Annotated in this window: 101 protein-coding genes, 4 tRNA genes, 9 pseudogenes and 1 riboswitch (2 of these 115 cut by a window edge); of the genes and pseudogenes, 62 read left to right on the top strand and 52 right to left on the bottom strand. The window is 64.8% G+C overall.

Features of this window, described 5'->3' with window-relative positions:
* A protein-coding gene (locus OKW41_RS36475; protein WP_429575566.1) for an EthD family reductase crosses the window boundary here: on the bottom strand, window positions 1–254 show its 5' portion. Its footprint begins 67 nt before the window's first position; the window shows 254 of its 321 coding nt (coding positions 1–254); it begins with the start codon at window positions 252–254; the stop codon falls past the left edge of the window.
* Between the two features lie 85 nt (window positions 255–339).
* A complete protein-coding gene (locus OKW41_RS36470; protein WP_429451314.1) occupies window positions 340–1,275 on the bottom strand; it encodes a Rossmann-like and DUF2520 domain-containing protein in 936 nt (311 codons plus the stop codon).
* A gap of 276 nt (window positions 1,276–1,551) precedes the next feature.
* Here OKW41_RS36470 and OKW41_RS36465 point away from each other — a divergent pair, with 276 nt between their 5' ends.
* The 3 genes from OKW41_RS36465 to OKW41_RS36455 all read left to right on the top strand — a co-directional run bounded on the left by OKW41_RS36465 (window position 1,552) and on the right by OKW41_RS36455 (window position 3,584).
* The gene (locus OKW41_RS36465) at window positions 1,552–1,713 is read left to right on the top strand and encodes a hypothetical protein (RefSeq protein ID WP_429451312.1); all 162 of its coding nucleotides are present in this window, start codon (window positions 1,552–1,554) and stop codon (window positions 1,711–1,713) included.
* Between the two features lie 387 nt (window positions 1,714–2,100).
* Window positions 2,101–2,412, top strand: coding sequence for a hypothetical protein (locus tag OKW41_RS36460; RefSeq protein ID WP_184023229.1), 312 nt, complete (start codon window positions 2,101–2,103; stop codon window positions 2,410–2,412).
* A gap of 206 nt (window positions 2,413–2,618) precedes the next feature.
* Window positions 2,619–3,584 (top strand): threo-3-hydroxy-L-aspartate ammonia-lyase, encoded by a 966-nt coding sequence (locus OKW41_RS36455; protein WP_429575565.1) that lies wholly within the window; start codon window positions 2,619–2,621, stop codon window positions 3,582–3,584.
* A 70-nt stretch (window positions 3,585–3,654) separates the two neighbouring features.
* On the opposite strand, the gene OKW41_RS36450 is transcribed toward OKW41_RS36455, so the two are convergent.
* Both OKW41_RS36450 and OKW41_RS36445 read right to left on the bottom strand, forming a co-directional pair.
* Window positions 3,655–4,335 (bottom strand): LysE family translocator, encoded by a 681-nt coding sequence (locus tag OKW41_RS36450; RefSeq protein WP_429575564.1) that lies wholly within the window; start codon window positions 4,333–4,335, stop codon window positions 3,655–3,657.
* Between the two features lie 46 nt (window positions 4,336–4,381).
* A pseudogene (locus tag OKW41_RS36445) lies at window positions 4,382–5,957 on the bottom strand (UbiD family decarboxylase).
* Window positions 5,958–6,572: 615 nt separating this feature from the next.
* Between OKW41_RS36445 and OKW41_RS36440 the strand changes: the two are divergent.
* A complete protein-coding gene (locus OKW41_RS36440) occupies window positions 6,573–7,787 on the top strand; it encodes a transglycosylase SLT domain-containing protein (RefSeq protein WP_429575563.1) in 1,215 nt (404 codons plus the stop codon).
* A gap of 95 nt (window positions 7,788–7,882) precedes the next feature.
* Here OKW41_RS36440 and OKW41_RS36435 read toward each other — a convergent pair whose 3' ends face one another.
* From OKW41_RS36435 to ribBA, 4 genes are all read right to left on the bottom strand, one after another.
* Entirely contained in the window at window positions 7,883–9,079 is a 1,197-nt protein-coding gene (locus OKW41_RS36435; RefSeq protein WP_184058097.1) for a pyridoxal phosphate-dependent aminotransferase, read from the bottom strand.
* A gap of 159 nt (window positions 9,080–9,238) precedes the next feature.
* Window positions 9,239–9,673, bottom strand: coding sequence for a transcription antitermination factor NusB (gene nusB / locus OKW41_RS36430; RefSeq protein WP_090801489.1), 435 nt, complete (start codon window positions 9,671–9,673; stop codon window positions 9,239–9,241).
* Window positions 9,670–10,182 carry a 6,7-dimethyl-8-ribityllumazine synthase gene (ribH, locus tag OKW41_RS36425; RefSeq protein WP_013090228.1) on the bottom strand — a complete coding sequence of 171 codons (513 nt, stop codon included), beginning with the start codon at window positions 10,180–10,182 and terminating at the stop codon, window positions 9,670–9,672. Before ribH ends, nusB begins: the two co-directional genes overlap by 4 nt.
* A gap of 48 nt (window positions 10,183–10,230) precedes the next feature.
* Window positions 10,231–11,364 (bottom strand): bifunctional 3,4-dihydroxy-2-butanone-4-phosphate synthase/GTP cyclohydrolase II, encoded by a 1,134-nt coding sequence (gene ribBA / locus OKW41_RS36420; protein ID WP_184053257.1) that lies wholly within the window; start codon window positions 11,362–11,364, stop codon window positions 10,231–10,233.
* A 328-nt stretch (window positions 11,365–11,692) separates the two neighbouring features.
* Here ribBA and OKW41_RS36415 point away from each other — a divergent pair, with 328 nt between their 5' ends.
* The 9 genes and pseudogenes from OKW41_RS36415 to OKW41_RS36375 all read left to right on the top strand — a co-directional run bounded on the left by OKW41_RS36415 (window position 11,693) and on the right by OKW41_RS36375 (window position 20,005).
* Window positions 11,693–12,826 (top strand): enolase C-terminal domain-like protein, encoded by a 1,134-nt coding sequence (locus OKW41_RS36415; protein WP_429575562.1) that lies wholly within the window; start codon window positions 11,693–11,695, stop codon window positions 12,824–12,826.
* A 28-nt stretch (window positions 12,827–12,854) separates the two neighbouring features.
* Window positions 12,855–13,892 (top strand): hypothetical protein, encoded by a 1,038-nt coding sequence (locus tag OKW41_RS36410; RefSeq protein WP_429575561.1) that lies wholly within the window; start codon window positions 12,855–12,857, stop codon window positions 13,890–13,892.
* Window positions 13,889–14,554: a gluconate 2-dehydrogenase subunit 3 family protein gene (locus OKW41_RS36405; RefSeq protein ID WP_429575560.1), complete on the top strand. Its 666-nt coding sequence runs from the start codon at window positions 13,889–13,891 to the stop codon at window positions 14,552–14,554. Before OKW41_RS36410 ends, OKW41_RS36405 begins: the two co-directional genes overlap by 4 nt.
* Window positions 14,544–16,188, top strand: a pseudogene (locus tag OKW41_RS36400) (GMC family oxidoreductase). Before OKW41_RS36405 ends, OKW41_RS36400 begins: the two are co-directional and overlap by 11 nt.
* A 305-nt stretch (window positions 16,189–16,493) precedes the next feature.
* Window positions 16,494–17,630: a muconate/chloromuconate family cycloisomerase gene (locus tag OKW41_RS36395; protein ID WP_429575559.1), complete on the top strand. Its 1,137-nt coding sequence runs from the start codon at window positions 16,494–16,496 to the stop codon at window positions 17,628–17,630.
* 27 nt (window positions 17,631–17,657) lie between these two features.
* On the top strand, window positions 17,658–17,948 hold the full coding sequence (catC, locus tag OKW41_RS36390; protein ID WP_090801477.1) for a muconolactone Delta-isomerase: 291 nt from the start codon (window positions 17,658–17,660) through the stop codon (window positions 17,946–17,948).
* 78 nt (window positions 17,949–18,026) lie between these two features.
* Window positions 18,027–18,963 (top strand): annotated as a pseudogene (catA, locus tag OKW41_RS36385) (catechol 1,2-dioxygenase).
* A gap of 98 nt (window positions 18,964–19,061) precedes the next feature.
* Window positions 19,062–19,550: pseudogene (locus OKW41_RS36380) on the top strand (GTPase); the annotation flags it as partial.
* 194 nt (window positions 19,551–19,744) lie between these two features.
* Complete coding sequence (locus OKW41_RS36375) at window positions 19,745–20,005, top strand: hypothetical protein (RefSeq protein ID WP_429451292.1); 261 nt, start codon at window positions 19,745–19,747, stop codon at window positions 20,003–20,005.
* A 100-nt stretch (window positions 20,006–20,105) separates the two neighbouring features.
* Here the strand turns inward: OKW41_RS36375 and OKW41_RS36370 are convergent, their stop codons facing one another.
* The 5 genes from OKW41_RS36370 to OKW41_RS36350 all read right to left on the bottom strand — a co-directional run bounded on the left by OKW41_RS36370 (window position 20,106) and on the right by OKW41_RS36350 (window position 25,584).
* On the bottom strand, window positions 20,106–21,647 hold the full coding sequence (locus tag OKW41_RS36370) for a TonB family protein (protein ID WP_429575558.1): 1,542 nt from the start codon (window positions 21,645–21,647) through the stop codon (window positions 20,106–20,108).
* A gap of 155 nt (window positions 21,648–21,802) precedes the next feature.
* Window positions 21,803–22,438 carry a riboflavin synthase gene (locus tag OKW41_RS36365; RefSeq protein ID WP_429575557.1) on the bottom strand — a complete coding sequence of 212 codons (636 nt, stop codon included), beginning with the start codon at window positions 22,436–22,438 and terminating at the stop codon, window positions 21,803–21,805.
* 15 nt (window positions 22,439–22,453) lie between these two features.
* Complete coding sequence (gene ribD / locus OKW41_RS36360) at window positions 22,454–23,605, bottom strand: bifunctional diaminohydroxyphosphoribosylaminopyrimidine deaminase/5-amino-6-(5-phosphoribosylamino)uracil reductase RibD (RefSeq protein WP_429575556.1); 1,152 nt, start codon at window positions 23,603–23,605, stop codon at window positions 22,454–22,456.
* Window positions 23,606–23,668: 63 nt separating this feature from the next.
* The gene (gene hemL / locus OKW41_RS36355; RefSeq protein WP_429575555.1) at window positions 23,669–24,952 is read right to left on the bottom strand and encodes a glutamate-1-semialdehyde 2,1-aminomutase; all 1,284 of its coding nucleotides are present in this window, start codon (window positions 24,950–24,952) and stop codon (window positions 23,669–23,671) included.
* 161 nt (window positions 24,953–25,113) lie between these two features.
* Window positions 25,114–25,584 (bottom strand): hypothetical protein, encoded by a 471-nt coding sequence (locus OKW41_RS36350; RefSeq protein ID WP_090801467.1) that lies wholly within the window; start codon window positions 25,582–25,584, stop codon window positions 25,114–25,116.
* A 282-nt stretch (window positions 25,585–25,866) separates the two neighbouring features.
* On the opposite strand from OKW41_RS36350, the gene OKW41_RS36345 reads away from it, so the two are divergent.
* The 3 genes from OKW41_RS36345 to OKW41_RS36335 all read left to right on the top strand — a co-directional run bounded on the left by OKW41_RS36345 (window position 25,867) and on the right by OKW41_RS36335 (window position 28,019).
* On the top strand, window positions 25,867–27,087 hold the full coding sequence (locus OKW41_RS36345; protein WP_090801465.1) for a Bcr/CflA family multidrug efflux MFS transporter: 1,221 nt from the start codon (window positions 25,867–25,869) through the stop codon (window positions 27,085–27,087).
* A gap of 214 nt (window positions 27,088–27,301) precedes the next feature.
* Window positions 27,302–27,532, top strand: coding sequence for a hypothetical protein (locus OKW41_RS36340; RefSeq protein WP_090805429.1), 231 nt, complete (start codon window positions 27,302–27,304; stop codon window positions 27,530–27,532).
* 82 nt (window positions 27,533–27,614) lie between these two features.
* Complete coding sequence (locus OKW41_RS36335) at window positions 27,615–28,019, top strand: RidA family protein (RefSeq protein WP_429575554.1); 405 nt, start codon at window positions 27,615–27,617, stop codon at window positions 28,017–28,019.
* Window positions 28,020–28,245: 226 nt separating this feature from the next.
* On the opposite strand, the gene OKW41_RS36330 is transcribed toward OKW41_RS36335, so the two are convergent.
* The 8 genes from OKW41_RS36330 to rph all read right to left on the bottom strand — a co-directional run bounded on the left by OKW41_RS36330 (window position 28,246) and on the right by rph (window position 33,125).
* Complete coding sequence (locus OKW41_RS36330) at window positions 28,246–28,545, bottom strand: hypothetical protein (RefSeq protein WP_429571246.1); 300 nt, start codon at window positions 28,543–28,545, stop codon at window positions 28,246–28,248.
* 13 nt (window positions 28,546–28,558) lie between these two features.
* Window positions 28,559–29,641 carry an IS630 family transposase gene (locus OKW41_RS36325; RefSeq protein WP_429571245.1) on the bottom strand — a complete coding sequence of 361 codons (1,083 nt, stop codon included), beginning with the start codon at window positions 29,639–29,641 and terminating at the stop codon, window positions 28,559–28,561.
* Between the two features lie 40 nt (window positions 29,642–29,681).
* Window positions 29,682–29,969, bottom strand: a complete 288-nt coding sequence (locus OKW41_RS36320; RefSeq protein WP_429575553.1) for a hypothetical protein — start codon at window positions 29,967–29,969, stop codon at window positions 29,682–29,684.
* Between the two features lie 155 nt (window positions 29,970–30,124).
* Window positions 30,125–30,385 carry a hypothetical protein gene (locus OKW41_RS36315; protein WP_429451282.1) on the bottom strand — a complete coding sequence of 87 codons (261 nt, stop codon included), beginning with the start codon at window positions 30,383–30,385 and terminating at the stop codon, window positions 30,125–30,127.
* A tRNA-Ser gene (locus OKW41_RS36310) sits at window positions 30,358–30,447 on the bottom strand. The genes OKW41_RS36315 and OKW41_RS36310 overlap by 28 nt, the downstream gene beginning before the upstream one ends.
* Before the next feature lie 55 nt (window positions 30,448–30,502).
* On the bottom strand, window positions 30,503–31,732 hold the full coding sequence (gene hemW / locus OKW41_RS36305) for a radical SAM family heme chaperone HemW (protein WP_429575552.1): 1,230 nt from the start codon (window positions 31,730–31,732) through the stop codon (window positions 30,503–30,505).
* Window positions 31,729–32,391 (bottom strand): RdgB/HAM1 family non-canonical purine NTP pyrophosphatase, encoded by a 663-nt coding sequence (gene rdgB, locus OKW41_RS36300; RefSeq protein WP_429575551.1) that lies wholly within the window; start codon window positions 32,389–32,391, stop codon window positions 31,729–31,731. Before rdgB ends, hemW begins: the two co-directional genes overlap by 4 nt.
* A complete protein-coding gene (gene rph / locus OKW41_RS36295; protein WP_090801456.1) occupies window positions 32,388–33,125 on the bottom strand; it encodes a ribonuclease PH in 738 nt (245 codons plus the stop codon). The genes rdgB and rph overlap by 4 nt, the downstream gene beginning before the upstream one ends.
* A 336-nt stretch (window positions 33,126–33,461) precedes the next feature.
* On the opposite strand from rph, the gene OKW41_RS36290 reads away from it, so the two are divergent.
* The 5 genes from OKW41_RS36290 (at window position 33,462) to OKW41_RS36270 (ending at window position 38,419) form a co-directional block, all read left to right on the top strand.
* On the top strand, window positions 33,462–34,385 hold the full coding sequence (locus OKW41_RS36290; RefSeq protein ID WP_429575550.1) for a YicC/YloC family endoribonuclease: 924 nt from the start codon (window positions 33,462–33,464) through the stop codon (window positions 34,383–34,385).
* An 18-nt stretch (window positions 34,386–34,403) separates the two neighbouring features.
* Entirely contained in the window at window positions 34,404–35,087 is a 684-nt protein-coding gene (gmk, locus tag OKW41_RS36285) for a guanylate kinase (RefSeq protein WP_429451274.1), read from the top strand.
* A gap of 60 nt (window positions 35,088–35,147) precedes the next feature.
* Window positions 35,148–35,351, top strand: coding sequence for a DNA-directed RNA polymerase subunit omega (rpoZ, locus tag OKW41_RS36280; RefSeq protein WP_008921215.1), 204 nt, complete (start codon window positions 35,148–35,150; stop codon window positions 35,349–35,351).
* Window positions 35,352–35,449: 98 nt separating this feature from the next.
* On the top strand, window positions 35,450–37,810 hold the full coding sequence (locus tag OKW41_RS36275; protein ID WP_429451272.1) for a RelA/SpoT family protein: 2,361 nt from the start codon (window positions 35,450–35,452) through the stop codon (window positions 37,808–37,810).
* Between the two features lie 123 nt (window positions 37,811–37,933).
* The gene (locus OKW41_RS36270; protein WP_429451270.1) at window positions 37,934–38,419 is read left to right on the top strand and encodes a phage protein NinX family protein; all 486 of its coding nucleotides are present in this window, start codon (window positions 37,934–37,936) and stop codon (window positions 38,417–38,419) included.
* Window positions 38,420–38,493: 74 nt separating this feature from the next.
* Here OKW41_RS36270 and OKW41_RS36265 read toward each other — a convergent pair.
* Together OKW41_RS36265 and OKW41_RS36260 are read right to left on the bottom strand one after the other, a co-directional pair.
* Window positions 38,494–38,570: transfer RNA gene (locus OKW41_RS36265), tRNA-Arg, on the bottom strand.
* 75 nt (window positions 38,571–38,645) lie between these two features.
* Window positions 38,646–38,722: transfer RNA gene (locus tag OKW41_RS36260), tRNA-Arg, on the bottom strand.
* 123 nt (window positions 38,723–38,845) lie between these two features.
* Here OKW41_RS36260 and greB point away from each other — a divergent pair.
* Window positions 38,846–39,415 carry a transcription elongation factor GreB gene (gene greB, locus OKW41_RS36255; RefSeq protein ID WP_429451268.1) on the top strand — a complete coding sequence of 190 codons (570 nt, stop codon included), beginning with the start codon at window positions 38,846–38,848 and terminating at the stop codon, window positions 39,413–39,415.
* Window positions 39,416–39,549: 134 nt separating this feature from the next.
* Here greB and OKW41_RS36250 read toward each other — a convergent pair whose 3' ends face one another.
* Window positions 39,550–40,719 (bottom strand): porin, encoded by a 1,170-nt coding sequence (locus OKW41_RS36250; RefSeq protein ID WP_429451266.1) that lies wholly within the window; start codon window positions 40,717–40,719, stop codon window positions 39,550–39,552.
* Window positions 40,720–41,244: 525 nt separating this feature from the next.
* A complete protein-coding gene (locus tag OKW41_RS36245) occupies window positions 41,245–41,493 on the bottom strand; it encodes a hypothetical protein (RefSeq protein ID WP_429575549.1) in 249 nt (82 codons plus the stop codon).
* 391 nt (window positions 41,494–41,884) lie between these two features.
* Here OKW41_RS36245 and OKW41_RS36240 point away from each other — a divergent pair, with 391 nt between their 5' ends.
* Window positions 41,885–42,088, top strand: coding sequence for a cold-shock protein (locus OKW41_RS36240; protein WP_008921209.1), 204 nt, complete (start codon window positions 41,885–41,887; stop codon window positions 42,086–42,088).
* Window positions 42,089–42,419: 331 nt separating this feature from the next.
* Entirely contained in the window at window positions 42,420–43,568 is a 1,149-nt protein-coding gene (locus OKW41_RS36235) for an exonuclease domain-containing protein (RefSeq protein ID WP_429575548.1), read from the top strand.
* Window positions 43,569–43,606: 38 nt separating this feature from the next.
* Here OKW41_RS36235 and OKW41_RS36230 read toward each other — a convergent pair whose 3' ends face one another.
* Together OKW41_RS36230 and OKW41_RS36225 are read right to left on the bottom strand one after the other, a co-directional pair.
* Window positions 43,607–44,203 (bottom strand): chorismate mutase, encoded by a 597-nt coding sequence (locus OKW41_RS36230; RefSeq protein WP_429575547.1) that lies wholly within the window; start codon window positions 44,201–44,203, stop codon window positions 43,607–43,609.
* A 279-nt stretch (window positions 44,204–44,482) separates the two neighbouring features.
* Window positions 44,483–44,632, bottom strand: a complete 150-nt coding sequence (locus tag OKW41_RS36225; RefSeq protein ID WP_018421453.1) for a hypothetical protein — start codon at window positions 44,630–44,632, stop codon at window positions 44,483–44,485.
* A 667-nt stretch (window positions 44,633–45,299) separates the two neighbouring features.
* On the opposite strand from OKW41_RS36225, the gene OKW41_RS36220 reads away from it, so the two are divergent.
* Both OKW41_RS36220 and OKW41_RS36215 read left to right on the top strand, forming a co-directional pair.
* Window positions 45,300–45,551, top strand: a complete 252-nt coding sequence (locus OKW41_RS36220; protein WP_429451259.1) for a hypothetical protein — start codon at window positions 45,300–45,302, stop codon at window positions 45,549–45,551.
* Between the two features lie 641 nt (window positions 45,552–46,192).
* Window positions 46,193–46,552 (top strand): hypothetical protein, encoded by a 360-nt coding sequence (locus tag OKW41_RS36215; RefSeq protein WP_429575546.1) that lies wholly within the window; start codon window positions 46,193–46,195, stop codon window positions 46,550–46,552.
* A gap of 417 nt (window positions 46,553–46,969) precedes the next feature.
* Here the strand turns inward: OKW41_RS36215 and OKW41_RS36210 are convergent, their stop codons facing one another.
* The gene (locus OKW41_RS36210; RefSeq protein WP_429575545.1) at window positions 46,970–47,344 is read right to left on the bottom strand and encodes a nucleotidyltransferase domain-containing protein; all 375 of its coding nucleotides are present in this window, start codon (window positions 47,342–47,344) and stop codon (window positions 46,970–46,972) included.
* A 552-nt stretch (window positions 47,345–47,896) separates the two neighbouring features.
* Here OKW41_RS36210 and OKW41_RS36205 point away from each other — a divergent pair.
* The 5 genes from OKW41_RS36205 (at window position 47,897) to OKW41_RS36185 (ending at window position 52,365) form a co-directional block, all read left to right on the top strand.
* Window positions 47,897–48,382: an SgcJ/EcaC family oxidoreductase gene (locus OKW41_RS36205; protein WP_429575544.1), complete on the top strand. Its 486-nt coding sequence runs from the start codon at window positions 47,897–47,899 to the stop codon at window positions 48,380–48,382.
* A gap of 411 nt (window positions 48,383–48,793) precedes the next feature.
* Window positions 48,794–50,053, top strand: a complete 1,260-nt coding sequence (locus OKW41_RS36200; RefSeq protein ID WP_429576538.1) for a putative Na+/H+ antiporter — start codon at window positions 48,794–48,796, stop codon at window positions 50,051–50,053.
* Window positions 50,054–50,527: 474 nt separating this feature from the next.
* Entirely contained in the window at window positions 50,528–50,884 is a 357-nt protein-coding gene (locus OKW41_RS36195) for an HPF/RaiA family ribosome-associated protein (protein ID WP_429451248.1), read from the top strand.
* A 125-nt stretch (window positions 50,885–51,009) separates the two neighbouring features.
* A complete protein-coding gene (locus OKW41_RS36190) occupies window positions 51,010–51,981 on the top strand; it encodes a Tim44 domain-containing protein (RefSeq protein ID WP_429576537.1) in 972 nt (323 codons plus the stop codon).
* Between the two features lie 120 nt (window positions 51,982–52,101).
* The gene (locus OKW41_RS36185; protein WP_429451245.1) at window positions 52,102–52,365 is read left to right on the top strand and encodes a hypothetical protein; all 264 of its coding nucleotides are present in this window, start codon (window positions 52,102–52,104) and stop codon (window positions 52,363–52,365) included.
* 218 nt (window positions 52,366–52,583) lie between these two features.
* Here the strand turns inward: OKW41_RS36185 and OKW41_RS36180 are convergent, their stop codons facing one another.
* The gene (locus tag OKW41_RS36180) at window positions 52,584–53,045 is read right to left on the bottom strand and encodes an MFS transporter (protein WP_429576536.1); all 462 of its coding nucleotides are present in this window, start codon (window positions 53,043–53,045) and stop codon (window positions 52,584–52,586) included.
* Between the two features lie 85 nt (window positions 53,046–53,130).
* Window positions 53,131–53,811, bottom strand: a pseudogene (locus OKW41_RS36175) (MFS transporter); the annotation flags it as partial.
* On the opposite strand from OKW41_RS36175, the pseudogene OKW41_RS36170 reads away from it, so the two are divergent.
* Window positions 53,808–54,104 (top strand): annotated as a pseudogene (locus OKW41_RS36170) (MFS transporter); the annotation flags it as partial. The pseudogenes OKW41_RS36175 and OKW41_RS36170 sit on opposite strands and share 4 nt — an antisense overlap.
* A 178-nt stretch (window positions 54,105–54,282) precedes the next feature.
* Here the strand turns inward: OKW41_RS36170 and OKW41_RS36165 are convergent.
* Complete coding sequence (locus OKW41_RS36165) at window positions 54,283–54,609, bottom strand: hypothetical protein (protein WP_429575543.1); 327 nt, start codon at window positions 54,607–54,609, stop codon at window positions 54,283–54,285.
* Between the two features lie 371 nt (window positions 54,610–54,980).
* Here OKW41_RS36165 and OKW41_RS36160 point away from each other — a divergent pair, with 371 nt between their 5' ends.
* The 3 genes from OKW41_RS36160 (at window position 54,981) to OKW41_RS36150 (ending at window position 57,673) form a co-directional block, all read left to right on the top strand.
* Window positions 54,981–55,403, top strand: coding sequence for a GNAT family N-acetyltransferase (locus tag OKW41_RS36160; RefSeq protein ID WP_429576535.1), 423 nt, complete (start codon window positions 54,981–54,983; stop codon window positions 55,401–55,403).
* Window positions 55,404–55,630: 227 nt separating this feature from the next.
* The gene (locus OKW41_RS36155; RefSeq protein ID WP_429576534.1) at window positions 55,631–56,920 is read left to right on the top strand and encodes an MFS transporter; all 1,290 of its coding nucleotides are present in this window, start codon (window positions 55,631–55,633) and stop codon (window positions 56,918–56,920) included.
* Between the two features lie 372 nt (window positions 56,921–57,292).
* A complete protein-coding gene (locus OKW41_RS36150) occupies window positions 57,293–57,673 on the top strand; it encodes a hypothetical protein (RefSeq protein ID WP_429575542.1) in 381 nt (126 codons plus the stop codon).
* Window positions 57,674–57,880: 207 nt separating this feature from the next.
* On the opposite strand, the gene OKW41_RS36145 is transcribed toward OKW41_RS36150, so the two are convergent.
* The 5 genes and pseudogenes from OKW41_RS36145 to pepN form a co-directional block, all read right to left on the bottom strand.
* A tRNA-Thr gene (locus tag OKW41_RS36145) sits at window positions 57,881–57,956 on the bottom strand.
* A gap of 74 nt (window positions 57,957–58,030) precedes the next feature.
* On the bottom strand, window positions 58,031–59,047 hold the full coding sequence (locus tag OKW41_RS36140) for a class 1 fructose-bisphosphatase (protein WP_429451239.1): 1,017 nt from the start codon (window positions 59,045–59,047) through the stop codon (window positions 58,031–58,033).
* An 85-nt stretch (window positions 59,048–59,132) separates the two neighbouring features.
* Entirely contained in the window at window positions 59,133–59,585 is a 453-nt protein-coding gene (locus tag OKW41_RS36135; RefSeq protein ID WP_429575541.1) for a HigA family addiction module antitoxin, read from the bottom strand.
* Window positions 59,586–59,601: 16 nt separating this feature from the next.
* Window positions 59,602–59,880 (bottom strand): annotated as a pseudogene (locus tag OKW41_RS36130) (type II toxin-antitoxin system RelE/ParE family toxin).
* A 199-nt stretch (window positions 59,881–60,079) separates the two neighbouring features.
* Window positions 60,080–62,776 (bottom strand): aminopeptidase N, encoded by a 2,697-nt coding sequence (gene pepN / locus OKW41_RS36125; RefSeq protein WP_429575540.1) that lies wholly within the window; start codon window positions 62,774–62,776, stop codon window positions 60,080–60,082.
* Window positions 62,777–63,102: 326 nt separating this feature from the next.
* On the opposite strand from pepN, the gene OKW41_RS36120 reads away from it, so the two are divergent.
* The gene (locus OKW41_RS36120; RefSeq protein ID WP_429575539.1) at window positions 63,103–63,798 is read left to right on the top strand and encodes a DUF4136 domain-containing protein; all 696 of its coding nucleotides are present in this window, start codon (window positions 63,103–63,105) and stop codon (window positions 63,796–63,798) included.
* Window position 63,799: 1 nt separating this feature from the next.
* Here OKW41_RS36120 and OKW41_RS36115 read toward each other — a convergent pair whose 3' ends face one another.
* Window positions 63,800–64,372 carry a TMEM165/GDT1 family protein gene (locus tag OKW41_RS36115; protein ID WP_429451232.1) on the bottom strand — a complete coding sequence of 191 codons (573 nt, stop codon included), beginning with the start codon at window positions 64,370–64,372 and terminating at the stop codon, window positions 63,800–63,802.
* 10 nt (window positions 64,373–64,382) lie between these two features.
* A riboswitch (yybP-ykoY riboswitch) is annotated at window positions 64,383–64,596 on the bottom strand.
* Between the two features lie 494 nt (window positions 64,597–65,090).
* On the opposite strand from OKW41_RS36115, the gene OKW41_RS36110 reads away from it, so the two are divergent.
* The 19 genes and pseudogenes from OKW41_RS36110 to OKW41_RS36020 all read left to right on the top strand — a co-directional run bounded on the left by OKW41_RS36110 (window position 65,091) and on the right by OKW41_RS36020 (window position 82,477).
* Entirely contained in the window at window positions 65,091–65,816 is a 726-nt protein-coding gene (locus OKW41_RS36110; RefSeq protein WP_429575538.1) for a beta-ketoacyl synthase chain length factor, read from the top strand.
* Window positions 65,800–66,594: a lysophospholipid acyltransferase family protein gene (locus OKW41_RS36105; protein WP_429575537.1), complete on the top strand. Its 795-nt coding sequence runs from the start codon at window positions 65,800–65,802 to the stop codon at window positions 66,592–66,594. The genes OKW41_RS36110 and OKW41_RS36105 overlap by 17 nt, the downstream gene beginning before the upstream one ends.
* Window positions 66,569–66,868 (top strand): phosphopantetheine-binding protein, encoded by a 300-nt coding sequence (locus tag OKW41_RS36100; RefSeq protein WP_090801395.1) that lies wholly within the window; start codon window positions 66,569–66,571, stop codon window positions 66,866–66,868. Before OKW41_RS36105 ends, OKW41_RS36100 begins: the two co-directional genes overlap by 26 nt.
* 2 nt (window positions 66,869–66,870) lie before the next feature.
* Window positions 66,871–67,122: an acyl carrier protein gene (locus tag OKW41_RS36095; RefSeq protein ID WP_013090186.1), complete on the top strand. Its 252-nt coding sequence runs from the start codon at window positions 66,871–66,873 to the stop codon at window positions 67,120–67,122.
* The gene (locus OKW41_RS36090; protein WP_429575536.1) at window positions 67,122–67,790 is read left to right on the top strand and encodes a hypothetical protein; all 669 of its coding nucleotides are present in this window, start codon (window positions 67,122–67,124) and stop codon (window positions 67,788–67,790) included. The genes OKW41_RS36095 and OKW41_RS36090 overlap by 1 nt, the downstream gene beginning before the upstream one ends.
* The gene (locus OKW41_RS36085) at window positions 67,790–69,484 is read left to right on the top strand and encodes an AMP-binding protein (RefSeq protein WP_429575535.1); all 1,695 of its coding nucleotides are present in this window, start codon (window positions 67,790–67,792) and stop codon (window positions 69,482–69,484) included. The genes OKW41_RS36090 and OKW41_RS36085 overlap by 1 nt, the downstream gene beginning before the upstream one ends.
* Window positions 69,484–71,208, top strand: a complete 1,725-nt coding sequence (locus OKW41_RS36080) for a glycosyltransferase family 2 protein (RefSeq protein WP_429575534.1) — start codon at window positions 69,484–69,486, stop codon at window positions 71,206–71,208. The genes OKW41_RS36085 and OKW41_RS36080 overlap by 1 nt, the downstream gene beginning before the upstream one ends.
* Window positions 71,195–71,374 (top strand): annotated as a pseudogene (locus OKW41_RS36075) (histidine ammonia-lyase); the annotation flags it as partial. The gene OKW41_RS36080 and the pseudogene OKW41_RS36075, both read left to right, overlap by 14 nt.
* A gap of 17 nt (window positions 71,375–71,391) precedes the next feature.
* A complete protein-coding gene (locus OKW41_RS36070; protein WP_429575533.1) occupies window positions 71,392–71,832 on the top strand; it encodes an acyl-CoA thioesterase in 441 nt (146 codons plus the stop codon).
* Entirely contained in the window at window positions 71,820–72,530 is a 711-nt protein-coding gene (locus OKW41_RS36065) for an outer membrane lipoprotein carrier protein LolA (RefSeq protein WP_429575532.1), read from the top strand. Before OKW41_RS36070 ends, OKW41_RS36065 begins: the two co-directional genes overlap by 13 nt.
* Window positions 72,530–74,990: pseudogene (locus OKW41_RS36060) on the top strand (MMPL family transporter). The gene OKW41_RS36065 and the pseudogene OKW41_RS36060 overlap by 1 nt, the downstream one beginning before the upstream one ends.
* A complete protein-coding gene (locus tag OKW41_RS36055; RefSeq protein WP_429575531.1) occupies window positions 74,987–76,171 on the top strand; it encodes a beta-ketoacyl-[acyl-carrier-protein] synthase family protein in 1,185 nt (394 codons plus the stop codon). Before OKW41_RS36060 ends, OKW41_RS36055 begins: the two are co-directional and overlap by 4 nt.
* Window positions 76,172–76,176: 5 nt before the next feature.
* The gene (locus OKW41_RS36050; RefSeq protein ID WP_429451216.1) at window positions 76,177–76,665 is read left to right on the top strand and encodes a hotdog family protein; all 489 of its coding nucleotides are present in this window, start codon (window positions 76,177–76,179) and stop codon (window positions 76,663–76,665) included.
* The gene (locus OKW41_RS36045; protein WP_429451215.1) at window positions 76,662–77,387 is read left to right on the top strand and encodes a 3-ketoacyl-ACP reductase FabG2; all 726 of its coding nucleotides are present in this window, start codon (window positions 76,662–76,664) and stop codon (window positions 77,385–77,387) included. Before OKW41_RS36050 ends, OKW41_RS36045 begins: the two co-directional genes overlap by 4 nt.
* Window positions 77,387–78,613: a beta-ketoacyl-ACP synthase gene (locus tag OKW41_RS36040; RefSeq protein ID WP_429575530.1), complete on the top strand. Its 1,227-nt coding sequence runs from the start codon at window positions 77,387–77,389 to the stop codon at window positions 78,611–78,613. The genes OKW41_RS36045 and OKW41_RS36040 overlap by 1 nt, the downstream gene beginning before the upstream one ends.
* Window positions 78,610–79,890 (top strand): beta-ketoacyl-[acyl-carrier-protein] synthase family protein, encoded by a 1,281-nt coding sequence (locus OKW41_RS36035; RefSeq protein WP_429575529.1) that lies wholly within the window; start codon window positions 78,610–78,612, stop codon window positions 79,888–79,890. Before OKW41_RS36040 ends, OKW41_RS36035 begins: the two co-directional genes overlap by 4 nt.
* Window positions 79,887–81,131 (top strand): NAD(P)/FAD-dependent oxidoreductase, encoded by a 1,245-nt coding sequence (locus OKW41_RS36030; protein ID WP_429575528.1) that lies wholly within the window; start codon window positions 79,887–79,889, stop codon window positions 81,129–81,131. Before OKW41_RS36035 ends, OKW41_RS36030 begins: the two co-directional genes overlap by 4 nt.
* A 147-nt stretch (window positions 81,132–81,278) precedes the next feature.
* Entirely contained in the window at window positions 81,279–82,091 is an 813-nt protein-coding gene (locus OKW41_RS36025; RefSeq protein WP_429575527.1) for a hypothetical protein, read from the top strand.
* Window positions 82,092–82,102: 11 nt separating this feature from the next.
* The gene (locus tag OKW41_RS36020) at window positions 82,103–82,477 is read left to right on the top strand and encodes a hypothetical protein (RefSeq protein WP_429575526.1); all 375 of its coding nucleotides are present in this window, start codon (window positions 82,103–82,105) and stop codon (window positions 82,475–82,477) included.
* Window positions 82,478–82,555: 78 nt separating this feature from the next.
* On the opposite strand, the gene guaD is transcribed toward OKW41_RS36020, so the two are convergent.
* From guaD to OKW41_RS35985, 7 genes are all read right to left on the bottom strand, one after another.
* Window positions 82,556–83,920, bottom strand: a complete 1,365-nt coding sequence (gene guaD, locus OKW41_RS36015) for a guanine deaminase (RefSeq protein WP_429451204.1) — start codon at window positions 83,918–83,920, stop codon at window positions 82,556–82,558.
* Window positions 83,921–84,078: 158 nt separating this feature from the next.
* Window positions 84,079–85,128 carry an adenosine deaminase gene (locus tag OKW41_RS36010; RefSeq protein ID WP_429575525.1) on the bottom strand — a complete coding sequence of 350 codons (1,050 nt, stop codon included), beginning with the start codon at window positions 85,126–85,128 and terminating at the stop codon, window positions 84,079–84,081.
* A gap of 47 nt (window positions 85,129–85,175) precedes the next feature.
* Window positions 85,176–86,192, bottom strand: a complete 1,017-nt coding sequence (gene xdhC, locus OKW41_RS36005) for a xanthine dehydrogenase accessory protein XdhC (protein WP_429451200.1) — start codon at window positions 86,190–86,192, stop codon at window positions 85,176–85,178.
* On the bottom strand, window positions 86,173–88,662 hold the full coding sequence (gene xdhB / locus OKW41_RS36000) for a xanthine dehydrogenase molybdopterin binding subunit (RefSeq protein ID WP_429575524.1): 2,490 nt from the start codon (window positions 88,660–88,662) through the stop codon (window positions 86,173–86,175). Before xdhB ends, xdhC begins: the two co-directional genes overlap by 20 nt.
* Complete coding sequence (gene xdhA, locus OKW41_RS35995; protein WP_429575523.1) at window positions 88,662–90,200, bottom strand: xanthine dehydrogenase small subunit; 1,539 nt, start codon at window positions 90,198–90,200, stop codon at window positions 88,662–88,664. The genes xdhB and xdhA overlap by 1 nt, the downstream gene beginning before the upstream one ends.
* A 385-nt stretch (window positions 90,201–90,585) precedes the next feature.
* On the bottom strand, window positions 90,586–91,098 hold the full coding sequence (locus OKW41_RS35990; protein ID WP_429451194.1) for a disulfide bond formation protein B: 513 nt from the start codon (window positions 91,096–91,098) through the stop codon (window positions 90,586–90,588).
* Window positions 91,099–91,188: 90 nt separating this feature from the next.
* Entirely contained in the window at window positions 91,189–92,568 is a 1,380-nt protein-coding gene (locus tag OKW41_RS35985) for an amidase (RefSeq protein ID WP_429575522.1), read from the bottom strand.
* Between the two features lie 209 nt (window positions 92,569–92,777).
* Here OKW41_RS35985 and OKW41_RS35980 point away from each other — a divergent pair, with 209 nt between their 5' ends.
* From OKW41_RS35980 to OKW41_RS35970, 3 genes are all read left to right on the top strand, one after another.
* The gene (locus OKW41_RS35980; protein WP_429575521.1) at window positions 92,778–94,535 is read left to right on the top strand and encodes a cation:proton antiporter; all 1,758 of its coding nucleotides are present in this window, start codon (window positions 92,778–92,780) and stop codon (window positions 94,533–94,535) included.
* 128 nt (window positions 94,536–94,663) lie between these two features.
* Complete coding sequence (locus OKW41_RS35975) at window positions 94,664–96,124, top strand: gamma-glutamyl-gamma-aminobutyrate hydrolase family protein (RefSeq protein WP_429575520.1); 1,461 nt, start codon at window positions 94,664–94,666, stop codon at window positions 96,122–96,124.
* Window positions 96,125–96,470: 346 nt separating this feature from the next.
* Window positions 96,471–97,184 (top strand): DUF2968 domain-containing protein, encoded by a 714-nt coding sequence (locus tag OKW41_RS35970; protein WP_429575519.1) that lies wholly within the window; start codon window positions 96,471–96,473, stop codon window positions 97,182–97,184.
* Window positions 97,185–97,193: 9 nt separating this feature from the next.
* On the opposite strand, the gene OKW41_RS35965 is transcribed toward OKW41_RS35970, so the two are convergent.
* Window positions 97,194–98,231, bottom strand: a complete 1,038-nt coding sequence (locus OKW41_RS35965) for a hypothetical protein (RefSeq protein ID WP_429575518.1) — start codon at window positions 98,229–98,231, stop codon at window positions 97,194–97,196.
* A 200-nt stretch (window positions 98,232–98,431) separates the two neighbouring features.
* Window positions 98,432–98,956 (bottom strand): GNAT family N-acetyltransferase, encoded by a 525-nt coding sequence (locus tag OKW41_RS35960; protein WP_018421404.1) that lies wholly within the window; start codon window positions 98,954–98,956, stop codon window positions 98,432–98,434.
* A 321-nt stretch (window positions 98,957–99,277) separates the two neighbouring features.
* On the opposite strand from OKW41_RS35960, the gene OKW41_RS35955 reads away from it, so the two are divergent.
* Complete coding sequence (locus tag OKW41_RS35955; protein WP_429575517.1) at window positions 99,278–100,579, top strand: MFS transporter; 1,302 nt, start codon at window positions 99,278–99,280, stop codon at window positions 100,577–100,579.
* A 74-nt stretch (window positions 100,580–100,653) separates the two neighbouring features.
* Here the strand turns inward: OKW41_RS35955 and OKW41_RS35950 are convergent, their stop codons facing one another.
* Window positions 100,654–102,501 (bottom strand): tetratricopeptide repeat protein, encoded by a 1,848-nt coding sequence (locus OKW41_RS35950; protein ID WP_429575516.1) that lies wholly within the window; start codon window positions 102,499–102,501, stop codon window positions 100,654–100,656.
* 210 nt (window positions 102,502–102,711) lie between these two features.
* Here OKW41_RS35950 and OKW41_RS35945 point away from each other — a divergent pair, with 210 nt between their 5' ends.
* Window positions 102,712–104,436: an FAD-dependent monooxygenase gene (locus tag OKW41_RS35945; RefSeq protein ID WP_429575515.1), complete on the top strand. Its 1,725-nt coding sequence runs from the start codon at window positions 102,712–102,714 to the stop codon at window positions 104,434–104,436.
* Between the two features lie 87 nt (window positions 104,437–104,523).
* On the opposite strand, the gene OKW41_RS35940 is transcribed toward OKW41_RS35945, so the two are convergent.
* Genes OKW41_RS35940 through OKW41_RS35925 form a run of 4 tightly spaced genes read right to left on the bottom strand, consistent with a single transcriptional unit; the run spans window position 104,524 to window position 109,849 of the window.
* A complete protein-coding gene (locus OKW41_RS35940) occupies window positions 104,524–104,784 on the bottom strand; it encodes a formate dehydrogenase subunit delta (protein ID WP_018421400.1) in 261 nt (86 codons plus the stop codon).
* 8 nt (window positions 104,785–104,792) lie between these two features.
* Window positions 104,793–107,777: a formate dehydrogenase subunit alpha gene (gene fdhF, locus OKW41_RS35935; protein WP_429575514.1), complete on the bottom strand. Its 2,985-nt coding sequence runs from the start codon at window positions 107,775–107,777 to the stop codon at window positions 104,793–104,795.
* 15 nt (window positions 107,778–107,792) lie between these two features.
* Window positions 107,793–109,367, bottom strand: coding sequence for a formate dehydrogenase beta subunit (locus OKW41_RS35930; RefSeq protein WP_429451179.1), 1,575 nt, complete (start codon window positions 109,365–109,367; stop codon window positions 107,793–107,795).
* A complete protein-coding gene (locus tag OKW41_RS35925) occupies window positions 109,364–109,849 on the bottom strand; it encodes an NAD(P)H-dependent oxidoreductase subunit E (protein WP_184011028.1) in 486 nt (161 codons plus the stop codon). The genes OKW41_RS35930 and OKW41_RS35925 overlap by 4 nt, the downstream gene beginning before the upstream one ends.
* A gap of 133 nt (window positions 109,850–109,982) precedes the next feature.
* On the opposite strand from OKW41_RS35925, the gene OKW41_RS35920 reads away from it, so the two are divergent.
* Window positions 109,983–111,062, top strand: a complete 1,080-nt coding sequence (locus tag OKW41_RS35920; RefSeq protein ID WP_429451177.1) for a substrate-binding domain-containing protein — start codon at window positions 109,983–109,985, stop codon at window positions 111,060–111,062.
* Between the two features lie 130 nt (window positions 111,063–111,192).
* Entirely contained in the window at window positions 111,193–111,459 is a 267-nt protein-coding gene (locus tag OKW41_RS35915) for a hypothetical protein (RefSeq protein WP_429451175.1), read from the top strand.
* 115 nt (window positions 111,460–111,574) lie between these two features.
* Here the strand turns inward: OKW41_RS35915 and OKW41_RS35910 are convergent, their stop codons facing one another.
* On the bottom strand, window positions 111,575–111,668 hold the 3' end of the coding sequence (locus OKW41_RS35910) for a COG4315 family predicted lipoprotein (RefSeq protein WP_429451173.1). Its footprint extends 275 nt past the window's final position; the window shows 94 of its 369 coding nt (coding positions 276–369); the start codon falls outside the window, past its right edge; it ends in the stop codon at window positions 111,575–111,577.

Raw genomic sequence — 111,668 nt, 5'->3', positions numbered from 1 at the left:
TCCGCTAATAGTTGCTCGGACGCGGGCTTGAACACTTTATAGAAGTCGTCCGCGCTATCGAACAGGAAGTGTCCCGCGGCCACGTAAGGCGGTGGCGTGCCGGGCGGCCCGGCGTTCAGGCCCGCGTCGACCGACCAGCCTTTCAGCGCCGGCCCGAACAGCTTCGCCGCGAGCGGCATATGGGTCGCGCAGTAGTAGTCCATGTCGAAGCGGCCGTTTTCCCGGTACGGGTAGAGGATGCTGACCTTGATCATTGTGCGTTCTCGTCTGTTGGTCCCGAAGCGCGGCGCGGGTCGTCGCGTGGTTGGCCCGGCGTACCGGACGTCACATTATCACGGCTTACTTGACGCTTGCACCTGCCGCGGCCTGATTCAGCGAGCGGCCCAGCGATTCTTCCACAGCTTCGGAGATCGCTTCAATCGTCGCGGCCGGCGTTGCGCGACGTCGGGCCAGGTTGACCGCGCGGCGCGTCAGCAGACCATACAGCGCGGCATGGTCGCCGCCGAGGCCTTCGAGCAGCGTTAGCTGCTTCTCGACGACACCCGTGTCGCCGCGCGATACCGGCCCCGCGAGCGCGTTCGGCAGGCCTTTGTCGCGCGCGGTTTCGATCGTGCCGGCGAGCATCGGCAGCAGCGCGCGCAGCGCGTCGTCTTCGGCGAAGCCGAGCGTGCGCCACAACGCCACGCATTCGGCGAGGCTGCAGAGCGCGAAGCTCGCCGCGTAGTGCGCGGCGGCGTGATACAGCATGCGGCCGCCCGGCGGAATCGACAGCGGATGGCAGCGCAGCGCGAGCGCGAGCGCGGTCAGCGTCTCCTTCAGTTCGCCGTCGGCTTCGATCGTCACCGAGCAGCCAACGATACGCTCGAGATCGGCGAGCTCGCCGCTAAATAGATACAACGGATGAAAGCCGCCGATCGCCGCGCCCTGATCGCGCGCTGGCGCGAGCAGTTCGACCGGCGAGGCGCCGCTGCAGTGCACGAGCGCTTTGCCGGGGTGGCTTGCCGCATTGCCTCCAAAGCGGAGTGTGTGCGCTGTCGTACCGATGCTGTCGTCAGGAACGGCTAAAAAAACGATATCGGCGGCGTCGACGACCTGTTGCGGGTCGTCAGTGGCCGCGCAGTGTGCGATCTGGTCGGCGAGCCAGCGCGCGGAATCGGCTGAGCGGCTCGCCACCGCGGTGACCGGATAGCCGGCGCGCGCAAACGCGAGCGCGAGACAACGCGCGAGCCGCCCCGCGCCGATGAAGCCGACGCGCGGCAAGGAAGACTGGGACATGGTCACCTGCTCCAGACGGATCGTGTGAACGGGAAAGCAGCAGTATCTCGCATCCGGCGAAGCGTGGCCGCGATCCGGCCCCTTGCACGGTTCGACAGCGGTCGTCGGATAAGTTTGCGGGCGATATGGCGCCAACGGTCGGTCATCGGGTGGCGTGACGCCCACGGTTGTGAAAACTGCTCACAATCGTACGTGACAGGAACAGTGGTCGACGAGCCGGTTTGGCAGTCGTATTTTCCGTACTTCGTTCGCAGTCAGAAATTCGGGAGGGTCGAGATGAGTATTTTTTCTTACCGAAAGCACTTGCGGTTCCTGACGCGCGCCCAGCGCCGTCGCTGGTGGGATCAGAGAAAGCGCCTTACGCCGCGCGTGCGGATCAGCGGCGCATACGTGCCGCCCAACGTGTCCCGCGAATTCGTGTACGTGAAGGTCGGCTAGTCGCGCAGTCTTCGCAGGTGACAAAATGCCCGGCCTCGAGCAATTGAGCCGGGCATTTTTTGTTTGGAATTTTCTTCCGGCTGTCAGGATTGAAGCGAATTTGTAATTAAAGATTACCGATGCGCGAACTCAAACCCCCGCGCTCGATCAGACCTGTGACGCGCGGCCCGTCGCCCGCGTGCAACCCCTTGATTCCCGGCTGATTTCGCTCAGGTCGCGGCGGCGCGTAGGCGCGCTCACGCCGCGCTCGGCAAAACGCTTCGGCTCGCCCTTGCAATTTGCAACAAATGCGAACATTTCGGCCGGGGCTTTTTAGATAGATTGATTTTGCAGCATGCGAGGCATGCGCAGTCGGCGACCTTGGCAGGCCGCGCTAGGAGAATAGAAGTGAAAAAGATCGTTCCGTTTGTCGTTGCAGCCGCACTTGGCTTGGGACTTGCCGGGGCCGCTGAGGCAGGTGTTTCCGTTGGTATCGGCCTTGGGGTGCCGATCGCGCCGGCCTATCCGGTCTATGCGGCGCCGCCGCCTGTCTATTACGCCCCGCCGCCTCCGCCGGTGTACGCGCCGCCGGTTGTGTTCGCACCGGCTCCGGTGGTGGTCGGAGGCTATTACGGCTATGGCCGCCCTTACTATCGTGGCTACTACCACGGCTACCATGGCTACTATCGCGGCTACGGGCACTCGTACTATCGTCATTAAGAAGTGCGGGCGCGCTTGACTCGCGTGGGAACGTCGACGGCGTAACGCCGGCTTGTGCCGGGTTACGTCGTTTCTTTTTGTGTCGCTGGTTTTTGCTTTCCGCAGCGTTCCTGGCTGGTGTCGCGCGCTCGCGCGAACGCCGTTCCAAAGCATCGAGGAAGCTGGGAGAATGGCTGCTTCGCCACCGCTCCAGGAGAGTTTCGCCGATGCAAGCGCTTCCCGCTCCCACCTTCGACGACGTCCTCGACGCCGCGGCGCGTCTCGAAGGCGTCGCGCACCGCACCCCCGTTCTGACGTCGAGCACGTTCGACGAGCGCACTGGCGCGTCGGTGTTCTTCAAGTGCGAAAACTTCCAGCGCATGGGCGCGTTCAAGTTCCGCGGCGCGTACAACGCGATTTCGCATTTCGACGCGGAGCAGCGCAAGGCGGGCGTGCTGACCTATTCGTCGGGCAATCACGCGCAGGCGATCGCGCTGTCGGCGCGCCTCGCCGGCATTCACGCGACGATCGTGATGCCGCACGACGCACCCGAGGCCAAGGTCGCCGCGACCAAAGGCTACGGCGGCGAAGTGATCATCTACGACCGCTACAAGGAAAATCGCGAGGAAATCGGCCGCCGGCTCGCCGAAGAGCGCGGCATGACGCTGATCCCGCCGTACGATCATCCGCACGTGATCGCCGGCCAGGGCACCGCGGTCAAAGAACTGATCGACGAAACCGGCCCGCTCGACATGTTGTTCGTGTGCCTTGGCGGCGGCGGGTTGATCAGCGGCAGCGCATTGTCGGCGGCCGCGCTGAGCCCGGCCTGCACGGTGATCGGCATCGAGCCCGAGGCGGGCAACGACGGCCAGCAGTCGCTCGCACGCGGCGAGATCGTTCATATCGACGCGCCGCGCACGATTGCCGATGGCGCCGCCTCGACGCATCTGGGCCACTACACGTTCGCGGTCATCCGCCAGCTGGTCGCGCGAATCGAAACGGTCAGCGATGCGCAACTGATCGAGACGATGCGCTTTTTCGCGCAGCGCATGAAGATCGTCGTCGAACCGACTGGTTGTCTCGCGGCGGCGGCGGTGCTGAACGGCGTCGTGCCGGTGAAGGGCAAGCGCGTCGGCGTGGTGGTGAGCGGTGGCAATGTCGATCTGCCGAAGCTCGCGCAGTACCTCGCATGAGCGGCTCACGTCGAGTCGCATGAAGAAAAACGGCTCGCCGATGCGAGCCGTTTTTTGTTCGCGAGCCGCTTCAGCTTGCCACTTGCGCGGTGCTCTGCACGATCAGATCCCGATACCCGTTGACGATCACGCTGTATGAGAAATAGGCGAACAGCAGCGCCGACAGAACGTGACACGCGCGCAGCAGACCGGCGCCCGCGCGCTTGCGTCCCTGGCTGCCGAGCCCGCAGATGAAAAGCGTCCAGCACAGGCCGCCCAGAAAGAATCCGCCGAGGAAGATCAGCGCGGTTGTCGGGCTCGTTGCGCCGGCCTTCGCGATCAGCGCGCCGCCGACCGCCGCGAACCACAGGATCGCCGACGGCGACGACACCGCGAGCAGCACGCCGCGCAGAAACCCGCGCCATGCCGCCTGATGCGGCGCAGCCGCGTCGCCTTCGCCGGCAACAGCTTGCGCCGTGGCCGGGAACATCGCTTCACGCGCCATTTTCCAGGTGAGAAACAGGAGGATCGCCGCGCCGCCGATCCATACGACCCAGCGCACCGATTCGAACTGCAGCAGCGCGGCCATGCCCGCGAGCGCGAGCGTCGCGTAAATGAGATCGCCGACGCACGAGCCGAGGCCGAGCCAGAAGCCCGGCCGAAAGCCGTGCGACAGCGTCAGCGAAATGACCGCGACGTTGACGAGACCGATATCGAGGCACAGCGACAAGGACAGAAAAAAGCCGTCCGACATCATTGAAAAAGCGTGCATCCGCGCGAGCGCTCCATCCGTTATTGATTGTGTTGTCCCGCGCGCGTTACAGGCCGAGGCCCAACTCGTTCCACAAGCTATCGATACGCTGTTTGACCGCGTCGTCCATCATGATCGGGCGGCCCCATTCGCGGTCGGTTTCGCCCGGCCACTTGTTGGTTGCGTCGAGCCCCATCTTCGAGCCGAGGCCGGCTACCGGCGACGCGAAATCGAGATAGTCGATCGGCGTGCGGTCGACGAGCACCGTGTCGCGCGTCGGGTCCACTCGCGTGGTGATCGCCCAGATCACTTCCTTCCAGTCCCGGATATTGACGTCCTCATCGACGACGACGATGAACTTCGTATACATGAACTGCCGCAGGAAGCTCCACACGCCGAACATCACGCGTTTCGCGTGGCCGGGGTAGCTCTTCTTCATTTGCACGATCGCCATGCGGTAACTGCAGCCTTCGGGCGGCAGATAGAAGTCCGTGATCTCGGTGAACTGCTTCTGCAGCAGCGGTACGAACACTTCGTTCAGCGCGACGCCGAGCACCGCCGGCTCGTCGGGCGGTCTGCCGGTGTAGGTGGAGTGATAGATCGCGTCGCGGCGCATCGTGATGCGCTCGACCGTGAAGACCGGGAACCACTCCTGTTCGTTGTAGTAGCCGGTGTGATCGCCATACGGGCCTTCGAGCGCGTGTTCATACGTGGCCGACGCACCCTTCGACGGACGCGGCGGAGCGCCGGCCGGGGCGGGCGAGGGTGCGCCTTCCTGCGGATAGATGAAGCCCTCGAGCACGATCTCGGCGCGCGCGGGGACCTGCAGACCGTCGACGCCCGGTGTGACGCATTTCGCGAGCTCGGTGCGCCCGCCGCGCAGCAGGCCGGCGAACTGGTATTCGGACAGCGTGTCGGGTACCGGCGTGACCGCGCCGAGAATCGTCGCCGGGTCCGCACCGAGCACGACGGCCACCGGATACGGCTTGCCGGGATTTTTCAGCGCGAACTCACGAAAATCGAGCGCGCCGCCGCGATGCGCCAGCCAGCGCATGATCAGCTTGTTACGCCCGATCAGTTGCTGGCGATAGATACCCAGGTTTTGTCGACTCTTGTTCGGCCCTTTCGTGACGGTCAGACCCCAGGTGATCAACGGCCCGGCATCGCCGGGCCAGCAGGTCTGAATGGGCAATTTGGCAAGGTCGACGTCATTGCCTTCCCAGACGATTTCCTGGCAGGGCGGTGCGTTGACCGTCTTCGGCGCCATGTCCCACACGGCCTTCGCTAGCGACAGCAGCTTGCCGGCGTCCTTGAGCCCTTTCGGCGGCTCGGGTTCCTTCAACGCGGAGAGTAGCCGACCGACATCGCGCAGCGATTCGAGCGCCGCCTGGTCGCCCGCGCCCGCTTCGGCATCGATGCCCATGCCAAGCGCGACGCGGCGCGGCGTGCCGAACAGATTGCCGAGCACCGGGAACGCGTGCCGCTCGGTGTTCTCGAACAACAGAGCCGGGCGCGCCCGCGCGGAGCACACGGTCGCAAAGTTCGGTCATTTCGAGATTCGGCGACACTTTTTGCGAAATTCGGCGCAATTCACCGATCGCCTCGAGGCGGCCGACGAAATCGCGTAAGTCTTTGTATTTCATCTGTGACGGTTCAGGGCCGCATGCACGGCGCATAGGACGGGGAGGGCAGGAGGAACGGCGTTGGTACCTATCTGACGCAAAAAATGATTGTCGATTTTACCTGCGTTAGCCACCGCACGTAGATCAACCAAATCGTGTAGTCCAAACAGCCAAGGTCGGATCGCCCGAAACGCGCATTGAGCGCGGTTCTCGGGTGACTGAACACTGTTCATAATTACAAATAGTTATAATTCTTGGATTCTATAGTGTTGACGATCTATAAAACCGTGCATAGAATCCGTCCACATTGGTTGCAGGGCGTTAACCTTTTTACCGTCGCCCCGGTCCTCAGACGCAACGCGTCACCGTTTTGCTTCCCTGCGGGGTAGAACGGCATTGTTGAAGTCCCTCACCAGCGTCCACCAACGCTGGTTTTTCGCGTGGGAGCCAAGCCCGATACACATCGAGTATGTGTGAGCTGTTTTTGAGATGGCTCCCCAAACGGTATTTGTTGCCGTTTTCCCGACGTCGCTGCTGCCCAACCAGAGAGCACGCGATGTCTTGACTCTGCGAGCGCACTGTACCGCCTGATTTGTCCCGGCGGAGTTCGCGGATCATGCAAGATGGGAGATCTGAATGAACGCCTGGTTATCGTGGCGTCCCGATGAGCGTATTGCGCAGGTTGTGCGCGGTGCGCTGCGCAGCGGGACGCGACTGAGTCATCACCTGTTCAGCATTGTCGGCGGGATCGCCGTGGTGCTGGCTCTCGCACTGTGGCTGATGCCGACCTGGCGCGGCGCGCTCGCCGCGCGTCTGATGCCGGTCATTTCCGCCGCCGTGCAAGCGGGCCCCGCCCGCCTGCTGCAAGGCAATCCGCTGCCCGCCATCGGACCGACCAGAAACGCCGACGCATCCTCCGACGAATCGCTGTCGGCCGATTCACCGAACACGCTGACCACGCCGAGTCCCACCGATGGCTCGAATGACGGCAGCATGACCCTCACCGCGGCCACCACCAGCTTCGACGGCGCGTTCGACGGCGCCGGCACGTCGGGCACGAGCGCCGCCGCGCTCAACGGCCTCGATCCGCGCACGATGCAGGGCGTCAGCGCGCTCGCACGTCTGATTCCGCAGCAGCGCGTGTCCGCCGATGCACGCGATGACCGCGTGCTCGTGTCGAGCCACGAGCAGGACCTGGTCGCGTCGTACCTCGCGCGGCGTTATCGCGTCGCTCAGGAGCCCGTCGGCGAGCTCGTAAAAGCCGCGTTCGACACCGGCCGCGAAGTCGGCCTCGATCCGCTGCTGCTGCTGTCAGTGATGGCGATCGAATCGGGCTTCAATCCGTACGCCGAGAGCGGCGTGGGCGCGCAGGGCCTTATGCAGGTGATGTCGAAGGTGCATTCGGACAAATTCCAGTATTTCGGCGGCCAAAGCGCGGCGCTCGAACCGCTCGCGAACATCAAGGTCGGCGCGCTCGTGCTGAAGGATTGCATCGCGCGTGGCGGCTCGCTGCCGGGCGGCCTGCGTCTGTACGTCGGCTCGACCACGCCGGATGACGGCGGCTACGGCGCGAAGGTGATGGCCGAGCGCGGTCGTCTGCGCGACGTCGCTCGCGGCCGTAAGGTGCCGATCAATGCGCCGCAGGCTCCGGTGCTGACCGCGTCGGCCACGCCGGCGCCAGTCGCGGCGACGAGCGGTGGCAACGGCAAGCGCGTTCAGGTGACGCTGCAAGGCGGTCACGCGCTGAGCCCGGCGACGTCGGCGGAGCACACGCAGCCGGCCGATCAGGACGACGCGAGCGCCAATTCGACGACGCGCCACGTGGCGTCGGCCTCGGAGCTGGGGGCTTGAGTTAGACGTTGCCGTGCCGCATGAAAACAAGGACACCCTCGGGTGTCCTTTTTTGCGTCTGGCAGGCCGGATGCTGCCGAATCAATCCCGTTGCGTCAATGCCGCCCGAACAGCTTTGCCAGCCGCTCGACCGCCTCTTCGAGCTTTGGATACGCGGTCGCATACGACAGCCGGATGTAGTCCTTCGGCGCGTGCGTGCCGAAGTCCATGCCCGGCACCAGCACGACCCCGGCATCGTGCAGCATCGCCTTCGTGAGCGCCGCGCTGTCGCCGGCCGCCGGATGCGCGACGCCACGGCAGTCTGCGTACACGTAGAACGCGCCGTCCGGCATCACTGGCACGGAGAAGCCGAGCGATTCGAGCGCCGGCGCGATGAAGTCGCGGCGTCGCTTGAATTCGAGGCGCCGCGCTTCGTAGATCGCGATTGTCTCCGGCTCGAAACAGGCGAGCGCCGCGTGCTGCGCGAGCGCCGACGCGCAGATGAACAGATTCTGCGCGAGCTTTTCGAACGCGCTGACCATCGCGGGCGGCACGACGAGCCAGCCGAGGCGCCAGCCGGTCATGTTGAAGTATTTCGAGAAGCTGTTGACGGTGACCACGTCGTCGCCGAACGACAGCGCCGACACCGGCTTGGCGTCGTAGCTGAGGCCCTGGTAGATCTCGTCGACGATCGTGAAGCCGCCGCGCGCGCGCACGGCCTTGACGATGCGCTCGAGTTCGGCCGGCTCGATCGACGTGCCGGTCGGATTCGACGGCGACGCGAGCAGCACGCCGCGGGTGCGCTCGCCCCACAGGCGTTCGACGTCGGCGGCGGTCAGCTGGAAGCGCTCGGCCGGCCCGCTCGGCACCATCACCGGCTTGCCTTCGGCGGCGATCACGAAATGGCGGTTGCACGGATAGCACGGGTCGGGCATCAATACTTCGTCGTCGCGATCGACGAGCGCCGCGCACGCCAGCAAGAGCGCGGCCGATGCACCCGCGGTCACCACGATCCGCGCCGGATCGACGTCGATGCCGTAGAACTCGGCGTAATGCGCGGAAATCGCATCGCGCAGCGCGTGCACGCCGAGCGCGCTGGTGTACTGCGTGACGCCGCGGCGCAGCGCGCTCGCGGCCGCCTCGATGACCGGCTCGGGCGCCGTGAAATCCGGCTCGCCGATGCCCATGTGAATGATGTCGCGCCCCGCGCGTTCGAGCAGCACGGCCTCCTTGGCCAGTTCCATCACATAGAAAGGCTGGATGGCATCGACGCGCGCGGCAAGCCGCACGAGAGGTTCGGTCACGGAGTTCATACGGTCAGTCCAGTTCAGAAGCAGAACGGCGCCTACCCATCAAATGATGCGTTCATCGATGCGCGCAGCGCCGTCCTTGCGGGCGATCGAGGTGCTTCGCCCTGTGCAGTGCGACGTGGCAGGGAGCCGATGCGCGGCATGGCCCCACCGGCGCCGCGCTCAGCTCTTGCGAGCCGCCTGCGTCTCGGTGGCGCGCAGTTGCGCCGAGAGCTTGTCGAGCACGCCGTTCACGTACTTGTAGCCGTCCGAGCCGCCGAACGTCTTGGTCAGCTCGACTGCTTCGTTGATGACCACGCGATACGGAATGTCGACGTGATTCTTCAGTTCGAACGCGGCGACCAGCAGCACCGCGCGTTCGACCGGCGACAGTTGATCGATCGGACGGTCGAGGCACGGCGCGATCGCGGCGGAAAGTGCTTCGGAATCGCGCATCACGCCATGCAGGATCGCGTCCAGGTGCTCGTGATCGGCCTTGTCGTAACCTTGCGCGCCGCGCAGTTGCGCGTCGATCTCACCGCCGGGCGAGCCCGACAGCAGCCACTGGTAAAGCCCCTGCGTAGCCAGTTCGCGGGAGCGTCGGCGTGCGCTCTTCATGCCTCTTCCTCGTCATCTTCGTCTTCATCTTCGTCGTCATCGCCGCCGAGCTGCTCGAGCGCGACCGCGAGGTTCGCCATTTCGACAGCCACGCGCGCGGCGTCGCGACCCTTCTCGGTCATGCGCGCGACGGCTTGCTCGTCGTTCTCGGTGGTAAGCACCGCGTTCGCGACCGGAATGCCGAAGTCGAGGCCGATGCGCGTGATGCCCGCGCCGCTTTCGTTCGAAACCAGCTCGAAGTGGTAGGTCTCGCCGCGGATCACCGCGCCGAGCGCGATCAGCGCGTCGAATTGCGCGCTTTCGGCGAGCTTTTGCAGCGCGAGCGGGATTTCCAGCGCGCCCGGCACCGTGACGAGCAGCACGTCTTCGCCGGTCACGCCGAGGCGTTCGAGTTCTTCGATGCAGGAGTCGGCGAGGCCGTTACAGACGGGTTCGTTAAAGCGCGCCTGGACGATGCCGATGCGCAGTCCGTCGCCGTCGAGATTCGGTTGGTATTGTCCGATTTCCATATGAATTCCGTAGTGTTTGAGTGGGCGCGAGGCGCGTGAGTGGCCGGATCAGAGTTGTGGGGCTTGCGTTTTGCTGCCGGGCATCGGAATGAAGCCCGTGACTTCGAGACCATAACCCGACATGCTGCCGAGCTTGCGTGGGTTCGACAGCACCTGCATCTTGCCGACGCCGAGTTCGCGCAGAATCTGCGCGCCGATGCCGTAGGTCTTGAAGTCGACCGGCCGGCGCTTCAGCGCGTCCGCTTTTTCCTTCGAGTCGAACGCCTTGAAGACGTCGATCAGATGGTCTTTCGAGTCGCCGCAGTTCAGCAGTACGACCACGCCGAGATCGCGTTCTGCGATTTCCTGGATGGCCGCGTCCAGCGTCCACGAATGGGTGGATTCGCCGACTTCGAGCAGATCCAGCACCGACAGCGGCTCGTGCACGCGCACCGGCGTGTCGCGATCGGGCATCGGCGTGCCGCGCACTAGCGCGATGTGCGGCTGGCCGCTCGGCTGATCGAGATACATGACCGCGCGGAACGCGCCGTGCGCGGTTTGCATCGTACGTTCGCAAACACGCTCGACGATCGACTCGGTGCGGCTGCGATAGTGAATCAGATCGGCGATCGTGCCGGTCTTCAGGCCGTGCTCCTTGCCGAACTCGAGCAGGTCCGGCAGACGCGCCATCGTGCCGTCGTCCTTGATCACTTCGCAGATCACCGCGGCAGGCGTGAGGCCCGCGAGCCTCGTGAAGTCGCAGCCGGCCTCGGTATGGCCGGCGCGCACCAGCACGCCGCCCGGCTGGGCCATGATCGGGAAGATATGACCCGGCTGCACGATGTGCTCGGCTTTCGCGTCCGGCGCGACCGCGGCCGCGATCGTGCGGGCCCGGTCGGCTGCCGAGATGCCGGTCGTCACGCCTTCGGCCGCTTCGATGCTGACCGTGAACGCGGTGCCGTACTGCGTGCCGTTGCGGTAGGTCATCAGCGGCAGGTTCAGCTGCTTGCAGCGATCCTGGGTCAGCGTCAGGCAGATCAGGCCGCGGCCGTAGCGAGCCATGAAATTGATCGCTTCCGGAGTGACAAACTCGGCGGCGATCACGAGGTCGCCCTCGTTCTCGCGGTCTTCTTCGTCGACGAGGATCACCATCCGGCCGGCTTTCAGTTCGGCAATGATCTCTTGGGTGGAGGCGAGCGTCATGTTGGCGAGTTTTTCAGGAAAGCGCGTATTTTACGCCACGCGCGGGCCCAAGTCGCCTCCGCCAGACGACATAGGCCGTTTGGCCGACTGTGACGAGCCGGGCGGGGTTGCCATGCTCGTCGAAACGGTGGGCGAGCGCGCGACTGGCGTTGGCGGCAACGCGAAGTATGCTCCAGCGCGGCCCGCTTTACGGATGGCAATAGTGCGGAACGGTACTTGCGGCGCAGCAGGCAGTTTCGTCTCACTACCACCCGGAGACCGGAATGTCGGGAACCGTCGGCTGTTGCATCAATGAAGGGCGTCACGCGTGCGCGCAAGGAGCGCGTCGATGAAGCGCGGCGCCACGAGCGGGGGCTCGTCGCAAGCGCCCGTGAGCGCGCTGCGCGCGAGCGCGTACCGCATTCCGACCGACGCGCCGGAGGCCGACGGCACGTTCGCGTGGGACGCGACCACGCTGGTCGTCGTCGAGGTCGACGCGGGCGGCGACACCGGCATCGGCTACACGTACAGCGATGCCTGCATCGTCGCGCTGATCAAGGGCGCGCTCGCCGCCTGCGTGCTGAATCACGACGGATTGGACGTCGGCGCGCATTGGCAACGGTTGCAACGCCAGGTGCGCAATCTCGGCCGCGCGGGACTGGCCGCGACAGCCATTTCGGCAATCGACTGCGCGCTGTGGGACCTGAAGGCGAAGCTGCTCGGCGTGCCGCTCGTCGGGCTGCTCGTCGGGCTGCTCGGCGCGTTGCGCCCGGCCGTGCCGGCTTACGGCAGCGGCGGCTTCACCACGTATACGAACCAGCGCTTGCAGCAGCAGTTCGCCGGCTGGGTCGCGCAGGACGGCTGCCGGTGGGTAAAGATGAAAATCGGCAGCGAGCCGGACAAGGACCCGGCGCGCGTCGCGGCGGCGCGCGCGGCGATCGGCGGCGCGGGCCTGTTCGTCGACGCGAACGGCGCGTTCACGCCGCAACGGGCGCTGTACCACGCGCAACGTTTCGCCGAGCACCAGGTGAGCTGGTTCGAGGAGCCCGTGTCTTCGGACGACGAAGCGGGCCTGCGCGGCGTACGCGAGCGCGTGCCGGCCGGCATGGAGATCGCTGCCGGCGAATACGGCTACACGCTCGACGACTTCCGCCACCTGCTCGCGGCGGGGGCCGTCGACGTGCTGCAGGCCGACGCGAGCCGTTGCGGCGGCATCACCGGCTTTCTGCAGGCCGCCGCGCTGTGCGACGCGTATCACGTGCCGCTGTCCGCGCATTGCGCACCGGCGTTGCATCTGCACGTCGCGTGCGCGGCGCCGCGCTTGCGCCATCAGGAGTGGTTCCATGACCACGTCCGGATCGAAGCCATGCTGTTCGACGGTGCTCCGCGTTTGCGCGACGGCCAGATGGAGCCGGATCTGTCGCGGCCCGGTTGCGGGCTCGAGTTCAAGCATGGTGACGCCGAGCGCTATCTCATCAAATAAAGCAGGCCACGACAAGGAAGCGATATCGATGGGCTCTTCACGCGTACCCGGATTGCTGTACACGGCGGCGGCCGTGACGGCCGTCGCGGCGTTGGCCGCGCGCGGCGCGGGAAGACCTGAGTCGCATCGCGAACGGCGTGAGAGCGGCCCGCAACACCATGAGCGTCGAGCATCCGTGACGTTCCCGACGTGTGCCGCCCGCAGCCATCAGCGCGCGCCGGCGCGCGTGCACGCGAGTGAACCCACCGCCGAGGTGGAGGCACACGTCGAAGCAGCCCGCACCTTCAACCACAGCTCCGCGCTGCTCGCGCTGTCGGTGCTCGCCGACAGCGCGATGGAGCATTACCGCGGCTCGTTCGACAACCCCGCGATGTTCACGCCACTCGTCAGCGCGAGTCTGTCGCTCGCCGCGGGCCTGCATGGTGGCGCGGATCGTCGCGGCCAGACGCATCGCGCGCGCCATGCGATCTATCTGACCGCGGCGGCGACGGGCATCGCCGGCACGTGCTTCCATTTCCACAACGTGATGAAGCGGCCGGGCGGCTGGAGTTGGAACAACCTGTTTCACGCGGCACCGCTCGGCGCGCCGAGCGCGTTGCTGCTGTCAGGCGCGCTCGGTGCCGTCGCCGAACGCTTGCGCGACGAGCCCGCGGACGACCCGCAACTGCTCGGCATGCCGGCCGGTCAGGCGCTCGGTCTGCTGGTCGCGGCGGGTCTCGTCGGCACGGTGGGGGAGGCCGCGCTGCTGCATTTTCGTGGCGCGTTTCAGCATCGCGCGATGTACGCGCCGGTCAGCATTCCGCCCATCACCGCCGCGCTGCTCGCGCATGCCGCGCTGTCCGCTCCGCGCGAGCGCTGGTACACGCGGCTCTGGTTACGCATCACGACCGTGCTCGGCTTTGTCGGCGGGGGTTTTCACGCGCGCGGGATCGCGCGTCGTCAGGGCGGCTGGCGCAACTGGAGCCAGAATCTGTTCGACGGGCCGCCGCTGCCCGCGCCGCCGAGCTTTTCCGCGCTGGCGCTCGCCGGGCTCGCCGCACTGCGTCTGCGGGAGACTGAAAAATGACCAACCGACCACGCTCGACCCGAGCCACCCGCTATCCCGGCTACGACGTGCTCGACAAACGCACGACGCCGTCTTGGGACGCGCACACCCGCGCGGTGATCGCCGAACGCCTCGCGACACCGCTCGAGCCGCGCTTCTTCAACGCGGTCGAATGGCTCGCGGTCACGTCGCTGTGCGCCCGCATCGTGCCGCAAGCGAATGCGCAACCGGTGGTGCCGCTCGCCGCGCTGCTCGACGCGCGGCTCGCCGGCAATGGCAACGACGGCTACCGCGACGCCCGTTTGCCGCCGATGCGCGACGCCTGGCGCATCGGCCTCGCCGCGCTCGATGCCGAGTGCCGCGAGCGCGGCGGCCTGCCGTTCGCGAGCCTCGCGGAGGACACGCAGATCGCGCTGCTCGGCAAGATGCAGCGCGGCGAACTGACGAACCCCGCGTGGCGCGGCATGCCGTCGAAGCTGTTCTTCGGCGAGCGCGTGCTGCACGACATCTGCGGCCTCTACTACTCGCACCCGCACGCGTGGAGCGAGATCGGCTTCGGCGGCCCGGCGAATCCGCGCGGCTATGTGCGCATGTACTTGAATCGCCGCGATCCGTGGGAGGCGGTCGAAGCGACGCCCGACACCCATGAGCAGGCCGCGAAGGAGAACCGCCGTGTCCGATGACGCGCAGCAACGGCCGCGGGGCAAGGACGGCCGCGCACCCGATGTGTTCCAGCGCGGCGGCTGGGTGCCGATGCGCACGTACGCTGACGGCGAGGAAGTCGATTTCGCGATCGTCGGCACCGGCGCCGGCGGTGGCACGCTTGCGTGCCGGCTTGCGGAAAAAGGCTTCAAGGTCGTCGCGTTCGATGCCGGCGCGTGGTGGCGTCCGCTCGAAGAGTTCGCGTCTGACGAAGCGCATCAGGAAAAACTGTTCTGGACCGACGAGCGCATCTGCGACGGCGACAATCCGCTGAAGCTCGGCAACAACAACAGCGGCAAGGCGGTGGGCGGCAGCACGGTCCATTTCGCGATGGTGTCGCTGCGTTTTCGGCCCGAGTGGTTCAAGTCGCGCAGCGTGCTCGGCTATGGCGCCGACTGGCCGCTCGACTGGCGCGAGATGTGGCACTACTACGGCGAGGTCGAGGACGCGCTGAAAATCTCCGAACCGGTGAACTATCCGTGGGGGCCGCAGCGGCCGCGCTATCCGTATCGCGCGCATGAGCTGAACGCGGCGGCGCTGGTGCTCGCGCGCGGCGCCGAGGCGCTCGGCATCGGCTGGAGCCCGACGCCGCTCGCGACCCTCTCCGCGCCCCGTGGCCGCGCGCATCCGTGCGTGTACCGCGGCTTTTGCGTGTCCGGCTGCGCGACCAACGCGAAGCAAAGCGCGCTCGTCACGTGGATCCCGCGTGCGCTGCGAGCCGGCGCCGAGGTACGCGATCTGGCGATGGTCGGCCCGCGTCGTCACCAACGACGCGGGGCTCGCCACCGGCGTCGAATATCTGCGCGAAGGACGCTGGCGATTCCAGCGCGCGAAGCACGTGGTGGTGGCCGGCTACGCGATCGAAACGCCGCGCCTGTTGCTGATGTCGGCCAACAGCCGCTTTCCCGACGGACTCGCGAACAGTTCGGGACTCGTGGGCAAATACCTGATGGCGCAGTCGAATCAGGCCGTCTACGGCACCTTCGATGAAGACATCCGCTGGTACAAGGGGCCGCCGTCGCTCGCGCTCACCGAGCACTGGAACTACGAAGACAAGGGCAAAGATTTTTTCGGCGGCTACTGCTACATGAGCCAGGGGCCGCTGCCGAACGGATGGGTCGCGGTGCAGAATGGCCGCGGCTTGTGGGGCGACGCGCTCGGCGCGGAGATGCTCAAGTACAACCACCAGGCGGGGCTGAAGATCGTCGGCGAGATGCTGCCGCAGCAGCGCAACCGCGTGACGCTTGCCGACGAGAAGGACCAGTACGGGCTGCCGATCGCGCGCGTCACCTATTCATGGTGCGACAACGACAAGCGACTCATCGCGCATTCGCTCGACTTCATGGAGCAGGCGCTCGCGGCCGCCGGCGGCAAGGAGATCTGGCGCGAGACCGACGACACCTGCCACCTGAACCGCACCGCGCGCATGGGTGACGATCCGTCGACGAGCGTCGTCGACGCGGACTGCCGCAGTTGGGACATCCGCAACCTGTGGGTGTGCGACGGCTCGGTGTTTCCGACCGTCGGCGGCGTGAATCCGTCGCTGACGATTCAGGCGATCGCGTGTCGCACCGCCGAGCGCATCGCCGCGCTGGCCGCGCGCGGCGAGTTGTAGGGGGAGTGTTGCCCGCGCGCATGAACCGCAGTCCGAAACGATGGAGTACTCACTGCGCGATCCGGATGGTTACACAACATGCTCTGCATGCATCGAACATTGACCCAAGTCATGTTTCAGGCGCAAAAACGGCCTCTTTTTCGATGCCCCACCTGCATGGTGCAATGCAAAATTCATAGAAAGGCCGGGCTTGCTGACCTCACCATACCCTGCAGGTATGAAAAAGGACAGGAAAAGTATTGGACGGGCCAAACGGGCGAAGGGTATAAAAACATCCAATGAACTCACTTCCCGCCGCAGCCGCCATGACCCAAGCGACCATCGAACGTATCGAAACCCGCCTCGTCGATCTGCCGACGATCCGCCCTCACAAGCTGTCGGTCGCCACGATGTACGGGCAGACGCTGATGCTGGTCAAGGTGTACTGCAGCGACGGCATCGTCGGGATTGGCGAAGGCACCACGATCGCCGGCATGGCCTATGGCCCGGAAAGCCCCGAAGCCATGAAGCTCGCGATCGACGCCTACTTCGCCCCGGCGATGATCGGCAAGGACGCGACGCAGATCCAGTCGCTGATGGCGCACCTCGGCAAGCTGGTCAAGGTCAATCATTTCTCGAAGAGCGCGCTCGAAACCGCGCTGCTCGACGCGCAAGGCAAACGTCTCGGCGTGCCGGTGAGCGAACTGCTCGGCGGCCGTCGCCGTGAGCGCCTGCCGGTTGCGTGGACGCTCGCGTCGGGCGATACCGCGAAGGACATCGCCGAAGCCGAGCACATGCTCGACGTGCGCCGCCACAAAGTCTTCAAGCTGAAGATCGGCGCGAAGGAACTGAAGACCGACATCAAGCACGTCGCCGAGATCAAGAGAGCGGTCGGCGAGCGCGCCGCGGTGCGCGTCGACGTGAACATGGCGTGGAGCGAGACCCAGGCCGCCTGGGCGATTCCGGCGCTGGCCGACGCGGGCTGCGATCTGGTCGAGCAGCCGGTCGCGTCCGCCGCGGCACTCGCGCGACTGATGCGCCGCTTCCCGGTCGCGCTGATGGCCGACGAAGTCCTGCAAGGCCCGGACAGCGCGTTCGAGATCGCGAAGAACGGCGGCGCCGATGTGTTCGCGATCAAGATCGAACAGAGCGGGGGCCTGTTCGCCGCGCAGCGCGTGGCCGCGATCGCAGATGCCGCCGGCATCGAGCTGTACGGCGGCACGATGCTCGAAGGTGCGTTCAGCACGGTGGCGTCGGCGCATCTGTTCGCGAGCTTCGCGAATCTGCAATGGGGCACCGAGCTGTTCGGGCCGCTGCTGATCACCGAAGAAATTCTGACCACGCCGCTCGACTACAGCGACTTCGAACTGACCGTGCCGAACGGCCCGGGTCTCGGCATCGAACTCGACGAGGCGAAGGTCAAGCGATTCACGCGAGACGGGCTGATGAAGGTCACCCGCTAAACGGATTTAGAACAAGAGGATTCAACGATGCTTTTCCATGTGCGAATGGACGTGCACCTGCCGGTCGACATGCCGGCCGAAGTGGCGAACGAAATCAAGACCCGCGAGAAGGCTTACTCGCAGGAGCTCCAGCGTAGCGGCAAGTGGCGTCATATCTGGCGCCTCGTTGGCGAGTACGCGAATTACAGCATCTTCGATGTAGAGAGCAATGCCGAACTTCACGACATTCTGTCCGGCTTGCCTCTGTTCCCGTACATGAAGATTTCGGTGACGCCTCTGTGTCGTCACCCGTCGTCGATTCGGGACGGCGACATCTGAGCCCAGGGGCCAGGCGCTTTTGACGGCGAGCGCATCCAAAGCCATCTTTTCCCCCTATACCAACTGGAGACAGTCATCGTGAGCGTCAAAGTATTTGAAACGAAAGAAGTGCAGGATCTGCTGAAAGCCGCTTCCAACGTCGATGCCGGGAATGGCAACGCGCGTTTCCAGCAGATCGTTTTCCGTCTGCTGGGCGACCTGTTCAAGGCAATCGACGACCTCGACATCACGCCCGACGAAGTCTGGGCCGGCGTCAACTATCTGAACAAGCTCGGTCAGGACGGCGAAGCGGCGTTGCTCGCGGCCGGCCTCGGTCTCGAGAAGTATCTCGACATCCGCATGGACGCCGAGGACAAGAAGATCGGTCTCGAAGGCGGCACGCCGCGTACGATCGAAGGCCCGCTGTACGTCGCGGGCGCGACGGTGCGCGAGGGCGTCTCGAAGATCGACATCAACCCGGACGAAGACGCGGGCCCGCTCGTGATTCGCGGCACGGTCAAGGATCTGGACGGCAAGCCGGTCGCCGGCGCGATTGTCGAGTGCTGGCACGCGAACTCGAAGGGCTTCTACTCGCACTTCGATCCGACCGGCGCGCAGAGCGACTTCAACCTGCGCGGCGCGGTGAAGACCGGCGCCGACGGCAAGTACGAGGTCCGCACGCTGATGCCGGTAGGCTACGGCTGCCCGCCGCACGGCTCGACGCAGCAGCTGCTGAACGTGCTGGGCCGTCACGGCAACCGTCCGGCGCACGTGCACTTCTTCGTCAGCAGCGACGGCCATCGCAAGCTGACCACGCAGTTCAACATCGAAGGCGATCCGCTGATCTGGGACGACTTCGCGTATGCAACGCGCGAAGAGCTGATTCCGCCGGTCGTCGAGAAAAAGCGGTGGCGCGGCGCTGGGCCTGAAGGCCGATACGTACAAGGACATCGAGTTCAACTTCACGATCACGCCGCTGGTCCAGGGTAAGGACAACCAGCTCGTCCATCGTCTGCGCGCTTCGGCCGAAGCGTGATCGCACGAGGCGGCGCCGTGGCGACACGGCCGCCGTCTTTCGTTGCCAACGGCCGGCGGTCCTGCCGGCCGAATCCCGGAAGCGTCGAGGAGTCGACGGTGTCTAGCAAACTTCGTGAGCAGGCAGCACACGATGTCGCGTCCGTGCTGCCCGATCGGGCCCACGAGCTGGCGCGTCTGCTGATTCTGATCGACGACAGTGAACCGGTCGTCACCGTCGTCGGCAAATACAACCACGGCAAGAGCAGCCTGCTCAACGAGCTGTTGGGCCGCGATGCGTTCGCGGTGTCCGACCGGCGCGAAACGGTGCGCCTGTCCGACAGCGTGCATCAGGGCGTGCGCTGGCTCGACGCACCCGGACTCGACGCCGACGTCGGCAGCGAAGACGACCGCGAAGCGTTGCGCGCCGCGTGGCTGAAGTCCGACATTCGCCTGTTCGTGCATGCCGCGAAAGAGGGCGAACTCGACGCGAAAGAACTGACGCTGTTGACCGAGCTCGACGCCGGCCGCGTCAGGACCGGGCGGTAAACGCTGTTCGTGCTGTCGCAAGGCGACCAGTTCCTCGACGACGCCGCGTTGCTCGACATCACCGGACCGGCGCTCGCACATAAACGGCGCAAGCGGGCCGAGGTGCTGCTGCATCATCTGGAAGAGAACGTGCTCGGCAGCCTGCAAAGCGACGTGCTGCCGTTGCTTGGCGATCTGGGCGAGTCGCGCAAGGGGCGCTCGCAAGGCTCGAGCAACAGCAGGAGCAGCTTGCCAACGTGGTGTGGCGCGGCATCGTGCCGACGCTGCCCGCGTTGCTCGATGCGCATGCGGCGACGCATGACGTGATCGGGCTGTGCAACGCGCTGTCGCAGTCGATCTTCGAGCTGTATCGTCGCGAGGCAGACAGGCTGTTGGGCGATTATCTGATCAAGCCCGACGCTTCGGTCGCGACCATCGAACTCGCTGACGATGTGGGTTTCGACGATATCGTCGTCGAGCGTGCGGGCGCAAAATGGACCGGTGCGCGAAGTGGTGGGCGTCGATCGCTCAGCTGACGATGCTCGCGCGGCGTCTCGAGGCGTCGATGGCGACGCATGAGGAAGGCTTGCTCGATCTGAAGTCGCAGGTGCGGTCGGAAACTATCTGAAGCGCCCTTCAAACGCCAGGCCTCAGCGTGATCGTGAACGACCGTGGGGTCTCACCGTTTTCATCGCGCGGCATCGGGTCGGAGCGCTTGACCGCCTCGATGGCGGCCTTGTCCCACGCCCGATCGCCACTCGATCGAACGATCTTTACCGATTCGAGGCTGCCAGACGACGTGCAGTGCACTTCGACCACGGTTTCGCGATTCCCGGTCTTGCCATTCCAGACGATATTGGGCTGCACGCGTTGCCGGACGAGTTCTGCGTAGTCGAATACTTTCGGCGCGGACGCCGGTTGTCGAGGCGCCGCCGAAGCGAAATTTTTCAGCGCCGAGATCAGTGACGCCGCCGAACGTCTGCTGCTGTCGAGTTCCGCTAGCGTGATCCATTCGCGCGCGGGTTGTGGCGTTTTATCGAACGCCTGGCGGTAAAAGCGCATGGCCTTGCACCACGCCTCGGGCGAAAGCTCGCCTTGGCGGCCGCTCGTCAACAGCCCCAGATCATCGGCCTCGGAAGGGGCGCGATTCAGCGCGTCCGCGAGCGACGCCGACAGCGCCAGTTGCCCGCGCAGCCGTTGTCCTGGCGTGACTTGCGGCAGCGGCGTGGTCTGCGTCGACTGTTTGACGAGGTTGAACATCGCCTGCAGTTGCGCCTGCAGTTCCGCGTCGGTCTCCTTATCCATCGACAGATAGCGCGACGTGATCAGCTGCAGATTCTTGAGCCCGCCGCAATCGGGCGGTGCGTTGTTCAGCGCGCGCGTCGTCAGGCTCATCAGCCGTTCGCGGTCCTGCTGCGAGATGCGCGCCATGCCGTCCAGCACGCCTAGCGCGCGAGCGAGCACAGCGGGACCCGCCGTAGCCGCATTGCTGTCGGACGAAAAGTAGTAGCGCTGAATGTCCGGATCGGCTGTCAGTTTCTGCGCCCAGTCCGCGATCAGCTTCGCTTTGGACGAGCCGGCCGGGATGCCTAAGCGGTTGGTCAGTTCGGCGGCATCGAGCGGTTGGCCGGGTAGAAACGGCAAGGCGGTCGACAGCAGCGAAGAACCGGTCGCGCTCGCGGGAGAAGACGGCGGTCGTGTGGAGTCCGCGTTGCTCGCGGTCGCCGCGACGCCTGCACCGGAGCGAGCCGTATCGCCGCTCGCTTGCGGTAGATTGAAAACGAAATTCGTTTCGACCGCCACAGGCTGATTGTCCATGCCCGTGAGGGGACTGCACTGGGCACGCCGCGATGCCTGAAGGGCGAGGTTGTCGAACGCCGGATTGCCGGACGAGACTTCGACGACCACGTCGCTGATCTGTCCACGTTCGTCGACCCATGCACGCAGGATCGCATTGGGACGCGGCGCCTGCGCGACCGCAGCGCCGGCGGACTTCAGATCGTCGTTGTTGGACAAACCGTAGGTGCAGGCCAGGCTCCGCGCGGACACGAAGTGCGGTGCCGACGTGATCGTGGCACTGGCTGCGCCCGTACCGACGATGCAGGCAAGGATCAGCGACGCTTTCGTCAGGTGCACACGCAGCGGATTCCAGCGACGGAGCAGGTGCGGCTCTTTCATTGTGTTTGTCAGCTTCGGATCGTGCACGCGCGCTGGGTCACGGCCCCGGATTCGCCTCGCTCAAACCGGCTTGCCGCGCAGATCGATCGCTTTCCCGATACGCACCGAGCATGCGCTCCTGGTATCGCGTAACGGTCTCGAGGCAAGTGTCCAGGTTACGTCGAGGATGGATCGCCATCGCGCGGCGCATTGAGCATCCGCTCCACATAGCGCGCGATCAGATCGATCTCCAGATTCACTTTTACCCCGTCGTGCAGATGCTTGAGTGCCGTCACCTGCACGGTATGCGGAATCAGATTGATCGAAAACTCGCAGCCGTCGTCGCGATCAACGATGTAGTTCACGGTCAGGCTCACGCCATTGACCGTAATCGATCCCTTGTACGCGAGATAACGACCGATGTCGCGCGGCGCGAGAATGCGCAGCTCGTGCGATTCGCCGACTGGCGCGAAACGCGTGACGATACCGAGTCCGTCGACGTGTCCGGACACGATATGTCCACCGAGCCGGTCGTGCGCGCGCAGCGCTTTCTCGAGATTGACCTCGCCGGTTTCGCCGAGACCGGCCGTGCGGTTCAGGCTCTCGCGCGACACGTCGACCTCGAACGAATGAGCGGTCTTCGCGACCACCGTCATGCAGGCGCCCTGGATCGTGATGCTGTCGCCGAGCTGCACATCGGCGAGGTCGAGCCCGCCCGCCTCGACGTTCAGGCGCACGCCCGCGTCGCCGCCCGTGCCGAGCGGCTTGACTGATTCGATGCGGCCCACGGCCGCGACGATTCCTGTAAACATCGTGCTAGTCCTTGATCATTTCGAAACGGTGGGAGACACGGTGTCGGTCCCGGGTAAGGCTGTCGGCGCGAAACGCGCGAGGATCCGCAGATCGTCGCCGATCCGCTCGACCGTGTGAAAATTCAGCTTCACGCGGTCTTCGAGCTGGTCGGGCGCGTCCAGATTGAACATGCTCATCGAGTCCACGCCGAGCAGGCTCGGCGCGAGATAGACCAGCAGTTCATCGACGCAGCCTTCGCGCAGCAGCGAGCCGTTCAGCTTGTAGCCGGCTTCGACGTGCAGCTCGTTGACGTGACGCTCGCCGAGCACGCTCAGCATGCGCGGGAGATCCACCTTGCCGAACGCGTTCGGCAGCGGCACGATCTCGGCGCCGCGCTCGCGCAGCGCGCTCGCGCGTTTTTCGAGGCGCGCGTCGAACTCGCCGCAGAAGATCAGCGTCGGCGCGCCGGCCAGGATCTGAGCGTCGAGCGGCACGTCGAGCTGGCTGTCGATCAGCACGCGGTGCGGTTGGCGTGGTGTATCGACCGCGCGCACGGTCATGCGCGGATTGTCCTCGCGCACAGTGCCGATGCCGGTCAGGATCGCCGACGCGCGCGCACGCCACGCATGACCGTCGGCCCGCGCGGCCGCGCTCGTGATCCACTGGCTCTCACCCGACGGCAAGCCGGTGCGACCATCGAGCGACGCCGCCACTTTCATGCGCACCCACGGACGGCCGCGCGTCATGCGCGACACGAAGCCGATGTTCAGCTCCCGCGCTTCGTTCGCGAGCAGCCCGCAGCGCACTTCGATACCAGCTTCGCGCAGCATCGCGAGACCGCGGCCGGAGACCTGCGGGTTGGGATCTTCCATCGCCGCGATCACGCGGCCGATCTGCGCTTCGATCAGCGCGTTCGCGCACGGCGGCGTGCGGCCGAAATGGCTGCACGGTTCGAGCGTCACGTAGGCGGTCGCGCCGCGCAGGTCGTGGCCGCGCGAGCGCGCGTCCTTCAGCGCGCGAATTTCGGCGTGATCCTGGCCGGCCGGCTGCGTGAAGCCTTCGCCGATCACCTCGCCGTTTCTGACGAGCACGCAACCGACCCGCGGATTCGGGTCGGCCGTGTACATGCCGCGCTTCGCGAGCGCGAGCGCGCGTTCCATGTGGACGAAATCGGTTTGCGAGAACATCGGTGTCCGTTGTGGTGCGGTGTCTGGGTCGTGCGAGTTGCGGCCTTTGCTTCGGGCCCGGCTTCAGCCCTTCAACGCTGCGAACGCGCCGTGCGCGGCGTCGATCGTCGCGTCGATCACCGCGTCGTCGTGCGCGCTCGACACGAAGCCGGCCTCATACGCGGACGGCGCGAAGTACACGCCCGCGTCGAGCATCTTGTGGAAGAACGCGTTGAAGCGCGGCACATCGCTCTTCGTGACGTCGGCGAAGCTCGTCGGGATCGATTCGCGAAAGTAGATGCCGAACATGCCGCCGAGCGCATCGGCCGCGAACGGCACGTCCGCTTCGCGTGCCGCCCGCGCGAGCCCTTGCGCGAGACGCGTGGTGCGCGCGGCGAGCGTGTCGTAGAAGCCGGGCGCCTGGATCAGCTGCAGCGTCTTCAGGCCGGCCGCGACCGCGATCGGATTGCCCGACAGCGTGCCCGCCTGATAGACGCCGCCGAGCGGCGCGAGGTGAGCCATGATGTCGCGCCGGCCGCCGAACGCCGCCGCCGGCATGCCGCCGCCGATTACCTTGCCGAGGCAGGTGAGGTCCGGCGTGATGCCGTAGAGCTGCTGCGCGCCGCCGAGCGCGACGCGGAAGCCGCACATCACTTCGTCGAAAATCAGCACCGCGCCGTACTCGGTGCACAGGCGCCGCAGCGCCTGCAGGAATTCAGGGGTCGCGCGCACGAGGTTCATGTTGCCCGCGACCGGCTCGACGATCACCGAGGCGATCTCGTTGCCGAATGCCTTGAACGCTTCTTCGAGCTCGGCGACGTTGTTGTATTCGAGCACGGTGGTGTGCTTCGCGATATCGACCGGCACGCCCGCCGAGGTCGGATTGCCGAAGGTCAGGAGGCCCGAGCCGGCCTTCACGAGCAGGCTGTCCGCGTGGCCGTGATAGCAGCCTTCGAACTTGACGATGCGGCTGCGGTTCGTGAAGCCGCGCGCGAGACGCAGCGCGCTCATCGTCGCCTCGGTGCCGCTCGACACCATGCGCACCTGTTCGATCGACGGCACCAGCTTGCAGATTTCCTCGGCGATCTCGACTTCCGACTCGGTCGGCGCGCCGAACGAAAAGCCATTCACGAGCGCGCGCTGCACGGCTTCCAGCACTTCGGGATGAACGTGGCCGAGGATCATGGGGCCCCACGAGCCGATGTAGTCGGTATAGCGCTGGCCGTCCGCGTCCCAGAAGTACGGGCCTTGCGCGCGCTCGATGAAACGCGGTGTGCCGCCGACGGAACGGAAGGCGCGCACCGGCGAATTCACGCCGCCGGGGATCGTGCGTTGCGCGCGTTCGAAGAGGGTTTCGTTTCTGGACATGGCGATGGCTGGAATAGGGAGCAGGGGTTGCGCAGCGGCGCAAAGGGCCTCGGACGATTCCCGCGGACACTTCGCGCGATGCTGGGATGGATCGAGAAATTGTACCGGAGTCGGCGCCGGCGGGCTGTGCGGGCGGGCGGTCGCGGCGGCGCGTGTTTCGCCTAGCTGCCCGGTGCGGGTATCGTCGGCGGCTTGCGCCTGCCGGTCAATTCGGCCCAGCGCTTCTCCAGCGCGCCTTCGGCGATCGGCTTGATGATCGTGCCCGAGCTTTGCGCATCCCACGTCTGCACCGAGAACGGATGCACACGCAGTTGATCGCGCGTGATGACCGGCGCGTGATGCGCATCGACGAGCCAGTCGTAGACGAAATCGATGCACAGCCGGTAGCCGCGTTTGGTCGACGCGTCGGGGACTTCGTAGGGCGCGCGCGTCACGTAGCCAGAACCGAAGATGCCCTTCGGCTCCTGCGCGACGCGATGCAGGAACACGCGATCGCCGGGCAGGATGCCGCGCGCAAAGCCGCAGCCCCACACGTCGGCCACCGCGTCGCCGGCCGCCACGCGTTTCGCGATGTCGGGCAACTCGGGCCACGGCCATTTTTTGGGGCTCCAGATCAGCAGGAAGGCGGTCATCGCGGGTTCGAACGGGATCAGGGGAAGGCTGTTGCGCGACGTCGAGCTTTTATGTCGGGCCGTCAGGCTGCGCATACGGAAGCGCGTTGGGCATGCTGGCGGCAGCTTAACCGATCGAGGCGGATTGCGCCGCGCCGCGCTGTCGCGCAACATATACGCAGCGGGCCACGAGCGCCGTCAGCGGATTAACCGTCGCGTACAATCGAGCCGGTCAACTGATGGCCGTTCCCGCTTCACCCGTTCCGCTGCCGATGCCGGCGCGGCGTTCCATCCGGATTTCCCATGTCTCACGTCGTCAGACGCCGGCCCGATGGCCGGCTGATCCTGTTGCTCGGCGCGCTGGCCGCGTGCGGGCCGATTTCCATCGACATGTATCTGCCGAGCCTGCCGACCATCGCGCAGGCCTTCGCGGTCGGCACGGGCGCCGCGCAATCGACGCTGACGAGCTTCATGTTCGGCTTTTCGATCGGCATGCTGCTGTACGGTCCGCTGTCCGATACCTATGGCCGTCGGCCGATCCTGCTTGGCGGCATCATCATGTATGCGCTCGCGAGCATCGCCTGCTCGCTGTCGGTCTCGATCGGCTCGCTGGTCGGTTTCCGCTTCGTGCAGGCGTTGGGCGCGGGCGCGGCGTCGGTGCTGGCTCGCGCGATCGCGCGCGACGCGCACGAGCCGGGCGACGCGGCGCGCGTCCTGTCGATGATCGCGATCGTCACGGCGATCGGTCCACTGCTCGCGCCGCTGATCGGCGGACAGTTGCTGCTGCTGGGCGGCTGGCGCGCCGTGTTCGTCGCGCTGACGCTGTTCGGTTCCGTGTGCGCGGTGACCGCATTCCTGAAGGTGCCGGAGACGTGGCCGCGCGAGATGCGCGCGCAGTCGGCGCTGCTGAAGTCGTTCGGCGCGTATGGCACGCTGCTGCGCGATCCGGTCGCGTGGGGACACATGTTGTGCGGCGGCATGGCGTTCGCGTCGATGTTCGCGTACATCACGGCGACGCCGTTCGTATACATCGAGTATTTCCACGTGTCCGCGCAGCACTACGGCTTCCTGTTCGCGCTGAACATCGTCGGCATCATGTTCGGCAATTACCTGAACACGCGGCTCGTCGGCCGGCTCGGGCCGGTGCCGATCATCTCGTTCGCGGCGACCGTGAGCTTCGTCGCGTCGCTGTTCGTGTCCGTCGTGTCGCTGACGGGGTGGGGCGGCTTATGGTCGATCGTGTTCGGACTGTTCTTCGTCGTCAGCGTGGTGGGCGTGTTGTCCGCCAACTGCACGACCGATCTGATGCATCGCTATCCCGCCAACGCGGGCGCCGCGGCGGCCGTGTTCGGCGCGGTGCAGCTCGCGCTCGGCGCACTGTCGAGCCTCGCGGTCGGACTGTGGCAGGACGGCACGCCGAAGGGCATGGGTATCGTGGTCGGCGTGGCGGGCTGTCTGTGCTTTGTCGGACGCATGCTCGTGATGCGTTGGCACGGGACGAAGTCGCCGGTTGCGGCTGTGTGAGCGTGTTGTTCGGATATCGAGGGTGAGCACTGCGCGAGCGCTGTGAAAACGGCGTGAAAACCGGATGACGATCGTGCTATTCCGGCTGTGGGCATCGGCCGACGCGTGAGTTCATCGGACGCGTCTCCGGAAAACACCTGGTGTTGCGCGCGCACCACCGTGCGTCGCGGTTTGCATTGCTATGATGAAGTCACTGTTCCTCGGAGCGGCACTCATGGCGATCAAAGACCTGATGAACGGCGAACGGCAATTTGCCGCATTCGCCGAAGCGCAACGGCTGGCCGACAGCGGCGCTTATTACGATTACACCGACATCGAATACGTCTTGCGCTTTGATCACGGTTTGACGGATGTATCGGCTCTGCTCGATAGCCAGTTGATGCACCGCGATCTGAATCGTCGTTGCGCGGATGCGCGCGAAAAGCTCGAGATGGCGGACGCGTGATGCGTGTTGAGTCGTGCGCGGGTTCGTGCTGAATGAAGCATGGCGATGAATCGCTCCGAGATTTTCACTTCTGGAGTGGTTGATGACCGATAGCACGCACGCCTCACGTTTGCCCCACACCGACAATCCCGCCGCGCTGGCGAAACCCGGCGGCCACTACAGTCATGTCGCGGTCGCGAATGGCTTCGTCTTCGTGTCCGGGCAATTGCCGATCAACGCGCAAGGCGAAAAGCTCGCCGATGCGTCGTTCGACGCGCAGGCCGAACAGGTTCTGGTCAATGTGAAGGCGGCGCTCGAAAGCGTCGGCAGCAGCGTCGCGCAACTGGTGCAGGTGCGCGTGTATGTCGTCGATGTCGAACATTGGACGAGCTTCAATCAGATCTATGCGGGCTGGGCCGGCGAGGCAAGGCCGGCGCGCACGGTCGTGCCGGTGCCGCAGTTGCACTATGGGTTCAAGATCGAGGTTGAGGCGGTGGCGGTGGTTTGAATTCGACATTGCAGCCATATAGCAACTACGGCATGACTTTCTCTGTGGCGGCCGCTAATTCTCGACATAGAGAACTCATGCCGATCGGGCAAGATGACGTTGAAAGCTTGGCGATTCTGGAAAGATCGTCGGTGTCTAGCGTCGTATCGATGTGGCGGAGCACAAAGGCTTTCAACGACGGATTACGTTTTATCAATACACCTAGTACAACATCCTTTAAATACGTTTAATAATTATCAGGCTGCAAATAAGGCTGTAGGAGCGTGACGACCACATCGGCCATTTCGTCGAGCGAACCCGTGCCCGGCAGCGGTTCCCAACGCCCACTATGGCTACGAAAGGCGGCGCCATATCGATTGCGGCCGAGCTCGGTGAGGCGCGCCACGACGGTTGGCTCGTCATCGTCCAGACGTTTGATCAGCAAGTGGCGCCCGTAGGCTTGCGTGACGATCTGCTCATGACCGAGCAGGCTGCGCAGTCGACGCTGCAGTTCAGCAGCGTGGTGTTTGGCAGGTACAGCTGGCATCTGCGTTCCTCGATTACGATGCACCGCTTTGCAGCGGATAGCCCCGGAAACTCCATTTGAAGGGGCGTGCGGCCTGATTGTGCTCGCCGACGAACTGCCCGGTGCGCTCGCGCAGGTGCGCGGTGCTGGTGTGGCTGGCATGGCGCAGCACCCGGCGCGTATAACGGGCAAACCAGAGTTCGATCTGATTGACCCAGCTTGCGTGCAACGGCGTGAAGTGGAAGTGAAACCGCTTGCCATGCCGCGCATTGAACGCCTGCCAGACGGCCTGCGCGCGATGCGTGTTCAGATTGTCCCAAACCACGTGCACCTGTTTGTCTGGGTACGCGGCCGCCACGCGTTCCATGAAGGCTACCAGATCGTCCTGGGTGCGCCGCTCGCGGCACTCTGCCAACACCTTTCCGGTATGCACATCGAGCGCAGCAATCAACGCCTGGGTGCCGTGACGGATATATTCGAATTCACGGCGACGCAGCCGTCCTGGCGCGGGTGCCCGTCCCGGGTGCTTGCGCTCAATGGCCTGAATGCCGGTCTTCTCGTCGATGCTGAGCACGACCGCGTTTCGCGGCGCCTTGCGGTACAGCTTGCAAATCACGTTGACCTTCTCGCGAAAGGCCGGGTCTGGACTGTGCAGCCATTGCCGGACCCGGTGCGGGCGTACGTCGCCGGCCTGCAGAATGCGCTGCACGTGACTGCGGCTGATCTGCCCGACGACGCCGCGCTCCACGGCACGCGCCGCAATCTCGTCGAGTGTCGGCGTGACCCGTCCCTCAGGCTCCTGCGCTTCACACGCCAGCGCAATCAACTGCAGTCGCGCTTCGTGCGTGATGCGTGGCGGACGGCCACTGCGCTCGCCCTCGCGAATACCCTGGACACCTTGCCGCGCAATGCGCTTGCGCCACAGGCAGACCGTTTGCACCGAGACACCCAGTTCCCGCGCAATCACCGTATTGGAGTGACCCTCGTGGGCCCACAACCCGATACGCGCCCGCATCACATCTCGCTGCGTAGCCGTCTTCCGCTCAATCAGCGATAGCAGTTCCTGTCGTTCTTTATTCGCCAGCTTCACTGGCGTTGCATGGCGGCCTCGGCTCATTCAGACATGATAACCGGGGCAGTTGATTATTCAATCTATTTCAGGGATGTTGTACTAGTTGCGGCAAAGTGTGCCAGTGATCCACTAGCAGACGCGCGACAGCTTCTGAGTTGCCTTCCGCGATTTCGCCATCGTCACACTGCGCGTACTTGTTGAACGCCTCATTCACGTTTGCCCACGTGTCGAGGTGATCGATTGCGGCATCCGCCGCACTTGCCTCACGCTCCGTGCAGGTTTTGCCATATGCAACCGGCATCCACGCTAGTGCAATGAAGGCGACCACACCCATGAGACGCGTCAAAAAATAGGTGCACTTGCGTCTATCCATGAGTATGTCCCGCAAGATTCCTGGCTCGATTGAGCTCAGTTGCCGCGCGCGCGGCCACGGGATCATTGAACTCTAGCGTTGCGGCTGCCATAGGTGCTATGGGCGAACTCCTAAAGCAAGGCCGATCCGATCTCGTAAGCAGGGCGGCAGCGCGCTCAGTCGCACTCTATCGATCGCGTCTGTATTGCCTTCGTTTCTATCTCGGTCTTGATTTCAGCGTGAAGCGCCGGGCGACCAACAGCGCGATCCAACAGTTGGCGCGACGCCGCCAGCCGCACCTGTTCGCCGCTGTGGCGCATCAGGTTGATCTGCGTCGCGATCGAATTCGGCGGGTTCTTTGGGGGCAGAAACGAAATACGGGCCGAAAGGCCCGTATTCATTGGATGTCTGGCGGAGGCGGTGAGATTCGAACTCACGGAAGGATTGCTCCTTCGCCGGTTTTCAAGACCGGTGCCTTAAACCACTCGGCCACACCTCCAAGCCGCAAATTGTAACCCGAAAAGACTTCGCTGCCGAGTCTAGGTGACCCGCCATCACTGCGGATCTTTCAGGAACAGCGCCTGCAAGTCGTTCAGGAACGCCTGGCCGAGTGGCGTCGGCGCGATCCGTTCGTGGTCGCGTGTGATCAGCTTGCGCTGTTCCGCTTCCTGCAACGCCGGCTCGATCGTCGTGATCGACAGGCCCGTGCGCTCGATGAACCGATGCACCGGAAATCCTTCCACCAGGCGCAGCGCGTTCAGCATGAACTCGAACGGCAGATCGCGCGGCCCGACCTCATGCTCTTCCTGCACGCCTGTGCCAGCCCTGGCCTGCTCGATGAACGTGGTCGGATGTTTGTAGCGCGCCTGGCGCACGATGCGATTAGGAAACGACAGCTTCGTATGCGCGCCCGCGCCGATGCCGAGATAGTCGCCGAAGCGCCAGTAGTTCAGATTGTGTTTGCTCTGCCGATGCGGCTGCGCATACGCGGACACCTCGTAGCGCCCGTAGCCGGCCTCGGCGGTGCGTTGATGAATCCAGTCCTGCATGTCTGCGGACGCGTCGTCGTCGGGCAACGCGGGAGGAAACCTGGCGAATAGCGTGTTCGGTTCGAGCGTCAGGTGATACAGCGACAGATGCGGCGGCGCAAACGACAACGCCGTCTCCACGTCGGTCTGGCATCCGGCGAGCGTTTGCTTGGGCAACGCGAACATCAGGTCGAGGTTGAAGTTGTCGAACGTGGTCGCGGCGACTTCGACCGCGTGGCGTGCCTGCGCCGCGTCGTGAATGCGGCCGAGCGCCTTCAGATGCGTTTCGTTGAAACTCTGGATGCCCACCGACAGCCGGTTCACGCCGCTCGCGCGAAACTGCGCGAACTTGTCGGCTTCGAACGTGCCGGGGTTCGCTTCGAGCGTGATTTCCGCGTCGGCGTCGAGCGGCAGCAGCGCGCGAATATCCGACAGCATGCGATCGAGCCCCGCCGCCGACAGCAAACTAGGCGTGCCGCCGCCGATGAACACCGTATGCACCTGGCGGCCCCAGATCAGTGGCAAGGCCATTTCCAGGTCGGCGCGCAACGCGTCGAGGTAGTCGTTCTCCGGGAACGTCTCGCCTTTCCACTCGTGCGAATTGAAGTCGCAGTAGGGGCACTTGCGCACGCACCACGGGAAATGCACGTACAGCGCAAGTGGCGGCAGCGACGTCAAACGGATGCTGCCCAGCGACGTGAACGCACTGACGACACCCTTGCCGATGTCCGCCGGCGTCGATCGGATCGGAATCACGCTTCCTCCGACAGACGCGCGAGCAGTTGCCGCAGCGCGATCGCGCGATGGCTGCTCGCGTTCTTGACCGCCGGCTCGAGTTCGGCGGCGCTCGCGTTCAGCGACGGCAGATAGAAGTAGGGGTCGTAACCGAAGCCATGCTCGCCGCGCGGCGCGTCCAGGATTTCGCCATGCCAGCGGCCTTCGGCGATCAGCGGTTCGGGATCGTCCGCGTGACGCACGAGTGCGAGCACGCAGTAGTAATAGCCGCGGCGGTCGCTCACGTCGCGCAGTTCGTCGACGAGGCGCGCGTTGTTCGCCGCGTCGCTTTTCTCGCCGCCGGCGAGTTGCGCGAAGCGGGCCGAGCAGACGCCCGGCGCGCCGCGCAGCGCGCGCACGCAGAGGCCCGAGTCGTCGGCGAGCGCGGGCAGGCCGGTGAGCCGCGCAGCGTGACGGGCCTTCGTCAGCGCGTTTTCGACGAAGGTGGGATGCGGTTCTTCCGCTTCCGGCACGTTGAGCTCGCCTTGCGCGATCAACTCGATGCCGGCCGCGCCGAGCAGCGCCGCAAATTCGCGCAGCTTGCCCGCGTTGTTCGACGCGAGCACGACCTTTTTCAGCGGCATTCCCGACGTTACGCCGTGAGCATTGTTCCCGCCACCGTCCTGACGAACCGCATTCACTGCTGCACTCCCAGCGCCTCTTTCTGCTTCGCGATCAGCGTGCTGATGCCGTCGCTCGCGAGATCGAGCAGCGCATTCATTTCTTCGCGCGAGAACGGCACGCCTTCCGCGGTGCCCTGAATTTCGACGAAGCCGCCCGCCCCCGTCATTACGACGTTCATGTCGGTGTCGCACTGCGAGTCTTCGTCGTAGTCGAGGTCGAGCACCGGCACGCCGTCGTACACGCCGACCGAAATCGCGGCGACGTAATCCAGGATCGGCGAGCTTTCGATGCGGCCCGTGGCAAGCAATCTGGCGACCGCATCATGCGCGGCGACGAACGCGCCGGTGATGCTCGCGGTGCGTGTGCCGCCATCGGCCTGGATCACGTCGCAGTCGAGATTGAGCGTGCGCGCGCCGAGCTTCTCGAGATCGAACACCGAGCGCAGCGCGCGGCCGATCAGCCGCTGGATTTCCTGCGTGCGGCCGGTCTGTTTGCCGCGCGCGGCTTCACGGTCGCTGCGGGTATGCGTGGCGCGCGGCAGCATGCCGTATTCGGCGGTGAGCCAGCCCTGGCCGCGATCGCGCAGAAACGGCGGTACGCTCTCGCTGACGCTCGCGGTGCAGATCACCTTGGTGTCGCCGAATTCGACCAGCACCGAGCCCTCCGCATGCTTCGTGTAGTGACGCGTGATGCGCACGTCGCGCAACTGGTGGGGCTGGCGGCCGCTGGGGCGTTGGGTGTCGTTGCTCATGTCGGAATGGGTCGGGATGGATCGGGATGGGCCGGAAGAGGGCAGAGGCAAAACTGTAATTTTACCGCCGATCGGGTAGGGCGGTTGCCCATACGGATGGCGCGCCAAGTTGTGGGCGACGCGTGCGGCATCCGTACGTAAGGGGCATCTTAACGACGAGCGGCAATCTGTAGTGATATGGCGACCGCGCGCCGAGCCGCATCCCTGCTCGCTCGCGAGGGGATGGCTGCGACAAAAATGGGATAATGCCGATTCCCCGCCCCGCGTCTCGTACACGCCGGGCGATCCGCTTCTCAGGCCATCGTCTACCGCTTGGCCGCAATCGCGAGAAATACGATGATCTACAGCATGACTGGCTATGCGAGCGCCACGCGCGAACTCGTGGCAGCCTCGGGCACGGGTGGCGTCAGCGTGTCGGTCGAATTGCGCACGGTGAACTCGCGCTTTCTCGATCTGAACTTCCGCATGCCGGAAGACGTGCGCGTCGTCGAACCGACGCTGCGCGAGATGCTGATGAACAAGCTGTCGCGCGGCAAGGTCGACATTCGCGTGAATCTGCAGCGCAGCGAGCAGTCGGCGAACGCGGGCGCGATCAACCGCGACGCGCTCGCGCAACTCGCGCAGCTGGAACGCACGGTGCTCGAGACGTTTCCTGAAGCCGGCCTTCTGCGTACCGGCGAAATTCTGCGCTGGCCGGGCGTGCTCGCCGAAAGCGGCATCGCGCCCGAGACGCTGCGCGACGCGGTGCTCGGATGCGGCAAGCAGGCGATCGCGGACCTGATCGACGTGCGCGCGCGCGAAGGCGCGCAACTCGCGACGATGCTGCTAGCCAACGTCACCGAAATGGAGACGATCGTCGTGAAGATCACCCCGCTCGTGCCCGAGCTGATTGCGCGACATCAGCAGAAAATCGTCGAGCGTCTGCAGGAAGCGCTCGGCATCGCCGCGCCGGATGCGGCCGCGACGATCGTGTCGCGCGAAGAGATCAACGAGCGGATTCGCCAGGAAGTGACGATGTACGGCATTCGCATCGACATCGCCGAAGAGCTGTCGCGCCTCACCGCGCACCTGAACGAAACGCGTCACGTGATCGAGAAGGGCGGCAAGGTCGGCAAGCGGCTCGACTTCATGATGCAGGAGCTGAACCGCGAAGCGAACACGCTCGGTTCGAAGGCGGCGGCGAAGGAACTCGCGGATTCGTCGATGACGCTGAAGCTCTTGATCGAACAGATGCGCGAGCAGGTACAGAATCTCGAATAAGGCGGAGCACGACACATCATGACCGACCACCATCCACGCGAAACCGGCGCGGCGCGCCATTCGTACGCCGGCGCTTATCCCGGCAACCTGTTCATGGTCGTCGCGCCGTCGGGCGCGGGCAAGTCGACGCTCGTGAACGCGTTGCTCGCGAGCGACGACGCGATCCGTCTGTCGATCTCCTACACGACGCGCCCGCCGCGTCCGAAGGAGCAGGACGGCGAGCACTATCACTTCACGACCGTCGAAGATTTCATGCAGCGTCACGACGCGGGCGAGTTTCTCGAAAGCGCGGAAGTGCACGGCAACTATTACGGCACGTCGCGCGTGTGGATCGAGGAGCAGATGAAAAACGGCCATGACGTGCTGCTCGAAATCGACTGGCAGGGTGCGCAGCAGGTGAAGAAGCAATTCCACAACGCGGTGGAGATTTTCATTCTGCCGCCGTCGCTCGAAGCGCTCGAAGAGCGTCTGAAAAAGCGCGGCCAGGACCAGCCGAACGTAATCACGCGACGCTTGCTCGCGGCGGGCGGCGAGATCGCGCACGCGGCCGAAGCGGAGTACGTCGTGATCAACGAGAACTTCGATCGCGCGCTGGCGGAGTTGCAGTGCCTCGTCGGCGCGACGCGCTCGCGCTTCGCGTCGCAGTACGCGCGTCACACGCAGCTTTTCATGCAGCTCGGCATCCACCTGCCGCACGCGTGAGCGCGGTGTGGTGTCAAGCACATAAGGTAGAATAAGCAACATACTGAGAAGGAACCCAACATGGCCCGCATTACCGTCGAAGACTGCCTCAAACAGATCCCGAACCGTTTCGAACTCGCGCTTGCCGCAACCTATCGCGCGCGTCAGCTCGCTCAAGGCCACACGCCGAAAATCGAAAGCCGCGACAAGCCCACCGTCCTCGCGCTGCGTGAAATCGCATCGGGTCAGGTCGGCGTCGAAATGCTGAAGAAGGTGCCGGTCTAAGGCCCACGGATTTTCGTTTTCGACTTGCCGGTATTCGCCACACCGGATTGCTCAACGTGCAGAACTGCGTCCAACCCTGACCGCTACCGGAGGCGACCATGAGTGCTACCCCGCCCGCCGCCCCGGAAGCGGAGCACGACACCGACTCGCCGTCCTCTGCACGCAAGTACATCGACGCGGTCCTCGAGCAATCGTTTCGCCATCTGTTCGGGCCGACCGCCACGCCGGAGCAGCCGCGCCGGCATGACGTCGTCTCCATCGCCAATCTGACGTCTGCGCTGTCCGGCTATCTGCAGCCGGAAGAGATCAAGGACATCAAGGCGGCGTTCCACTTCAGCGACGAAGCCCACCTCGGCCAGTATCGCCAGAGCGGCGAGCCCTACATCACGCATCCGGTCGCCGTCGCGCAAATCTGCGCGGGCTGGAATCTCGACGCCCAGGCGATCATGGCGGCGCTGCTGCACGACGTGATGGAAGACCAGGGCGTGACCAAGGCGGAGCTCGCCGAGCGCTTCGGCGCGAAGGTCGCGGAGCTGGTCGACGGGTTGTCCAAGCTGGACAAGATGGAGTTTCGCAATCGCGAGGAAGCTCAAGCGGAGAACTTCCGCAAGATGCTGCTCGCGATGGCGCGCGACGTGCGCGTGATCCTCGTGAAGCTCGCCGACCGGCTGCACAACATGCGCACGCTCGGCGCGGTGCCGCCGGAGAAACGTCGCCGTGTCGCGCGCGAAACGCTAGACATTTACGCGCCGATCGCTCACCGGCTCGGCCTGAATAATACCTATCGCGAGCTGCAGGACCTGAGCTTCGCGAACTTCAACCCGCACCGTTACGCGACACTCGAAAAAGCCGTGAAGGCGGCGCGCGGCAATCGTCGCGAGGTGGTCGGCAAGATTCTCGAGTCGGTGCAGCGCGCGATTGCGGACGCGAAGCTCGACGCCGAAGTCACCGGTCGCGAGAAAACCATCTTCAGCATCTACAAGAAGATGCGCGACAAGCAGCTGTCGTTTTCGCAGGTGCTCGACGTGTATGGTTTTCGCGTGGTCGTCGAGAGCGCGCTCGAGTGTTATACCTGCATCGGTGCGTTGCATGCGCTTTTCAAGCCTGTTCCGGGCAAGTTCAAGGATTACATCGCGATCCCGAAGGTGAACGGCTATCAGTCGCTGCACACCACGCTCGTCGGCCCGTTCGGCGCACCGATCGAGTTTCAGGTGCGCACGCGCAAGATGCACGAGATCGCCGAGGCGGGCGTTGCCGCGCACTGGCTGTACAAGAACGGCAGCGCGGATCTGAACGACGTGCAGAAGCGCGCGCACCAGTGGCTGAAGTCGCTGCTCGACATTCAGAGCGAAGCGGGCGATTCGAGCGAATTCCTCGAGCACGTGAAGATCGACCTGTTCCCGGATGCGGTCTACGTGTTCACGCCGAAGTCGAAGATCATGGCGCTGCCGCGCGGCGCCACCGCGCTCGACTTCGCGTACTCGATCCACAGCGACCTCGGCAACCAGTGCGTCGCGGTGAAGATCAACAACGAGCTGTTGCCGTTGCGTACCGAGCTGAAGAGCGGCGACATCGTCGAAGTCATCACGGCGCCGTATTCGAAGCCGAACCCCGCATGGCTCGGCTTCGTGCGCAGCGGCAAGGCGCGCTCGGCGATCCGTCATTATCTGAAGACGATGCGTCTGAACGAGTCGGTGCAGCTCGGCGAGCGTCTCGTCGATCAGGCGTTGAAGGGCTATGGCCTTGCGCTATCGGATGTGACGCCGGAGGCGTGGGAAAAGCTCGTGCAGTGGACGGGCAACAAGAACCGTCAGGAAATTTTCGCGGACATCGGTCTCGGCCGGCGGGTCGCCGCGGTGATGGCCAAGCGCATCGAAGTGCTGATGAGCGGGCGCGACGCCGACGACGACGGCTCGCGCTCCGAGTCCGGTTCGACGCCGCACGCGCCGCCGGTCGTCATCACCGGTACCGAGGGCATGTCGGTGCAGCTGTCCGCGTGTTGCCGTCCGATTCCGGGCGACGACATCATGGGCTATATCGGCATCGGTCTCGGCATGGCGATTCATACCACCGACTGCCGCGTCGCGCAGCGTATCCACCGGCGCGATCCGGGCCGCTGGATCGACGTCGCGTGGGCACCGCAGCCGGGGCGGCTGTTCGATGTCGCGGTCAAGGTACTGGTCAAGAACACCAAGGGCGTGTTCGCCCGCGTAGCGGCCGACATCACATCGGCGGACGCGAACATCGTCCATATCGCGATGGACGAAGATCTGTCGCAGGAATCCACGATTCTGCGCTTCGTGATCCAGGTCAGCGACCGGGTGCATCTGGCAAACGTGATGCGGCGCGTGCGCACGAATCTCGATGTGATGCGCATCACGCGTGAGCGGCCGAGCGAAGAGGGGCATCACCGCCACGACGGCGGCATGCGCATCGACCGCGAGCGCGCGGATTACTGAACGGCTTCCGGCTGGGCGTCGGCGCGGCTTGGTCTGGCGCTTCACGCCAGTCAGGCATCTTTCGTGCGGCGGCTCAGGATACATCTCAAGGCAGATCTCACCTGAACTCCAGGGGGAACGCAGATGAACGTGTCCGACCTTGCTGGCGTGGCGCTCGATTACTGGGTGGCGCGCAGCCTGCACGATTTCGTGCGCGAAATCTACTTTACCGATAGTGGCGAGACTGTTGCGATCCGCGGCAACGATCGTGGTCGTCCGTGGGACGGGCGTTTCACGCCTTCCGCGTCATGGGAGGCGGCTGCCGTTGTGCTCGAGCGCGCGATGCGGCTCGACGTGCGCGAGCAGAGCGATAAAGGCGCGGTATGCGTCGCTGAGTTCAAGGGCGGGCAGCGAGCCTCGGAGGGAATGGGCGACTCGCTGCGCATTGCTTTGCTGCGGGCGTTTGTAGTGAGCCATTTCGGCGATACCGTCCACGACGTGCTGCGCGAGCGCCAGGCACTGACCGGCATGCGGACCGAGACGATCGGCGAGCAAACGGTGGGCGGGGTCGTCGAGGACTTGCCGCACCCGGACGGGCAAATTGGGGATATCCAGTCGCCGCCGCGATGAGTTGCTGGCGCACGGGCACGGCATGGTGCGCCAGAAAAAACAAAGGGCCTTCCGGTTGGAAGGCCCTTCATAGGTGGTGCGGCTGGCAGGATTCGAACCCACGACCCCTTGGTTCGTAGCCAAGTACTCTATCCAACTGAGCTACAGCCGCACGCAAAACGGTGATGCTTACTGTAAAAACTGATGAAATCTGAGAACTCCCTGTAAGGAGCGCTCTCGAATAAGGTGGTGCGGCTGGCAGGATTCGAACCCACGACCCCTTGGTTCGTAGCCAAGTACTCTATCCAACTGAGCTACAGCCGCACACAGAAACGAGATTATAGCCAACGGATTTGAAAAACGGAAGCCCATCACGGCGATTTGTGTCGCCGGCCCGATCGTGTAACCTCTTATGAGATTGTTGCTAGCCGCTGTTAATGGATGATTATGAACAAGGCCTTTGTCAAAGAGTCGAGCGAAGACAACGATGACGATCTCGACATCGCCCAGCCCGACGTGCCCGCCGGCACCAAAAACTACATGACTCCCGCCGGTCATCGGCGTATGCGTGATGAATTGCTGCATCTGATCGATGTCGAGCGGCCCGAGGTTGTCAAGCTCGTATCGTGGGCGGCGTCGAACGGCGACCGCTCGGAGAATGGCGACTACATCTACGGCAAACGCCGTCTGCGGGAAATCGACCGGCGCATCCGTTTTCTGACCAAGCGGCTCGATCTAGCCGAGGTCGTCGATAGCAGCCGGCAGGAAAACGTCGACCAGGTGTTTTTCGGCGCGACGGTCGACTATGCGACCGAGGACGGTGAAGAGCATCAGGTGACGATCGTCGGTGTCGACGAGGTCGACCTGGACATCGGGCACGTAAGCTGGATTTCGCCCATTGCGCGTGCGCTGCTAAAGGCTAAAGTCGGCGATACGGTCACGCTGTTCACGCCGGCCGGTTCGCAGCCGATCGATATTCTCGACGTCAAGTATCCGCTGCCTGATAGCGGCCGCTAGGCCTCTGGCGAGGACCTGGGCTCACGTGCACGCGCGCAGGCCTGCGCACAAAGCGGCAAAAACCCACGTCGGCACGGACATAAAAAAAGGCGCCGCGAACGGCGCCTTCTCTACTGCCAGTCCTTGTGCAGTGCTTAGAAGCGGTGACGCAGACCTGCGGTCACAGCGACTTGCTTGTTGTTGCCCGAAGCACCGCCCACGCCATTGATGTAGGCGTTAACGATCGAGTCTTCGTTTGCTGCCTGATACACGCCTTGCAGATACACGTCGGTACGCTTGGACAATGCGTACGCGGTTTGCAGGTTGACCTGGTTCCAGTGCACGTGCGTGCTGGAGAGGTTGGCGCGGGTGTACGTGTACGCGCCAGCGATGCTGATTGCCGGCGTCAGCGCGTAACGGGCGTTGGCTTCAAAGTTCTGGAACTGAGCGCTGTTGGTCGGGAAGCCGATGCCGCCCGTTATGCCCGATGAGGCCGCGCTGATACCTGCCAAGCCATGCAGGTTCGTCTGCGAGTACACGAGGCCGACCGTTGCCGGGCCGAACGCGTAGTTGGCGCCTGCGCCCCACGTTTGCTGACGCTGAGCGAAGAACGTGTTGTCGCCCGACACCGCGCCACCCGAGTTGAACGCAGCGGCTGCGCTGTTCGCGCCATTGCTGTTCAGTTGCATGTACGCAGCGGCAACGTTCAGGCCGCCCCAGTTATACGACGCGCCCGCACTGTAAGCGCGGTTGTTGGCGAAGCCGGCAGCCTGGTTCGAGAAGCCGTACAAGCCGCCAAACTTGAAGCCGCCGTAGTTCGCGCTCTGGAATTTGGCCGAATTGTTGATACGGAACGAGTTGTTCAAGTTGTCGTTGTCGAACGGGTGCGCGAACTGCGTGCCGCCGTACTGCGTGCCGGTCAGTGCCAGCGGGCCGACGTAGTCGACCATGCTGTCGTATTGACGGCCGAGGGTCACGGCACCGAACTGGTCGCTCGACAGACCGACGAAGGCCTGACGGCCGAACAGACGGCTGTTCTGCTTGAGCGTGCCGTCATTGATGCCGAAGCCGTTCTCCAACGTGAAGATGGCCTTCAGACCGCCGCCCAGATCTTCAGCGCCACGCAGGCCGAAACGGCTGCCGTTCACCGAGCCGCTCGTCATCGCCACGTTGGCGCCGTGCTGGTTACTACTCGGATTCGGATGCTGGTTGTTCGTATAAGTGATACCGGCGTCGATCAGGCCATACAGGGTGACGCTACTTTGCGCGTGCGCTGCCGTTACGAAAACGCCCGACAGGGCAGCGACCATGAGTGTCTTCTTCATTGATATAACTCCAAGAGCGAGAGAGGTATAAAACCCTGGCTTGGGAGACCTTCACGCGAGCGCTGCGAAAAGCGGAATCCGCGTGAGAAGCGCGTTGACCAGATCCGCGCCGGTTTCCGATTAGGCAGAGTGTAGAGAGACACTTCCAGGAGTTGGCGTTCCGATTCGCGCAATAAAGTATTACGCGAGAAGAAACGATCGTTAATCGCCATTCGAGCCTTATGGATAAAGGCTTTGCGCCGACTGGGCGGATTCGCCGTCTGAATTTTCCTAAAGCGCGTTGCTGATTCGCGACACCGAACGATGCGGAAAAACAACGGGAAGAAATGCGGGAAAACGATTGTTGTTGGTGCGGCAATAGACGATTGTTAATTGTGTGAATAATCGAACTTGCATATAACCGCTATACTGTAATTTCTGCTTTCCGAAGCAGACTTTTTCGTTGACGAAAAAGATCTCCAAACCTTTGTCAGCGCGACCTTCCAGTCGCGCTTTTTTTATGGCGGACGAGTTTCGCGAATGTCTCTAATGAGCGGGCGCGGTACCTTCCGCGTCGTCCCGGTCCGCCTGCGCGGACACGCTCCAGTCTTCCATCACATAACGGCGCGCATCCATTGGCGAGGAGAGCAGGTTCTGCCAGTGGTCTCCGTGCCACATCGGATCGAAGTCGAAAACGGTGCATGAATCCCCGGTCTGTGCGGGCTGGTCTGATATGACCGTTGCGTGCGAATGAGTGAGCCAGGTGAAGAGACGGTGAATTTCCTTGGACAGCATGGCAACCTCCTGAAGCGCATCGCTACAACTGATTTGCATCATGCGAGTGAGGCGGCGCCGCAACAAGTCGGACAAACACTTACGCAAAGATGGATTTTGTTACATTCGTATTGCATATTTTCGCAAATTTTTCCGTTTGCGGACTCGGATTATTTTCTTTCAGGTAAATTTGACGCATCTACCTATATCCGTGTAGTTTGAAGTCTTATCTTTTTATACGCTAAACGCATATGAAAAGTTTACTTGACGGTCATTCTCTGTTCCCCGTATAACGGCAAAGCCGAATTTGATTGGCTGTTTCTGTCTTGATCAGATATAGGCAACTGAATCGGGGTTAGATCGATTCGAGGGCAACGCCCGCTTTGGATTAATCACAGAGGGAAAACAGGAAATGGAAACTGGTGTCGTCAAATGGTTCAACGATGCTAAGGGTTTTGGCTTCATCACGTCGGACGCGGGTGGCGAGGATCTGTTCGCGCACTTTTCGGAGATCCGCAGCGAGGGCTTCAAGTCGTTGAAGGAAAATCAGCGCGTGTCTTTTGAAATCAAGACCAGCCCGAAGGGCAAGCAGGCGGCCAATATTCAGCCGCTGTAAATGCCTGCGCTGGGCGCGCCGCCCGCGCAGTCGGGAGCGAAAAACCCTCGCCGTCGCGCGAGGGTTTTTATTTTTATCTAGATGTCTCCCCAGCTCGGATCTTCGGTAACTGCGTGGTTCAAATATACGCATTATTATCAGAAGATAATCCATCGAAACGAATTGACTACGTCTGGATTAATGGTCTGGTTTAAGCGTCTGCCGGATTTCAGCGCAAAATCGACGGCCCATGCCGACGCAGTTTCCAGTTGCGAACGCGGCGCGGTCTGGATGCGCAACGTCCAGCTGGTGCATACTTGCCGCAAATTCATGCGCCCGAATCCCTTGTCCCATGTCTGAACTGCTTTCGCCGGAACCGGCACCCGATGCACCCATCGTTTTCGTAGATCTCGAAACGACCGGCGGCTCCACGAGCGAGCACCGCATTACTGAGGTTGGCGTCGTCGAAGTCGGGCTGGCCGGCGTCTCGCGCTGGAGCAGCCTGATCGACCCGCAGCAGCCGATTCCGTCGTTCATCCAACAGCTGACCGGCATCACGAACGACATGGTGCGCGGCGCACCGACGTTCGAGTCGATCGCGCCCGCGTTGTTCGAGCGTTTGAACGGCAAGCTGTTCGTCGCGCACAACGCGAGTTTCGATCGCGGATTTTTACGCAGCGAATTTCGTCGCGCGGGAATCGCGTTCGATCCGGACGTGCTGTGCACGGTGCGGCTGTCGCGCGCGCTGTTTCCCGGCGAAAAGCGCCACGGTCTCGATGCGCTGGTCGAACGCCATGCGCTGGTGCCGTCCGACCGCCACCGCGCGCTCGCCGACGCCGATCTGATCTGGCAGTTCTGGCAGCGTCTGCCGACGCTCGTACCGCTGGAAGCGCTGCACGCGCAGATCGAGCGCACGACGCGTCGCTACCGGCTCGCCGGCGACATCACCGAAGATTTGCTCGACACCGCGCCGGCTGGCTGTGGCGTGTATGCGTTTTATGGCGAAGACGATGCGCCGCTGTATGTCGGTCGCAGCGTGCGCGTGCGTCAGCGGCTGCGCTCGCATCTGACTGGCGAGCGGCGTTCGTCGAAGGATATGCGGCTAGCGCAGCTCGTGCGACGCGTCGAATGGCGCGCGACTGGCGGAGAGCTCGGCGCGATGCTCGCGGAGGCGCAGTGGATCGCAACGCTGCGGCCGGGCCACAACCGCTTGCCGCGCATGACGAAGAGCGATCCCGCGAACGCGCCGTGGCCGTTCGAGGGGCCCATCGTGTTCGAGGAGCGTGAGGACGCGCAGGGTATCTTCCACGTGGTCGATCGCTGGCGCTACCTCGGGCACGCGCCGTCGCTCGTCGCAGCGGCGCAGCTGCATGCGTCGACGCTGGCTGGGTCGTTCGAACTCTCGACGTACCGTATCCTGCAAAGCCATCTGGCGCGAGGCCTGCGCGTGATGCCGTTGAGCGTGTCGCGTGACAGCCCTGAGTCGAGCATCATCGCATGACGCTTATGCGACGTGCGCGCGCCGTGGCGTTACCGGAATCAGCCGGTGGCGCCGACTCCGCCCGTCTCGCACACGTGACCTAGTGCGTGCGTCAACGCGCTCGAATGCGCAGAGTCATAGCGCGTCAGCGCCTTCCAGTTAGCCAGCGATTGCGCGAGCCGTGACGGACAATCGTCCGCCGCGCGCAGCGGCTGCACGCGCGCCAGACTCGCCATCAACGATTGTGTCAGCTTGTCGAGCTGCGGTCGCGTGCTGGTTGCGAGATCGGGTGCGGGACCTTGCGGTGGCTGGGTGCGACGCCAGTTCGCGAAGAGCGCGTTCTGCACGTCTTTGCTCGCATCGATCTGATCCTGGAAGAACGCGCGGGCGAACGCCGGGTCGACGTTTGCCGCCGCGGCGCGCTTTGCCACCTCGGCGAGCAGCGCGTCTTCACGCGGCCTATCGGTGATCGGCTGGTGGTTCGCCCACTTCCAGCGCGCGACCGGCTCTGCGAGTGCAAGGCGCTGCGAAACTAGCGCGATCAGGCTCGTGAGCGCCGTGTCGTCGCCATCGGCGAGGGCGGGAGCGGGCGAGAAGGCGAAGGCGGCGGCGATGACGAGCGCGCATGACGCGCCGAGGCGATGCAAATGATTCATGAGGTGGACGTGGCCGGGCGGCCGTTGACGGAAAAACAGAAGAATAAATGATGCGCCGCAAACTGCGACCACCGGGCAGATTCACACGGATCGTCGGGGGACGTGGGCGAGAGAAGGAGCACGTATGCACGCGTTGGAACCGCGTGGCCCAGTGCAACTGCTGTGCTCAGGCGAGCTGATCCAGCGTCATGACGGAGATGTCGGACGCGTAATGAGGGCGCGAGTATTCGCCGCGCATGAAATCAACGAGCGCGAATGCTGCGCCGCGCCAAGGGACCATTACTTCGGATCGCACGACTTGCGTTGTTCGTCAAAGAAAGCGCGAACATGCTCGGGCAGCTCGGCTCCCAAAAACTCGACGGCCACAGGTTCCGGATCCGGGTAAAGAACTTTGTCCGGGGTCGGAATCTTCGGTGGTTTGGCATCCATGATCTTTCTCCTTTGCGAATCGATTATCGGCCTCGTTCCCCGCATCGCACCAGTGTCCGATGCGAGTCATACACACTCTGTTGCTTTAACGGCACAAGCCGACACACCAGCCGAGGGATTGAATAAAATTTATCGTCTGACTATCGCCTGCGTTTCGCGGTCTGCTTGATCCGCTTAATTGCCAGCGCGAAATCATCTCTTTCCCGCTCCTTCTGCCAGTCCCTCTCGAGACTTGCTCAGCCTATGCTTCAGCACGACCGATCGATATTGTCGCTGCGCTGCATCTAACGTTTTCGCATGACCAAATCGTGACAACCTTGTGCATTGCCGCATCGACAGGTTTTTGGCTTTTCCTGAACTGAACGTACCAATTTGCCGATTGCATAACTCGCGGTCTAGTTCTTTGTAAACGACCCATTCCCCATCGCGTTGACCGCACAAAACACTATTTAAAGATTTTTGTCGTTAGTCAACTGACTGACAGTGGGTTGGCAAACGCATTCCCGCATTGCTGTGACAAAAGGACCTCATTTGGTGACAAGTCATGCGCAGCGCACCGGGCCACCTATGATTGAAGCGACTACTGATGGCTCGACGTGCGTTGGCAGACGGACACGCGAGGCGCAGCGCGGATGATGACGTTCTTCATGTTCGGGGAGAGGTCGCGATGGAAAACGCTGTCTACTGGAACGGACGTCAGGTTGGCCTCGAATGCGCCGGCAGGATCTTGTGGTTCGCGTCGGCACCCGCGCAAGCGATAGCCGCATACGGCGCGCCACGCCAGCAGCCGAGCGCACAGGCCGATACCGTCGTTGCGCGCAACCTCGCGATGCCACGGTCGTACGACCCGCTCCACGTTCCCGACCAGGCTGGCCATGCGTTGCGCCGCGACGTCGCGCCGGACGCGGAGCGACGTTGACCGCAAACAGCTGTATCAGGCCCGAAGCGACTCGTCGGCGCACCCTCGAGACCTTACCGATCAAGTGAGGTGTCAGCGCACACACCGCGTTGCGGCGAACTTATACGTTGCAATTGCCGTGCTGCCGTGCTGCCGTCGGCCTCTCACCCGTTGTCGGGCGAACCGGCAACCACACCCGCATCAGTCTGCAAAGAGCCGATACCGAAGGCCGGCTGCGCGAGGAGGGTAGGCCTGTCTCGCAACATCGTTGCATCAACACTATTTGCCGCTGGGAGCCGCGCATCGCGTGGCCGCACCTCTTTTACTTGGCGCTGCGTCGTGCTCACTTGCGTGATCGCCGGGGAATTCAATGCGAAAGATCTACGGCCTGACCGGACTGCGTGCGTTCGCGGCGTTGCTCGCGGTCGTTCATCACTTTGCCGACAACGAAGAGGGCTGCCACTCGGCATTGTGCAACTCATCGATAACTGGGTCTGGGGTGTCGACATCTGTTTCATGCTGCGCGGCTTCATCCTTGCCTATACGCATCTTCCTTCGCGAGCGACCGCGTTCGGCTGGGTCGACTATCGATCGTTTATCGTCAAGCGGTTTGCGCGCGTGTATCCGCTTTATCTGGTGACGTTTCTGGTGTTCGTCGGCCGATGTTTCGTCGCGAAGCGAGCTGGAACTTCGTGTCGTGGTCGATCAGCGCCGAATGGTTCGCCGTTCTGTTTCTGTTTTCCCTGTGCGCGAGAGTGCTGAGCCGGCTGTCGCGCGTGACTTTCGGTGTGATCGTGCTGGTGTGCTGGCTGACGTTGTGCGTGTACTGCTTCCTCTATAACGACGGCGATGTCGGGCTGACCACGTTCGGTGTGCTACGGATCGTGTTGCAGGCGTGGCGCGGGACATCTGGGATGACTTGCCCGACGAAATGGCGCTCCCAGTGTGCGATGCGAAACTACCCACCGAGGCTGGTGAACCGGCGAATCGGGATAACTGGCAAACGGCGGCGCAGCGGATAGCGGATGAGTTGTTCGAGCGCGACACCGCAAAATGGTTGTCGTGACTCGCTCGCTGGCTATTCGCGACAGGTGGTAGAGGAAATGAAGGAGCGCTGGCAGTGTTTCAACGCGTATTTGCGCACGAACTGGCCATTGCGCTCCGCGATACCAATGCGGCGGTTTCGGCAAATCTCGTACGTGTCGCATATGCGTGCATTGATGCGTCGGACAGCGAAGCGCAGGACGGGGCGCGATGAGGCGCCTGAAATCTATTTCCACGTCACGCATACCATGCACTAGTACTTGCGTGGCCTCGCGCGAGCAGGGAGAGGAACTTCTGGTTTCGGCCCAGTTTGGGTCGTTCAACAAAGAGCTATGAGAGTCCGATTCTCGCGCTTTCGGAGATCACCAAATGCTCGTTGGGGCAATCCGATTCAATCAAGAGTTGGAGCCTCCACCAAATCCGGGGCGGTTCACCACGTGAAACTCGATAGAAGACAAGTCCTCGAAGATGAGCTTTTGGAATGGGCTGTCCAAATCGTGCATGCCGTCGAACGTGAAAAGAATTTTTGACGGCGCGAATTGCTTGATTATCGTTTGAAGTAACGAATGTCCTGCGCCTTCCAGACAAAAGACTACCAGGTCGATATCAGAGAGACGGTCTGCGCTGTCCTTTGCAAAGGACCCCACAACCACCGCACCGGCGCATTCAGGCGATTCTCGAAGAGCATCGGCGATCCGAATGAGAAGCGCGGTCTGTAATGTCGTAGAGGGCTTGTTTCGCGACCTTTCGAGGAATTCTTCAAAGCTCATCGGAGACCCCACAGGATTGGAAGCTTGTTAGCGGTGGTCCGTTGATACGTTCCTGCGCCAGCCTTCGGTAACTGGCCGCGTTAGCTTCGGGGCGCGGCCTGTCACATCAGCCGCGTCCGGCCATCAAGAGACATTCGATTTGCCCGATCGAATGGCGGAAGTCCGGCGTGGATTTGACGCTGAATATCTGTCCACTTCTATAAAGAAATCCGCTCAACCTCTTCAAACTGGATCGCGCTCGAATGTTGGTCGTAGCGTTGCGTCGTGCGCGTCGACGCGTGAGTTTCCGCGCTTGCAACGTCATCAGGCGTCTGTTCGCGCGAAGCGTTTGCGAACAACGAGGCTAAAACTTTCCTCTAACGTCATAGTTGACGAATACATCAATATTGGGTGTAATATCACAATCCGTCCCGGACAGGTCGACTGACGACATAGCTGGCTGGCCGTTGGCAGGCGGCGATACCTGAAAGGTTCCCTTGTAGCCTAAGGCGCCTGGTGGCTGTAGTTTCCCGACTCCTCGTTGGTTCTCATTTAAATGGATTGAACGCAAAAATGAAGAAGATATTGATCGCCGCCGCAGTTGTTTTCAGCACTAGCGTGTTTGCAGGCGAAGCCCTCGTACCGAAGGTCTATCGCGAAATCGCCGTGGCGCCGACGAATCAGCGCGAAGCTGAAATCGCGTCGCTGTTCGATCGGTGGAATGAGGCGCTCGCAACGGGCGACGCCGACTCCGTTGCCCGGCTGTACGCACCCGATGCCGTACTGGAGCCAACGGTTTCCAATGAAATCCGCACGACTCCCGCCAGCATCAAAGACTATTTCGTGAAGTTTCTGAAGCTGAAACCGCACGGTACGATCAACCTCCGCGAGATCCGCTTGCTGAGCGACGATTCGGCGCTGGACACGGGCGTCTATACGTTCGACTTGGTGAAGAACGGCAAGCATCAGAAGGTGCATGCGCGCTATACATTCGTGTACAAGAAGGTTGATGGGGAGTGGAAGATCCTCAATCACCATTCGTCGACGATGCCGGAGTAACACTCCATTGAACAACCGCGCATGCTTCACGCGCAGAATCGAGGGGAATTTCGGCCGCCAACCCTCATAGATCAAATGAAAGCTGTCAACTGGAGATTGAGTCCGGCTAGCCCCTCGATAAGAATTCAAGTTCAACGAATTCCAAGCGCCGCTCGGCCCTGCCGCCAGAATTCTGGATTGACACAATTAATTTGCACTACAAACCTCATGGCGGCCTCCGGAAACTTTCTCGAAGTCGACGCGCTCAGGATCGGCCTCCACACGGTCAGGCTGCTTGCCCGCGTCGATACCCATACGCGGCACGATGTCGTGGCTACGCTGAGAGCTGCCTTAAAGCGAGGCCATCCGGCCGGCGGCAACACCAACCGCGTGAGTTCCAGAGTCCGTTCCATCGCCATTCAAAGCGAACACATGCCACATTCAGTTGAAATCGCCGGCACAGTCATCTTCGGACTGGCCCTGCTCCATACGCTCCTCGCGAAACGCTTCGAGGTTCTGGCCCACCGGCACCCGCACCACGCGGGCCTGTTTCACTTTCTCGGCGAAGTGGAAGTCGTCTTCGGCCTTTGGGCCCTGATCCTGTGTCTGGCTATCGTCGCGCTGGCCGGTTCTGCGCAGGCCGTGGCCTATGCTGAATCGCGCTCCTTCACCGAAGCCCTGTTTGTCTTCGTGATCATGGTGATCGCCGCGAGCCGGCCCATTCTCGACGCGGTCACGACGCTCGTGTCGCACATCGCGCGTGTCCTTCCCGTCAAGACGGAAACAGGCGTCATCTGGCTTTCCCTGACCCTCGTTCCGTTGCTCGGCTCGTTCATCACGGAGCCGGCCGCAATGACGCTGGCAGCGCTGATCCTGCGAGACCGGCTTTTCAGGTCGCCGATCGCCGAACACTGGAAATATCTCACGCTCGCGGTGCTGTTTGTCAACGTGTCGGTCGGCGGCATGCTGACCGCCTACGCCGCGCCTCCGGTGCTGATGGTTGCCGCCGCCTGGGGATGGGACAGCGCGTTTATGGCGGCGCAGTTTGGCTGGAAGGCGGCCATCGCGGTGCTGGTCAACGCAACAGGCCTGCTGCTATTCATGCACCGCAAGCTCCCGAAGCACGCAGAGCGCAACGACGCGCCCGCCGCCGCGGTTCCTGTTCCGACGGGCGTCACGCTGATACACACCGGCTTTCTCGTCGCGGTGGTGCTGTCGGCCCATCACCCGGTTATCTTCATCGGTCTCCTGCTTTTCTTTTTGGGCTTCACGCAGGCATACGAGCAGTACCAGTCGCCGCTGATGTTGCGCGAGAGCCTGCTGGTAGCATTCTTTCTCGGAGGCCTGGTCGTGCTCGGGGGTTTGCAGCGATGGTGGCTGCAGCCGGTCGTCGCATCGCTCGATGCTTACGCACTTTATGCCGGCGCGCTTGGCCTGACGGCGATCATGGACAACGCGGCGATTACCTATCTCGGCTCGCTGATCGCGGGCCTTCCGGACCAGGCGAAGTACATGCTGCTGGCCGGCGCAGTCGCTGGAGGCGGTCTCACAGTGATCGCCAACGCGCCGAATCCCGCAGGACTCGCTATCGTGCACAAGGGATTCCATGATGAGTCAGTCAGCCTGCTCGGCCTGTTGATCGCTGCCATCGTGCCGACGTGCGTCGTCTCGGCAACGCTGCTTTTGCTGTAGGTTGCCGCACCGCTGTCCGGCAGTGCGCCCAACTGGCTGCGATTCGATGGCGCGCAGTCGCAGGACGCCGGGCCAGGATGAATAACGTCTTGCGGCGATAACCAACACCGGCCTGGATTTTGCACGAGACCACCACGACTGCGCAGGTCGCGGCCAGCGGCATGACGAACGCGCGTGACGGCAGCCTGCACTTGGCCGCGCAGACTGGCATTCCATCCCCTTCCAGTATTAGCGTTTCATTGCACTTTTGCGCCGGCGCGAATTCGTCATTCGCTCCGGCGTTTTGTCGTTTGTAATTGCTTTGCGCCCACTGGGGTGACGTTGCAGACGCGACAAGTATCAATTGGGTGAAAGGGGATTGTAATGGTGCGTTAAACCGATAAACTGGCTTCAACGACTAAGCACACAGGCTTCCGCCCCGGCGGTCGTTGTTTCGCTAACCAGTCTTTTCTTTCTGTTTCTGATGGAGGTCTCATGCAAGTCCTGTTCAAGTCCTGCGACATTGAAGCTGCACGCTTGCGCAGCTTCGCGCGCCAACGCACCGAGTTTGTGTTCCGCCGGATGGCCTGGCTGGTTTCCCGGGCCACCGTCAATCTCTCCGACGTCAACGGCCCGCGCCGCGGACTCGATAAGCGTTGCCAGGTGCAGGTGCAGGTGCCCGGTGCGAATCCGGTCGTGGTGACGTCGATTGCGAAAGACTGGCGCGGCGCCCTCGATCTCGCGCTTGCCCGCGCCGTTTCTTCGATCGTCCGGAGGCGCCAGGCGCGCCTCGCGAAGCGCCGCGCGAGTCAACGCGAGTGCACCTGGAGCGCTGAGCCTGATGCCGTCTAAGCAAGCCATGCTTGCACGGCTACGGTGGCATCGTACGAGCGGTATTGCTCGCTTTTTGCGGTCCGGGAAGGAAGACGCATTCGGGCGACCTTCGCGAGTTTCAGCCCTACACAGGAGCGGTTCTTATGTATTCACAAACAATCAATCAGCTGCGACGCCTTGCGCGTGTCGTGACGCGCGGTACCGCTGTACTGGCCATGGCGCTAGTGCTCGTCGCGGGCACTGTCGCATCCAACCATGCCGAAGCGAAGCGTATTGGCGGTGGCAGTAGCGTCGGCCGCCAGTCGCAGACGGCGTCGCCGTCCGGGCAAGGCCAACGGAGCCAGCAAGCTCAACCGGCGCAGCAGGCCGCGCCGGCGGCCGCTGCCGCGAAGCCAGCCAACCGCTGGATGGGCCCGCTCGCCGGCCTGGCCGCAGGACTTGGCATTGCCGCGCTGATGTCGTCGTTCGGGCTGGGTGAAGGGCTGGCCCAGATGCTGTCGAGCGTAGTGGTGATCGGCCTCGTGATTGTCGTCGGCATCATGCTGTTCCGCTTCATTGCCAACCGGCGCCGTCCGGATCTCGCTTATGGGCACGACGCGGCGAACGGGCAGCGCATGAACGGCTCCTTGCTCATGAATCAGAGCGGGCAGACGGCGCCTGAGACGAATTTCGGTGCCTGGCCGCGCACAGCGATGAATCCCGCAGCAGCGGCACAAACAACGACAGTGCCGGGGCTGCCTGTCGGGCTCGATCAGGCGGTCTTGCTGGCATCGGCCAAGACCTTGTTCCTGCGTCTGCAACGCGCCTGGGACCAGAACGAACAAGGCGACCTTTTCGAGCTGACAACCCCGGAAATGTTCGCGGTGATCAAGCGGGACCTGGAAGATCGGGGCAACCAGCCGAGCCATACGGAATTCACGCAGCTGGACGTGGAATTGTTGACCACGGAACACAATGGCAGCGAAACGCTGGTTAGCCTTCGCTTTCACGGCCAGATGCGGGAAGACGAGGACGCGCAGACGGCGCAACCGTTTGAGGAGGTCTGGAACATCGTGGGCCACGGGCATGGCGACCAGGCCTGGCGACTGGCGGGGATACAGCAGATTGGCCGTTAGCATTGAGCGCGGTCGGAACCGGCAGCGGCTCGCTGCCGGTTAGCCCACAAGCGCTATTGCGCGACTCGCAAACGGCAACAAGACTAAAATCCGACGTCACACAAATCCGGGACTCATTTTATGCGCCGAGACTACTTTTCTCTTTGCCTGGCCACTGTCACGATGACATGCTTGCTAGGCGCTTGCGCGGCCTCGCCGCCCAGCAGCCCGTCACCCGTTGTCGGTGCAGATCGCGATGCACATGGTTGTATTGGTTCGGCTGGGTATTCTTGGTGTGAATCCACGCACCAATGCGAACGTCCTTGGGAACTCGCCAAGCAGAAGGGTTTCGCGCTCTCCGCAGAACAGTTTGCTCACTACTGCACGACTGGATCAGCCGATTAATCAATGACTTCAATGCGCGGACGCGTCAACGATAGCCTTGAGCGAGCAGCGTGCATGCTCGATAGAATCGGCTTGGCCCCACTTGTCGGCACTGGCAGATTTCCTGATTATGCCGGCAGGACGCTGTGTCGCATCCCCATCTCAAGGCGGCCATTCGGCCGACGGACAAGCAAACGGCAGAGCAGGGTCGCTTAGAGCCGATCACATCCACAACGGTCTCACCGTCGAACGCCCTGGCAAGCCGCTCCCGGCCGCTCCACCGATCCTGCCGGTTTCAAACCCGTAATCGCCATTACCACGGCCGCCGCCATGAAAGCCCCAGCCATCATGACGGCCGCGTGCAGGCCGCTGACCAGGTTGCCGGCCGTTCCGATGGCGAGCGATCCGAAGACACCTACTCCGAGTGCGCCTCCAATTTGACGCGCCGTGTTCAGCACGCCTGAAGCAATACCGACGGATCGCGGATCGATATTCGCAAGAACCGCAGTATTGATCGACGGAACCGCTAGCGCGACACCGACACCGATCGCCAGCAATGGCGCCGTAATCGCCAGGTAACTGCTGCTGACCTCGATCAATCCGAGCGACAGGAAGCCGGCCGCCGCCAGAGCCTGCCCGACCGCCATCGGAAGACGGTAGCCGAACCGTGCCGTGAGGGCGCCAGACGCGAGGTTCGCCACGGTCACAACGCCGGTCGAGCGGCATATAGTGCCGCACGCTCTGGAAGAAGAGGCTCATCGCGAACATCAGCCCGTAATAGCCGAAGTTGAGCGACAGCCCTATCGCCGAACTCACATTGATGGTGGGTATCTGGAATAGTGAAAGCGGCAGCATCGGATGCCGTTGCCGCTTTTCCACCAGCACAAACAGTAGGCCGAACACGACGGAACAAGCGATACCCGTCCGCACAGCCGGACTTCCCCAACCCAGGCTTCCGCTTTCGACGACGCCGAACATCAGCGCGGCGAGCGCAACCACCGCCAACATCTGCCCCGGCAGATCGAAGCGGCGCGCTGCGTCACGGACAGTATCGGGCGCATGGGCTGGCGTCAGCCAGATGCCGGCAACACCGAACGGCACGTTGATCAGAAAGATGCTCGGCCAGCCGAAACAGTCGACCGGCCCCCCTCCCACGATCGGACCGGCCCCGAGCGCGAGCGCGGCCGTTCCGGCCCAGATACTCACGGCCTCGGCTCGCGCCCGAGGGTCGGGAAAGCTCGCGTTGAGCAGCGATAGCGGCGACGGCACGCACAACGCAGCCCCGACGCCCTGCGCCACCCGCGCCATGACCAGCATGGCCGCGCCGGTTGCGAAGCCGTATCCCACCGACGCCAAAGTAAATAATGCAAAGCCACTGACGAACACGCGCCGTGCCCCCAGCCGGTCACCGAGCGCGCCTGCGCTGAGCAGAAGGCAGGCGAACGCGAGCGTGTAGGCATTGAGCACTGCTGATCGCCGCGTTCGCGGTGATCGAAACGCGAGTCGCGCGACAAATGCTCGATTTGTCGTTGTTCCGCTATCCGCGTTTCGTTGGCGTGCAGGTGCTGCCGATCGCAACCTGCTAATGCTACATCGTGCTGCTCGTCGTGCTGCCACTGCGTTTCATCGGCGCCGACGGCTACAGCGAGATCGACGCCGGCTTGCTGAGGCTCGCGCTGTCTGCTCCCATGCTCGTTGTGCCGCTTGTCGCCGCGCTGCTAACGCGCTGGGTCCAGGTTACACGGTCGCAGGGACATGGCTATAAAGATTCTCTTCTTATCTCAATGGCTGTATTTCGGCCGCCAAGTCGCCTTATGTGTATTAGCCTGGACCGGACCTGACAGGTAGTCGGGGAAGCGAATTCAGGAAGTCTTCCCAGAAAAATTGCATGGGCTCGTAACCGATGCATCTGGGAAAGTACAACACATTGAAGATCGCCTATTCAAACTGCGTAGTTGGCGCTGCACCGTCCGACACCTCATTTCCCTTCGCGCGCATGCATTCCAGGTACGCGAGATAGTATCTTTGCTGCACATTCAGTTGTGCCCGTGACACGTTGGCATCGCTCTGATCGCGGGTGTCCACGCCGCGCGCCAGCTGCTCTCTCGCATACTGTTTGCACTGCGCATCGTCCCGCAGAAAGACGGTGAATGGCTTGTCGCGCCCCGGCTTCACAGCTACCGCCGGCCCAATTGGCTGCGACACGCATCCGGTGACAACCCCGGAAATCGTTACGGCAATCTGAACTCGGCAGAGAGTACTCACGGCGTCCGTCCTAATCCGAAGCTCAAAAAGCATCTGTAGCCCAGTACACGCAATAGTGATAGCAGGACCATCACCATTGCAAGTCCCCTGGCTGCCATATCCGGGGCCCTTGCCAGTCGATATTGACCCATCACCGCGTGCGGGCTCTTTCCGGCCAATTTGGGACGTTCGACGGCAACGCTTAAACTGTTGACAATCATTGCTCCCTGACACGCACCGAACAAAATGAGCGCAATTGAACTGTTGAGACCTACGACCGCGTTGCTGCCGAGCTACGTTTCGGCTCTTGAGACGGGATGGTCACCTGACAATGTTCGTAAAGAGGTCGCTGCGCGCGAACAATTGCACGCTAGCGAAGTGAGCGCGGAGGCATTTGTCGACGGCCTGGACGATCCAACCGCATCGGGCGGTCCGATTCCTTTGCCCGAGGCTCGACCGTCGCCTGTCTACCAAGCATTGTCCGATGGATTTGGGACGGCGATGTTAGCGGCGCAATCGGATTTCGTTGGCAGGCCGGGACTACCGAATTGCCGCCGAATGTGCTCGGACATATCGGCTTCTCTTTCGTGCCGTGGAAGAGAGGCAACGGCTACGCCAGGCAGGCGCTCAATTTGATGCTCGGCGAAGCGAGGCGACAGGGTTTGTCCTACGTCGAGCTAACGGTTGACCCCGAAAATATAGCTTCGCAGCGGGTTATCGCAGCATGCAATGGTGTCTTGATCGAGCGCTTCCGAAAGACGGCGGCCTATGGACTCGCTGAGTCTCTTCGCGACCGCATTGAACTAGGCCACTGACGAACCCGTCGAGCCCTCTTCGGCCATATACGGCCAAGCGGCATACCTCCGTGAATTGCTGACAATCGCTATCTGAAGCGTCGCCAGTCGCGAATCGGACATGTATGTCGTCCACTAGCGAAACGCCAGCGTCTGGAGGCGTGCATCTAAATTTCGGCAAAAGATGTTGAGGTAGCATCATCGAACTCAACGGGGGGAAGACGGTGTTTCGGGGAATCAAGTCTCACATAAACGCAATTGGCGTCCCTCTAGCCCGTCTGCTTCTCAGCGATCTGCTGAGGATCTTGGCAGAAATGGTTGGCTACATCACGCTCCCTTGGTGGATCGTTCATCTGGGCGGAGCACATGACTTGGCGATCTACAGCGTAAGCATTGCCGTCACCACGATTTTTGCAATGCCACTACTTTCGCCGCTTGGGGACCGCTACGCAAAGAGGCCGCAGATTGCATGGGGTCTGTGCGCCCTGATGGTCGTCGCCTTTACCCTAGCTACGCTCGCGTCCCTGTCCGACTACCGGCTTATGCTGATCGTCTGCATAGGCATGGTGACGGTTATCGCGAAAGCTTTCATCGATCCGGCTAGCTCCACAATTTCGGCTGAACTTGTTCCGGCGGATCGTTTGGCCAAAATGCTTCGTCTTCGTAAATCGACGCAGGCGGCTGGCCGTGCCTTAGGACCCACATTGGCTGGCGCGACTCTGGCGTTGGGCGGTATCGCCGCAACACTTTGGATGAACGGCATTTTGCTCGGCGTCGCTGCCTACGTGACCTGGCAGCTTCCATCGCATACTCAGCCTAACGAACGCCATCGCGGTTTAGCCCGTTGGTGGGAAGACCTGCGCGCCGGACTGCATGCTAAATGGATCGTCCCGTTGGAGCGCGGCTGGACGCTTGTCAATTTCTTCGTTTGGATATTCCAGGGCCCTGCAGTCGGCATGCTGATCCCGCTCAAAGTTCAATCACTTGGGCTATCGGGTCTCTGGCTAGGTGCTAGCGAAGCGGCCTTATCCTTAGGTTTGCTTCTCGGCAGCTTTCGTGGTTCTGATGCGCTGGTCAGTCGTTTCGGCCGATTCAATGTCAGGGTAGGGGCCGCCATGTGCGAAGGGCTGGCGCTTGCTGCTTCGGGCTGGGCGCACTCACCCATCGTTCTCGTACTGGCGTTTACATGTGTGGGTTTCGCCAATGCATCGATGGGGCTCGTCGGCGCGACGCACCGTTCATTGGCTATCCCGCAGAACTTCCGCGTTCGCATTCTCGCTGCCAGCATGATGACCACGCAGATTGCGGGCATTCTTGGACCAATGATCGCAGGCGCTGCGCTCACGCATTGGGCGGTGGGCGAGGTCTATACATGCTTCGGCTTTGCCACTTGTTTGCTCGCTTTTGGTTTTGTCCTGATTCCGCGATCGCGCGAATTCTTTGCGCTCAACCACGATCAGGTGAAAGATTGGTTTCGTCACGAATATCCCCAGGCATTCAAAGCATCTGCGGTGCCCGAATCGAGACAAACTACGTAGATCGCAACGCGGCAAGTCTCGGGAAACGCCACGTGTATGTGCGGATCGGACTTACCCGAGACACGATCGAGTGACCGCTTTGTAGAAATTCAGTCGACCGCTCAGGGTCGGTACCAAGCGTTCGCAACTATATTTGCGAGGTAGGCTGCGCGGCCTTCGAATTGCGTTCAGCAGCCTAACATTGGCAATTGGCCGAATCTTTAGACACCCCTATGAGGGCTGGCGAGGTTTTTCCAACCTTATATATGGGTCGAGATTGATTGGAAATATCGAACCGCAACGCAGCTTTTAGCGGGGGGCATCGTGGCAAGACCGAGATTTCAGCCGACGCCATAGGACCGGGCAACAGTCAGGGCGCTGCTTCTGTGCGGTGTGCCAATAGCCCGCTGCCTTGCGCACGTCATCAATCCGACGACTCGCCGGGCGGTCACATACAAGACTTCCGCGGCGGCGTTTTACACAGAGATCGCAACCGCGCTGCAGGCGACCAATGCAGAAGTGGCCGCCAACCTCTTCCGAATCGCAACCGCGAACAACGAATCGTCGCCTACCGTGCAGGCGGCGATTTTCTGGCTGCGCACCAAGGCGGGCTGGAGGTATGCCAATGACTCGACACCGGCCAATCAGCAGGGCAACGGGTCGGAGATGGTCGGCACCGAAGAGAACGCCCGCGCCATCGTCAGGAACGTCCTGGCCGAATACGGGCGCGAGCGCCTGACCCACAGGGAGGCGACCCCGCTATCCGATGAGTAACCGCGTCCGCAATGCCAACGCCCCCGTCTGTACCCGCTTAGACGGCGGCAGCGTGAGTGGCGGGATGGGCTACCTTCGATTTCCGTGACATTGCGAACGGCACTATCGGCACTGCGCATTGACAAAAATTGCTTACACCAGTGCTTACACGGATCGCAGAAAGCAAAAAGCCCAGTCGTGAGGACTGGGCTAAGTGCTTGAATCTGTTGGTGCCGGAAAGAGGAATCGAACCCCCGACCTTCGCATTACGAATGCGCTGCTCTACCGTCTGAGCTATTCCGGCATCAGGAAAAACGAGATTATAGGGACTACTTTAGTGCCTTGGCAAGCCCCTTGAGGCATTTTTTTCTTTCGAGATCACTTCTTCGCTTCGAGGTGATAGCGGGTCACGCGATCGACCTCGTTCTTCGAGCCGAGGAACACCGCGACGCGCTCGTGCAGGCTCTTCGGCTGGATGTCGAGAATGCGCTTGTCGCCGTTGGTTGCGGCGCCGCCCGCCTGCTCGACGATGAATGCCATCGGATTGGCTTCGTACATCAGACGCAGCTTGCCTGGCTTGTCCGGCGTGCGCTTGTCGGCCGGGTACATGAAGATGCCGCCGCGACTCAGGATGCGATGCACGTCGGAGACCATCGACGCGATCCAGCGCATGTTGAAGTCGGCCTGACGCGAGCCGTCCTTACCCGCCTTCAGCTCGCCGATGTATTGCTGAACCGGCGGATACCAGTGGCGTTCGTTCGACGCGTTGATCGCGTACTCGCGCGTTTCGACGGGAATGCGCATGTCGCTTTGCGTGAGCACCCACGAGCCGAGCTCGCGATCGAGCGTGAAGCAGTTCACGCCGTTACCGGTGGTCAGCACGAGCACCGTTTGCGGGCCGTACACCGCATAGCCCGCGGCGACCTGCTGCGTGCCCGGCTGCAGGAACGATTGTTCGGTGGCCTGATGGCCGTCCGGGCAGCGCAGCACCGAGAAGATCGTACCGATCGACACGTTCACGTCGATGTTCGACGAGCCGTCGAGCGGATCGAACACGAGCAGATATTCGCCCTTCGGATAGTTTGCCGGAATCGGGAAGAATTGTTCCATTTCCTCGGAGGCCATGCCCGCGAGGTTGCCGCCCCATTCGTTCGCCTCGAGCAGAATTTCGTTCGAGAGGATGTCGAGCTTCTTCTGCACTTCGCCCTGGACGTTTTCGCTGCCCGCCGAGCCGAGCGCATCGCCGAGCGCGCCCTTGCTGACGTGGTAGCTGATCGCCTTGCACGCGCGCGCGACGACTTCGATCAGCAGGCGCAGGTCGGCGGGCAGGTTGTTGGTTTCGCGCTGCTGCTCGATCAGGTACTTCGTGAGAGTGGTACGACGTTGCAAAGACATTGCTGTACTCCGGAAGGCTAGAAGAATGATGGCATTTTAACCGCTCGTTTGTGTCGGCTCCGTGCTTTTGGTCGCACGGCCGGCTTCAGGTCTTGCGGCGCGCCTTGGCCGAGACGGTGCCGCTGACGCTGGCCGCGAGGGCCGCGGCCCGGGCGTGTCCGGCCGGCACGCGGGGCAGTTTCGGGCGCTCGGCGCGCGGCATCGGTTCGATTTCCCGTTCGATCTGCTCGCCGGCGGCGGTGGTGGCGACGCGCAGGTCGTAGGCGATTTGCAGATTGAGCCAGAACTGCGCGCTGGCGCCGAAGTAGCGCTCGAGCCGCAGCGCGGTATCGGCGGAGATTGCGCGGCGGCCGCGCACGACGTCGTTGATGCGCGGCGCCGGCACCCGCAGCGCGAGCGCGAGCGCGTTGACGGACATGCCGAGCGGCTCGAGGAACTCGCTGCGCAGAATTTCGCCCGGATGGATCTCGGCAATGGCCCGGCCCGTATCGATGTCGGAGAAATCGATGCTGTTGAGCGCGGAGCGTTTGATGACCATCTCGGTCTCCCAGTAGTCAGTGATAGTCGATGATCTCGACATTCAGCGCGTCCTCGCCGACGAAGTGAAAACAGAGGCGCCACTGCGCATTGATGCGAATGCTCCATTGCCCGCTGCGCTGGCCTTGCAAGGCTTCGAGCCGGTTTCCGGGCGGCGCGTGCAAATTCGAGACGGAGCTCGCGGCGTCGATCATCAGCAATTAGCGATGCGCTAGCGCCTGGATCGAGCGTGGCAACGAATGCACGAACCTGCCCTGGCAAATTCTTGCGGTGGCCTTGTCTGCGAATGTCGTGATCGTCGAATCGTATAACGTACCGCGTTAAATGTAAACCATCAAACCTGGACGTATACTTTCTGCCCGGCGAGGTCCGATGAACAGTCGGCCAAACGGCTAACGGCGCGACACGAGCGCGTGAACGCAGTTGAAAACAACGCGAAAAAAAAGCCGGCAACGCGTGCCGGCTTTCCGATGTGACTCGAGACTCAGAGAGGCATCACGCCAACGCCTTCTCGACGATCTCGCGCACGTCGCGCGACTTGACCTGTGCGGCCACTTTCTCGAGCGCCGCGCGCATGCTGTCGCGCAGCGCCGGCGTGAAGCGTCGCCACAGTTCGAGCGAGCGCGCGAGGCGCGCGGCCACCTGCGGATTGAGCGCGTCGAGCGCGATCACCTGCTCGGCCCAGAATGCGTAGCCGGAGCCATCTGCCGCGTGGAACTGCGCGGGGTTCGCCGCGCAGAAGCTGAAAATCAGCGAACGCGCCCGGTTCGGATTCTTCAGGTTGAAGGCCGGATGCGTCATCAGCTTGCGCACCGTATCGATCACCGGATGTCGTGCGCCGCCGCGCTGGGTGGCCTGCAACGCGAACCATTTGTCGATGACGAGCGGCTCCTTCTCGAAGCGTCGATAGAAGTCGTCGAGCGCGTGCTGCGACTCGGGGCTGCCGCCTTGCGGCGCGGCCGCGTTGAGCAGGGCCGACAGCGCGGCCGCGCGGTCGGTCATGTTGTTCGCGGTTTCATATTGCGCGGCCGCGAGACGCACGGCGTCCGCGGAGTCGTCGAGTTCGGTCAGATACGACAGCGCCAGATTCTTCAGCGCGCGCTGACCGGCGGCCTCGGGCGTCGTTTCATAGGCGCCCGGCGTGCGATGCTGCTCGTAGACCTTCAGCCAGTCGTCACGCAGCGCATTCGCGAGGCGCTTGCGCACGAACTGCCGTGCCGCGTGCACCGCGGCCGGATTCGATTCGGCCATCTGCTCGGCCAGATACGCTTCGGACGGCAGCATCAGTGCGAGCTCGCGGAACGCCGGCGACAGCGTCTCGTCGGTCAAAACGCGCGCGAATGCGGCGACGACCGAGTCGTCGAACTGCAGCGCCGCGCCCGTGGCCGCGCGCGCGGCCAGCGCGAGCAACTCGCGCGTGGCAAGCCGCTGGCCGGCTTCCCAGCGGTTGAACGGATCGCTGTCGTGCGCGAGCAGGAACGCGAGCTGTTCGCCCGTGTAGTCGTATTCGACGATCACCGGAGCCGAGAAATTGCGTAGCAGCGACGGCAGCGGTTCCTGTCCGACGTTGACGAACGTGAAGGTCTGCTCGGTCTGCGTGAATTCGAGCACGCGCGTGGTCGACTCCGACGCCTTCGCCTCGCCGTCGAGCTGCAGCGGCAGATCGCGGCCGTCCTTGCCGATCAGACCGATCGCGAACGGAATCAGCAGCGGCCCCTTCTGCGTTTCGCGCGCGGCCGGCACGGCATCGCCGTAGCCCTGGCGCAGTGTCACGCTGTAGCGCTGCTGCGCGGCGTCGTAGCGCGTGCGCACCGACACGCGCGGCGTGCCGGCCTGGCTATACCAGCGCTCGAACTGCGCGAGGTCGCGGCCGTTCGCGTCGGCGAGCGCGTGACGGAAGTCGTCGCAGGTCACGGCCTGGCCGTCGTGACGCTTGAAGTACAGGTCCATGCCGTTGCGAAAGCCGTCGCGGCCGAACAGCGTCTGATACATTCGCGCGACTTCCGAGCCTTTCTCGTAGACGGTCATCGTGTAGAAGTTGTTGATCTCGACGTAGCTTTCCGGGCGCACCGGATGCGCCATCGGGCCCGCGTCCTCGGCGAACTGCATCTGGCGCAGCACCCGCACGTCCTCGATGCGCTTGGTCGCGCGCGCGGCTTCGTCGGTGGCGCCGCCCGCCATGTCGGCCGAGAACTCCTGATCGCGAAACACCGTCAGGCCTTCCTTCAGGCTTAGCTGGAACCAGTCGCGGCAGGTCACGCGGTTGCCGGTCCAGTTGTGGAAGTACTCGTGGCCGACCACCGCCTCGATGTTCGAGAAGTCGGTGTCGGAGGCCGTTTCGGGGTTCGCGAGCACGTACTTCGTGTTGAAGATGTTGAGCCCCTTGTTCTCCATCGCGCCCATGTTGAAGTCGCTGACCGCGACGATCATGAAGCGGTCCAGATCGAGCTCGAGCCCGAAGCGCTGTTCGTCCCAGCGGATCGAGTGGATCAGCGAATCCATCGCGTGACGGGTCTTGTCGAGATCGTGCGGCTCGACCCAGACCTGCAGCAGCTTTTCCTTGCCTGAGCCGGTCTTCACGCGTTCTTCGAGCGCGACGAGCTTGCCCGCGACGAGCGCGAACAGATAGCTCGGCTTCCTGAACGGGTCTTCCCAGCGCGCGAAATGGCGGCCGTCGGGCAACTCGCCTTGTTCGAGAAGATTGCCGTTCGACAGCAGCACCGGATAGTCGGCCTTGCTCGCGCGCAGCGTGACCGTGAAGCTCGCCATCACGTCGGGGCGGTCGAGGAAATAGGTGATGCGGCGAAAGCCCTCGGCCTCGCACTGCGTGAAGAAGTTGCCGCTCGACACATACAGCCCCGACAGCGTGGTGTTTTCCGCGGGATTGCAGATGCTGGTGAGGGTCAGCTCGAAGCTGTCCGGCACGTCGTCGAGCAGCAGGCCGTGCTCGTGGGGCTGCGCGTTCGGGAATGGCTTGCCGTCGATCGCGGCGCTGACGAACTCCAGTTGCTCGCCCATCAGTTCGAGATGCGCGGCGCGCGACGCATCCGGGTTGCGGCGAACTCGCATCGTGTTCCTGACGACCGTGCGTTCGGGGACCAGATCGAACTCCAGCGCGACGGTGTCGATCAGGAAGGCGGGCGGCGCGTAATCGGCGCGGCGGATCACATTGGGCGTTGCGGTATCGGCCATGGCGTTCTGTGGTGGTGTACTCGAGCGGTCGGGCGCGCAAACGGCGCGCGAGCCGGGCTTGGTCGGCTCATTGTACAAAGCCTCGGGCAATCGTGCGGAAGGGAAGGGGGCCGAGTCTCGGCGCCGGGTAGCGCTGCCGCTTTCGACGGACAGGGGAAGAACCTTTTACCGGCTGGCCAGTCAGCGTATTATCGGGCGCCGCGCGTGGCGGAGCGCCGGGATCGTCCGCCGGGCAGCGGATCGATCGCGCGACGGAATAATCTCGACTCAAGCAGAGTTTTAACTGAAGCAGAATAGATCCAATCAGAGGCATCACGAGGCAGACCATGAACATCGATCGATGGACCCGCCGCGTCGCGCTGCTGTTCGTCGCGCTGACGGCGCTGCTGTCCGGCTGCACGACCTACGTGACCACGCAGGTCACGGCGTTCTCGGACTGGAGCGGAAGCGACGCGACGCGCACCTATGCGTTCACGCGGCACGAGGATCAGAAGAACAATCTCGAACTGAGCGCGTACGAGCGGATCGTCGCGAACGAGCTCGCCTTGCACGCGTTCCGCGAAGTCTCGCACGACGACGCGCGCTATCTGGTCGAGCTCGCCTATGGCATCCGCTCGGACATCGTGAGCGTCGCGCAGCCGGTCTACTACAACCCGTGGCCCGGTCCTTACTGGGGCCGGCCGTTCGATCCGTGGGGACCGTGGGGGCCTTTCCCGGCGACATACGTGAACCAAAGCTACCCGGTGTTCACGCATCTGCTCGGCATCCGGATCACCGAGCGCGTAAGCGGCCGGGAGGTCTACAACGTCACGGCGCGCAATGTCGACGAGGAGTCGTCGCTGGTGCGGGCGATGCCATATCTGGCGCGTAGCGCGCTGGCTGCTTTCCCGCTGGCCAACGGCGCGGTGCACACCGTGAAGATTCCGCTCGGCGGCGGTGGCGGCGGCGACGCCAACGAAGTGTCGCTGCCGGCGGCCACGCCCCCCGCGGGCGCGGCGTCGGCGCCGAAGGCCGCGCAGTAGCTCAGACCCCGACCCCGAACAACGCCATCGCGCCCAGCACGACGAACATCACCGCGGCGATGCCGTGCACGAGCCTGGTCGGCAGGCGATGCGCGAAGCGGTCGCCGAGCAGGATCGCCGGCACGTTCGCGATCATCATGCCGAGCGTCGTGCCGGCCACCACGCCGAAGAAATCGTGAAAGCGCGCGGCGAGGGCGACCGTCGCAATCTGCGTCTTGTCGCCCATTTCCGCGAGGAAGAACGTGACGACCGTCGCGCCGAACACCCCGAAGTGCGTGCGGTTCGTGTTGGCTTCCTCGTCGTCGAGCTTGTCGGGCACGAGAATCCACAGCCCCATGCCGATAAACGACGCCGCCAGCGCCCAGCGCATGATGGTCGGCGTCAGCATCGAGCCGAGCCACGCGCCGAGCGCGCCGGCTCCCGCGTGATTGATCAGCGTCGCTGCGAGCACGCCGAGAATGATCGGCACGGGCTTGCGATAGCGCGCGGCCAGCACGAGCGACAGCAGTTGCGTCTTGTCGCCGATCTCGGCGAGCGCGACCGCTCCGGTCGAAATCAGAAAAGCTTGATTCACGTTGAATGGATTCCTCGGGCCGAAGATGAACGAGCGACGACCCACGACACGCCGGGCCCTGTTGCGGCGCGTGTGGATCATCGGTCTCGCCAGGCCAGAGGCTGCGACTGCCATGGCCGTGCAGGCCAAGTCTGTTGACAGTCGCCCCCGCGAACCACACGTGCGACGCACCGGCGAAGCGGTGCGGACGTGCCGCGGGGCGGCTACTCCCCAATGAGGGCCGGAGTATAGCAGGCGCGGGCGCATCGTTGCCACGAATGTTGTTTGCCCGGACGACGCGGCGTCGGTGTTTTCGCTCTGCGTCTTATTCGAAGAAAGACGAATGAAAGGTTTTTCGTCGGTTCCGGCGGCATTGTCGCGCCAGCGCCGACGCACGAGATCGCCTTCCGGTGCGTCGTCGCGGCCGGTCTTGTCAAACCGTCTAACAATGTGTTGCGTGACAGGCGCGGATACAGATGGATACGTCTTTCCTCGCCGATCTGATTCAAAATACCCGGTACTATTCGGCCACAAAAGGAGCCCGAGCCGCTATCCACTACACCGATTGTCAGGGGCGCCTGACAAATCGGGCCCGATCGCCGGTGCTGCATTCCCTGACAGGCAGACTGGTCGGTCCCGGGTTGGAACTTCCCGATCCGCGCGGCGGCGCTCGCCGTGACGGCTGTGTATTCCGTCAGGCGCTTGAGCCCCTTCCCCGTTTCCACGCGCGAACACCTATATGCCCGATCTGCACTGGACCATTCCGGTCGGTCGCTGGTCTAGCTGGCCGGCTACCTCGTCTGCCGCGCCCGATATCGGCTTCATCGAGCCGATCGTGCGGCGGCGTCTCAGCACGCTGTCCAAGGTGGCGCTCAAGGTCGCGCACGACTGCGTCGCGCAGGAACCCGCGCGCGTGGTGTTCGCTTCGCGGCACGGGGAGTTGCGGCGTACCACCGACATCCTGCGCAGCATCAGCGCCGGCGAGCCGGTGTCGCCGACCGCCTTCAGCCTGTCGGTGTTGAACGCGATGACCGGCGTGTTCGGGATTGCGCGCGGCGACCGCTCGGCCGCGAGCGCGGTATCGGCTGGAGCGCAGACGCTCGGCTATGCGCTGCTCGAAGCGTACGCGCAATACGCGACGCAACCGGATGCGCCGGTGCTGCTCGTGTATGCCGACGAACCGGCCGATCTCGCGTACGGCACGATCGAAGACGAAGTGCACGGCGGTGCGATCGCGGTGTTGCTCGACAAGCATGCGTCGGCTGGGCGCGTTGTTTGCTCTTTGACCTGCGCTGACGAGGAGGTGGCCGAGCAACGCGGCGATCCGCGATCCGCGTTGAGCGACGCCCCGAGCTTTCCGACTCAGAGCCAGGCGCTGCTGCACTGCCTCGAAACCGGCCAGCCCGCGCGCTGGCAGCGCGCGGGCGCGCTGTGGCACTGGAGGTGGGATGAGCGCGCGGCTTGATTACGCGTGGCGTTTTTGCGCGACTGGCCTCGCTTTCGTCGCGTTCGGCGTGTGCGGCGTGCTGTTTTCTGTGCTCGTGTTTCCGCTCGCGTGGCTGTGGCCGCATCGCGCATCGCGGCAGCGCGCGGTGACCGTCGTGATTCACCGGTTTTTCCGCGCGCTCGTCGCGGTGCTGCGCGGTCTCGGCGTGATGGAACTCGAAGCGTCCGGCGCCGAGGCGTTGTGCGCGGGCGGGCCGGCGATCGTCGTCGCGAATCACCCGACTTACCTCGACGTGATGGTTCTGCTGTCGTTGACGCCGCGCGCGTGCTGCGTCGTGAAGCACGCGCACTGGCACAACCCGTGTTTCTGGGGCATCGTGCGCGCGGCCGAATACGTGAGCAACGCGGACGCGATCGCGCTCGTCGAGGCCGGCGCGAAGCAGCTCGCGGCCGGCTATACGATGATCATTTTTCCGGAAGGCGCGCGCAGCCCGGCGCCGAACCGGCTGCACGCGTTCTCGCGCGGATTCGCGCACATGGCGCTGAAGGCCGGCGCGCCGATCGTGCCGGTATTGATGAATTGCGATCCGCCCGCGTTCACGCGGCAGATGCGCTGGTACGACGTGCCGGCGCGCGCTTTCCGGATGCGCGTGAACGTGCTCGCGCCGCTTGGCGTCGACGAGCTGGCCGCGCACGACACCACCGCGGCCATTGCGGCGCGCAGTGTGACGAATGCCGTAGAAGCCCACATTACCCAGCACCTGTTCGACTATGGATTCTTTAAAACTGGAAATTAAAAAGCTTCTGATCGAAGCCCTCGATCTCGAAGACCTGAGCCCCGCCGATATCGACGACGATGCCCCGTTGTTCGGTTCCGACGGCATCGGTCTCGATTCGATCGACGCGCTCGAAATCGGCATCGTGCTGCGCAAACAATACCAATTGACCATCGTGGCGAACGACGAACGCACGCGCGAGCACTTTCGCTCGATCAACACGCTTGCCGCGTTGGTCGAGAGTCAGCGCGAAGCGGCGCACGCTGCGAACGAAACCGCAAGGAAGGGGGTTTAATCGTGACCGAGACTGAGATTCTTGAGCGCATTCGCGCGATCTTTCAGGAAAACTTCGCGATCGAGCCGCAGCGCGTGACGCCCGACGCTCACCTGTTCGAAGACCTCGATCTCGACAGCATCGACGCGGTCGATCTCGCGATCAAGCTGCAGGAGATGACCGGCCGCCGCATCAAGCCGGAGAACTTCAAATCCGTGCGCACGGTCGGCGACGTGATCGGCGCGGTCGAATCGCTGCTCGCGGCGCAAGGCTGATGCCGGTCGCGCACCCGCGCACGCAGATGGCGCAGCCACGTCCCGCCGCAAGCGAATCCGGTGCGCGGCCTCACTGGAGCAGGACCGTCCTGCAGGTGCTGCTGAAACTCGCTTACCCCGCGCTGATCTTGTGCGCATGGCGCTGGGACGCGCCGCGTCTCGTCGGCGGCATGCTGCTGGTGACTTTGTGGCTGCAGCGCTGGGCCGGCGGCGGTCCGGTTGCGATGTCGCTGCGGCAGCTTTCCACGCTCGACTGGAGCGTGGTGGCGATGCTGAGCTGCGCATCGGCGACGATCGTCGTCACCGATAGCGAGCTGCTGCTGCGCTTCTATCCGTCGCTCGTCAATCTCGGTTTGCTGATCGCGTTCGGCGCGACGCTCGTGCGCGGGCCGTCGATGATCGAAAAATTTGCGCGCCTCGGCAGTCCCGATCTGCCGCCGGGTGCGGTGCGCTATACGCGGCGCGTGACCCAGGTCTGGTGCGTTTTCTTCGTGCTGAACGGCGCGTTTTCCGTCTACACCGCGCTCTATTGGAGCCGCGCGGCCTGGTCGCTGTACAACGGCGCGATCGCCTATGCACTGATCGGTGCGCTGCTGGCGGGCGAATACGTATGGCGACGTCTGTTCGTGCTGCCGCGCGCCGCGCGAGCGGATTCGGAGGCCGCCTGATGCTCGCGTTGCATGATCTGTTGTCGGCCGATGCCGCCCTTGCGACGTCCGCCGCACCGGTGTGCCGCGATGGCACCGTGCTGCTCGATCGCGAGGCGTTTCGCGCGCGCGTCGAGCGCTTGATCGAGCTCGTGCGAACGCCCGACGCGCGGCGCTGCGCGCTCTGCATCGACGATCCGTTCGAGTTCGCCTGCGCATTGTTCGCGCTGTTCGCGTGCGGCAAGGAGCCGGTGATTCCGGCCAATGCAACGCCGGGCTATCTCGCCGATCTCGCGGACGCCTACGACTTCCTGCTGACGGATGCGGATCTGCCGCCGTTCGTCGCAGCGACGCATCGCACGGCTCACACCGCCCACCCGATCGACGCCCACGCGCCGATGACGCTCTACACATCCGGCAGCAGCGGCATGCCGAAGCCGATCCGCAAGACGCTCGCGCAATTCAACGCCGAAGTCCACACGCTCGAACGGCAATGGGGCGCATTGCTCGGCGACGCGACGATGCTCGCGAGCGTGCCGCATCACCACATCTACGGTTTGCTGTTTCGCGTGTTGTGGCCGCTCGCGGCCGGACGCGCCTTCGATCGCGCGATCGGCGTCGAGCCGCTGCAGCTGCAGGCGCGCATCGCGCAATGCGGCGCGACGGCGGTGGTGTCGACGCCCGCGCAGCTATCGCGTTGGCCCGCGTTGCCGGGCTTCGCCGCGCTTACGCCCGCGCCGCGCGCGTTCTTTTCGTCGGGTGGCCCGCTCGCGGCCGACGCCGCGCTGGCCTATGCGGCGAGCTACGGCGCGGCGCCGCTCGAAATCTACGGCAGCACGGAAACCGGCGGGATCGCGTGGCGGCGTCAGGATCAGGGCGACGCGTGGCAGCCGGTCGCCGGCGCCGAGGTGCACCGCGACGACGACGGCGCGCTGTGCGTGCGCTCGCCGCATCTCGACCACGACGGCTGGCATCGCACCGGCGATCGCATCGCGTTCGATGCCGACGGGCGCTTCCGCTTGCAAGGGCGCCTCGACCGCGTGCTGAAGCTCGGCGGCAAGCGCGTCTCGCTGCCGGAACTCGAGGCGCGTCTCGCGCTGCATCCGTATGTCGCGCAGGCGGCGCTGGTGCCGCTCATAGGCGCGTCGCGCGAACGCGTCGGCGCGGTGGTCGCGCTGACCGAAGCGGGCGGCGCTGCGTTGTGCGACGAAGGCCGCGTCGCGCTGGCGAAAACGCTGCGCCGGCATCTGGCCGATTACTTCGATGCGGTCGTGCTGCCGCGTCATTGGCGTTTTCGCGTGAGCCTGCCATTCGACGCGCGCGGCAAGCTGCCCGCGAGCGCGGTTGCGGCCGCGTTCGCGCCGCTCGCCGAGGGCATGGAAGTGCTCGCCGAAACGCGCGTCGGCGACACGCTGCACTACGTGCTGCGCGTGCCGCAGTCACTCCAGCATTTCGCCGGCCACTTTCCGGGTCTGCCGATTCTGCCGGGCGTCGTGCAGGTCGACTGGGCAGCGCGGCTCGCGGCCGGGCATTGGCCGCGCGTGCGAGAGGTGGCGTCGGTCGACCGCCTGAAGTTCATGGCGCCGGTGTCGCCCGGTGCGGTGCTCGAGCTCACGCTCGCCTATGATGCCGCGCGCCGGCGTGTGCAGTTCGCGTACCGGCTCGACGGACGCGAATGCGCGTCGGGCTTGCTCGTGCATCGGGAGGGCGCGTGATGACGTTCGCGCCCTGCATCGTCATTCCGATCTACAACCACAAGGACGCGATCGGTGCGAGCGTCGCGCATCTCGCGGTGCACGGCCTGCCGATCTTCGTCGTCGACGACGGCAGCGACGCGCCGACCCAGCGGGTACTCGCCGCGCTCGCGCTGCAATACGCACAGCAGATGACCCTGCTGCGTCTGCCGGCAAACGGCGGCAAGGGCGCGGCAGTGATGGCGGGCCTGCGCGCGGCGCGCGCCGCGGGCTACACGCACGCGCTGCAGATCGACGCCGACGGCCAGCACGATGCGACCGACGTGCCGCGCTTCATCGATGCCGCGCGCGCCGAACCCGGCGCGGTGATTCTCGGCCGTCCGGTCTACGACGACAGCGTGCCGAAAGCACGTCTGTACGGCCGCTATCTGACCCACGTGTGGGTGTGGATCGAGACGCTGTCGCTGACGATTCGCGATTCGATGTGCGGCTTCCGTCTGTATCCGCTCGCGCTCGCGTGCGAGCTGATCGACAACGTGCGACTGCCCACGCGCATGGACTTCGACATCGAGATCCTCGTGCGTCTCTACTGGCGCCGCGCCGCGTTCCGCTCGATCCCGACGCGGGTGACCTACGCGGCCGACGGCGTGTCGCATTTCGACGTGCTGTGGGACAACATCCGAATCAGCCGCAGCCATACGCGGCTCGTGTTCGGGATGTTGTGGCGTCTGCCGATGCTGCTCGCGCACAAGCTGATGCCGCGCCGCGGCGCGCTGGCCGACGCCGCCGATGAACCCCGGCCCGAAGCCTGGTGGCGCATCGCCGAACGCGGCAGCCGCCTCGGCATGAGCCTACTCGCGTTGAGCTGCAAGCTGTTCGGCCGCCGCTTCACCGCGCTGTGGCTGCATCCGGTCGTCGCGTATTTTCTGCTGACGGGCCGCGCGGCGCGCGCCGCGTCGGACAACTACTTCGCGCATCTGAGCGCGGTCGCGCCGTCGGCGGATACGCCGCGCCCGGGCTGGCTGTCCGCGTATCGCCATATGCTCGCGTTCGCGCAATCGGGCTTCGACAAGCTCGCCGCGTGGACCGGCCGCGTCGACGACACCGACGTCACGTTCGACGATCCTGCGGCGTTCGAAGCACTGATCGCGAGCGGCAAGGGCGCGCTCGTGATCGGCGCGCACCTCGGCAATCTGGAGATGATGCGCGCGCTCGCCATCCGCGGCGAACACGCGAAGGTCACGGCGGTCGTCTACACCGGGCACGCGCGCCGCTTCAATGAGGTGCTGGCGTCGTCGAATCGCGACTTCGCGCGGCATCTCCTCGAAGTCGGCGACTTCGGTCCCGAGACGGCGGTGCTGATGCAGCAGCGCATCGATGCGGGCGAGCTGCTGGTGATCGTCGGCGATCGGGTGCCGGCGCGCGAGGCGGGACGCACCACCGACGCGCAATTTCTCGGCGCGAGCGCGCCGTTCGCGCAAGGACCCTACGTGCTCGCGCATGCGCTCGGCTGTCCGGTCTACCTGTTCTTCTGCCTGAAGGAAAGCGACGGTTACCGCATGTATTTCGAGCCGTTCGCCGAGCGCATCGAGCTGCCGCGCCGCGAACGCGCGCAGCATCTGGCAGCGTGGGCGCAACGCTACGCGCTGCGCCTCGAACACTATTGCCGCAAGGCCCCTTACCAATGGTTCAATTTCTTCGATTTCTGGGCCAGCCCCGAGCGAGGCGCAAATGGCCGACCATGACCTGAACGATGTGCGGCACGCACGCGCTGTTGCTAGTGCCGCGGCGCATGTGGATGCCGGTGCCGCTGCCGATCGCGCGCCGGTCGTCGTCAGTGCACGCCGACTGACGATAGAAGAGGTTGTCGCGATTGCGCGGCGACGTGCGTGCGTCGCGCTGAGCGACGATCGCCAGGGAGTCAACGCATGAGCGAGTCCGCGAAAACGCAGCACGTGCTCGCCGCGAGCGCGACCGTCGAAGTGCCGTTTCACGACGTCGACGCGATGAACGTGTGCTGGCACGGCAATTATCTGAAGTACTTCGAGTTGGGTCGCGCGGCGCTGTTGCGCGCGTTCGATTACGACTATCGCCAGATGCGGGCGTCCGGCTATCTGTGGCCGATCGTCGAGGCGCATCTGAGGTACGTGCGGGCCGCCGTGTATGGACAGAAGATCGAAGTGCGCGCGCAACTGCTCGAATACGAAAACCGCCTGAAAATAGGCTATGAAATCGTCGATTGCGCATCGGGCGTGCGGCTCACGAAGGGCTATACGATCCAGGTCGCCGTCGATGCCGCCACCGAGGAATTGCAGTTCGTGTCGCCGCCGGTCGTATTCGAAAAACTGGAGCGCGTATGGGGACGGTGAACAGGTGCGCGCTGGGAGCGCTCGTGTCGCGGCTGGCGGGGGCGATCGTCGCAATAGGGGCGCTTGCATTGGCAGCGGCGTCGGCCGATGCGGCCACGGCCAGCAATACGGCTCCAGCCGCCAACGCCGGCAACAACGCCAACGCCGCGCTCGTCTCGCAGATCGCCGCGCATCTCGCGCAGCCGAAGGGCGTGCGCGCGCAATTCACGCAGACGCAGACGCTTGCCGCGATGAAGCAGCCGCTCGTCAGCTACGGCACCTTGCTGTTCTTCCGTGAGCGCGGCGTGATCTGGCGGATCGACACGCCATACAAGGCCACCTACGTGATCACCGACGCTGGCGTCGCGCAGGTCGACGCCAGCGGCCGCCGCGTGAGCACGCATAGCGCGCAGGGCACCCGTGGCGTCGCGCAAGTGTCGAAGATGATGCGCGCGATGCTCGGTGGCGATCTGTCGGCGCTGTACTCGCAGTTCGACGTGAGCGCCGAAGGCAGCGCCGCGCAATGGCGCATGCGACTCACGCCGAATCAACCGCAGCTCGCGCAATCGATCAAGGGCCTCGACATGAGCGGCGGCGATTATCTGCAAAACCTGCGCATCACGCTCGCGAACGGCGACGTGACGAAGCTCGAATTCGCGAACAGCACGGCCGTTGCCGAGCCGACGCCGGACGAGCGCAGCCTGTTCGGAGCGCCGTGATGGACATGCCGCAGCAGCGAACCGCGAAACATGCGTGGGGCGTGCGCGCCGCATGGCTCGTGCTCGCGCTGCTGGCGGCGCTGTATTGCGGCTGGCGCTTCGTCGGAGCGTCGCCGCTCGAAACCGATCTGCTCGCGCTGCTGCCCGCGACCGAAGCGGACCCGGTCGCCGAGAAAGCAGTCGACACGCTCGCGAGCGCGCTCGGCGATCGCACCGTGCTGCTCGTCACGAGCCGCGACGATGCGCACGCGAAAGCGGCCGCGAAGCAGCTGGGCGCGTCGCTGCAAAAGAGTGGCGCAATTCGCATCGGTGACGGCCGAACTGCCGCCGTTCGACCTGTCGCAGATCTCGGCGCTGTATCTGCCATACCACTTCGGCCTGCTCGCGCCGGCCGATCGCACCGCGCTCGCGACCGCGCGCGCGACGACGCTGCACGATATGCTCGCGCAGCGCATCTACAGCCCGCTGCAAGGCGGCCTCAGCACGCAACTCGCCGACGATCCGTTCGGCTGGCTCGAACGCTGGCTCGGCAATCTGCCGCTCGCGACGTCGAATCTCGAAGTCGAGGACAACCTGCTGGTGTCGCATCGTCACGACGCGCATGGCGACATGACCAGCGTGCTGGTCATCGCGACGCTGCCGGGCTCCGCCTACGAAACGAAGACGCAGCGCGCGGTACACGCGGCGCTCGCCGATGCGGAAAGCGCGTTGCGTCAGACGTTCCCCGACGTATCGGTTGCACGCACGGGCGCCGTGTTCTACGCCGAGGCCGCGCGCAGCGCTTCCGAACGCGAGGTGCACGTGATCGGCATCGCGTCGCTCGCCGGCATCGCGCTGCTGATGATGTGGGTGTTCCGCTCGCCGCGTCTGTTGCTGCTCGGCTTCGTATCGACCGCGCTCGGCATCGTCTGCGCGCTCGCGGCGACGCTGCTGATCTTCGGCAAGCTGCATCTGTTGACGCTCGTGTTCGGCGCGAGCCTGATCGGCGAGGCCGTCGATTACTCGATCCAGTATTTCGTCGTCTATCTCGGCGCGGGCCGCGACTGGGATGCGCGGCTCGGCGCGCGGAGGGTACGGCCCGCGCTGGGCGTTGCACTGGCGACGAGCCTGCTCGGCTACGCGATCCTGATGTGGGTGCCGTTCCCCGCGTTGAAGCAGATCGCGTGCTTCGCGATGGTGGGCATTACGACCGCGTTCGCGTCGGTGCTGTGGCTGCTGCCCGCGCTGCTCACGCGCGCCCCGAAGCACAGCCCTCGGCGCCTGTTCGCGGGCGCGGCGCGGCTGCTCGCGCGCTGGCAGCATGCGCTCGGCGGCAGCCGCGCGTGGCTGGTCGCCGCGCTGCTGCTGATCGCGTCGGTGCCCGGCTGGCTGCGTCTGAGCAGCGACGACGACATCCATCTGCTGATCCAGCGCGATGCGTCGCTGGCCGCGCAGGAAGACACGGTGCGCGAGGCGGTCGGCGTCGATAACAGCGCGCAGTTTTTCGTCGTGCGCGGCGCGACCCAGGAAGCGGTGCTGCAACGCGCCGAAGCGCTCGGTGCGAAGCTCGATGCGCTGAACGGCAGCGCCGATAGCGTCGGCGGCTACCAGTCGGTCGCGCAGTTCGTGCCGTCCGCGCAACGTCAGCGCGAGGATCGCGCGCTGCTCGCGCAGCATGTGTTCGGCGACTCCGCCGCGTTGCGTGCGACGCTGCTGCAAGCGGGCTTCAAGGACGAAGTCGCCGATGCGTGGCTCGCCGGCTTCGCTCAGCCGCCCGCGCCGCTGACCGTCGAGCGCTGGCTCGCGGCGCCGTGGTCGCAGCCGTATCGGCATCTGTGGCTCGGCGCGGTGGGATCGAACGACAAGAATCGGGCTCATCAACCTGGCTACGCGGCCGTCGTGATCCCGCAAGGCGTGACGCCGCGCAACGAGCCCGCGCTGATCGCGCTCGCGCGCGGCCTGCCCGGCGTCGTGTTCGTCGATAAGGCCGCGAGCGTGTCGAGGCTGTTCGGCGCGTATCGCGTGGATAGCGGCTGGTGGCTCGGCGGCGCGCTCGTGCTCGTGTGCGTGCTGCTGATGCTGCGCTACGGCGCGCGCGGGGGTATCGCCACGACCTTGCCCGTGCTGTTCGCGGTGGGCGTCGCGCTGGCGGTGTTCGGCTACGCGGGCGTACCGCTCAATCTGTTCAACTGGCTCGCGCTGATGCTGGTGCTTGGCGTCGGCGCAAACTATGCGGTGTTCCTGCGCGAAGGCTGCGCGCGCGCAGAGGCGGATCTCGGCGCGGTGTGGACCGGCGTGCTGCTGTCGGCGGCGACCACGTTGTTGTCGTTCGGCATGCTCGGCGTGAGCGCGATGCCCGCGCTCAAAAGCTTCGGCGCCACGCTCGCGCTCGGCATCGCGGTGGCGGTGCTGCTCGCGCCTCTTGGCATGCCATCGTCAGCGCGCTCGGGCAAGTCATCGGAACCACGGAGGGCGGCATGAAAGCGCCAACAGTTTATTTGCACGCGCTAGGCATGATCAACGCGCTCGGCGGCGACGTCGACGAGATCGTGCCGGCGCTCGCCGCCGCGCGCTCGCCCGGCATGGGCAATGTGCATACCGGCATCGGCGACGCGTTCGTCGGCAGCGTGCTCGCGCCGCTCGATCTCGCGCCGCGCGCCGACCTCGCGCGCTACGACTGCCGCAACAACCGGCTGCTGCTCGCGGCGCTCGCGCAGATCGCGCCGGCGCTCGAAGCCGCGCGCGAGCGCTACGGCCCGCAGCGCATCGGCATCGTGCTCGGCACCAGCACGTCGGGCATCGAGGCGGCCGAAACCGCGTTCGTCTATCACGCACGAGCCGGCGCGTTGCCGGCCAACTTCAACTATCGGCAAATGGAAATCGGCACCGCCGCGCCGTTCGCTGCCGCCGCGCTCGGCGTGCACGGGCCGGCGTTTACGATTTCGACCGCGTGTACGTCGAGCGCGAAGGCGCTCGCGTCGGCGCGTCGGCTGCTGCAATTGCAGCTATGCGATGCGGTTGTCGTCGGTGGTGTCGATTCGCTATGCGAATTGACGGTGCAGGGCTTTGCGTCGCTCGAATCGACCAGCAGCGCGCGCACCAATCCGATGAGCCGCAATCGCCGCGGCATCAACGTCGGCGAAGGGGCGGCCGTGTTCCTGATGAGCCGCGACGAAGCGGCGGTGCGGCTCGCGGGCCTCGGCGAATCGAGCGACGCGCATCATATTTCGGCGCCGGACCCGCAGGGCGTCGGTGGCGAACTCGCGCTTCGCGAAGCGCTCGCGGACGCGGGCATCGCGGCCTCGGCGGTCGGCTATGTGAATCTGCACGCGACCGCCACGCAGAAAAACGACGAAATGGAAGCGCATCTGATGGCGCGCGTGTTCCCCGGCGGCGTCGCCGCGAGCGGCACCAAGCCGTTGACCGGCCACCAGCTCGGCGCGGCCGGCGCGACCGAACTCGGCTTCGCGTGGCTCACGCTCGCGCGCGAGAACGCAACGCTGCCGCCGCATCTATGGGACGGCGAGGCCGATCCGGCGCTGCCCGCGCTCGATCTCGTCGCGGGCGCGCGCCATCTGCCGCGCGGCACGGGCACGCAGTACGCGATGAGCAATTCGTTCGCGTTCGGCGGCAGCAATGTCAGCCTGATTCTCGCCCGGTAAAGCGCATGACGACTCCGCCACTCACTGTCGAGCAACTCGTGCGTGAGCCGATCGAGGCGATCATCCCGCATCGCGGCAGCATGCTGCTGCTCGATGCGATCGACACGTTCGCCGACACCACGCTGAGCGCCTTCGCCAACGTCGACCCGCACGCATGGTATGCCGACGCCGCCGGCGCGATGCCCGCGTGGATCGGCGTCGAGCTGATGGCGCAGGCGATCGCCGCGCACATCGCGCTCGTCGCGATGCGCGGCGGGGGCCATGCGCGTCCCGGCGTGCTGCTCGGCTCGCGCAGCTATCAGGCCTTGCAGCCGGTGTTCCAGAGCGGCGCGCGTTTGCGCGTTCACGTGAGCGAGCTGCTGCGCAGCGACGCAGGCCACAGTGCCTACGAATGCACGATCGACGACGGCGACGCGCGCTGTGCCGAAGCGGTGATCAAGGTGTTTCAACCGCCCGATTTCCAGTCATTCATCGAAGGGAGTATCAGTTCATGAGCCGGCGAGTTCTCGTTACTGGCGCAAGCCGCGGCATCGGCCGCGCGATTGCGTACAAGTTGGCCGCCGACGGTTTCGCCGTGACCGTGCATTGCCGCACCGGACGCAGCGAAGCCGACGCGGTCGCGACGGGCATCGCCGCGCAGGGCGGCACGGCGCGCGTGCTGCAATTCGACGTGCGCGAGCGCGCCGTGTGCCGCGAGGCGCTCGAAGCCGACGTCGCCGCGCACGGTGCTTACTACGGCATCGTGTGCAGCGCGGGTGTCACGCGCGACGCGGCGTTTCCGGCGCTCACCGAAGAAGACTGGGACGTCGTGATCGAAACCGGCCTCGATGCCTTCTACAACGTCGTGCATCCGCTGACGATGCCGATGGTGCGCGCGCGCCAGGGCGGCCGTATCGTCACGATCGCGTCGGTGTCGGGCGTGATGGGCAATCGCGGCCAGGTCAATTACAGCGCCGCGAAAGCGGGACTGATCGGCGCGAGCAAGGCGCTCGCGGTCGAACTCGCGTCGCGCAACATCACCGTCAATTGCGTCGCGCCGGGGTTGATCGAAACCGGCATGCTCGAACAGGTGACGCTCGATCACGCGCTGAAGACCGTGCCGATGAACCGCGTCGGCCAGCCGGCGGAGGTCGCGTCGGTGGTGAGCTTTCTGATGTCGGATGGCGCGTCGTATGTGACGCGCCAGGTGATCGGCGTGAACGGCGGGATGGTCTGATGAAGCGCGTCGTCATCACCGGCATGGGCGGCGTGACTGCGTTCGGCGATAGCTGGGACGCGGTTCAAGCGCGCCTGAAGCGCGGCGAGAGCGCGGTGCGGCGCATGACCGGGTGGGATTATTTCGAGTCGCTGCATACGCGGCTCGCGTGTCCGCTGCCCGGCTTCACGACCCCCGCGCATTATCCGCGCAAGAAGGTGCGCTCGATGGGCCCGGTGTCGCTGTACTCGGTGCGCGCGAGCGAACTCGCGCTCGCCGACGCGGGCCTCGCCGACGACGCGAGCATCGCCGACGGCCGCATGGGCGTCGCGTACGGTTCGTCGTCGGGCTCGGTGCAGCCGATCCGCGCGTTCGGCACGATGCTCGAAACCGGCTTGATGAGCAACGTCACGTCGAACAGCTACGTGCAGATGATGCCGCACACGACGGCCGTCAACGTGAGCCTGTTCTGGGACCTCAAAGGCCGCATCATCCCGACCTCGTGCGCGTGCGCGTCGGGCAGCCAGGCGATCGGCTATGCGTACGAGGCGATCCAGTCCGGCAAACAGACGCTGATGCTCGCGGGCGGCGCGGAAGAGCTGTCGGGTCCCGCGGTCGCCGTGTTCGACACGCTGTACGCGACCAGCACGCGCAACGACGAGCCGCATCTGACGCCGCGTCCGTTCGATGCCGCGCGCGACGGCCTCGTGGTCGGCGAGGGCGCGGCGACGCTCGTCCTCGAAGAATACGAGCATGCGCTGGCGCGCGGCGCGCGGATTCACGCGGAAGTGGTCGGCTTCGGCTGCAACTCGGACGGCGCGCACATGACGCAACCCACCGCCGACACGATGGCGCTCGCGATGCAACTCGCGCTGCGCGACGCGCAATTGCCACCCGAAGCGATTGCCTACGTGAACGCGCACGGTACGTCGACCGATCGCGGCGACATCGCCGAAAGCCATGCGACCGCGCAGACCTTCGGCGCGCGCATGCCGATCAGCTCGCTGAAAAGCTATGTGGGCCATACGCTAGGCGCGTGCGGCGCGATCGAGGCGTGGTGGACGATCGAGATGATGAAGCGCAACTGGTACGTGCCCACCCTGAATCTCGACCACCTCGATCCGGCTTGCGCGCCGCTGGATTACATCGTCGGCGGCGCGCGCGAGATCGACGCCGAGTACGTGATGAGCAACAACTTCGCGTTCGGCGGCATCAACACGTCGCTGATCTTCCGGCGCGTTCGATGAGTACAGGCCTGCAACGCGTGGTCGTGACCGGCATGGGCATCGTGTCGTGTCTCGGCAATACGCTCGACCAGGTCTGCGCGGCGTTGCGCGCGGGGCACTCGCGAATCGAGCGTATCGATGCGTGGCGCGAGCGCGGGTTTGCGTCGCAAGTCGCGGGCGTGGCGTCGGTCGCGCACGAGGCGCCGTTCGAGCGCAAGCTCGAACGCTTCATGGGCGACACCGCGCGCTTTGCGTGCCACGCGGCGCGATGCGCGATCGACGATGCAAGGCTCGACCTCGCTTCATTGCAGTCGCCGCGCGCGGGTGTCGTGATCGGCTCGGGCGTCGGCACGATGGCGAGCTACGACGCGGCGCTCGCGATCGCGCAAACGCGCGGCGTCGACAAGGTGCCGCCGTACACGGTGCCGCATACGATGAGCAGCACCGCGTCGGCAAACGTCGCGCAGATGTTCGGGCTCGAAGGCGTCAGCTATTCGCCGTCATCGGCATGCACGACGTCGGCGCTCGCGATCGGGCAGGCGATGCAGCTGATCCAGACCGGCCGCCAGCAGATCGTGCTCGCGGGCGGCAGCGAAGCGCTGCACGACAACACGACGCTGATGTTCGACGCGATGGGCGCGTTGTCGCGCCGCTTCAACGACATGCCCCGGAGCGCGTCGCGACCGTACGATACGCAGCGCGACGGTTTCGTGATCGCATCGGGCGGTGGTGTGCTCGTGCTCGAAGCGCTCGATCATGCGCTCGCGCGCGGCGCGCGCATCTACGCGGAACTGAGCGGCTTCGGCGATTGCACCGATCGCGCGGGCATGGTCGCGCCGCGTGCGGCCGGCATCGCGCGCGCGATGCGCGGCGCGCTCGAGCAGGCGGGCCAGCGTCCCGATTACGTGAACACGCATGCGCCGTCGACGCCGCTCGGCGATCTCGAAGAGCTGCACGCGTTGCGCGACGTGTTCGGTGCATCGGCGCAAGGGTTGCCCGCGTTTTCGTCGACCAAGGGCATGACCGGACATTCGCTCGGCGCGTGCGGCGCGCACGAAGCGATCTATACGCTGTTGATGATGCGTGACGGCTTCATCGCGGCGACCGCGCTGGTCGATACGCCGGAGCCGCAAGTGCGGGACATGCCGCTCGTGCGCGTGACGCGCGACGTGCGCATCGACACGGCGATGTCGGTTTCTTTCGGGTTCGGCGGGAGTTGCGCGAGCCTGATGTTCGAAGCGTGGCGAGGCTCGCATACGGCGCGGCAACGCACGCAAACCGTTGGAGGAGTGATTTGAACAGCGATTCTTCAAAGCGGACCGCGGTCGACGTCGCGATCATCGGTGCGGGTCCCGCCGGCGCGGTGGCCGCTGCGCTGCTGCGTAAGGCGGGCCGCTCGGTGCTGGTGCTGGAGCGTCAGCACTTTCCGCGCTTCTCGATCGGCGAGAGCCTGTTGCCACAAAGCATGGCGTACCTCGAAGAGGCCGGCATGCTGCAGGCCGTCGTCGAGGCGGGCTTCCAGTACAAGAACGGCGCGCACTTCGTATATCGCGACCAGAGCTCGTCGTTCGACTTTCGCGACAAGCATTCGCCGGGCTGGGGCACCACGTACCAGGTCGAGCGCGCGGTGTTCGACGACGTGCTGATTCGCTGCGCGGCCGCGCAGGGTGCCGACGTGCGGTTCGGCCACACGGTGAGCGCGGTGCGCACGGGCGCGGCACCGGAGCTCGACGTCGTCGATGAAAGTGCCTGCGCGTATCGGGTCGAAGCGCATTTCGTGCTCGATGCGAGCGGTTTCGGGCGCGTGCTGCCGCGCCTGCTGAAGCTGGAGGCGCCGACGCGCATGCCGACGCGCGCCGCATTGTTCACGCACGTGCGCGACGGGCTCGCGCTCGACGACATCGATCGCAACAAGATCTGCATCGCGACGCATCCCGAGCGTCGCGACGTGTGGTTCTGGATGATTCCGCTCGCGGGCGGCCGTTCTTCGGTGGGATGTGTCGCCGAGGCGAGCTTTCTCGACGTGCCGGAGGCACAGCGCGAGGCGACACTGCGCGCGCTGATCCGACAGGAGCCGACGCTGAACCGTCTGATCGGGCAGGCGCCGTTCCTGATGCCGGTGCGGCAGATCGGCGGCTACGCGGCGAATGTCGCGAGTCTGCATGGGCCGGGCTATGCGCTGCTCGGCAATGCGGGCGAGTTTCTCGATCCGGTGTTTTCGTCGGGCGTGACGATCGCGCTGCGCTCCGCGCATCTGGCGGCGCGCGCGCTGAATCGGCAGCTCGACGGCGCGCCGGTCGACTGGTCAGCCGATTACGACGTGCCGTTGCGCAAGGGCATCGATACGTTCCGCGCATTCGTCAAGCGCTGGTACACGGGCGAGCTGCAGGACATCATCTACTACCCGGAACAGTCGCCGACGATCCGTCGCATGATCTGCGCGGTGCTCGCCGGTTACGCGTGGGACGAGTCGAATCCGTATGTCGCGGATCCGGTGCGGCGCCTCAACGCGTTGCACGAGGTGTGCAAGGCGGGCTGAGGCGGGCCGCCGCTTTGGGCGTGTCCCAGGGGATCGAGGGCAGTTGAGGTTTTGGGCTGTCGCCCATATACGGACAACCCCGAGCACGGTATCTATCTGGATGCTGCCAATCCGGGCAGCAACTTCAAATAGATCGTCGACACGCCTATGTCCTTGTCCGTATTTGAAATGCACTCCGTGGAGCTGCGCTGTCAAAGGCCCCTCGGTGCCTGTTATGTCATCTGCGATGAGCGGCACTACAAGGCGTGCCTCGTAAGGGCCGCAGACCTTCAGAAGGCCAAGGCGGAGACCCAGGAATTTCTCAGTATTGCCAGATTGAATCAGAGAAAGTGGGAGGAGGACCTAACGCTGGTCAGGCGTCTCATTGATCGTCAGTTGCTGGCGTTTGATGGTGTGCGAAACTGGAACCCCAACACCGATGGCTGGTGGATCATTAATGCGCTTCTCGACGATCTGCGCAGAGGTGCTCGTCTTGCCATTAAAGGCCCTCGGGCTGACCTGTTTCCATCCCCCCACAGCACACCGTTGAGCAATCTCGCGGCGAGGGCCGTCGGTCTCCCGAGCGGGGAACTCATGCTATCCGGCCGGGCTGATCCAGCCACCCGGCAAACCGGGCTGATTGCTCCACACGCGGCCACGGCAGCCAGCAGCAGCGACGGCGATCTGGCCCACGATGCGGGCGCCTCAACACTGCTCGGCGATGCCCAGCCGTTCGCATACCATGCTAACGACTTGTCGCGGGACTCGACGGAACTGGCTGGAATCCCGTTTGAGGGTATGCCCAACACGTGGGTTGAGAACGCGCCGGGGAAAAAGAAGCAATGGCGGATGTACGGTTCACAAGGGACGCCGACCATTGATATTGACTTCGACAACCATCATGGTCAGCCAAATCCGCACGCCCACAACTGGGACGACCAGGGCCGCGATCACAGCTGGCCGGTCTCCATACTTCCATAGGACAAGCCACCATGACCATCACAGATGCACTGGAACAGTTCGGCGGTTTTCATGACTGGTACCTGGATGCGATTGCGACCGGCAAGGAAGGTGGCGCCAATACACCAAACGTACTAACACTTGGGTTATACGATGAGAGCCGGCGCGCAACCGTTACCTTTCTTGGAGTGACGCGCGCGAGCATCATTGATGGTGGATTGTTGAACATCGTCAATTCGATCGAGGTGTTGAAACCCGGTGATAAGGCATACGCCGCGGCAATCGAGGTACTCAAGAAATCCGCGCATTTTGGAAAGCGCCGTGCCGACCATATCGCATACGTTTTCTCAACGGTTGGCGCTGAGATTGCCGTCGAATTTGAGGCGCTCGAAATTGACACTGAATAGCCAATTTGTGAGCACTCGCGGACCAGGACGCGCACTAGCGTTTCTTCTGCAATTGGGGCGTCTCAACCGAAGCTGGTGTCAAGCCGCGATCTTCGCGCGCCCCGGCACGCGCTGGCGCGCGTCGTCGCGGCGATGCACGCACTTGCCGGCCGCATACGTTTCATACACGGCGCGATCGTCGCCGAGCAGGGCGAACGCGAACAGCAGCTCCTCGAGCGATTCGCGCCGCGCGGTGCGGCGCGCGAGCAGCGGCGTCGCCTGCGGATCGAGCACGACGAAGTCCGCTTCCGAGCCGTCCCTCAGGGTGCCGATCTTGTCGCCGAGATCGAGCGCTTCGGCCGCGCCGGCGGTCGCGAGATAGAACATGCGCGTCGCCGTCAGATGATGGCCGCCGAGGCGCGCAACCTTGTGCGCTTCGTTCATCGTCTGCAGCATCGAGAACGACGTGCCGCCGCCGACATCGGTCGCGAGCGCGATCGGCATGCCGGCCGAGTCGGCCTTGTCGAAGTCGAACAGGCCGCTGCCGAGGAACAGGTTCGAGGTCGGGCAGTGCGACGCGAGCGCGCCGGTTTGCGCCATGCGCTTGCGGTCCTCGTCGTCGAGGTAGATGCAATGGCCGTACACCGCGCGACGGCGCAAGAGCCCATAGTGATCGTAGATGTCGAGATAGCTGCGGTGGCCGGGGAACAGCTCGGCGACCCATTTCACCTCATCGGTGTTCTCGGCCACGTGGCTTTGAATGAACACGTCCGGATGCAGCCGCACGAGCGCGCCGCATGCTTCGAGCTGCGCTTCGGTCGAGGTCGGCGCGAAGCGCGGCGTCAGCGCGTACATCTGGCGGCCGCGATCGTGCCAGCGGCCGATCAGCTCGGCGCTGTCGTCGTAGCCCGATTGCGCGGTGTCGCGCAGGAACGCGGGGCAGTGGCGGTCCATCAGCACCTTGCCCGCGACCATGCGCAGATTGCGCGCTTCGCTCTCGGCGAAGAGGGCGTCGGCGGATTCCTTGTGCACCGTGCAGTACACGAGTGCGGTCGTCGTGCCGCAGGCGAGCAGTTCGTCGAGGAAAAAGCTCGCCGTGTCGCGGGCGTGCGCGATATCGGCGAAGCGGCGCTCGGTTGGGAACGTGTACGTGTCGAGCCACGGCAGCAGACCCGGCGCCGGCGACGCGATCATGTCGGTCTGCGGATAGTGGATGTGGGTATCGATGAAGCCCGGCACGATCAGCTTGTCGCGCCGCTCCACGACCTGCGTACCGGGCGCGAGCCGCGACGCGAGCGCCGCATACGCGTCCGCCGCGACGACGCGGCCGTCTTCCACGATCAGGAGACCGTCCTCGTGGAACACCACGGCGTTCGGCGCGTGCGCCGGATCGCCGTTGAAGGTCAGCAGAGGGGCGCGGAATGCCGCTTGCGCCGCTTGCGCGGTATGAGCAGATTCAGTCATGGAAAAGCTGTCTCCGAATGTTGAAAGCTGGGCGGCGCAGGCAGCCGCAGCGGCAGCCGCTTCCCGGTTCGGGTCGTTGCCGTTTGCCCGAACGAAGCGAAGCCGCCGGCCGCCGACGTCGGTCGAGGCCCGTCGGTTGAAATCCGTCGGCGCGCGGCTCAGTGCCGCCAATGCGCGTCGAGCTTACCGATCAGCATGGCGCGTTCCTCGGGCGTCACGAACGAGGCCTCGAAGCCGTTGCGGATGATCGTGTAGACCTCGGCGTCGTCAAGCTTCAGCGCGTCGATCGTCGCCAGATAGTTCGCGTTCACGTAGCCGCCGAAATAGGCCGGATCGTCGGAATTGACGGTCACCGCGACGCCGCGATCGAGCAGGTCCTTCAGCGTGTGCCTGGTCAGGTCGTCGAACACGCACAGCTTCAGGTTCGACAGCGGGCACACGGTCAGCGCGACGCGCGTATCGGCGAGACGCGTAACGAGCGCCGGGTCCTCGATGCTGCGCACGCCGTGATCGACGCGGTCGACCTTCAGCACGTCGAGCGCCTCGTAGATGTAGGACGGCGGGCCTTCCTCGCCCGCATGCGCGACGAGCTTCAGACCGAGCGCGCGCGCCTTCGCGAACACGCGCTCGAACTTCGACGGCGGATGGCCGCGTTCCGACGAATCGAGCCCCACGCCGATCAGCCGATGCTCGTACTGCTCGAACAGCGGCAGCGCTTCGTCGAAGGTGGCGAGCGCATCGTCCTCGGACAGATGGCGCAGGAAACACAGGATCAGCTTGCTCGACATGCCGCGCTTCTCCGCGTCGGCGAGCGCGCGTTCGATGCCGGCCACGACGGTCGCGATCCGCACGCCGCGCTCGGTATGCGTCTGCGGGTCGAAAAAGATTTCGCTATGCACGACGTTGTCGGCGAGACAGTGCTCGACGTAGGCCGTCGTCATGTCGTAGAAGTCCTGCTCGTGCAGCAGCACGCTCGCGCCCGCGTAGTAGATGTCGAGGAACGATTGCAGGTCGGTGAACGCATAGGCGGCACGCAAGGCTTCCACCGAGTCGTAGGCGAGCTTCACGCCGTTGCGTTGCGCGAGCGCGAAAATCAGCTCGGGTTCGAGCGAGCCTTCGATGTGGATATGCAGCTCGGCCTTCGGTGCGCGCGCGGTTTTGTCGGCGAGCGTAACGGGGGAAACAGGGGTAGCGGTTGTCGGATTCATCGTGGTTTGGAATTGTGTGGTGGGTAACGAGCGGCGCAGGCCGCGTATCAAACCGCCTGCGTCGGGTGGCGCGCACCCGCGTTCGCCTCGACGGCCTGCAACACCTGCGCGGCCGCCGAGATCGCGATGACCTCGGGCGACTTGTCGACGATGCCGTCGACACCGAGCGGACACTTCATCCGCGTGATCCGCGCCGGATCGATGCCGCGAGCCGCGAGCCGATGCTCGAACTGCTTGCGCTTGGTATGCGAGCCGATCATGCCGAAGAACGCGAAGTCGCCGCGCCGCAGGATGCGTTCGGCCAGTTCGAGATCGCGCGCGTGGTTGTGCGTCATCACGACGAAGTACGTGTTCGGCGCGGCCTGATCGATCGCCTCGTCGGGTGCGTCGTTCGCGTCGATCGTCACGTTCGCCGCGTGCAGCGCATCGAGCGACGGAAACTGCGCGTCGCGCTCGTCGACCCAGCGCACCGTGCAAGGCAGTGTCGCCAGCACGCGCACGAGCGCCGCGCCGACGTGACCGGCGCCGAACAGCACGACGGCGAATTCGCCCGGTGCGATGGTTTCGGTCAGGAGCGCGCTGCTGTCGTCGAAACCGGCGCCGTCCCACAGCAGACAGTCGGCGCCGTCGATGCCGGGCTCGGGCTCGGACAGCATCACCGCATCCGGCGCGGGGCCGAATGATACGCTACGCACCGTCGATTGCCCCGCCGCGAGGCGCTTGGCGAGCGACGTGAGCCAGCCGAGATCGCCGACGTCTAGCCGCTCGAACGCGAGGATCACGGCGCCGCCGCAGCACTGGCCGAGGCTCGGCCCCAGCGCGAAGCGTTCGAGCCGCCGCATGTGCGGCGCGCGCATGCCGTCGCGCAGCACCTGGCGCGCGGTATCGATCGCCTTCCATTCGAGGTGGCCGCCGCCAATCGTATGCTTGGCCGCCTCGCGCGTGACGATCATCTTCGTGCCGGCTTCGCGCGGCGCCGAACCTTCGACGCGCGCGACCGTCACCAGCACGGCGGCGTCGCCATGCGCGAGCAGATGTTGCAGGTCAGTGAGCCAGGCTTGCATCCGGCGATTCTCCGTGGGGGGCCGCGTGGGGCGTTTCCGCGGCGGGTTGCGTGTTTGTGTCGGTGCTATCGGGGTGCGCGGCGGCTTCGGTCCGATCTGCGGTCTGCGACGCGTTCATCGCACTCAACGTGTCCAGCGCATCGAGTATCGCCTCGGGCGTCGCCGGCGCGCGCAACGGCGGAGCATGTCGCGCGCCCGGCACTGCGGCCGCGATCGCGTCGCGAATCGCGAGAAACACCGAAAACGGCAGCAGCAACGGCGGCTCGCCGACCGCCTTCGAGCGGAACACGGTCGGCTCGGCGTTACTGTTGTCGTAGAGCCGAACGTGGAACGCGGCGGGCGTGTCGCTGACCGCGGGAATCTTGTACGTCGACGGCGCGTGCGTCATCAGGCGGCCGTCGCGGCTCCACCATAGCTCTTCAGTGGTGAGCCAGCCCATGCCCTGAATGAAGCCGCCTTCGATCTGGCCGAGATCGATCGCCGGATTGATCGACTGGCCCGCGTCGTGCAGCAAGTCCGCGCGCAGGAGCTTCCACTCGCCGGTCAGCGTATCGACGACGACCTCCGACACCGCCGCACCATACGCGAAGTAATAGAACGGATGACCGGTCAGCGACTTCGCATCCCAATGCACTTTCGGCGTCGCGTAGAAGCCGTCCGACCACAACTGCACGCGCGCGAGATACGCGGCGTTGACGAGCTGTTCGAACGGCAGCGCGCCGCCGTTCACCGACACGCTGCCGCGCGCGAATTGCACGTCGTTCGCGTCGCCGCCGAGCTGGCGTGCCGCGAGTTCCGCGAGCCGCGCGCGGATCGTCTGCGCGGCGGCTTCGGCGGCCATGCCGTTGAGGTCGCTGCCGGTCGAGGCCGCGGTTGCCGACGTGTTGGCGATCTTCGAGGTATCGGTCGCGGTCACCCGGACGCGCGCTAACGGCAAGCCGAACTGGTTCGCGACCACCTGCGCGACTTTCGTGTTGAGCCCCTGGCCCATCTCGGTGCCGCCGTGATTGACGAGCACGGAGCCGTCCTTGTACACGTGCACGAGCGCGCCGGCCTGATTCAGGAACGGCACGTTGAACGAGATGCCGAACTTGACCGGCGAAAACGCGAGGCCGCGTTTGAGCACGGGACTCTTCGCATTGAATTCGGCGAGTGCCGCGCGACGCGCGCGGTAGTCACTCGAATCTAGCAGCGCGTCGGTCAGCGGCGCGATGATGTTGTCTTCGACGCGTTGTCCGTACGGCGTCGTATCGCGTTCGCCGACGCCGTAGTAATTCGCGAGCCGCACGTCGAGCGGATCGAGCCGCAGCTCGCGCGCGATGCCGTCGAGCAGCACCTCCATCACGAGCGCGCCCTGCGGTCCGCCGAAGCCGCGAAACGCGGTGTTCGACTGGGTATTGGTCTTGCAGCACAGCGCGACGATATCGACGTCGGACAGGTAGTACGCGTTGTCGAAGTGGCACACCGCGCGCGTCGCGACCGCGCCGGACAGATCCGCGGAATAGCCGGCGCGCAATGCGATTTCGACGCGCACGCCAAGCAGGCGGCCTTGCTCGTCAAAGCCCGCTTCGTACTCGTAGACCGCATCGTGGCGCTTGCCGGTGATCAGAAAGTCGTCGTCGCGATCGGCGCGCAGCTTGACCGGGCGACGCAGGCGTTGCGCCGCAAGCGCGGCCACGCACGCGAACAGCGCCGATTGCGATTCCTTGCCGCCGAAGCCGCCGCCCATGCGCCGGCATTCGCAGACGACGTTATGCGCGGGCCAGTCGAGCATGTGCGCGACGACCTGCTGCATTTCGCTCGGATGCTGCGTCGAGCTGTAGACGAGCATGCCGTCCATTTCCTTCGGCACCGCATAGGCGATCTGGCCTTCGAGATAGAACTGCTCCTGGCCGCCGACCTCGAACGTGCCAGCCAGTCGATGCGGCGCGGCGGCGATCTTCGCGTCGGGGTCGCCGCGCCGCAGATGCAGTGGCGGCAGCACGAACTGTTTCGCGGCTTTCGCATCGGCGGCGGTGAGGATCGCGTTGAGCGGCTCGTAGCGGATCACGTCGTCGCTTTTCGCGAGCGCGGCGGCGCGACGTGCGAGTTCGTGGCTCTCGGCGATCACCGCGAAGACCGGCTGGCCCAGATAGAGCACTTCGCCGTCGGCGAGGATCGGATCGTCGTGCAGCACCGGGCCGCAATTGTTTTCGCCGGGGATATCGTCGGCGCTCAGCACCGCGATCACGCCGGGCGCGTTTCTCACCGCGTCGAGATCCATCGACACGATGCGCGCATGCGCATGGCGCGACAGGCCGAGCGCCGCGTGCAGCGTGCCGTGCAGCTCGGCGATGTCGTCCGTGTAGGTCGCTTCGCCGCTCACGTGCAGCGCGGCGGATTCGTGCGGCAGCGGTACGCCGATCGACGCGTCCTCGCGTTGATCGGCACGCGCGCCCGCGCGTTCGATAAAGGCATCGGTGCGGTTCATCACGGCGACTCCTTCACGACGGCTGCGTCCGCCTCGAACGCGAACGCGTTCACGTCGCAGAGCGCGAGCGGCGCGTCGTCGCGCGTTTCGAGGTAGAAGCGCCACAGCAGATTGCGCGCGATCTTCAGCCGATACGCGCTCGACGCGCGCATGTCGGTGAGCGGCTGATAGTCGGCGGCGAGCGCGTCCATCGCGCGACGGGCCGTCGGTTCGTTCCACGCCGCGCCGTTGAGCGCGGCTTCGGCATGCGCGGCCCGCTTCGGCGTCGCCGCCATGCCGCCGAACGCGACCCGCGCCGCGCGGATCGTGCCATCTTCCGCGACGTGCAGCGCAAACGCCGCGCACACCGCCGAGATGTCCTGGTCGTAACGCTTCGCCACCTTGTAGGTGCGAAACCGCAGCGCGCCGGCCGGCCGAGGCACGCGCAGCGCGCTGACGAATTCGCCTTCCGCGAGCGCGGTCTTCTGATAGCCGAGGTAGAACGCGTCGAGCGGCACGGTGCGGGTCGTGCGATCGCGGCGCAACTCGACGGCGGCGCCGAGCGCGAGCAGTGCCGGCATCGAATCGCCGATCGGCGAGCCGTTCGCGACGTTGCCGCCGAGCGTGCCCGCATTGCGGATCGGCAGCGATGCGAAGCGCGTCCATAGTTCGGCGAGTTCGGGGTAGTCGGCGGTGAGCGCCGCGTATGCGTCCTCGAGCGTGACCGCCGCACCGATGGTCTGCGTTTGCGCGTCGCGCGCGATCGTCTTCAGTTCCGCGACGTTGCCGGTGTACAGCAGGTCGCCGAGATCGCGGAACTGCTTGGTGACCCACAAGCCGACGTCGGTGCTGCCCGCGACGATGCGCGCGTCCGGATACTGCGCGCGCAGGCTCGCGAACGCGTCGAGCGTGAGCGGGGCGTGGAAGGTGGGCGAGCCGAAGGCGGCGCCGCGGGTGCCGGGCGCGCTGTATTCGAACGTGTCTTCGCGTTGCAGCGTGCGCAGCGTGGCCGCGATTGCCTCGCGATCGAGCGCGACGCGTGGATGCTGCGCGTAGTCGAACATCTTCTGCGCGGCGTCGATGATCGGCCGGTAGCCCGTGCAGCGGCACAGATTGCCGGACAGCGCGGCGTCGATTTCATGGCGGGTCGGCAGGCCGGCGCTGACGGGCTGGTTCTCGTAGAGCGCCCACATAGACATGACGAAGCCAGGTGTGCAGAAGCCGCATTGCGAACCGTGACAGTCGACCAACGCCTGCTGCACCGGATGCAGCGCGCCGTTCGCGGCGCGCAGGTCTTCGACAGTGAAGAGGGCGCGGCCGTCGAGTGTCGGCAGGAACTGGATGCACGCGTTGACCGCCTTCAACGTGAGGTCGCCGCGCGCATCGAGTTCGCCGATCACGACCGTGCATGCGCCGCAGTCGCCTTCCGCGCAGCCTTCCTTGGTGCCGGTGCAGCGTAAGTCCTCGCGCAGGTGCTGCAGCACGGTGCGCGTCGCCGGAACGCCCGCGACCTCGCGGACGGCCCCCTGGTGGTAGAAGCGGATGGTTTGCGTTGTCATGGCGAATCGGAAGACAGTGCGGACCGGGCGCGCGTTACGCATGGGGTCGCAAAAGCCGGCCTCGCGCACGTAGATCGCCATCCATACCCGAAGATAGCACTACCCCGGCCCGAAAATATTTCCCGTGTCGCATGAAGCTCATGCGGCGGCGGTCATGATCCCCGTACGATTCGCGCCGAGGCGAGAAGTTGCCTGCGCGGAGCGGGGACCGAGAGGAACGGCGCGCGATCGCGGAACGTCGCGCAGAAAAAACGCCGGACTTCGGTGCCCAGCATGGGCAACACGAAGTCCGGCGTCATTGGCGATGCGAATCGGTAAGCACCCTGGCGGCGAGTGCGGCGCTTCAGGCGGCGATCGAAGCTCGCTCGACCAGGCTTGCCCGCCGTCAGGACACCCGACGATGGCGATTGCGCACCAGGCTCAGCACCAGCGCGACGAACGCGACGATAAACGCGACGCCCGACCACATCGGCAGCGTCAGCCCGAGAATCGGCGGATATGCGGTTTCGCACAGGCCCGCGACCTTGAACACGCTCGGCAGCCAGTGCGCGGGGGGCAGGCTGTCGACCACCGGCTGCAGTGCGTCGAAGCCGCAGCTGAAGCCAGGATTCGCCTGGATGTACACATGGCGTGCCGCGGTCGCGATGCCGGCGAGCGCCGACAGCGCCGCCATCACTTCGAGCAGGCGCACGCCGCGCCAGTGCCTGAACCACGCGCCGAGGAACGCGAAGATCGCGATCAGCAGGAAGAAATAGCGCTGGATGATGCACAGCGGGCACGGGTCTTCGCGCAGGCCGAACTGCAGATACAACGCACCGCCCACGAGGGCGAGGCAGATCAGGCCGAGCAGAACCAGCAGGGTGCGCTCGCGGCGCAGCATTGCGGAGTCGTTAGTCATGGATCATCGATTGGTCTGAAGACGAAAGGGCGGGTGCCCGCGATTCTAGCGCGAACCCCGGCCGCGCCGGGCGGGAAACCCCGGCGCTCTTTACCGGATCGCTTTCAGCACTGCCTCGGCCGCGCGGCCGATCGCGAGCAGCGCGTCGTCGGCGTGCGGTGCGCCCGCCAGCATCAGGCCGACCGGCGCGTCGCCGCGCAGATGGCACGGCAGCGACAGCGCGCAGCTATCTAGGAAGTTGAACGCGCTCGGATTGCGCAGGATCAGCGCATTGGTGCGGCCGAACGCGTCGTCGTCGTTGAGCAGGTCGGCGAGGCGCGGCGGCACGACCGGCACGGTCGGCGCGACGACCGCGTCGAAACGCTGCCACAGCGTGCGCGCGGCTTCGTCGAGCATCGCGTCGCGCTCGGCGACGAGGTCCAGATAATCGACCGCGCTGGCCGGCTGCCCCTTCATGATGCGCACGAGCACGCGCGGATCGTACTGCTCGCGATGCTTGTCGAGCAGCGGACGATGCCACGCATACGCCTCGATCGACGAAAAGCCGAAGCGGTTGATCTCCGGCAGCCGGTCGAGCGGCGCGAAGCGCACCTCGCTGACGATCGCGCCGGCCGCCTCCAGATGCTTGAGCGCGGTATCGATCGCGCGCGCGACTTCGGGCTCGACGCCGTCGGTCACGAAATTGGTCAGCACGCCGAGGCGCACGCCTTCGAGCGGCCGCGCGGCCGGGATGCGCGGCTCGAGCCCGGCGAGCATCCGGTCGACCAGCGCGCAGCATGCGACCGACACGCCGATCGGCCCGAACGAATCGAGCGTCGACGACAGCGGCACGCCGCCCTGCTTTGGGATGCGCGCGGCGGTCGGCTTGAAGCCGGTCAGCCCGCACAAGGCGGCCGGGATGCGGATCGAGCCGCCGGTGTCGGTGCCGAGCGCGACCGCGGCCATGCCGTCGGCGACCGACGCGGCCGCGCCCGACGACGAGCCGCCCGAAATCCGCTCGTCGCCCTTCACGCCGCGCCGGTACGGCGACAGCGGATGGCCGTAGTGCGGATTCAGGCCGAGTCCGGAAAACGCGAACTCGCTCATGTTGGTCCGCCCGACGATCACGGCGCCGGCCCGCTTCAGACGCGCGACCGCGACCGCGTCGGCCTTCGCGGCGGGCGCGTCGGCGAGCACGACGGAGCCCGCGCGGGTCGGCTGGCCTTCGATGTCGAACAGGTCCTTGACCGATAGCGGAATCCCGGCGAGCGGCGACAGCACGGTGCCGGCCGCACGCAGGCGGTCGTGCGCCTCGGCGGCGGCGCGCGCGGCGTCGGTGTCGACGTGCATGAAGACGGCGGCGCCCTGGCCAGCCGGATCGGCGATCCGGTCCAGCGCGGTTTCGACGAGCGCGCGGCTCGTCGTGCGGCCGGCGGCGAGATCGGCGGCAAGCTGGGCAAGCGGCGGGAAGGGGGCGAATTCAGTGGCCATGATGTCGGTAGAAATCCGGTTGAGCGCAGCGCGGGCGCATGAGCGAGGCAGTGCGGAGCCAAAGGGAAAGGTCCGTCCGCATTGTAGAGCAAGGTTTTGCGGCCGAGCGGCCTGCTACTGGCGGCGCGGCGCGCGAATTCGCCAAAAAGATGGCTGGTTCGTTTGCTACACTGCGCTTTCCGAGATTACTGTTTGTAAGGAAGGCGCTCATGCACCATGGCATCGGCTTCATCCAGGATCTGGCCGTCGTGATGGCGCTGGCCGGCGTCGTCACCGTGCTGTTCCATCGCCTGAAGCAACCGGTGGTGCTCGGCTATATCGCGGCCGGCGTGATCATCGGACCGTACACGCCGCCGTTCCAATTGATCCACGACGAACAGACGATCCAGACGCTCGGCGAGCTGGGTGTCGTGTTCCTGCTGTTTTCGCTGGGCCTCGAATTCAGCCTGCGCAAGCTGTTCAAGGTCGGCGCGACGGCGATCGTCGCCGCGCTGTCCGAAATCGTGCTGATGCTGTGGATCGGCTACGAGATCGGCAGCGCGTTCGGCTGGACTCCGATGGACTCGCTGTTCCTCGGCGCGATCCTCGCGATCTCGTCGACGACGATCATCGTGAAGGCGCTGTCCGATCTCGGACTCAAACGCGAAAGCTTCGCGCAGCTCGTGTTCGGCATTCTGATCGTCGAGGACATTCTCGGTATCGCGATGCTCGTGCTGCTGACCGGCATCGCGCAGACCGGGCAACTGTCGGCCGGGCTCGCGGCCGTCACGCTCGGCAAGCTGCTGCTGTTCATGACGGTGTCGCTGCTGGTCGGCGTGCTGCTCGTGCCGCGCGCGCTGAACTACGTCGCGCGCACGGGCAGCGACGAGATGATGCTCGTGTCCGTGCTCGGCTTCTGCTTCGGCTTCTGTCTGCTGGTCGTCAAGCTCGATTACAGCATCGCGCTCGGCGCGTTCCTGATTGGCGCGATCATGGCCGAGTCGCGTCATCTGCATCGGATCGAGCATCTGATCGCGCCGCTGCGCGACGCGTTTTCCGCGATCTTCTTCGTGACGATCGGACTGATGCTGAACCCGGCCGTGATGCTCGACTACGGATGGCCGATCGCCGTGATCACGCTCGCGGTGATCGTCGGCAAGATCGTGTCGTGCGGGCTCGGCACGTTTCTGTCGGGGCAGGACGCGCGCACCTCGATGCGCGTCGGCATGACCGTGTCGCAGATCGGCGAGTTCTCGTTCATCATCGCGACGCTCGGTCTGACGTTGAAGGTGACGAGCGGGTTTCTGTATCCGATCGCGGTCGCCGTGTCGGCATTGACGACGCTGACGACGCCATATCTGATCCGCGTCGCCGATCCGCTCACGCGCCGCATCGGGCAGGCGATGCCCGCCACGTTGTCCAACGTGTTCGGCATGTACGGGCAATGGCTGCGCAGTTTGATCACGGCGCGCGGCGAGCCGACGCTCATCAGCATGACGCGGCGGATCGTATTGCAGATCGCGGTGAATCTCGCGCTCGTCGCGGCCATTTTCCTGGCCGTGTCGTATAGCGCGCCGCATAGCGGCCGGCTGCTCGCGCACTGGCTCGACGACGAGCCGCTGCAACGCGTCGTGCAGTGGAGCGTCGCGCTCGTCGTTTCGCTGCCGTTTCTCGTGGCCGTGTATCGCAAGACCAAGTCGCTCGCGCTGCTGCTCGCCGAAGTCAGCGTGCAGCCGACCACCGCGGGACGCTTCACGAGCGCGCTGCGTCACGCGATCGCCGATCTCGTGCCGATCGTGTCGATGATCGGCGTGTTTCTGCTGGTGGCGGCGCTGTCGGGCAGCATCCTGCCGCCGACTGGCCTGCTCGTCGCGGTGCTCGTGTGCGCCGCGCTGCTGCTCGCGCTCGTGTGGCGCTGGTGCGTGAAGATTCATGCGTCGATGCAGATCGCGTTGCGGGAAACCTTCGAAGAGCGGCCGGATCCTTGACTCATCGGGGTCGGTGTAACGCTTCGCAACAATGTGAGCAATTGTGTGCGGGTTTGCGGGGCCTGCAGCACTGACGGATAATCAGGGCATATTCATTCGTTCGCGTGTAAGGCGCCCGTCCGACAGTCATGAGCGAAAACAAACCCGAAAACGCCGGCACGACCGGCAGTCCGCAGCCGGCCTCCCCCGCGCCGAGCAGCGCACCGGCCGAACCGGCCGAACCGGCCGCCTCGCTTCCTCCGTCGCATGAAGATGCCACCCGGTCGGCCGCCAAAGACACGAGCCCCGCGGCCGAGGAGGCGATCGCGAGGTCGTCGACCGACGATCCGCTCAGCGCATCGTCGGTCACGCCCGAAGATCCGCGAACGGCGCGGCTGCGCGACGCGGCCGAAGCGCGCAGCGCCGCCGCCGAATCGACCGCGCGGCAGGAAGCCAAGGTGCACGAGCGCGAAGCGCGGCGCGCTGGTACGTACGCCGGCGGCGCGACCATGGTGAAACCCGAGCCAGTCGTCAAACCGACGGCGGCCGCCGGCAAGCCGCACGCGGGGGGCATTAGCGCCGCGGACATCGCCACCGACGACGAAATCGCCACCGAGGCAGCCGCCGCACCCGCGGCGCGCGCGCCCGGCTCGCCGCCGCCCGGTTTCGGCGCGGCACCCGATTTCAGCGCCACGAACCCGCCGCCACCCAACGCGCTTCCGCCGTCGCCACCGCGTTATCTGAAGCAGAGCGATTCGGCGTGGAGCGTGTTCGGCCGCATCATCGCGGCGCGCGCGCGGCAGCTGTTCGATCGCGCGGGGCAGCGGATCACGCAGCGCACGCTGCGCATCGGCGTGTCGGCGCGCATCTTCCATCCGGAACCGGGCGCGAAGGGCTTGCGCGGCAAGACGCTGCAGTATCTGGAGGAGTCGATCGCGCACTGGGTGATGTCGCGCGACGTGCTGGTGTTCATGATCCCGACCGTTGGTCATCAGGGCATGCTGCACCCGAGCAACATCCGCCTGCGCGACTATGCGAAGCATCTCGATGGCCTGCTGCTGCAAGGCGGCGCCGACGTGTCGCCGCAGACGTATGCGGAATCGGCGAGCAGCCACGAATGGCCCGGTGACCGCGTGCGCGACATGTACGAGCTCGAGCTGCTGCACGAGTTCGTCGAATCGGGCAAGCCGGTGCTCGGCGTGTGCCGCGGCTGTCAGCTGATCAATGTCGCGTTCGGCGGCACGCTATATCAGGACATCGCGACCGAAGTGCCCACCGCGAACGCCCACGTCAACGAAAACTACGATCAGCACCGGCACGGCGTGCATTTTCCGGATGGCTCGACGCTGCTGAACATGTTCCCCGGACGACGCGACGCGATCGTCAATTCGATCCACCATCAGGCGGTAAAGACGCTGGGCCGCGATCTGAATATCGAGGCGGTGTCGGCGTCGGACGGCATCATCGAGGCCGTGCGCTACCGGCGCGCGCCGTTCGTGATGGGCGTGCAGTGGCACCCCGAGTTTCATCGCGCGGGCGGCCCGGAGCTGCTCGATTGCACACCGTTGCTCGATACGTTCCTGCGGGTCGCGCGCGAGACGCGGTTTTAAGCATGGCGGGTTTGCGTTGGCGCGGCGTGCGCGGTCGAGGTTGAGTCCGCGGCGTGGTTGCGCATCGGTCCCGCGCTTTCGCTGTTTTCCCCAGCCCGCCGGAGCCATTCCATCCATCTGACGCACTGTCACGTTATGTGGCAGTGCGTTTTCTTCTCTCGAAATAATCAGGAGTGCGAGATGGGTGGCGTCTTTATTTTGCGACTGTGATTTCGGGATGGAGTGATTCGCTGCACCAACCATCTATCTCGATTTCGAGCGTGTCCATACAGTGCCCACGAGCTTCGCGTCGCGATAAATCCGCGCGATAATCCAACGTCATTCTGGATCGGCGTGGAGCAGGCATATGAAGTACTCCTTGGTTATCCGGCGCGCTATGTTGCTCGCCGGTGTCTATGCGTTATGGCATACGGGTGTTGCGGTGGCACAGCAGGACAGCGTGAGCGCGCCGCTGGTGGGCACGCGGCCGGCTCCAGGGGAGTTGGCGCCGCGAGAGGCTGGCCCCCAGTCCGTCGCTGAGCCCGAGGTGTCCGCGAATACCCCCTCCGCCGCGCGCGGCGACGTCGCCGATTTGATCGAGTTGATCCACGACGCGAACCTCAGCGAACTGCGCACGACCTACAACGGCAGCTACGGTGCGAGCCTGTTCTTCCATCCGCCGCGGATGACGTACTACGTCGCGTTGTTTCAGAACAAGCATTTCTGGCGCGTGATCAGGAGCGATTCGGCAGAGCGCGCGGAAGCGATCTACGCCGGTTTCGCGCAGCAGACGCAGCAACTCGCGGACGTCGAGATTCATCGCACGCGGTTGCAGGCGCAGAATGCGTATCTGCAGGGCAGCATCGCGATATCGCAGCAGCGGGCGCAACGGCTGCAGACCGATCTCGACGTCGCCCGCACGCAGCAGGCGAAGGTCGACGACCGGCAGCGGCAGACGCGCGACGAGGCGCTCGCGCTGCGCGCGGAGCGCGACAACGCGCAGGCGCAATTGCGTCAGCTTCAAAGCGCGGTCACGCGCTTGCAGCAGCAGACGGAAGCGGGTTTGCCTGCGTCGAAGTAACGGCGGCGCTCATTGCGCGAATTGTTCCGGGATTTCGGTGACGCGACGCTGCGATATGTGGTTCATCCACTCGGTGCTATTTGCCGGCAGATTGTTCGACACGGTGGAGCGCGGCAGCGGCGCGACGTCGCGCAAAGACATCATGGCGAACGTCGTTACATCAGCGTATCCGTCTTCGCCGAACCGGGTACGAACGCGCGCTTCATGCGATGGGTCATTCGCGGCATGGCGATTTACCGGAAGCGGATGCGTTTGCACGCGAAGCGCACGACGCGGAGGCGATGAGTGAATCGTGTCACGCGGGGTGGGCGCATGTCGCGTGGCGGTGCGGTGAGGCAAAGCCACGATGCACGCGGGTGCGGCGGCGGCCACGTCGACAGGTAATGGCGGAAGCACAGGAGCCGGTGTGACGGCCTCCGCAATCACCGGTGCCTCGGCACTCGCAACCAGATGCTGCGCACGACGCTTTTCTAGCGGCGCCGGCGCATCACGACGGGGCATCAGAGCTTGCGCCGATTTCAGCATGTCGGAGGCCATATGCCGCGGCGCCGGAGGCTGATCGACGATCCACCACGCCAGCACCAGGACGCAGCCGATTACGCCGGCACTCGCCGCGACCGTTCGCCGATGCCGCACAATGCGCCGCTGCGCGATTCGCGGCGAGCGGGCCTTGAGCGCGATTCGCATTGGACCCTGAGGCACCTTCCGTTGCATAGCGGGATGCGCCGCCGTCGCGGTATTCGACGGTTCCCCGGCAGGCTGCGCGGCGTTCGCGACGGGCGTCTTTGCCGGCCGCTTCATGTCAGTTAGCACGCCGGTCAGCACGCCGTCGATCGACACCCACTGCCCATACGACAGCAACTGCTGATCTCTGACGCACATGGTGCGCAGCAGCGCGGCATACAGCGAATCGAGCCCGGTTCGCCAGCGCTGAGCGCCGGACAGCAACGCCCAGTCGCGGCCGAACGGTTCGGGCAGGTGGTCGAGCGCACGGAGAGGGGGAAGCGCAAATGCGCCTTCGATCAAGATGAGCGGCGTGCTGGTCATCGGTTTCTTCCGGTGTCTCGGACAGGCTCACCGGTGCGGCAGTGACGGAATCTGTAGGGGGCCGATGAAGCCATCGGCAACAGAAAATCATGCCTCGAAACTACGTCGTCCACCGTTCAGATGACTCCGAAAACAGGGACGCTGCCGGCGCGCGCCGTCCCCGCGACGCCACGCGCTTCACGCACACTCAACCACGGCGTTCAAGCCTTCAACCGGTACACGTAGCGCAACGCGGTGATATCCACGCCGCCCATCTGATCGGGCTCCGCGCCGACCAACTGCCAGCCGTGTCGCTCGTAAAAGCCGATCGCCGCCGTATTGCCCTCGAGCACGTACAGATACAGCTGTGCCTCGCCTTGCGCGCGCGTCCAGTCTACGGCCGCGTGCATCAGTGTTTTGCCGACGCCGATGCCCTGATAACCGGGCAGCGCATGCAGGTTGTCGAGCAGCACACCCCACGCGGACTCGGGCTGGCGCTCGACACACACGAAGCCGGCCGGCTCGCCGGCCAGCTCGGCGATCAGCACGATGCGGCGCTCGCCGCCCGGCGCGCCGAGACGTGCTTCCCAATAGGCGGCGCGTTCGCGCGTGACTTCGCCGTCGAGGAACGCGTCGGGCAACAGACCGCGATAGGTCGCCTGCCAACTGGCGCTGTGGATCGACGCAATCAGCGCGGCGTCCTCGAGCGTGGCGGGGCGCAGGGAAAGAGCAGGGGTGGTTCGCATCCGAGTAATCGACTGAATGGCCTCGCGCGGACAGTCTACCGCCGCCCGCGGGTGTCGCGCGTAAGCAGACTGTATGCGTTTCGCGTCGGCCCTATCAGCAGTAACATTACGTGGCTTCGGCCCGACATCGAGCTCAGCGTTTACCCTCATATCGAATGAGCGCCGTGAGCAGCAAAATGCGGCGCCCCCGGGCGCACTTGCTTATACCTGTGCGTCCGCTGCAGCATCCGCTTGCCAAACGCAGTGGATCGTTTCAACTGCCCGCTCGTCACCGTCCGCGTCGATCCGTCCGACAGGGCGGCGGGCCCATCTGAGAGTGTCATGTCTACAGCGACCCACGCCGCTTCCACCACCGAAGAATCCAAGGTCAAGACAGTGTTCCGCGTTGTCAGCGGCAACTTTCTTGAAATGTACGACTTCATGGTCTATGGCTACTACGCTTCCGCGATCGCCAAGACCTACTTTCCTGGCGGCAGCGATTTCGCGTCGCTGATGCTGTCGCTGTCCGTGTTCGGCGCGGGCTTCCTGATGCGTCCGCTCGGCGCGATCGTGCTCGGCGCCTACATCGACCATCACGGCCGTCGCAAAGGCCTGATCCTCACACTGAGCCTGATGGCGCTCGGCACCCTGACGGTCGCGACGATACCGGGCTACGCGACCATCGGGCTCGTGGCGCCCGTGCTGGTGCTGCTCGGCCGGCTGCTGCAAGGCTTCTCCGCCGGCGCTGAGCTCGGCGGCGTGTCGGTGTATCTGTCGGAGATCGCGACGAAGGGCAACAAGGGCTTCTATTGCTCGTGGCAATCGGGCAGCCAGCAGGTCGCGGTGGTATTCGCCGCGCTGATCGGCGTGATGCTCAACAAGATTCTGCCCGCCGAGCAGATGTTCGCGTGGGGCTGGCGCGTGCCGTTCCTGATCGGCTGTCTGATCGTGCCGTTCCTGTTCATCATCCGCCGCTCGCTGCAGGAAACCGAGGAGTTCACGGCGCGCAAGCATCGTCCGAGCGTGGGCGAGATCCTGAAGTCGATGCTCGCGAACTACCCGATCGTGCTGGGCGGCATGGGCATGGTCGTCATGACGACCGTGTCGTTCTACATGATCACCGCTTACACGCCGACCTTCGGCAGGGAAGTGCTGAAGCTGTCGGCGATCGACGGGCTCGTCGTCACCGTCTGCGTCGGTATCTCAAATCTGATCTGGCTGCCGTTGTCCGGCGCGTTGTCGGACCGCATCGGCCGCCGTCCGGTGCTGCTCGCGTTCACGATCCTGACGATCCTCACCGCGTATCCGGCGCTGCAATGGCTCGTCGCCGAACCGTCGTTCGCGCGTCTGCTCGCCGTGCAGCTGTGGTTGTCGTTCCTGTACGGCTGCTACAACGGCGCGATGGTCGTCGCGCTGACCGAAGTGATGCCGGTCGAAGTGCGAACCGCTGGCTTCTCGCTCGCGTACAGTCTCGCGACGACGATCGGCGGCTTCACGCCGGCCATCGCCACGCTGCTGATCCACGTGACCAGCAACAAGGCGGCGCCGGGCCTGGTCCTCGGCGTGGCGGCAATCTGCGGTCTGCTCGCGACGCTGTTCCTGTATCGCACGCCGGAGTCACGCAATCAGTATCGGGCGGCCTGACGGTTTACTTCGTGTTCTGAAAACAAAAGACCCCGCGAAAGCGGGGTTTTTTGTTTGCGGCGCGTGGTCTGTGGCTACCCATGCCGCAATTCGTTAGCGACCACCTCGACGACTTCATCCCACGCGCCCGGCCGCGGCTGACGCACGAGCGTCGCGCCGGGATACCACGGGCTGCGCGTGTCGCCGTCGAACCAGCGCCAGTCGGCGGCGAACGGCAGCATCAGCCACAGCGGCTTGCGCAGCGCGCCCGCGAGGTGCGCGATCGACGTGTCGATCGACACCACCGCGTCGAGCCGCTCGACGATCGCCCCGGTATCCGCGAAATCATCGATACGGTGGTCGAAGCGATGGATCGCGGCCGCGCGCGGATGCGCGTCGAGCGCCGCGCGGTCGTCCTCGGACAGATCGGGCTGCAACACGATCCAGTCGATGCCATCCAGTGCGAACAGCGGCTCCAGCGCGGCGAGCGGCATCGTGCGGGTTTCGTTGCGCTGGATGCGCCCCGACCATGCGATCCCGATCTTGCGCTTCGCCTGACCGCCGAGCGAGCCGCGCCATTTGCGGCCATAGGCCGGCGGCACGCTCAGATAGGGCGTGCGCGCGTCAATCGTGTCGTAGCGCGTGCCGAGCGCTAGCGGCAGGCTCAAGAGCGGAATCTGCAGATCGGCGGCGGGGCGCGGCTGGCCCTGCGCGATCAGCGAGACGCGCCATGCCTGCGCGACGGGCGCGAAGAGCGGCACCAACTGCGGCTGCACTTCCAGCACGACGCGTGCGGCGCGAAGCGCTGCGCGCGGTACGAAGCGCACGAACTGCAGCGTGTCGCCGAAACCCTGTTCGGCATGGATCAGCAGCGTGTAATTTTCGATCGACTCGCCGTGCCAGCGCGGCAACGTCTGGATCACCGGTTGCGCGACGGTTTGCAAGCGCCATTCGTATTCGGGCAGCCCGCGCTCGAAGTCGCGCATCGCGAGCCACGCGAGCGCACGGTTCATATGCGCGGACGCGAGATCCGGGCGCAGCCGCAACGCCTGATCGAGCGCGCGCACCGCGGCCGCGCGCGCGCCGAGCGCCTGGTGCGCGGTGCCGAGCGCAAGCCACGCGAGCGCGAATTGCGGATCGAGCCCGACCGCGCGCTCCAGATACGGCAGCGCCTGTTCGGCACAGCCGAGCGCCGCGAGCGCGTTGCCTATGCCATAGATCGCGGGCGGCAGGTTCGGCTGCAGACGCAGCGCCGCTTCAAATGACGCGACTGCCTGCGCATGGCGGCCGGTCGCATCGAACGTATTCGCGAGATTGAAGTGCGCGGCGACGAAGCGCGGCGCGGCGGCGAGCGCGGCCTCGAAGCAGGGCACCGCCTCGTTCGGCCGATCGAGCGCGTTCAGCGACATGCCCATGTTGTTCAGCGCGCCCGCGTGACCGGGGCGCAGCTCGAGCGCGCGCCGGAACGACTCGATCGCGTCCGCGTGACGGCCGAGCGCGTGCAGCGCGTTGCCGAGATTGTTGTGCGACGACGCGTCGTTCGGCTGCAGGCGCAGCGAACGTTCGAACGCATCGGCGGCGTCTTCGTGACGGCCTAGCGACGCGTACGCGTTGCCGAGGTTGTAGTGCGCCATCGGGAAGCTCGGCGCGAGCGTCAGCGCGTTGCGGAACTGCTCGATCGCGGCGTCGATCTGGCCGAGCGCCTTCAGCGCATTGCCGAGGTTCAGCTGCAGCGCCGCGTCTTCGGGGCGCAGATCGACCGCGCGCCGCACCAGCGCCGCCGCTTCGGCGTGCTGGCCCTGCTGGTGGCGCAGCACGCCGAGCAGATGCAGCGCGTCGACGTGGCTGGGGTCGTGGTCGAGCGTGGCGCGGTAGCCGCGTTCGGCGTCGTCGAGGCGGCCGTCACGATGCGCCGCGAACGCGCGGTCAAATACAGGTTGCATGACGGGGAGGGCATTTGGATCAATCAGACTGAGGGCGCATTTTCCCATACTTGCGCAAGCGGCCCGGATTTGCGCGGAGCGTGAGTTCATGGGCAACGACGGATGGAACCCCGCGCGACCCGTCTTGCCGACGCGCGATTGATGCAGCGCACCCGTGTGCGCAAGAGCGGCGGCGTACACTAGAACGCATTGTTGCCTCTGGAGTTCCGCATGGACGCTGCCGCCTACGACGCGTCGCCGGTGCTGATCGTCGGGGCCGGTCCCACCGGACTTGCCGCAGCGTTGAGTCTCGCGCGCGCCCACATCCCCCTGCGCCTGATCGACAAGGCACCGCAGCCGAACCCTTACTCGCGCGCGATCGGCATTCAGGCACGTACGCTAGAACTGCTCGAGCAGCATCGGCTGGTCGAACCGTTTCTCGAGCTCGGCCATCGCGCGCGCGTGGCGAATCTGTTTTCGAACGGCATGCGGCTTGCGCAGCTCGATTTCGACCCGTTGCACACGCGCTATCCCTATCTGCTGTTTCTCGACCAGTCGGTGACCGAGCGGCTCCTGACCGAGCATCTGGCGACGCTCGGCGTGAAGGTCGAGCGCGGCGTCGAGCTCGTGGCGTTCATGCAAGGCTCCGCGAGCGTTCAGGCGACCTTGCGCCGCGCGGACGGCCGCACGGAAGCCATGCGCCCGTCGTATCTGATCGCGGCCGATGGCGCGCACAGTTCGATTCGCCATCGCCTCGACCTGAACTTCGAGGGCAAGACCTTCGACCAGACCTTTCTGCTCGCCGACCTGCACGCCGAAACCGACTGGCCCGACGACGAGTTCCATATCTTCGCGTCGGGCGACGGTCTCGTCGCGCTGTTTCCGATGGGCCACGGCCGCCATCGTCTGATCGCCGATCATGCGGTCGAGCCGTCGGGCAGCGCCGCACCGCCGGCCCCCGCGGTGCTCGGCGAGCCGCCGCTGGAGCGGGCGCCGGCGCCGTCGCTCGAACAATGCAAGGCGCTGATCGCGCGACGCGTGCGCGAGCGCGTCGACGTGTCGGATCTGGCGTGGTCGGCGTACTTCCACGTGAACAGCCGGATGGTCGATCGGCTGCGCGTGGGCCGCATCTTCCTCGCCGGCGATGCCGCGCACGTACACAGCCCCGCGGCCGCACAAGGCATGAACACCGGCATCCAGGAAGCGCTCAATCTCGGCTGGAAGCTCGCGCGCGTGATCGGCGGCGCGGCGCCGGATCGTCTGCTCGACACGTATCACGCCGAGCGACATCCGATCGAGCGCGAGGTGCTGCGGCAGACCGGTTTCATCACGCAGATGGCCGAGGCCGATCATGGACCGATGAAGCTGCTGCGCGAGCGCGTGATGCCGGTGCTGGCCACGCTCGGTCCGCTGCGCGATGCCGCACGCGCGACGATCAGCGAGCTGTCGATCCAATACCGGCGCAGTCCGCTGACGCTCGAACGCGTGCTCGACGGCGGCCCGCGCGCGGGCGAGCGCGCACCCGATGCGCTCGTGCACGTCGTCGACGGTCCGCTCGGGCGCGCGCCGGGTGTCGGCTGCATTTTCGATCTGCACGATCCGGCGTTCTTCTCGCTGTTTCTGCTGTTGCCGCCGCTGCCCGTCGATGGCACGCCGCTCGATCCCGCCGCAAAACATGCACCGCCGCCGGACCCCGAAGTAGAAAAGCTCGCCGCCGAGGTCGAGCGGCTGCTGCCGAACGCGGTGCGGATCTGGCGCGTCACCGATACGAGCGGCGACGGCGGCCCGGCGTTGTCCGAATCGTATGGGCGCACGCGGCCGTCGTTTTATCTGGTGCGGCCCGACGGCTACATCAGCGCGCGCGGACGCACCGGCTCGGACCTGCACGGTCTCGTACGGCACTGCGAAGCGTGGTTTACGGTTGGGGGAGAGATATCGGAACAGGCGACGTTGTGATTGGCGCCGCCTGTTGCCTGGCATGGGCACGCACGCGGCAGCAGATCGCGCCGCCGTGCCTGGTTGATTGGGGGAAACGGCCCGAGCCTAAGCCGCCGGCGCCTGGGCCTGCGCCGGCGTCAACTTCTCGCGATACCTGACGATCGCCTCGCGCGTGAAGTCCGATAGCGCGATGTCATACGTGTCCGGCGCTTCGTCGAGCGTCGCGAGCAGCGCGCGCCGCATGCGCGGCTCCCAGAAGCGGCGGATGTGTTCGGCGACGCCGGTCAGCGCTTCCTCGTGGTCGGGCATCGACTCGAAGAAGTCGCCGATCCGGTTCGCCATGTCGATCAGATTCCGATTGTCCATGGCTCGCCTCACTTGCCCGCGGTGACGGCCGCGGCCGCATTGGCCAGCTCGCGCTGCTTCAGCAGTTCGAGCTGTTCGCTATTGAAGCGCGAATAGTCCTTCTGCCATTGCGACGGCTGCTCGACCGGCATCACCTGCACCGCGGTCACCTTGTATTCGGGGCAGTTGGTCGCCCAGTCGGAGCTGTCGGTCGTGATCACGTTCGCGCCCGATTCGGGGAAGTGGAACGTCGTATAGACGACGCCCGGCTGCATCCGCTCCGTCACCTTCGCGCGCAACACGGTCTGCCCCGCGCGCGATTCGATGCCGACCCAGTCGCCGGTTTTGATGCCGCGTTCCTCGGCATCGTGCGGATGCAGTTCGAGCCGGTCTTCGTCATGCCAGCGCGAGTTCTCGGTGCGGCGCGTCTGCGCGCCGACGTTGTACTGCGACAGAATGCGCCCGGTCGTCAGCAGCAACGGATACTTGCGCGTGACCTTCTCCGGCGATGCGATGAACTTCGTGATCACGAACCTGCCCTTGCCGCGCACGAAGGTGTCGACGTGCATCGTCGGCGTGCCGTCGGGAGCGTCCTCGTTGCATGGCCACTGGATGCTGCCCATTTCGTCGATCTTCTGGTACGACACGCCGTGGAAGGTCGGTGTGAGCCGCGCGATTTCGTCCATGATCTCGGACGGATGCGTGTAGTCCATCTCGTAGCCGAGCGCGCGCGACAGCAACTGCGTGACTTCCCAGTCCGCGTAGCCGCCGAGCGGCGGCATCACCTTGCGCACGCGCGAGATGCGGCGCTCGGCATTGGTGAACGTGCCGTCCTTTTCGAGGAACGACGAGCCGGGCAGCAGCACGTGTGCATACTTGGCGGTCTCGTTCAGGAAGATGTCCTGCACGACGATGCATTCCATCGACGACAGCGCCGCCGCCACATGATGCGTGTTCGGGTCCGACTGCACGATGTCCTCGCCCTGGCAGTACAGACCCTTGAAACTGCCGTGCAGCGCGGCGTCGAACATGTTCGGAATGCGCAGGCCAGGTTCCGGTTGCAGCGTGACGGCCCAGGCGTTTTCGAACTGCGTGCGCACGAGCGGATCGCCGATGTGACGATAGCCGGGCAGCTCGTGCGGGAACGAGCCCATGTCGCACGAACCCTGCACGTTGTTCTGGCCGCGCAGCGGATTCACGCCGACACCTTCGCGGCCGATGTTGCCGGTCGCCATCGCCAGGTTCGCGATGCCGATCACCATCGTCGAGCCTTGCGCGTGTTCGGTAACGCCGAGGCCGTAGTAGATCGCGGCGTTGCCGGCGCTCGCGTAGATGCGCGCGGCTTCGCGTACCTGTTGCGCGGGCACGCCGGTCGCCGCTTCGGTCGCTTCCGGCGAGTTCTCCGGCAGCGCGACGAAATCGCGCCACTGTTCGAACGCGCGGGTTTCGCAGCGCTCGGCGACGAACGCTTCGTCGAGCAGGCCTTCGGTGACGATCACGTGCGCGAGCGCGTTGACGATCGCGACGTTGGTGCCGGGCCGCAATTGCAGATGATGCGACGCCTTCACGTGCGGCGTATCGACGATGTCGATCCGGCGCGGATCGACGACGATCAGCTTCGCACCCTCGCGCACGCGCCGCTTCAGACGCGAGGCGAACACCGGGTGGCCGTCGGTCGGATTCGCGCCGATCACCATGATGACGTCGGCCTTATCGACCGATGCGAACGTCTGGGTGCCCGCCGATTCGCCGATCGTGGTTTTCAGACCGTAGCCGGTCGGCGAATGGCAGACGCGCGCGCAGGTGTCGACGTTGTTGTTGCCGAACGCGGCGCGCACGAGCTTCTGCACGAGGTAAGTCTCTTCGTTCGTGCAGCGCGACGACGTGATGCCGCCGATCGAATCGCGCCCATGCTTCGCCTGGATGCGACGGAATTCCGATGCCGCGTACGAGATCGCTTCGTCCCAGCTGACTTCGCGCCACGGGTCGGTGATCGTCGCGCGGATCATCGGCTTCGTGATGCGGTCCTTGTGCGTCGCGTAGCCCCATGCGAAGCGACCCTTTACGCACGCATGGCCTTCGTTGGCCTGGCCGTTCTTGTGCGGCACCATCCGCACGACCTGGTTGCCCTTCATCTCTGCCTTCAACGAGCAACCGACGCCGCAATAGGCACAGGTGGTGACGACCGAGTGCTCGGGCTGGCCGAGCATCACGACGGACTTTTCCTGCAAGGTCGCGGTCGGGCACGCGGCCACGCAGGCGCCGCACGACACGCACTCCGATTCCATGAACGGCTGGTTCTCGCTGGCCGCGACGCGAGATTCGAAGCCGCGTCCGGTGATCGTCAGCGCGAACGTGCCCTGGGTTTCCTCGCACGCGCGCACGCAGCGATTGCAGACGATGCACTTCGCCGGGTCGTACGTGAAGTACGGATTCGATTCGTCCTTTTTGTCCTTCAGATGATTCGCGCCGTCGAAGCCGTAGCGCACTTCGCGCAGGCCGGTCACGCCCGCCATGTCCTGCAGTTCGCAGTCGCCGTTGGCGGGGCAGGTCAGGCAATCGAGCGGATGGTCGGAGATGTACAGCTCCATCACGTTGCGACGCAGCGACTGCAGACGGTCGGTCTGCGTGCGCACCTTCATGCCGGCTTCGACCGGTGTCGTGCATGAGGCGGGATAGCCGCGCCGCCCTTCGATTTCGACGAGACACAGGCGGCATGAGCCGAACGGTTCGAGCGAATCGGTCGCGCACAGCTTCGGCACGTTGACGCCAGCTTCAGCCGCCGCGCGCATCACCGACGTGCCGGCCGGTACGGTCACCGCCTGGCCGTCGATTTCGAGCGTCACGTCGACGTCCGAGTGGCGGGCGGGGGTGCCGTAGTCGGTCTCGTCGGAGAAGGCGCTGGCGGCGCGTGCCAGGGCTTGCGACTTGCATGCGCAGTTGCCTGAGCCGCAGCCGCCCCCCAGGGGGACTTCCTTCGGGGCGCCGGCGGGGGAGTTGAACTGGTCGGACATGGTGAACTCCTGGAGTCAGGCCGCGGCCGCTTTGGTGGCGTGGTCGGCAGTGGGATCGGCGGCGAGACCGAAGTCTTCAGGGAAATGATCGAGCGCGGACAGCACCGGATAGGGCGTCATGCCGCCCATCGCGCACAACGAGCCGGCTACCATCGTGTCGCACAGATCGCGCAGCAATTGCACCTGACGCGTCGACGTGTCGCCGCTGCGAATCCGCGCGATCACCTCGACGCCGCGCGTCGAGCCGATCCGGCACGGCGTGCATTTGCCGCACGATTCGAGTGCGCAGAAGTGCATCGCGTATTGCGCGAGTTCGGCAAGGTTCGACGTGTCGTCATGCACGACCAGACCGCCGTGGCCGATCACCGCGCCGACCGCCGCATAGGCTTCATAGTCCATCGGAATGTCCCACTGGCTTGGCGGCAGATAGGTGCCGAGCGGACCGCCGACCTGCACCGCGCGCGCCGGCCGGCCGCTCGCGGTGCCGCCGCCGAAGTCGTCGAGCAGTTGGCGCAATGTCACGCCGAACGCGAGTTCGACGAGACCGCCTCGCTTGATGTTGCCGGCCAGTTGGAACGGCAGCGTGCCACGCGAGCGGCCCATGCCGAAGTCTTTATAGAACGCGGCGCCGCGCGCGAAGATGATCGGCACGGTGGCGAGCGTGATCGCGTTGTTGATCACGGTGGGCTGGCCATAAAGACCCACGAGTGCGGGCACCGGCGGCTTTGCGCGGACGATGCCGCGCTTGCCTTCGAGCGATTCCAGCATCGCGGTTTCCTCGCCGCACACATACGAGCCCGCGCCTTTCGCCACGAACAGCTCGAAACGCTGCCCGCTCGAGAGCACGCTGTCGCCGAGCCAGCCGGCTGTGCGCGCACGGGCGATGGCAGCTTCAAGCGTCGCGATCGAGTGCGGGTATTCGCTGCGCACATAGATGTAGCCGACGCTCGCGCCGGTCACGACGCCGGCGATGATCATGCCTTCGATGAGCACGTACGGATCGCTTTCCATCACGAGACGATCGGAGAAGGTGCCGGAATCGCCTTCGTCGGCATTGCAGACGACGTACTTCTGCGGGGCTTTCGCGCCGCGCACCGTGCGCCACTTGATGCCGGCCGGGAAGGCCGCGCCGCCGCGGCCGCGCAGACCGGATTCGATCAGCGCTTCGCAGGCGGCATCGCCGTCGGTTTGCAGGGCGTTGCGTAGGCCTTCGAGGCCGCCGTGCGCGACGTAATCGTCGATGGACAGCGGGTCGGTGATGCCGATCCGCGCGAAGGTCAGGCGCTGCTGCTTCTTCAGATACGGAATCTCGTCGACCACGCCGACGCGCCGCGCATGCTCGCCGCCCTCGACGAAGCCCGCGTCGAACAGCGCGGCGACGTCTTCCACGTCGACATTCGCATAGCCGATGCGGCCTTCGGGCGTCGCAACTTCGACGAGCGGTTCGAGCCACAGCAACCCGCGCGAACCGTTGCGGATCAGTTCGATCGCAATGCCGCGGCGCGCGGCTTCGCTGGCAATGGCTTCGGCCAGCGCATCGGCGCCGAGCGCGAGCGCCGACGAATCTCGCGGAACATAGATGCGCGTCATGCCGGCACCTCCACGCATTTGCGGGCAGCGGCGAACAGCGCGTCGAATTTTTGCGGCGACACGCGCGCGTGCAGCGTGCCGTTGAGCATCATCGCCGGCGACAGCGCGCATTGGCCGAGGCAGTACACCGATTCGAGCTCCACCGTTGCGCCGTCATGGTGACCGGCGTCGAAGCGGCAACCGGTGTGCGCCTCGATGTGCTGGGCAAGCGCCTCGGTGCCCATGCTGCGGCACGCTTCGGCGCGGCACAGCTGCACCGTGACGGGCGCGGCCGGTGAGGTGCGAAAGTGATGGTAGTAAGTGATGACGCCGTGCACTTCCGCTCGCGACAGGTTCAGCGCGCGGGCGAGCGGTCCGACCGCCGCGGGTGGCACAAAGCCGAGTTCGTCCTGGATCGCGTGCAGGATCGTGATGAGTGTGCGGCCCGGCTGCGCGTGACGTTGCACGAGCTGATCCGGCGCCGTGGCGAGAGAATCGTCCAAAGGGGGCTCCTCCAAAGCGATATATGCACTTGTTATTCATAATGCATGCACGTATGCTTCGCTTATTCGATATGGTATAGCCGAAAGATAGGCGCGCCGACCGGCGCGCGCAATAGGAAACAGTCAAACATATATGGTCAGGATCGAATGTCAGGTCGATCTGGTGGTCAAGGGCGCGGACGGCCGCGAGGCCAGCCTGTCTGACGTGGTGCCGCTGCTCGCGCTCGTCGATGTATCTGGCAGCATTGCGCAGGCCGCGGCGCTTAAGGGTTTGTCCTATCGGCACGCATGGGGCTTGCTGCGCAGCATCGAGGAGCGGCTTGGTGGTCCTCTGATCGCGAAAGAGCGTGGGCGCGGCTCGGCGTTGTCCGAGCTCGGTCACGCGGTGCTGCGCGGGCAGCGGCTCTGCGGCGAGCGGCTCGACGGCAATTTGCAGGCCCTCGCGAGCGAAGTGGCGAGCGATCTGAACCGCTGGCTTGCGCCTCCCGCCGATGACGTGCGCATCCACGCGTCGCACGGTTACGCGGTGGCCGCGCTCGTTACGGCGCTGGTCGCCAACGATCTGCCAGTCGAGATCAAGTACCGCGACAGCGCCGAGGCGGTCAGTGCGCTCGCGCGCGGCGAGTGCGATCTGGCGGGCTTTCATCTGCCGCTCGGCGAGTTCCGCGCGGTGTGTGCCGATACCTACCGGCGCTGGCTCGATCCGCAACGCCATGTGCTCGTGCATCTGACCCGACGCAAGCAGGGCCTATTCATCGGCAAGGGCAATCCGAAGCGGATCGGCGGGCTTGGCGATCTGGCGCGCGACGACATCCGTTTCGTCAACCGCCAGCCCGGCTCGGGTACGCGGATGCTGCTCGATCTCGCGCTGCGACAGGTCGGTGTGGACCCGGACCGCGTCAACGGCTATGCGTCGACCGAGCTGACGCACTCGGCGATCGCGGCGTTCGTCGCGAGCGGCATGGCGGACATAGGCTTCGGCGTCGAACCGGCCGCGCATCATTTCGGGCTCGACTTCATTCCGATCGTCGACGAGGACTATTACTTCGCGTGCGATCGCGCGCACCTCTCTCGCGCGCCGCTCGCGACGGTGATCAACCTGTTGCGCGGCAGCGCGTTTCACCAACGCGTCGAGCAACTCGCCGGCTACGATCCGTGCGACTGCGGCAGGCTCGTCGATCTGGACGAGGGGCTCGGCGGGGCGCTCGCGTAACGGCGGAGTAAGAGCCTGTAACCAGAAAAGCGGTGGCGCTCGGCGTGCGCGGCTGCGCAGCGCGCCGGTTTCGGCTACTCTCTTGGCTTCGTATCCGCCTTTACCGCGCGCCAAGCTGCGCTGAATCGACATGAAAGCTCTTCTCCATGCATGTGCCGCCGCTGCCGCGGCTGGTGTGCTCTGTGCCACCGTCTCCGTCGCTTACGCGCAAAATTCGCCTGGCGTGCCGGGTGGCATCCTGACCGACGAATTCCGCATTAACGAGCATCCGCAGATGCCATTCGCCGCGTCCGCCCCGTCGGACAAGTATCAGCACGGCCAACGTTCGCAGGCGCGCAAGCGCGGCGACATCGGCGATCCGAATGGCTGCAATCTGCAGTGCCCGAAAGACGAATAAGAATTGGCTCGGGCTTCGCTCGAGCTTCGAGGTTTGACGCAACGCCGGCCCTTGGGTCGGCGTTGTGCTTTGTGGCGGGGGCGATGGCGCCCCAGTTGCCGGCCGGAGTGGCTTCTTATGGCCTGGCGATGTGCCAGATTTCCTTGAAGCCGTCCCCCTTTGCATCGCCCGCCTGCTTGTCGGCCGCGTAGTGATACAGCGGATGACCC

It is taken from the genome of Paraburkholderia sp. UCT70, assembly GCF_050434085.1.
In the GTDB taxonomy this organism is placed as follows: domain Bacteria; phylum Pseudomonadota; class Gammaproteobacteria; order Burkholderiales; family Burkholderiaceae; genus Paraburkholderia; species Paraburkholderia tuberum.
Note: the sequence above shows the minus strand (reverse complement) of the source record. Positions and strands in the feature narration are given on the sequence as shown.

What these genes read in the sequence shown, in the direction of transcription:
- OKW41_RS36080 (WP_429575534.1), top strand. Translation starts at nt 69,484, where the DNA reads ATGACGTTCGCGCCCTGCATCGTCATTCCGATCTACAACCACAAGGAC.
- OKW41_RS36035 (WP_429575529.1), top strand. Translation starts at nt 78,610, where the DNA reads ATGAGTACAGGCCTGCAACGCGTGGTCGTGACCGGCATGGGCATCGTG.
- OKW41_RS36410 (WP_429575561.1), top strand. Translation starts at nt 12,855, where the DNA reads ATGGGCTCTTCACGCGTACCCGGATTGCTGTACACGGCGGCGGCCGTG.
- xdhB (WP_429575524.1), bottom strand. Translation starts at nt 88,662, where the DNA reads ATGAACCGCACCGATGCCTTTATCGAACGCGCGGGCGCGCGTGCCGAT.
- OKW41_RS36210 (WP_429575545.1), bottom strand. Translation starts at nt 47,344, where the DNA reads ATGAGCTTTGAAGAATTCCTCGAAAGGTCGCGAAACAAGCCCTCTACG.
- OKW41_RS36335 (WP_429575554.1), top strand. Translation starts at nt 27,615, where the DNA reads ATGACCGATAGCACGCACGCCTCACGTTTGCCCCACACCGACAATCCC.
- rph (WP_090801456.1), bottom strand. Translation starts at nt 33,125, where the DNA reads ATGAGCAACGACACCCAACGCCCCAGCGGCCGCCAGCCCCACCAGTTG.
- OKW41_RS36320 (WP_429575553.1), bottom strand. Translation starts at nt 29,969, where the DNA reads ATGGATAGACGCAAGTGCACCTATTTTTTGACGCGTCTCATGGGTGTG.
- OKW41_RS36070 (WP_429575533.1), top strand. Translation starts at nt 71,392, where the DNA reads ATGAGCGAGTCCGCGAAAACGCAGCACGTGCTCGCCGCGAGCGCGACC.
- rpoZ (WP_008921215.1), top strand. Translation starts at nt 35,148, where the DNA reads ATGGCCCGCATTACCGTCGAAGACTGCCTCAAACAGATCCCGAACCGT.
- OKW41_RS36395 (WP_429575559.1), top strand. Translation starts at nt 16,494, where the DNA reads ATGACCCAAGCGACCATCGAACGTATCGAAACCCGCCTCGTCGATCTG.
- OKW41_RS36230 (WP_429575547.1), bottom strand. Translation starts at nt 44,203, where the DNA reads ATGAATCATTTGCATCGCCTCGGCGCGTCATGCGCGCTCGTCATCGCC.
- fdhF (WP_429575514.1), bottom strand. Translation starts at nt 107,777, where the DNA reads ATGTCCGACCAGTTCAACTCCCCCGCCGGCGCCCCGAAGGAAGTCCCC.
- OKW41_RS36200 (WP_429576538.1), top strand. Translation starts at nt 48,794, where the DNA reads ATGCCACATTCAGTTGAAATCGCCGGCACAGTCATCTTCGGACTGGCC.
- ribBA (WP_184053257.1), bottom strand. Translation starts at nt 11,364, where the DNA reads ATGACGCTCGCCTCCACCCAAGAGATCATTGCCGAACTGAAAGCCGGC.
- OKW41_RS36140 (WP_429451239.1), bottom strand. Translation starts at nt 59,047, where the DNA reads ATGTCTTTGCAACGTCGTACCACTCTCACGAAGTACCTGATCGAGCAG.
- OKW41_RS36065 (WP_429575532.1), top strand. Translation starts at nt 71,820, where the DNA reads ATGGGGACGGTGAACAGGTGCGCGCTGGGAGCGCTCGTGTCGCGGCTG.
- OKW41_RS36325 (WP_429571245.1), bottom strand. Translation starts at nt 29,641, where the DNA reads ATGAGCCGAGGCCGCCATGCAACGCCAGTGAAGCTGGCGAATAAAGAA.
- hemL (WP_429575555.1), bottom strand. Translation starts at nt 24,952, where the DNA reads ATGTCCAGAAACGAAACCCTCTTCGAACGCGCGCAACGCACGATCCCC.
- OKW41_RS35970 (WP_429575519.1), top strand. Translation starts at nt 96,471, where the DNA reads ATGAAGTACTCCTTGGTTATCCGGCGCGCTATGTTGCTCGCCGGTGTC.
- OKW41_RS36135 (WP_429575541.1), bottom strand. Translation starts at nt 59,585, where the DNA reads ATGGTCATCAAACGCTCCGCGCTCAACAGCATCGATTTCTCCGACATC.
- OKW41_RS36240 (WP_008921209.1), top strand. Translation starts at nt 41,885, where the DNA reads ATGGAAACTGGTGTCGTCAAATGGTTCAACGATGCTAAGGGTTTTGGC.
- OKW41_RS36010 (WP_429575525.1), bottom strand. Translation starts at nt 85,128, where the DNA reads ATGAATCCGACAACCGCTACCCCTGTTTCCCCCGTTACGCTCGCCGAC.
- OKW41_RS36185 (WP_429451245.1), top strand. Translation starts at nt 52,102, where the DNA reads ATGCGCCGAGACTACTTTTCTCTTTGCCTGGCCACTGTCACGATGACA.
- OKW41_RS36050 (WP_429451216.1), top strand. Translation starts at nt 76,177, where the DNA reads ATGACGACTCCGCCACTCACTGTCGAGCAACTCGTGCGTGAGCCGATC.
- OKW41_RS36085 (WP_429575535.1), top strand. Translation starts at nt 67,790, where the DNA reads ATGCTCGCGTTGCATGATCTGTTGTCGGCCGATGCCGCCCTTGCGACG.
- OKW41_RS36465 (WP_429451312.1), top strand. Translation starts at nt 1,552, where the DNA reads ATGAGTATTTTTTCTTACCGAAAGCACTTGCGGTTCCTGACGCGCGCC.
- OKW41_RS36055 (WP_429575531.1), top strand. Translation starts at nt 74,987, where the DNA reads ATGAAAGCGCCAACAGTTTATTTGCACGCGCTAGGCATGATCAACGCG.
- greB (WP_429451268.1), top strand. Translation starts at nt 38,846, where the DNA reads ATGAACAAGGCCTTTGTCAAAGAGTCGAGCGAAGACAACGATGACGAT.
- OKW41_RS36435 (WP_184058097.1), bottom strand. Translation starts at nt 9,079, where the DNA reads ATGAACTCCGTGACCGAACCTCTCGTGCGGCTTGCCGCGCGCGTCGAT.
- OKW41_RS36045 (WP_429451215.1), top strand. Translation starts at nt 76,662, where the DNA reads ATGAGCCGGCGAGTTCTCGTTACTGGCGCAAGCCGCGGCATCGGCCGC.
- nusB (WP_090801489.1), bottom strand. Translation starts at nt 9,673, where the DNA reads ATGAAGAGCGCACGCCGACGCTCCCGCGAACTGGCTACGCAGGGGCTT.
- OKW41_RS36105 (WP_429575537.1), top strand. Translation starts at nt 65,800, where the DNA reads ATGAGCGCGCGGCTTGATTACGCGTGGCGTTTTTGCGCGACTGGCCTC.
- OKW41_RS36345 (WP_090801465.1), top strand. Translation starts at nt 25,867, where the DNA reads ATGTCTCACGTCGTCAGACGCCGGCCCGATGGCCGGCTGATCCTGTTG.
- OKW41_RS36275 (WP_429451272.1), top strand. Translation starts at nt 35,450, where the DNA reads ATGAGTGCTACCCCGCCCGCCGCCCCGGAAGCGGAGCACGACACCGAC.
- OKW41_RS36235 (WP_429575548.1), top strand. Translation starts at nt 42,420, where the DNA reads ATGTCTGAACTGCTTTCGCCGGAACCGGCACCCGATGCACCCATCGTT.
- OKW41_RS36220 (WP_429451259.1), top strand. Translation starts at nt 45,300, where the DNA reads ATGGAAAACGCTGTCTACTGGAACGGACGTCAGGTTGGCCTCGAATGC.
- OKW41_RS36415 (WP_429575562.1), top strand. Translation starts at nt 11,693, where the DNA reads ATGAAGCGCGGCGCCACGAGCGGGGGCTCGTCGCAAGCGCCCGTGAGC.
- OKW41_RS36250 (WP_429451266.1), bottom strand. Translation starts at nt 40,719, where the DNA reads ATGAAGAAGACACTCATGGTCGCTGCCCTGTCGGGCGTTTTCGTAACG.
- OKW41_RS36100 (WP_090801395.1), top strand. Translation starts at nt 66,569, where the DNA reads ATGGATTCTTTAAAACTGGAAATTAAAAAGCTTCTGATCGAAGCCCTC.
- OKW41_RS36340 (WP_090805429.1), top strand. Translation starts at nt 27,302, where the DNA reads ATGGCGATCAAAGACCTGATGAACGGCGAACGGCAATTTGCCGCATTC.
- OKW41_RS36225 (WP_018421453.1), bottom strand. Translation starts at nt 44,632, where the DNA reads ATGGATGCCAAACCACCGAAGATTCCGACCCCGGACAAAGTTCTTTAC.
- catC (WP_090801477.1), top strand. Translation starts at nt 17,658, where the DNA reads ATGCTTTTCCATGTGCGAATGGACGTGCACCTGCCGGTCGACATGCCG.
- OKW41_RS35930 (WP_429451179.1), bottom strand. Translation starts at nt 109,367, where the DNA reads ATGACGCGCATCTATGTTCCGCGAGATTCGTCGGCGCTCGCGCTCGGC.
- OKW41_RS36350 (WP_090801467.1), bottom strand. Translation starts at nt 25,584, where the DNA reads ATGACCGCCTTCCTGCTGATCTGGAGCCCCAAAAAATGGCCGTGGCCC.
- OKW41_RS35975 (WP_429575520.1), top strand. Translation starts at nt 94,664, where the DNA reads ATGAGCGAAAACAAACCCGAAAACGCCGGCACGACCGGCAGTCCGCAG.
- OKW41_RS36245 (WP_429575549.1), bottom strand. Translation starts at nt 41,493, where the DNA reads ATGCTGTCCAAGGAAATTCACCGTCTCTTCACCTGGCTCACTCATTCG.
- OKW41_RS36370 (WP_429575558.1), bottom strand. Translation starts at nt 21,647, where the DNA reads ATGAAAGAGCCGCACCTGCTCCGTCGCTGGAATCCGCTGCGTGTGCAC.
- ribD (WP_429575556.1), bottom strand. Translation starts at nt 23,605, where the DNA reads ATGTTCTCGCAAACCGATTTCGTCCACATGGAACGCGCGCTCGCGCTC.
- pepN (WP_429575540.1), bottom strand. Translation starts at nt 62,776, where the DNA reads ATGGCCGATACCGCAACGCCCAATGTGATCCGCCGCGCCGATTACGCG.
- xdhC (WP_429451200.1), bottom strand. Translation starts at nt 86,192, where the DNA reads ATGCAAGCCTGGCTCACTGACCTGCAACATCTGCTCGCGCATGGCGAC.
- OKW41_RS36110 (WP_429575538.1), top strand. Translation starts at nt 65,091, where the DNA reads ATGCCCGATCTGCACTGGACCATTCCGGTCGGTCGCTGGTCTAGCTGG.
- gmk (WP_429451274.1), top strand. Translation starts at nt 34,404, where the DNA reads ATGACCGACCACCATCCACGCGAAACCGGCGCGGCGCGCCATTCGTAC.
- OKW41_RS36195 (WP_429451248.1), top strand. Translation starts at nt 50,528, where the DNA reads ATGCAAGTCCTGTTCAAGTCCTGCGACATTGAAGCTGCACGCTTGCGC.
- OKW41_RS36025 (WP_429575527.1), top strand. Translation starts at nt 81,279, where the DNA reads ATGTCCTTGTCCGTATTTGAAATGCACTCCGTGGAGCTGCGCTGTCAA.
- OKW41_RS35945 (WP_429575515.1), top strand. Translation starts at nt 102,712, where the DNA reads ATGGACGCTGCCGCCTACGACGCGTCGCCGGTGCTGATCGTCGGGGCC.
- OKW41_RS36190 (WP_429576537.1), top strand. Translation starts at nt 51,010, where the DNA reads ATGTATTCACAAACAATCAATCAGCTGCGACGCCTTGCGCGTGTCGTG.
- OKW41_RS36455 (WP_429575565.1), top strand. Translation starts at nt 2,619, where the DNA reads ATGCAAGCGCTTCCCGCTCCCACCTTCGACGACGTCCTCGACGCCGCG.
- OKW41_RS35960 (WP_018421404.1), bottom strand. Translation starts at nt 98,956, where the DNA reads ATGCGAACCACCCCTGCTCTTTCCCTGCGCCCCGCCACGCTCGAGGAC.
- OKW41_RS35990 (WP_429451194.1), bottom strand. Translation starts at nt 91,098, where the DNA reads ATGACTAACGACTCCGCAATGCTGCGCCGCGAGCGCACCCTGCTGGTT.
- OKW41_RS35915 (WP_429451175.1), top strand. Translation starts at nt 111,193, where the DNA reads ATGAAAGCTCTTCTCCATGCATGTGCCGCCGCTGCCGCGGCTGGTGTG.
- guaD (WP_429451204.1), bottom strand. Translation starts at nt 83,920, where the DNA reads ATGACTGAATCTGCTCATACCGCGCAAGCGGCGCAAGCGGCATTCCGC.
- OKW41_RS36450 (WP_429575564.1), bottom strand. Translation starts at nt 4,335, where the DNA reads ATGCACGCTTTTTCAATGATGTCGGACGGCTTTTTTCTGTCCTTGTCG.
- OKW41_RS36365 (WP_429575557.1), bottom strand. Translation starts at nt 22,438, where the DNA reads ATGTTTACAGGAATCGTCGCGGCCGTGGGCCGCATCGAATCAGTCAAG.
- OKW41_RS36330 (WP_429571246.1), bottom strand. Translation starts at nt 28,545, where the DNA reads ATGCCAGCTGTACCTGCCAAACACCACGCTGCTGAACTGCAGCGTCGA.
- OKW41_RS36470 (WP_429451314.1), bottom strand. Translation starts at nt 1,275, where the DNA reads ATGTCCCAGTCTTCCTTGCCGCGCGTCGGCTTCATCGGCGCGGGGCGG.
- OKW41_RS36205 (WP_429575544.1), top strand. Translation starts at nt 47,897, where the DNA reads ATGAAGAAGATATTGATCGCCGCCGCAGTTGTTTTCAGCACTAGCGTG.
- OKW41_RS36090 (WP_429575536.1), top strand. Translation starts at nt 67,122, where the DNA reads ATGCCGGTCGCGCACCCGCGCACGCAGATGGCGCAGCCACGTCCCGCC.
- OKW41_RS36405 (WP_429575560.1), top strand. Translation starts at nt 13,889, where the DNA reads ATGACCAACCGACCACGCTCGACCCGAGCCACCCGCTATCCCGGCTAC.
- OKW41_RS36215 (WP_429575546.1), top strand. Translation starts at nt 46,193, where the DNA reads ATGTTTCGTCGCGAAGCGAGCTGGAACTTCGTGTCGTGGTCGATCAGC.
- OKW41_RS35955 (WP_429575517.1), top strand. Translation starts at nt 99,278, where the DNA reads ATGTCTACAGCGACCCACGCCGCTTCCACCACCGAAGAATCCAAGGTC.
- OKW41_RS35980 (WP_429575521.1), top strand. Translation starts at nt 92,778, where the DNA reads ATGCACCATGGCATCGGCTTCATCCAGGATCTGGCCGTCGTGATGGCG.
- OKW41_RS36440 (WP_429575563.1), top strand. Translation starts at nt 6,573, where the DNA reads ATGAACGCCTGGTTATCGTGGCGTCCCGATGAGCGTATTGCGCAGGTT.
- xdhA (WP_429575523.1), bottom strand. Translation starts at nt 90,200, where the DNA reads ATGACAACGCAAACCATCCGCTTCTACCACCAGGGGGCCGTCCGCGAG.
- ribH (WP_013090228.1), bottom strand. Translation starts at nt 10,182, where the DNA reads ATGGAAATCGGACAATACCAACCGAATCTCGACGGCGACGGACTGCGC.
- OKW41_RS35950 (WP_429575516.1), bottom strand. Translation starts at nt 102,501, where the DNA reads ATGCAACCTGTATTTGACCGCGCGTTCGCGGCGCATCGTGACGGCCGC.
- OKW41_RS36040 (WP_429575530.1), top strand. Translation starts at nt 77,387, where the DNA reads ATGAAGCGCGTCGTCATCACCGGCATGGGCGGCGTGACTGCGTTCGGC.
- OKW41_RS35965 (WP_429575518.1), bottom strand. Translation starts at nt 98,231, where the DNA reads ATGACCAGCACGCCGCTCATCTTGATCGAAGGCGCATTTGCGCTTCCC.
- OKW41_RS35940 (WP_018421400.1), bottom strand. Translation starts at nt 104,784, where the DNA reads ATGGACAATCGGAATCTGATCGACATGGCGAACCGGATCGGCGACTTC.
- OKW41_RS35920 (WP_429451177.1), top strand. Translation starts at nt 109,983, where the DNA reads ATGGTCAGGATCGAATGTCAGGTCGATCTGGTGGTCAAGGGCGCGGAC.
- OKW41_RS35985 (WP_429575522.1), bottom strand. Translation starts at nt 92,568, where the DNA reads ATGGCCACTGAATTCGCCCCCTTCCCGCCGCTTGCCCAGCTTGCCGCC.
- OKW41_RS36020 (WP_429575526.1), top strand. Translation starts at nt 82,103, where the DNA reads ATGACCATCACAGATGCACTGGAACAGTTCGGCGGTTTTCATGACTGG.
- OKW41_RS36290 (WP_429575550.1), top strand. Translation starts at nt 33,462, where the DNA reads ATGATCTACAGCATGACTGGCTATGCGAGCGCCACGCGCGAACTCGTG.
- OKW41_RS36120 (WP_429575539.1), top strand. Translation starts at nt 63,103, where the DNA reads ATGAACATCGATCGATGGACCCGCCGCGTCGCGCTGCTGTTCGTCGCG.
- OKW41_RS36270 (WP_429451270.1), top strand. Translation starts at nt 37,934, where the DNA reads ATGAACGTGTCCGACCTTGCTGGCGTGGCGCTCGATTACTGGGTGGCG.